Origin of the sequence: Streptomyces sp. NPDC057877, assembly GCF_042796855.1 — a bacterium.
GTDB lineage: Bacteria > Actinomycetota > Actinomycetes > Streptomycetales > Streptomycetaceae > Streptomyces.
On the sequence record NZ_JBHVMS010000004.1, the window covers coordinates 565940 to 679733 of the forward strand.

The following is a 113794-nucleotide window of genomic DNA, read 5'->3' on the forward strand; positions in this document are numbered from 1 at the left end:
GCAGCGCGTCGTAGAAGTCCAGTCCCCGCGGCGAGTTCACCCTCGGCCAGGAGATCGAGAAGCGGTACGCGTCCACCCCGAGGCCGGTCAGGAGTGCCACGTCCTCACCACGCCGGTGGTAGTGGTCGCAGGCCACGTCCGCCGTGGAGCCGTCCCGCACCCGGCCGGGCTCGGCCGTGAAGGTGTCCCAGACCGAGGGCTCGCGCAGGTCCGCCGCGCCCTCGATCTGGTGGGCCGAGGTGGAGACCCCCCAGAGGAAGCCGGAGGGGAAGCGGGGTACCGGGGGGTGCGGTGGGGTGGCCATGGCCACGGATCATCGGCCCGTCACACCAACACCGCAACCCCCGGGCCCGGTTACGCCCCTTCCTTCAGCACCCGGCTGATCAGCTGTCGCTGCTCGTCCGTCAGCCTCGGGTCCGCGCAGTAGACCGTCCGGCCGTCCACCGTGATCTGGTAGCCGAAGCCGTCCGGAACCCCGATGGGCGGCGTACCCCGGCCGGACGCGAGCGCCCGCTCGGCCAGGGTCTGCCACTCCTCGGCGTCGGGCCGTCCCGAGGTGTCCACCTCGGCATGGCGCTCGATGCCCGCGAATCCTCCCGTGCGCCGTACCTGAATACGCATGGGACCGTGTCTAGTACGGATTCACAGCGTGCGCACCCCGACCTGCTCCCAGGCCTTCGTCACCGCGTCCAGCTCCGCCCCGGCGCCGTAGCGGGCCCGCGCGGCCCGGACGGTGAGCGTGGCGAAGTCCGTGAACAGGGCGTCCTCCTTCAGCTCGCCGCCGGTCAGCACGTCGTACCAGACCTGCCCCGCCTTCTCCCAGGCGTTGCCGCCGAGCGCGGTGGCCGCGAGGTAGAAGGCGTGGTTCGGGATGCCGGAGTTGATGTGGACGCCGCCGTTGTCGCGGCCGGTGCGGACGTAGTCGTCCATCGTCGCGGGCTGCGGGTCCTTGCCGAGGACGTCGTCGTCGTACGCCGTGCCCGGGGCCTTCATCGAGCGCAGGGCCTCGCCGGTGACGCGCGGCGCGAGCAGGCCCGCGCCGATCAGCCAGTCGGCCTCCTCGGCGGTCTGGCCGAGCGTGTACTGCTTGATGAGCGCGCCGAAGACATCGGAGACCGACTCGTTGAGCGCGCCCGGCTGGCCGAAGTACGTCAGGTTCGCCGTGTACTGCGTGACGCCGTGCGCCAGCTCGTGGCCGATGACGTCGATGGCGATCGTGAAGTCGAGGAAGATCTCCCCGTCGCCGTCGCCGAACACCATCTGCTCGCCGTTCCAGAAGGCGTTGTTGTAGTCCTCGTCGTAGTGGACGGTGGCGTCGAGCGGCAGGCCCGAGCCGTCGATCGAGTCGCGGCCGTACGCCTTCGTCAGCAGCTCGAAGGTGGCGCCCAGGCCCGCGTACGCCCGGTTCACCGTGGCGTCCTTGCCGGGCGCGTCGCCCTCGCCGCGGACCTTCTTGCCGGGCAGGCCGGTCCTGCGCTGGGCGTCGTAGATCGTCCGGTGCGGTGTTCCGGCTTCCGCCCGCCCCTCGGGGGCGGGCACCGCGGGGGCGCCCAGCACCGTGGTCAGGCGGCGCTGGGTGCGCTCGTAGGCGTCGCGCTGCAGCGTGCGGCGGGCGGGTCCGGCGAGCGCGGGGTCCTCGGCCTGGGCGAGCTTGTCGAGGACGTGGGGCGGGATGATCGTGCAGAAGACGGGCCTGCGGCCCCCGTTTGGCGTCATGTGCGGCACGATGGCACCGGGCGCTGCCGCTGTCACTAAGCGCAACCATGATTGGTGAAATATCGGGGTGTGGGCGTCCAGGGTGGTCGCTCTGTGTTATTGCGTGCGAGGTGGGTGTGGTTGCCCGCACAGCTCCCCGCGCCCCTTGGTGGTCAGCCCGGTCCCGCATACTGGAACGGAACCCCGCGTCCGTGGACGGCTCGGCTAGCATGCTGCGCATCATGCGTTTCGGGCTGCTTCTCCTTAGCTGCCGCGGCGAGGGCCTGTAGTCGAGGCCGACCCCCTCCCCGCGGAGCTTGGCGTTGCGTCGTCGGCCGTCCTTCCGGACATCCTGAGGAGCCCCGCAGAAATGGCCAATCGCCAGCAGCCCAGTTCCATGCCGGTCCACAAGTACGGCAGCTACGAGCAGGTCGACATCCCCGACCGCACCTGGCCGCAATCGCGCGTCACCGCCGCCCCCCGCTGGCTCTCCACCGACCTGCGCGACGGCAACCAGGCCCTGATCGACCCGATGTCCCCGGTACGCAAGCGGGCCATGTTCGATCTGCTGGTCAAGATGGGCTACAAGGAGATCGAGGTCGGCTTCCCGGCCTCCGGTCAGACCGACTTCGACTTCGTACGGTCGATCATCGAGGAGCCCGGGGCCATCCCCGAGGACGTGACGATCTCCGTGCTGACGCAGGCCCGTGAGGACCTGATCGAGCGGACCGTGGAGTCGCTGCGCGGCGCCCACCGGGCCACCGTGCACCTGTACAACGCCACCGCGCCGGTCTTCCGCCGGGTGGTCTTCCGCGGCTCGAAGGACGACATCAAGCAGATCGCCGTGGACGGCACGCGGCTGGTGATGGAGTACGCCGAGAAGCTGCTGGGCGACGAGACGCGGTTCGGGTACCAGTACTCGCCCGAGATCTTCACCGACACCGAGCTGGACTTCGCGCTGGAGGTCTGCGAGGGCGTGATGGACGTCTGGCAGCCCGGTCCGGACCGCGAGATCATCCTGAACCTGCCCGCCACCGTGGAGCGCTCCACCCCCTCCACGCACGCCGACCGCTTCGAGTGGATGGGCCGCAACCTGTCCCGGCGCGAGTTCGTCTGCCTGTCCGTGCACCCGCACAACGACCGGGGTACGGCGGTGGCCGCGGCCGAGCTGGCGCTGATGGCCGGGGCCGACCGCGTCGAGGGCTGTCTGTTCGGGCAGGGCGAGCGCACCGGCAACGTCGACCTGGTCACCCTGGGCATGAACCTGTTCTCGCAGGGCGTGGACCCGCAGATCGACTTCTCCGACATCGACGAGATCCGCCGTACGTGGGAGTACTGCAACCAGATGGAGGTCCACCCGCGCCACCCGTACGTGGGCGACCTGGTCTACACGTCCTTCTCCGGCTCCCACCAGGACGCCATCAAGAAGGGCTTCGACGCGATGGAGGCCGACGCGAAGGCCAAGGGCGTCACCGTCGACGACATCGAGTGGGCCGTGCCGTACCTGCCGATCGACCCCAAGGACGTCGGGCGGTCCTACGAGGCGGTCATCCGGGTCAACTCGCAGTCCGGCAAGGGCGGTATCGCCTACGTCCTGAAGAACGACCACAAGCTGGACCTGCCGCGCCGGATGCAGATCGAGTTCTCCAAGATCATCCAGGCCAAGACGGACGCCGAGGGCGGCGAGGTGACGCCGAAGGACATCTGGGCGACCTTCCAGGACGAGTACCTGCCCAACCCGGGCAACCCCTGGGGCCGTATCCAGCTGAAGAACGGCCAGTCCACCACCGACAAGGACGGTGTGGACACCCTCACCGTCGAGGCCGAGGTGGACGGCGACGAGATCACCCTGGTCGGCACCGGCAACGGTCCGATCTCCGCGTTCTTCCACGCCCTGCAGGGCATCGGCGTCGACGCCCGCCTGCTGGACTACCAGGAGCACACGATGAGCGAGGGGGCATCCGCGCAGGCCGCCTCGTACATCGAATGCGCGATCGACGACAAGGTCCTGTGGGGTATCGGTATCGATGCGAACACGACACGTGCCTCGCTGAAGGCGGTCGTCTCCGCGGTCAACCGGGCAGCCCGCTGACCCCCGCCTGACCTGGCGCTTTCGGGTCCCGTCCGCCGGAAACCGGTGGGCGGGACCCCGTCGTATACCGGCCATGGGACCGTCCAGGTCACGGAGAGGTCTCCTCCGGGGTAATGACTGGGCGTCTCGGATGTGGCTAACATCACGCCAGCGTGGCGATGTTGCCGCGGGGTTACGGAGGTGCTGCGACGTGCTGCCTGAACGGGGACTCAACGGCCGTGCGTTCCGTTTCGCGCGCATCCTGGGCACCCGCACCGCGTGGACGCCCGTCGGCGACGGACAGTTCTTCTGCCCCGGCTGCGGGGGCGACCGCAACTACCAGCGGCTGACCGGACACCGCCGCTTCACCCTGCTCGGCGTGCCCGTGCTGCCGCGCGGCGAGGCCGGACCGGTCGTGGAGTGCGCCGCCTGCGGACACCACTTCGGCACCGACGTCCTCGACCACCCCACCACCATCCGCTTCTCCGCGATGCTCCGCGACGCCGTGCACACCGTCGCCCTCGCGGTGCTCGCCGCGGGCAGCACCCGCACCCATACGTCACTCGCCGCCGCCGCGGGCGCGGTGCGGGCCGCCGGGTTCCAGGACTGCACCGAGGAACAGCTCAACGCGCTGGTCGAGGCGCTGGCCGCGGACACCGGGCGGATCTTCGGGGAGCCCTGCGGGCCCGGTCTGGCCATAGAGCTGCACGAGGCCCTCGACCCGCTCGCCCCGCACCTCGCCCCCGCCGGACGGGAGTCGATCCTCCTGCAGGGCGCCCGCATCGCCCTCGCCGACGGCCCCTACACCCCCGCCGAGCGGGAGGTGCTGGCCACGGTCGGCGCCGCCCTCACCCTCACGGCCGCGGACGTGGAGCGGCTGCTGACGGCGGCCGGTACACCCTCGTAGCAACGCCTTCGTACTCCCCGGGGAGTAGTACGCCCCTCCCGCCACCCCTCGCCGTACCCCCGAAGTCGCCCTCTCGCCCGACGATTCCGGCCCCGCCCGCCGGGAGTCTGGACACGAACCAGACGCCGAACGGAGGGAGCCCATCCCATGGGGGGAACCAGAACAGCGAGCGCCCGGCGACGACGAGCGGTGCCCTGGGTGCTGCTCGCGATGTGGGTCGGCATCCTCGCGATCGCGTCGCCGTTCGCCGCGAAACTCGGTGACGTGCAGCGTGACCGGGTCGTCGACTATCTGCCCGCGAACGCCGACTCCACCCAGGTCGCCGAGATCCAGGACCGGCTGCCGGGCGGCGAGACCACCGAGCTGGTCCTCGTCTACCACCGCGACGGCGGACTCACGGCCGCCGACCGGGAGACCGCCGAGGACCAGGTCACCCGGATCGCCGGGGAGCACAAGCTCACCAGCACCCCGCAGGGCGTCCCGTCCGCGGACCGCGCCACGCTCATGTACCCGGTGTCCAGCAACGAACCGGGCGCCGACGAGGAGAAGCGGGACGCCTTCGTGGCGGACATCCGCGACATCGCCCGCACCGACGGCGGCCTGAACGTCCAGGTCGGCGGGGTGAGCGCGCTGAGCACCGACGCTTCCAAGGTCTACGACTCGCTCGGCGGACCGCTGCTCTACACGACCGTCGCGGTCGTCGCCGTACTGCTGATCATCATCTACCGCAGCCCGCTGCTGTGGCTGGTGCCGCTCGTCGTCGCGGGCATCGCCGACTTCCTCTCGATGGGCGTCGCCTACGGCCTCCACCAGGCCTTCGACACCCAGGTCTCCGGGGCGAGCGCCGGGATCATGACCATCCTCGTGTTCGGCGCGGGCACCGACTACGCCCTGCTGATCGTCTCCCGCTACCGCGAGGAACTCCGCCGCATCGAGCACCCGTACGACGCCATGCGGGCCGCGCTGCGCGGCTGCGGGCCCGCCGTGCTCGCCTCCTCCGGCACGGTCGCCGCCGGACTGCTGTGCCTGCTCGCCGCCGACCTCAACTCCAACCGGGGCATGGGCCCGATGGGCACCGTCGGGGTGCTGTGCGCGCTGGCGGCCATGCTGACCCTGCTGCCCGCCCTCCTCGTCGTCCTCGGCCGCCGCGTCTTCTGGCCCCTCGTACCCGCCTACGGCAGCACCCCCAAGGCCCGCCGCTCGCTGTTCGCGGCGATGGGCAGCTCCGCGGGACGCCGCCCGCTCACCGTGCTCGCCGGGGGCGCGGTCGTGCTCGGCGCGCTCGCGCTGGGCACCCTGAACCTGCCCGGCACCCTCAAGCAGGAGGACTCCTTCGTCGACCGGCCCGAGTCGGTCGCCGCCATGGAGACCCTCGTACGGGCGTTCCCCGAGCGCTCCAGCCAGCCCATCACCGTGCTCGCCCCCGCGGACCGCACGGGCGACGCCCTCACCGCGATCCGCGCCACCCCCGGTGTCGCGACCACCCAGGAGGGCCGCAGCGGGGACGGCTGGACCGAGGTGTCCGTCACCGCGACCGCGCCCCCGCAGTCCGCGGCCGAGACCCGCACCATCGAGGAACTGCGTGACCGCCTCGACGCCAGCGGCTCCCTCGTCGGCGGCGCCAGCGCCCAGCAGATCGACCTGAAGGAGACCAACGCCCGCGACACCGCCGTGGTCGTACCGATCGTGCTCGTCTCCGTCCTGCTGATCCTGATCGCGCTGCTGCGCTCCCTGGTGGCACCGCTGATCCTGGTCACCGCCGTGGTCGCGGTGTGGGGCGCGGCCCTCGGCATCGGCGGACTCGTCTTCGGGCCGCTGTTCGGCTTCGAGGGCACCGACCCCGGCACCGGACTGCTGTCCTTCGTGTTCCTGGTCGCCCTCGGCGTGGACTACGGCATCTTCCTGCTGCACCGCATGCGGGAGGAGTCCCTGCGCGGCGCCGAACCCGTCCCGGCCGCGCTCACCGCGCTGCGCACCACCGGCGGTGTCATCGCCTCCGCCGGGCTCGTGCTCGCGGCGACCTTCGCGGTGCTGCTCAACATGGGGCTGGTGCAGCTCGTCGAACTCGGCTTCGTCATCTCCGTCGGCGTGCTGCTGGACACCTTCCTGGTCCGCACCTACCTGGTGACCAGCGCCAGCGTGGCCCTCGGACGGCGCGTGTGGTGGCCGGGACGGCTGTCCAAGGCGCCGGAAGGCAGGCCGCTCCCGCCCAAGGAACGGCAGCCCGAACCGGTCTGACCCCCGCCGGGCGCCCCTCCCTGCCGGAGGGGCGCCCTCGTCCCGGAAGATGAACCCCGTGCTGCCAACCACCAGGAACCCGGCGAAGCGCGCCGGCACCGGAACGGGGCGCGCCGACCTCACCCACGACGCGTGGCTGGCCGCCGCGCTGGCCGTCGCCAGCTCCCTGCTGGCGGTGTTCGTCGCCGACGCCCGCACCCCGGGCCCGCTGGGCTGGGCCCTGCTGCTCACCGCCCATGTGCCGCTGGTGTGGCGCAGGCGCCGACCGGTCCTGGTGCTGCTGGTGGTCGTGGCGCTGGTGGCGCCGTACCACGCCCTCGACTACAACCACAGCGCCCCCATCGGGGCGACCATGGTGGCGCTCTACACCGCCGCCGTGACCGGGACCGTACGCCGTACGGTGACCGTCGGCCTGCTGGTGCTCGGCGGGACGCTCACCAGCAACGCCATCACCAACCCCGACGGGCTCATGGAGAACGTGCGGATCCTCGGCTGGGCGGTCTCCGTACTGATCCTCGGCGGGTACGTCCGCGTCCACCGCCAGTACATCGCCTCCATCGTCGAACGCGCCGAGCGCGCGGAGCGCACCCGCGAGGAGGAGGCCCGCCGCCGGGTCGCCGAGGAGCGCCTGCGGATCGCCCGCGACCTGCACGACCTGCTCGCCCACAGCATCACCCTGATCGGCGTGCAGACCTCCGTCGCCGCGCACGTCCTGGCCGCCGACCCCGAGCGCCTGGACCGCGCCGCCGTCGCCAAGGCCCTCGACGACATCGCCGAGACCTGCCGCACCGCGCGCGGCGAACTGCGCACCACCCTGGAGGTGCTGCGCGAGCACAACACCGCCGACATCCGCGGGCCGCTGCCCGGCCTGCACGGCCTCACCGACCTCGCGGACACCGCGCGCACGGCGGGCGCCAAGGTCGAGCTGTCCGTGCGGGCCGACGACGTGCCGCCCGCGGTGGGCGCCGCCGCCTACCGGATCGTGCAGGAGGCACTGACGAACGCGGTCCGGCACGGCGGTCGCGACGACCTCACCGTCCGGGTGCGGGTCCACGACGAGAAGGGCGCCCTGCGCGTGACGGTGACGGACGACGGCACGGGCCAGGACAGCGCCACGCCCGGCTTCGGGCTGGTCGGCATGCGGGAACGGGCCCGCAGCGTCGGCGGTGTGCTGGACGCGGGCCCGGGCGTCGAGGAGGGGTTCGAGGTGAGGGCCGTACTGCCGCTCGCCGGACACGAGGGGGAGAGATGATCCGCGTACTGCTCGCCGACGACCAGACGCTGGTGCGGGCCGCGTTCACCATGCTCATCGAGTCGGCCCGGGACATGGAGGTCGTCGGGCAGGCCGGGACCGGCCGGGAGGCGGTGCGGCTGGCCCGCAGCGAGCGGGCCGACCTGGTGGTGATGGACCTGCGCATGCCCGACCTGGACGGCATCGAGGCCACCCGGCTGATCGCCGCCGACGAGGACCTCGCGGGGGTGCGGGTGCTGGTCCTGACGACGTACGACACGGACGACAACATCGTCGAGGCGCTGCGCGCCGGAGCCTCCGGGTTCCTGGTGAAGGACACCCGTCCGGCCGAACTCCTCGACGCGATCCGCACGGTCGCCGCCGGGGAGGCACTGCTGTCACCGGGGCCCACGGCACGGCTGATCGAGCGGTTTCTGCGCAGCCCTTCGATACCCGTCGCGGGCGGTCCCGACTGCCTCTCCGAGCGGGAGCGCGGGGTGCTCACCCTGGTCGCGCGAGGCCTGAACAACACCGAGATAGCGGAGTCCCTGGGCCTCAGCCCGCTCACCGCGAAGACCCACGTCAGCCGTATCATGGGCAAGCTGGGGGCGCGGGACCGGGCGCAACTGGTGATCGTGGCGTACGAGTCGGGGCTGGTCACTCCGGGGAGCATGTGATCAACACCGTCCGACGATCCGTCAGGGACAGGGATGACACTGCTGAGCCGCACCCTCCTCACCACCGCCGTACTCCTCACCCCGCTCGCGACCCACGCCCCCGCCCACGCCGCCGCCCCCGGCTGCGCCTCCTCGGTGCCGTTCACCTCCGGGCAGGGCGGCTACGACACCTACCGCATCCCCGCCGCCGTCACGACCCGGCAGGGCACCGTCCTCGCCTTCGCCGAGGGCCGCCGGGACGGCGCCGGGGACACCGGTGACATCGACGTCGTCGTACGCCGCTCCACCGACGGCGGCTGCACCTGGGACCCGCTGTCCGTGGTCGCCGCCGGGAACGGCGACACCCGCGGCAACCCCGCGCCCGTCGTCGACCCGCGCACCGGCGCCGTGGTCCTGGTCACCTGCTACAACAGCGGCGAGGTCACCGAGTCGCAGATCATGCGCGGCGAGACCACACCCGCCGAGAGCCGCCGGGTGTTCGTGCAGCGCTCCACCGACGACGGCCGCGCCTTCACCGCGCCGAAGGAGATCACCGCCACCGTCAAACCGGCCCGCTGGCGCTGGTACGCCACCGGCCCGGGCCACGCCGTCGCCCTCACCCGCGGCCCGCACGCGGGACGCCTCGTCGTCCCCGCCAACCACTCCGCCGCCCCGCCCGCCGGGTCCTCCGACACCGGTCAGGAGTTCAAGTACTACGGCGCCCACGCCCTCTACAGCGACGACGGCGGCACCACCTGGCAGCTCGGCTTCGTCGACGACTCCTACGACGGCCTGCGCAACGCCAACGAGTCCACCGTCGCCGAACTCCCCGACGGCAGGCTCTACTTCTCCGCCCGCGACCAGCACGGCACCGAACCCGGCAACCGCCTCGACACCCACTCCAGCGACGGCTCCCAGACCCTCGACCGGCCCTACGCCCCCCAGTCCACCCTGGACGCCGTGCCGGTGGTCCAGGCGAGCGCCCTGCAGCTGAGCATGCCGGGGGCCCCGCTGCTGTTCTCCGCGCCCTCGGTGCCCACCGCACGCCGGTCGATGGCGGTGTGGCGCAGCACCGACGGCGGCACCACCTTCCAGCGGGCGCTGGTCCTGTCCGACCTGAAGGCCGCCTACTCCGACCTGGTGGAGGTCGACCCGGTGACGCTGGGGGTGCTGTACGAGACGGGGGAGTCGGGGTCGTACGAGACGATCCAGTTCCGCAGGCTGCCGCTGAGCGGCCTGGTGGCGGAGGACTAGAGCAGCCCGGCCGCCGCCAGGTACTTGCCGATCTGTTCCGTCTCGGCCGCCGTGAGCGGTACCTGCGGTTCGGCCGTCGCCGGGCAGGCGAGGACGCCCCGCAGGTGCAGGGCCGCCTTGAAGGCGCCCAGCGACGCCGAACTCCCGCCCATCCGGGTCCGGTCGCCGACGCCGACCATGCCGAGCAGGGCACACAGCCGCTCCTGCTCGGCGCGGGCCAGGTCCAGGTCGCCCGCGCGGTGCAGCCGGTACAGGCGGACGTAGCCGTGCGGGTCGACGTTGGCGAGGCCGGGCACCGCCCCGTCGGCGCCCATCGCCAGCGCCGCGTCGACCAGGGCCTCGGAGCCGGTCAGCACCGAGAACCCACTGAGCGCCGGGTGAGTGCGCGCACCGGTCACCACCCGGCGGAAGCCCGGCAGGTCCCCGCTGGAGTCCTTCACCCCCGCCAGCACCCCCTCGGCGGCCAGCTCCAGCACCAGCTCGGCCGTCAGCTTCGAGTGCACGGCGGCCGGGATGTCGTAGGCGATGACCGGTACGGGACTGCTCCGGGCGACCAGCCGGAAGTGCCGGGCGACCTCGGCGGGGTGGGTGCGGGTGTAGAACGGCGCCGTGACGACCACGGCGTCCGCGCCCGCCGCCGTGACCCGGGCGACCTGCTCCAGCACCCGCGGCGTGGTCAGGTCGATCGCCCCGGCCAGCACGGGCAGCCGCCCGCCCACGTGCCGCACGGCCTCCGTCACCACCAGCTCGCGCTGCCGGTCCGTCAGATAGGCCGTCTCCGACGTCGAACCGAGCACGAACAGCCCGTGCACCCCGCCGCCCACCAGATGGTCGACGAGCGTGCGCAGCGAGTCCACGTCCACCTCACGGTCCGGCGTCAGGGGCGTGCAGACGGGCGGGACGACACCGGTGAGGGGGGCGGGGAAGGTCATGCGGGCTCCGTCCGGGGTGCCGCCTGGGCGACCAGCTCGCGGGTCGGCTGGTCCTCCGGCACCGGATGGTGGCAACGGTAGCGGTGGCCCGGCGTCGACGCCTCGGCGAACGGCGGCATCGACTCGGCGCACACCTCGGTCGCCCGCCAGCACCGGGTGCGGAACGGGCACCCGCTCGGCGGCCGGACCGCCGACGGCACCGGACCGGTGAGCGGGATCGGGTCGACCGGGTCGAGCAGGCCGGGCGTGGCCGAGAACAGGGCGCGGGTGTACGGGTGACAGGCCCGGTCGCCGACCCGGTCGGCCGGGGCCTCCTCCACGATCCGGCCCAGGTACATGGTGATCACGCGGTCACTCATCCGCCGTACCGTCTGGATGTCGTGCGACACGAACACCAGCGCCAGCCCCAGCCGCTCCTTCAGGTCGAGCAGCAGGTTCAGGATCTGCGCCCGCACGGACACGTCCAGCGCGCTGGTCGGCTCGTCCGCCACCACCAGGTCCGGGTCGAGGGCGAGCGCGCGGGCGATGGCCACCCGCTGCCGCTGCCCTCCGGACAGCTGACCGGGCAGCCCGTCGGCGAGCGCGCGCGGCAGCCCGACCAGCGCCATCAGCTCCCGCACCCGCTCCTCGCGCTGCTCCCTGCCGCCGCGCCGGTGCACATCGAGCGGGTCGCGCAGGATCTGCCGTACCGTCAGCCGCCGGTTCAGCGCGGTCGACGGGTCCTGGAACACCATCCCGGTGCCCGCCCCGACCGCTCGCCGCCGCTCGGCGGGCGCCATCGCCCACAGGTCCCGCCCCCGGTACGACACCGACCCGTACGTCGGCCGCTCCACCCCCACCAGCACCTTCGCCAGCGTCGACTTCCCGCACCCGGACTCCCCGACGACCCCGACGGTCTCGCCGGGCGTCAGGGTGAGATCGGCGCCGGTCAGCGCGTACACCCGGTCCCGGCCGAACACACCGCCGCTGCGGGCCCGGTGGACGACGTGCGCGTCCGTCAGCTCCATCAGCGGGGACATGGAGTGCAGCGTCCGCACCAGATCCGTCATGTCACGACCTCGCTCTCCGCCTCGCCCGCACCGGCGGCGGTCAGATCGACGGCCGGGTGATGACAGGCCGCCGTATGGGTGGGGTTGCCCAGCAGGTCCGGTGGGGTGGTCAGACAGCGGTCGGTCGAGCGGGGGCAGCGGTCCGTGAAGCGGCAGCCCGCCGGGAAGTTCGCGGGGGAGGGCACGACACCCTTGATCTGCGTCATGCGTTCGGCCGCGCCCTCCAGGGACAGCACACTGCCGAGCAGCCCGCGCGTGTAGTGGTGGGCCGGGGCCGCCACCACGTCCGCCGTCACGCCCGTCTCCACGATCTGCCCGCCGTACATCACCACCACCCGGTCGGTGACGTCGGACACCAGCGCCAGATCATGGCTGACGAGGACCAGCGCGAACCCCAGCTCCTCGCGCAGCCGCAGCAGCAGCGCCATGATCTGCGCCTGCACGGTCACGTCGAGCGCGGTGGTCGGCTCGTCGGCGACGATCAGCTTCGGGTCACGGGACAGGGCCAGCGCGATCAGCACCCGCTGCCGCTGCCCGCCGGAGAGTTCGTGCGGATAGCTGCGCAGGGTGCGCTCGGGATCGAGGCCGACCAGGGTGAGGAGTTCCTCGGGGGTACGGCGGCCACCGCGCCGTACGACCTGCTTGAGCTGCGCGCGGATGGTCATCGCCGGGTTCAGGGACGACAGCGCGTCCTGGTACACCATCGCCATCTCGTGCCCGAGGAGCCCGCGCCGCACCCGCGCAGGCTCGGTCAGCAGGTCCCGCTCCCGGAACCGGACCCGGCCGCGCACCCGGGCGCCCTTGGGCTGGAGTCCCATCACGGTCAGCGCGGTCAGCGACTTGCCGCACCCCGACTCCCCGACCAGCCCGAGCACCTCACCGGGCCGCACCTCGAAGCTGATGCCGTCGACGATGTCGACGCCCCGGTGCCGGTGCTCGAACCCGATCGCGAGATCCTCCACGGCCAGCACCGGCGCCCCCGACGGCAGCGGCCGGGCCCGCGCGCGCAGCCGCCGCGCCGCCGCTCCGAGCCCCGGCAGCGGTACGACCTTCCCGCTCCCGGGCTCCGGCTTCTCCAGCCGGTCCTCGTCCCCGTCCGGGTCCCCGGCCGTCACGTCCCGCGCTGCCGGAGCCGCCCAGGCGTCCGAGACGCCCTCGGACAGGACGTTCAGCGACAGCACGGTCAGCAGCATCAGCAGGCCCGGGAAGACGGTCGCCCACCAGCCCCCGGTGAGCACCATGTTCTTGCCGTCCGCGATGACGCTGCCCCACGACGGGTCCGGGGGCCGCACCCCCGCCCCGATGAACGACAGCGACGCCTCGAACACGATCGCCTCCGCCACCTGCACCGTGCAGAACACCAGCACCGGCGCCGCGCAGTTGACGGCGACGTGCCGGACGACGATGTGCGGGGTGCGGGCGCCGATGACGCGTTCGGCGGTGACGTAGTCCTCGCCGTACTGGTCGAGGATGTTGGCCCGCACCACCCGCGCCACGGGTGGCGTGAACAGGAACGCGATCGCGCAGATCAGCACGGTGATGCCGCCGCCGAACACGGCCACGAGGACCGCCGCCAGCGCGATGCCCGGAAACGCCATCACGACATCCAGACAGCGCATCAGCGTCTCGTCGACCGCCTTCCGCGAGGTCGCGGCGACCGCCCCGATCAGCGCCCCCGCGACCAGCGCCAGCGAGGTCGCCCCGAGCCCGATCGCCAGCGACCACCTGGCGCCGTACATCAGCCTGCTGAGGATGTCCCGGCCGAGGCTGTCCTGCCCCATCCAGTGCGCGGGGGACGGATGCCCGGTGCCGTCGACGGGCGGTTGCTGCTCCAGCGGGTCGTACGGCGCGAGCAGCGGCGCGAGGGCGGCGACCAGCACCACCACGCCCAGGAAGCAGACGGCGACCTTCGACAGCAGCGGCAGTCGGCGCCAGCCGCGCGGCCGGACGCCGGGCCGGGCGAGCGCCTCCGTGAGCCGCTTGCGGCTGAACGTCACGCCGCCTCCCTCAGTCGGGGGTTGACCAGCAGGTACAGGATGTCGATGACGAGGTTCACGACGACGAAGCCGACGGCGGTGGTCAGCACCACGCCCTGCACCACGGCGGGGTCCCCGTTCTTCACGGCGTCGATCATCAGCTTGCCCATGCCGGGCAGCGAGAAGATCGTCTCGATGACGACCGCACCGCCCAGCAGATAGCCGACCCGCAGCCCCAGCACGGTCAGCGGGTTGATGAGGGCGTTGCGCAGCACGTTGCGCCCGACCACGACATGCGGCGGCAGCCCACTGCCGATCGCGGTGCGCACGTAGTCCTTGTCCAGCTCCTCCACCACCGACGTCCGCACGATCCGGGTGAGCTGCGCCGCCACCGGCAGCGACAGCGCCAGCGCGGGCAGCGTCATCGTCCACAGCCAGCCGGTGACGGAGTCGGCGGGGTTGATGTAGCCGCCGGTCGGGAACCAGCCCAGGTCGACGGCCAGGTACTGGATCATCAGCAGCGCCAGCCAGAACCCGGGCGCCGCGACGCCGGTCAGCGACACCACCCGGACGACCTGGTCCGGCAGCCGGTCCCGGTAGATCGCCGCCGTCACCCCGAGCAGCAGCGCCAGCACGACCGCGATGCCGAGCCCGAGGAAGGTCAGCTGGAGGGTGAGCGGCAGCGCGGTGAGGATCTGGTCGACGACCGGGGCCCGGGTCAGGGCGCTGATGCCGAGGTCGCCGTGGATCAGATCGCCCACGAAATGGACGTACCGCACGGGGAACGGATCGAGCAGCCCGTGCTCCTCGCGGAAGTCGTGCAGTTGCTGGGGTGTCGGGTTGGCGCCCTGGAAGAACGCGGACGCCGGGTCGGCGTCGGAGAACCGCATCACCACGAACACGAACAGCACGATGCCGAGCATCAGCGGCACGAGCAGGGCGATACGGCGCAGCAGGATCCTGGCGACGGCGGCCACGGCGGTGCTTGCTCCCTTCCCCTCAGGCCCAGCGGGCCTGGAGGAGGTTGATCCCGGGGTACGGCTGGGCCCGCAGCCCGGTCAGCGCGCGCGGGTCCCAGGCGGTGATCAGCTCGTTGTGGACGACTGGATAGAGCACGGCCTGTTCGGCGACGATGTCGATGTAGTCCTGGACCATCGCCTTCTTCTTCGCGGCGTCCGGCTCGCGCGTGGCCCGCGCCATGTCCCGGAACAGCCGCTGGGCGGCGGGATCGTCGGCCCACCGCGTGTAGCCCATCCACAGGTTCTCGGGGCCGTAGTTGTAATGCATGATCAGGTCGGCGTCGAGGCCGAACTGGTTGGGGTTGGAGGCGGCGGCGACGACCTGGTAGTCCCGCTTCTGGTCCAGCTTGGTGAAGACGGCGGTGGTCTCCTGCGGGGAGAGCGTGGTGCGCACCCCGACCGCGTCCCAGGAGGACTTGATGGTCGGCAGACAGTCCACGATCCAGCTGACGTTCACCGCGAGGATGTCGACCTCCAGCCCGCTGACCCCGGCCTCCTTCAGCAGGGCGCGCGCCCGGTCGGGGTCGTGGTCGTAGACGGTGCGGGCGCGGCGATACGAGGGGTTGGCCCGGTCCAGGAAGGAGGAGGCGGGGGTCCCGTGCCCCTTCAGCGCCACCTCCACCATCTTCTCGGTGTCGATGGCGTACCGCAGCGCCTGCCGCACCCGCACGTCGTCGAACGGCTTGTGCGCGGTGTTGAACATCAGGAACAGGTTGTTCATCCCGGCCCCGCCCGCCACCGTCAGCCCGGCGCCCTCCAACTGCCCGATGTTGGCGTACGGGATGTTGTCCGCGACCTGCGCGCCCGCGCTGGAGCCGCCGGAGACGGTGGCGACGCGGGGCGCGGCGTCCACGATGGTCAGCCAGTTCATCTTCCTGAAGGCGGGCGGGCGCGGCCCGTTGTACTCCTCGAACGCCTCGAAGGTGGTGTTGGACTTGGGATGGTGCGCGGTCATCCGGTACGGCCCCGACCCGACCGCGAGACCGGTGATCGCCTCGTCCCAGGCGCCGGGCCGGGAGAACACGTGCTTCGGCATCACCTTCGCCAGCGTCAGCCGGGCCAGCCCTTCCGGGAAGGGGAACTTCAGCACCAGCTCCACGGTCCGCGCGTCGACCTTGCGCACGCCGTCCAGCCAGGTCGCGAAGAAGCTCTTGGCGAGGGTGTGGGTGTCCGGGTCGAGGATCCGGTCGTAGACGAAGGTGACGTCGTCGGCGGTGACGGGGACGCCGTCGTGGAAGGTGGCGCCGTCGCGGATCGTGAACCGCCAGGTGGTGGCGTACGGGTCCGCCGGGATCCCGGCGGCGAGCGCGGCGTACGGCTCCCGGGAGATCGGGTCGGTGTCGAGGAGGCCCTCGTAGATGTGGTGGTTGCCCGCCATGCAGAACGCGGAGGCGGTCTGCGTCGGGTCCCAGGTGCCGTCGTTGCCGTAGCCGATGACGGCGGTGAGGGTGCGGTCGGCGCCGTCGCCGCCGCCGAAGTCGGTGGTGGAGGCGGGGCCCACCCGGCAGGCCCCCGTCAGCGCCCCGAGGCCGAGCGCGCCGACGCCCTTGAGGAGGGACCGGCGGTCGGGGGGCGGGTGGCGCACGGTTCCTCCACGGGGCATTCACGGTGCATACCCGGAAATATCGGGCAGTCAGCGCGACCATAGGAGGGGCCGTGGGGGTGGTCAAGACAGGCGCGCGTGGCACGGGAGGGGCGCTTGGGAGCGTCCCTCCCGCGCGGGTGCCTAGGGGAGGTCCTTCATATAGCCCGGGTCGTCGTCGGAGTCGTAGACGAGCCTGCCGCCCGCGTCGTAGCCCTTGACGTGCGGGGCCTTGGTGACCTGCCGGTCCAGCTCGCCGTTGGCCACGTACCAGCCGTCGTCGAGGACGGCCTCGCTGGTCTCGTCGCCGTACTCGACGGTCACCCGCTCCACGGAGTCCTCGACGGTGCCGATGCCCGCCCACCGGAAGGGGAGCTTCCAGGCGCCCTTGTCGAGGAGGGACTGCTGGTAGAGCTTGTGCGCGTTGCCGTCCGGTACGACGGGACCGGACTCCGGCGTCCCGAGGTCACCGCCGCTGACGTTGCGCCCCGGCCCGTCGTCGCCGTCCTTCAGGGTGCAGATCAGCCGCTTCACGGGCGTCCCGTCGGCCACCGCGACGACGAAGCGGCCGTCGCCGGGGGCGTTGCTGTCGCCGGTGCTGCGCATCGCGAGCAGGACGCGGTAGTCGTCGGGGTCGCCGTAGTCGCTGGTCTCCGGGACGTCGGGCTGGCGGAACCCGACGCAGTACTCGAGGTCCTCGACCGCCTGCTCGTAGGTGATGCCGTCCAGCAGCACGCCCCGCGTGGCGGTCTCCGTGGCCGTCGGCGTCGGGGTCGGTGACACGCTGGCCGTGGCGGACGCCGCCGGGCCCCCGCCCCCGCCCGCGTCCGAGCCGGTCAGCGCGTACGCCCCCACCGGCACCGCCGCCAGCGTCACCAGCGCGGCCCCGGCCGCCGCCACCCGGCGCCGCCGCCAGGACGCGCCCCGCCGCCGGATGGCGGGGTAGGGCGCGGGGGAGGGGCTGATGGTGGAGGCGTCCTCGGCGAGCAGGTCCCGCACCCGCTCCTCGAACTCGTTGTCGTTCATGCCCTGCTTTCCTCTCCCCTGCGTGTGACGCCCCGCGCGGGCCCGTCCATGACCTGCGCCAGCCCCGGATACGTACGCAGCTTCGCCAGCCCCTTGGACGCCTGGCTCTTGACGGTCCCCGGCGAGCAGCCGAGCGACTCGGCCACCTCGGCCTCCGACAGGTCCTCCCAGTAGCGCAGGACGACCACGGCCCGCTGCCGCTTGGGCAACTGGGCCAGCGCGGCGAGCAGGGCGCCGCGCTCGTCGGCCCACGACACCGCGTCATCACGCCCCACCCGCTCGGGCGGCTCCGCGGTCAGGGCCTCGGCGATCCGTCGCTTGCGGAAGCGGTCGCGGTTGCAGGTGACGAGCATCCGGCGGACGTAGGCCTCCGGGTTGTCGGCGCGCGAGACGCGCCGCCAGGAGCGGTACGCCTTCGCCAGTGCCGTCTGCGTCAGATCCTCGGCGTGGTGCGCGTCGCCGGTCAGCAGATAGGCGGTGCGCACCAGATGGGACCAACGGGCTCTGACGAACTCCTGGAACCGGTCCTCCAGTTCGGCTTGCATCAAGCACCCCCTCCTCGCCCTCCAGACCACCTGTTCGGCGGAATCGGTTGCCCGGCGCGCCGTACCTGTTGAAAGGGTGTCCTACGAGACGGCCGAGGCTGAGGAGGAGATCCGGGTGGGCGAGCTGTGGGACGAGGGCGACACGGGCGTACTACGACTGCCGTCCGGCCGCCTGGTGCGAGGCCGCGGTCTACGGCGCCCACTGACCCCTGGGGCGCCTGAGCCCTCCTACGGCCTCTACCTCCTCGGCAAGCAGCCGCCCGCCGTGCCCTGGGAGTCCCACTGGCTGCGCTGGCGGGACTTCTGGCTCCCGGCCGACCGCGCCGCCGCCCGCGCCGAGCTGACCGAGGTGTGGGAGCGGGCGGTGCGGGAGCGGACCGAGGTCGCCTGCAGGGGCGGCAAGGGCCGCACCGGCACGGCGCTCGCCTGTCTGGCGGTGCTGGACGGCGTACCGGCGGCGGAGGCGGTGGCGTACGTCCGCGCGCACTACGACCGGCGGGCGGTGGAGACGCCGTGGCAGCGCGGGTACGTCGCGCGGTTCGCTCAGCGGCAGTAGAGGTCGGCGCCGGGCCGCTGACCGGTGGCCAGGAAGCGGGAGACGGTGGCGTCACCGCAGGCGTTGCCGTGGGCGAGGTAGGCGTCATGGCCGGTGGAGTCCACGGTGACCATGACGGCGCGCTCACCGAGGGCGGCGCGCAGCTTGCGGGCACCGGCGAGGGGGGTGGCGACATCGCGGGCGTTCTGTATGAGCAGGACGTTGGACGGCCCCTGGTCGGTGACGCGCACCGGCGGCTCCTTGGGCGGGAAGGGCCAGGCGGCGCACAGCATGGCGTTGCGCGGCATACCGGCGGTGAGCGGGAACCTCTCACGGCTGACGCGGACGTCGTCCTCGTACTCGGCGGCGGTCCTCGGCCAGGCGACGTCGTTGCAGAGGGTGCCAGCGCCGACGGCGGTGACGTTCTGGAGCACGGACTCCGGCGGGGCGGCGGGCGCGGGCGGTGCGGTGCCCTGCCCGGCGGCCAGCATCAGCCGGGCCAGGGCCGGGTAGCGGCTGGGCCGGTAGAGGCTGTCCAGCATGGTCTGGCGCAGCACATTGCCGTTCAGCTCCTCCGGATTGGCGCCCGGCCAGGGGAGGGGCTCCCGGTCGAGGCGGGCGGCGAGCCGCAGGAACAGCGGACGCACCTCGGCGGCGGTCTCCGCGACGCGGTCCGGGTTGCCGGGCTTGGCGGCCCACCGCGCGAAGTCGGGGAAGACGTCCTCCACGCCCTGCTCGTGCCCGGCGAGCCAGGCGCGGGCGACGCGGGCGGGGTCGGGATCGTCGTTGCTGTCCAGCACGACGCGGTCGGTGCGGTGCGGGAACAACTGGCTGTAGACCGCCCCGACATACGTCCCGTACGACACACCCCACGCCGACAGCTTCCGCTCGCCCAGCGCGGCCCGGACGCGGTCGATGTCGCGGGCCTCGTTGGCGGTGCTCAGGTGCCGGATCAGCGGGCCGCCGTTGCGGGCGCAGGCCTCGGCCGTACGACGGGCGGTGGCCATGTTCTCCGTGATGCCGCCGTCCGGCGCGGGCCAGGGCCGCAGCCGTGAGGTCGCGAGGTCGGCGTGGTCGAGGCCGCAGCTCACCGACGTGGACGGCGCGACCCCGCGCGGCGCGAATCCGACCAGGTCATAGGTGTCGCGCACCTTCCGCGGCAGCAGCTGCCCCTTGCCCGAGGGGTCGCCGAGACTGGACCCACCGGGCCCGCCCGGGATCAGCAGCAGCACCCCGCGCCGCGCGCCCGGCTTCTCGCTCGGGATGCGGGAGACGGCGACCTCGATCACGGGACCACCGGGATCGGCGTAGTCCATGGGCACGGAGACGGTCGCACACTCCTGCCGGGGATCGAGGCCCTCGCCCTCGCACGCGGTCCACTCGAGGGGGCCGGACGGGTCGGCGGCGGTGGCGGACGCGGTGACGGGCGCGGCGAGGGCCACGACGGCGGCGGTCGCGGTGAGCAGGGCAGCGGTACGGATGATCGGCTTCATGCGCACCAGCCTGCGCGAAGTTGACTGCCAGTCACATCCGGGTGTCACCCCATGTGCCCGGGGGATTACCCCAGGACCGGCATCAGGGGCGCCCCCGAGGCGTTCGGTTAACCTCGAAGCGCGGGCGGCGACGACGACCCCGGGACAGGGAGGCGATCCATGGCGACCAGCGTGGTGGTGATCGGCGCCGGAGTCTCGGGGCTCACCACGGCGGTGTGTCTCGCGGAGTCCGGACTCGACGTCCGCGTGGACACCGACCTGCCGCCCGACGCGACGACCTCCGCTGCCGCGGGCGCGATGTGGGACCCGTATCTGGTCGAGCCCGGCGACGTGGTCGAGCGGTGGAGCTGGGTGACCCTCTCGGAGCTGACCGAGCTGAGCACCGACGCGGACCTCTGGGACACCGGGGTCCGCATGGTCGAAGGCACCCAGGAGTCCAAGGTCCCCTGCGACATGCCCACGTGGGGCCCCATGGCAGGCGCCCGCATGTGCGCCCCGGGCGAGCTGCGTCCGGGCTACGTCGCCGGGTGGCGCTACCGCGCGCCCCTGGTGGACATGCCCCGCTACCTCCGCTACCTGGCCGGACGGCTCACCGCGGCGGGCGGGCGACTGCGCCGCCACCACCACGACACACTCGACGCGGCGGTGCGCGAGGCGCCGGTCGTCGTCAACTGCGCCGGGGCCGGGGCGCGTTCACTGGCCGCCGACCCCGAGGTGGAAGCGGTACGCGGCCAGCTCGTGGTGGTCGAGAACCCCGGCATCGACACCTTCTTCTGCGACGACACCCCCGGCGCCACGCAACTCACCTACATCTACCCCCACCCCGACGTCCTCGTCCTCGGCGGCACCGCCGACCGCGGCACCTGGGACCTCACCCCCGACCCGGCCGCCGCCGAGGCGATCATCCGCCGCTGCGCCGCCGTCGAACCGTCGATCGCCGACGCCCGCGTGCTCGAACACCGCGTCGGACTGCGCCCCGCCCGCGGCACGGTCCGCCTCACCGAGGAGCGGCGCGACGGCACCCTCCTCCTGCACAACTACGGCCACGGCGGCGCCGGAATCACCCTCTCCTGGGGCTGCGCCCGCGAGATCACCGAGCGGGTCCACAAGGCACTCGCGCAGGAACCCCCTACCGCAACCCCTACCCCCTGAACTGCCACTGCCTGCGCTCCGCGACCCCGGCCTCCGCCCCCCTGCGGAACAGGTACAGCCAGGTCCGCGCCGCGAGCGTGCCCGTCAGGGCGAGCGTCCACGGCCAACTGGTCACCTCCGCCGAGATCAGCGCCGCCCCGACGGTCGGCGACACCGCCGTGAGGATCGTCAGCGCGACCTCGGTGCGCGAGCGCTGAAAGCGATGGGCTATCGAGAACTCCGACCGCTCGTACCAGGCGATCGCCGCGCTGAGCAGCACCGCCAGCACCATCGTCGTCCACGCGTTGCCGCTGGCCTGGGCGTAGGTGACGGGCAGCGAGATCAGGAAGGGGAACACCCCGCCGTACTCCGACAGCACGTTGCCCCACTTCATGATCTTCCCGAACGAGTTCGAGCGGATCCGCGCCAGCTCGCCGGAGGCGCTCGCGTAGACGATCAGCGACAGTACGGTGCTGAAGGTCGCCCCGATCAGGAGCAGCCGTACGTCGTCGGGGAACCGGCCCGACGAGAAGGCGAAGCCCAGCAGGAAGGTGATCGCCGCCAGGATCGACCCCGAGAAGGCGATCCCGGCCGCCGCCTCGCCGGACTGGAGGGTCGCCGGATCGTCCTGCTCGAACCGCGCGATCTCGAACGCCGGTTCACCGCCCAGCGTCACCAGCGCCGTCACCGCGTGATCGGACGGCGCCAGCGACTCCACGAGCTGCTCCCGCGCCTTGACGGGTACGAGGTGCCGGGCGTCCGGGTCGAGGTACTCCACGCGGGACTTGTACTGGAAGTAGACGAGCAGGTCCCCGTCCGAGCGCATGATCCGCGTCCCGATGAACCCGCACGCCAGCAGCAGCCGGGTCACCGCGACGGCGTCCGTCCTCACCAGCGCGGAGATCAGCGGCGGTTCGCCCGCCCCGCCCCGCGGGAAGCTCCGCACCAGCTCGGTGACCAGCCGCGCGGCGACACCCTCACGGCGTGACCCGGCACGGACGGCGACCGCGGTGAGCCGCAGATGCGCGGGGGAGGGCATCTCCGCGACGACACAGCCGAGCAACTCGCCGTCGTGTTCCGCCACGTGGACGAGGTCGCGGGTGACGGCCTCGGCGAGGAGGGCGGGGGGTGGGACGGTGGCCTGTGCGCACGCGTCGACGAGGAGAGTACGGAGTTCGCCCAGGTCGGTGGGGCTGGCCGCCCGGGTGACGCTCAATCCGCCAGCGCCGAGACGAAGGCGCCCCAGGCGCGGGCGGGGAAGAGGAGCACGGGGCCTTCGGGGGTGAGCTTGCTGTCGCGGACGGGGACGGTACCGGGGACTCCGTCGGCGATCTCGACGCAGCTGCCGCCCTCGCCGTTGCTGTAGCTGCTCTTGCGCCAGCGGGCGTTGCTCAGGCCGTACTCGTGCATCGTCTGTAATCCTCAGCCGCCGACTCCATCAGGTCGAGGGACGCCTCCGGCGACAGCGCGGCGACCCTGAGCAGATCGTATGCTCGGTGTGCGCGCTTCACCACAGCCGCATCGTCCATCAAGGTTCCCGAAAACGACGTCTCTGTATAGGCGATGGGCGGTGCGTCATCGAACTCCATGAGCTGAAGCATCCCGCCCATGGAGGCGTGTGCTCCAGCCGTGTACGGGATGACCGTCACCCACACCTTGCGCTCACGCATCAGTCCGGCGATCCGCGCCAGCTGCTCGGCCATCGCCTTCTGGTCACCGACTTGGACACGTAGCACGTTCTCGTGCATGACGACCCAATACTCGGGTTTTGTAGGGGCCTTGAGGACGTGCTGGCGCTCCAGTCGGGCGGCGACCTTCTCCTCGACGTACTCGTCCGTGACGAACGGGTTCGCCGCGATGGTGATGGCCCGCGCGTATGCCGCCGTTTGCAACAGGCCTGGCACGACGGTTGCTGCGAACTCGCAGATCTTCGTTGCCGTCTGTTCCAGCGCCACGACCTCCGCGAAGTAATCCGCGTACCGCTTGTTGTCGACAAGTTTCCGACACAGACGCTCGAAAATACCGTCGGTTCGCAGGATCTCATCGATCCGCTGGGCGATATCCAGCTGGGGTTTTCGAATGGCGTGCTCGAACTGCCCGATGTACGCGCCGGAGACGAAGACCTGGTCCGCCAGCTTCTGCTGGGTAAGCCCCGCTTCCTCGCGGCGCCGCCGCAGTTCCGCGCCGAAGAACTCCCAGGCTGCTTGGCGTGAGCCGTTGGCCATGGCCAACCTCCCTATGCGACACCGTACTTGTAGAGCACAGACTCCTGCCGAGTGTAGGTGTCCCGGGCCGCCGAGACGGTGAAATGGGTGAAATCCGAATAGGGCGGGAAGTCCATGACGGCGTCACCAGGAAAGGGTACGGGGATTCAATGAAGGCACCGCTGGGGGCATACGTGATCGACATTCGAACCGGGAGACTGGGAATCGTCATGGGGCATGAAGGGCCGTACGTCCAACTCAGACCCTACGGCGGCGGCAAGGAATGGGACGCGGAACCCGGCGCCGTACGACTCGCCACCCCCGCCGAGCGCCTCCGGGAGGCGACCGCGTACGCCAACGCCCGCAGCCGGGGTGAGGTGCCTTGAGGGCCTGACGTTAGGGTGCGGGCGCATGGGCTTCTGGAACTGGAGGAGACGAGGGCCGAAGGCCGTCCGGCGCTACCCGGACGCGCTCACCGCGCACCAGCTGTGGATGGTGTCGCTGAGCGCGCCGGTGAGCAGGGACCGCACGGCCTCGCGTACCACCCTGTACCCGTTCACCCGCATCGACGACGACAGCGCGCGGGCCTGGCTGGCCGAGCAGTGGGAGATCACCACGCGTGAGGAGCTGGTCGACCGCCTGGACGACCTGGCCCGCACCGGGTACCGGGCGCGGGCCTACCGGCTCACCGGCGTCGCGCCGCTCGCCTGGGACGCCGCCCTGTACGCCGACATCACCCGGCGCGGTTTCGCGTGCGGGATGATCGGCGAGGGCGACGCGTGGACCGCGCTGAAGAACATCGTGCCCGCGGTGGTGGGGACGTACGGCTCCTGGGGCGCGTACGCCGATCACTACCTGCTGGGACGGCAGGTGTGGCGGGACGGGCTGCGCGGCACCCCGGACGCGGACTTCCCCGCCCCGCAGGCCGCCGCCGACGCGCATCTGCGCTCGCTGCTGGACCCGGCGAACCGTGCCAGCCCGTGGAACCTCGCCCCCTGGGACGCGATACGGCAGCCCGATCGCCGCCGGTGACGCCTGTTGCCCGCCTGTTACGCGGGCCGGACCCGGCCGCTCTAGCCGTACGCGAGAATGGGCTCCATGAGTCTGTTCCGCGACGACGGCATCGTGCTGCGCACCCAGAAGCTGGGTGAGGCGGACCGGATCATCACGCTGCTCACACGCGGTCACGGCCGGGTACGCGCCGTGGCGCGCGGGGTGCGGCGGACGAAGTCGAAGTTCGGGGCGCGGCTGGAGCCCTTCTCCCACGTCGACGTGCAGTTCTTCGCGCGGGGGAGCGAGCTGATCGGGCGCGGGCTGCCGCTGTGCACACAGAGTGAGACCATCGCGCCGTACGGGGGCGGGATCGTCACCGACTACGCGCGGTACACGGCCGGGACGGCGATGCTGGAGACGGCCGAGCGGTTCACCGACCACGAGGGCGAGCCCGCGGTGCAGCAGTACCTGCTGCTGGTCGGCGCGCTGCGCACCCTCGCGCGCGGGGAGCACGCCCCGCATCTGGTCCTCGACGCCTTCCTGCTGCGCTCCCTCGCCGTGAACGGCTACGCGCCCAGCTTCGGCGACTGCGCGAAGTGCGGCATGCCCGGCCCGAACCGGTTCTTCTCGGTGGCGTCGGGCGGCACGGTATGCGTGGACTGCCGGGTACCCGGGAGCGTCGTACCGTCGCCGCAGACCCTGGAACTGCTCGGCGCGCTGCTCACGGGAGACTGGGAGACCGCCGACGCGTGTGAGGCGCGGCATGTGCGGGAGGGGAGCGGACTGGTCTCCGCCTATCTGCACTGGCATCTGGAGCGCGGACTGCGCTCGCTGCGCTACGTAGAGAAGTAAGTTCGCGAGGGATCGCGAGAGATCGTAAGAGAGAAGAGACGCACATGGTCGTACGCGGATTCCTGGGACGCCAGCGCCGCGAGTACGGGACGCCGGAGCCGCACCCGTCCGGCGCTCGGCCGCCGAAGCTGCCCGGCGAACTGGTGCCGAACCATGTGGCGATCATCATGGACGGCAACGGGCGGTGGGCGAAGGAGCGCGGGCTGCCGCGTACCGAGGGGCACAAGGTGGGCGCGGAGTGCGTGCTCGACGTGCTCCAGGGGGCGATCGAGATGGACGTCGGGGCCATCTCGCTGTACGCCTTCTCCACCGAGAACTGGAAGCGGTCGCCGGACGAGGTGCGCTTCCTGATGAACTTCAACCGGGACTTCATCCGCAAGACGCGCGACCAGCTGGACGAGCTGGGCGTGCGGGTGCGGTGGGTCGGGCGGATGCCGAAGCTGTGGAAGTCGGTGGCGAAGGAGCTGCTGGTCGCGCAGGAGCAGACGAAGGACAACGACCGGCTGACGCTGTACTTCTGCATGAACTACGGCGGGCGGGCCGAGATCGCGGACGCGGCGCAGGCGCTGGCGGAGGACGTGCGGGCCGGGCGGCTCGATCCGTCGAAGGTGACGGAGAAGACCTTCGCGAAGTACCTGTACTACCCGGACATGCCGGATGTCGACCTCTTCCTGCGGCCGAGTGGTGAGCAGCGCACGTCCAACTACCTGCTGTGGCAGAGCGCGTACGCCGAGATGGTCTTCCAGGACGTGCTGTGGCCGGACTTCGACCGGCGTGATCTGTGGCGGGCGTGCGTGGAGTTCGCTTCGCGGGATCGGCGGTTCGGTGGCGCGATTCCCAATGAGGAGCTGCTGGGGATGGAGGGCAAGCGGAGTTGAGTCAGGACATACCGGGCGTGGACACGGCTGTGGTTGAGCTGGTGTACCGGCCTTCCCGGTCCGACATCGTGATCGGGATCCGGGTGCGGGACCGGGTGCGGAAGGCCGCGCTGGTGCGGGGGGCGTTCGCGGTGGTGTTCACGCTGCTGGTGCTGGGGGGTGTGCTGGCGGGGGTCGGTGTGCTGTCCCTGGTGCTGTGGGCGGTCTGCGGGGCCGTGCTCTGGTTCATGCCGTATCTGCAGGCCAACCATGTGTTTCGGACGGTGTCCTGGCAGGGGGAGTACCGGTCGGTGGTGGGCGCGGAGGGGATCACCGCGCGGACCGAGCATGCGACGTTGACGCAGCGGTGGTCGGCGTTTCGGGGGCATCGCGAGACCCGTGACCACTTCGTGCTGCTCAGCCGTGATCCGAACATCCTCGTGATCGAGGCGTTGCCCAAGCGGGGGTTGGGGTCGGAGGCGGATGTGAGCCGCCTGCGTGAGCTGCTCGCCGCGAAGCTGCCGTCTCTGTAAGGGGGCACCCGGCGGGGATGCTGGCCGGGGGTGGGTGCCGCTCGCCCGCGCTGGCGGGGTGCGGCTGCGCCCACCCTCCCCCAAGCTCTCGGCTTCGCTCGAGCAGGGGGGACCCCCATCGCCCCAGCGGCACGACTGCCCGCAGCTATGTCTACGTCAGTGCCGCGCAGTCCGCGCAGGTGCCGAAGATCTCCACCGTGTGGGCCACGTTGACGTAGCCGTGTTCCGCCGCGATGGCCTCGGCCCACTTCTCGACTGCCGGGCCTTCGACCTCCACCGCCTTGCCGCAGGTGCGGCAGACGAGGTGGTGGTGGTGTTCGCCGGTGGAGCAGCGGCGGTAGACGGACTCGCCGTCGGAGGTGCGCAGGACGTCGACCTCGCCCGCGTCGGCGAGGGACTGAAGCGTGCGGTAGACGGTGGTGAGTCCGACCGAGTCGCCCTTGTGCTTGAGCATGTCGTGCAGTTCCTGCGCGCTGCGGAACTCCTCGACCTCTTCCAGGGCTGCCGCCACTGCGGCGCGCTGCCGGGTGGCCCGGCCCTTCACGGGCGGTCCAGCGGTGGTCACCGTTGCCTCCTCACGTCTGGGTCTGCCGGGCCATTGTGCCAGCCCGGTCCGTGGGCGGTCAGACGCCGACCCCGTCGCCCGCTCCCCGCGTGGCCGGAATCGCGCACTCCGCGGGGTCCCCGGCGGGCTGTGCGGCGGCGAGGGCCCGCGCGCGGCGCCGGGCCAGTGGTGTGGCCAGGACGGTCAGCATGATGAACGCGCCGATGGTCAGCAGCACGATCGTCGCGCCGGGCGGCACGTCCTGGTAGTACGACGTCACCGTGCCCCCGATGGTCACCGCCACGCCGATCGCCACCGCGATCGCGAACGTCGCCGCGAAACTGCGGCTGAGCTGCTGCGCCGCCGCCACCGGCACCACCATCAGCGCCGACACCAGCAGCAGGCCGACGACCCGCATCGCGACCGTCACCGTCACCGCCGCCGTGATCGCCGTCAGCAGGTTCAGCGCGCGCACCGGCAGCCCGGTGACCCGCGCGAACTCCTCGTCCTGGCTGACCGCGAACAACTGGCGGCGCAGGCCCAGGGTGACCAGCACCACGAAGGCGGCGAGGACGCTGATCGCCGTCACGTCCGACTCGGAGACGGTCGAGAGCGAGCCGAAGAGGTACGACGTCAGGTTGGCGTTGGAGCCGGTCGGCGCGAGGTTGATGAACATCACGCCGCCCGCCATGCCGCCGTAGAACAGCATGGCGAGGGCGATGTCGCCGCGTGTCTTGCCGTACCAGCGGATCAGTTCCATCAGGACCGCGCCGAGGATGGCGACGGCGGTCGCCATCCACACCGGGGACCAGGAGAGCAGGAAGCCGAGGCCGACGCCGGTCATCGCGACGTGGCCGATGCCGTCGCCCATCAGGGCCTGGCGGCGCTGGACCAGGTAGATGCCGACCGCGGGGGCGGTGATGCCGACCAGGACGGCGGCCAGGAGCGCCCGCTGCATGAAGTCGTAGGTGAGGATTTCCATCAGCTGAGCAGTCCTGTGCGCATCGGTTCGGCGCCCTCGGGGGCGTGCGGGTGGACGTGGTCGTGGCCGGGCAGGGCGTGCTGGCCGACCGCCTTGGGCGGCGGGCCGTCGTGCAGCACACAGCCGTCGCGCAGGACCACCGCGCGGTCGATCAGCGGTTCCAGCGGGCCGAGTTCATGGAGGACGAGGAGGACCGAGACGCCCCGGGCGACCTGTTCGCGCAGGGTGGCCGCGAGGACCTCCTGGCTCGCCAGGTCGACGCCCGCCATCGGCTCGTCCATGATCAGCAGCTCGGGTTCCGCGGCCAGGGCGCGGGCGATCAGCACCCGCTGGTGCTGGCCGCCGGAGAGCGCGCCCACCGAGTCCTTGGCCCGGTCCGCCATGCCGACCAGCTCCAGCGCGTGGCGTACGGCGGCGTGGTCGGCCTTGCGGAGGATGCCGAAGCGGGCCCGGGAGAGGCGGCCGGAGGTGACGACCTCGGTGACCGTGGCGGGCACGCCGCCCGCGGCCGTGGTGCGCTGCGGGACGTAGCCGACCCGGCCCCAGTCGCGGAACCCGCGCAGCGGGCTGCCGAACAGCTCCACCTCGCCCGCGCTCACCGGCACCTGGCCGATGATGCCGCGCACGGCCGTCGACTTGCCCGAGCCGTTGGCGCCGAGCAGGGCGACGACCTCACCGCGGCGCACGGTGAGGTCGATGCCGCGCAGGACGGGGCGCGCGCCCAGTTCCGCGCGGACACCGCGCAGCGATATGACGGGCTCGCCCGAGGCCGAGGTGCTGGCCATGCCGTCCTCCGTAACGATCATTTGCTGCCCAGGGCCGTTTCCAGCGCCTTGAGGTTGGCTTCCATGACCTGGAAGTAGTCGTCGCCCTTGGACTTGTCCGTGATGCCCTCCAGCGGATCGAGGACATCCGTCTTCAGGCCCGCGTCCTTGGCGAGGGTCTTCGCGGTCTTGTCGGAGACCAGTGTCTCGTAGAAGACGGTGGTCACGCCGTCGGCCTTGGCCTCCTCCTGGAGTTCCCTGATCCGGGCGGGGCTGGGCTCGCTCTCCGGGTCGAGGCCGGAGATGGCCTCCTGGGTGAGGCCGTAGCGCTCGGCGAGGTAGCTGAAGGCGGTGTGGTTGGTGAAGAAGACCTTGGTGTCGGTGTTCTTCAGGCCGTCCTCGAACGCGGTGTTCAGGCCGTCGAGTTCGCCGACGAGGGCCTCGGTGTTCTTCTTGTAGTCGGCCGCGTGGTCCGGGTCGGCCTTCTCGAAGGCGGCGCCGACGCCGCGGGCGATCTCGGCGTACTTCACCGGGTCGAGCCAGACGTGCGGGTCGAGGGCGCCCTCTTCCTCCTCCTCGGACTCCGCGTGCTCCTCCTCACCGCCGTGGTCGTGCTCCACGTCGCCGTGGTCCTCCAGCGTGGTGAGGGTGGCCGCGTCGATCTTCGTCTTGACGCCGGACTGGTCGATGGCCTCGTCCACGGCGGGCTGGAGGGTCTTGAGGTAGAGCACCGCGTCGGACTCGCCGAGCTGGGCGGTCTGCTTGGCGCTCAGCTCCAGGTCGTGCGGTTCCTGGCCGGGTTCGGTGAGGGTGGTGACGTTCACGTGCTCGCCGCCGATCCGCTCGGCGAGGAACTGCATCGGGTAGAACGACGCGACGACGTCGAACTTGTCCGTGTTGCCCGCGGCGGCGCTGTCCGAGGAGCAGGCGGTCAGGGTGGAGAGACCGAGCGTGGCGGCTGCCGCGACCGCGATGCCGGATATGTGTCGTCGTCGTACGTTCATGACACTCATTTTCAGCGACGATGGAAACGATTGTCAATAAACCTGGTGAGAGGGCCCCGAAAAGATCGATACGAGGTCGAGAGGGCCATTGGGCGGGACCGATTTGGTTGAGGGGCAGTCCCCGCCGGTAACCTGAAGCATTCGCTGGAAGCATCTCGCTTCGTCGCCCGTCGTCGTAATGAAGAGAGCACCGTGGCCGCCGACAAGATCGACACCATCGTCAGCCTGAGCAAGCGCCGTGGCTTCGTTTTCCCCTGTAGTGAGATCTACGGCGGTCAGCGTGCCGCCTGGGACTACGGGCCGCTCGGTGTCGAGCTGAAGGAGAACCTCAAGCGCCAGTGGTGGCGCTACATGGTGACGTCGCGCGAGGACGTGGTCGGCATCGACTCGTCCGTGATCCTCGCCCCCGAGGTGTGGGTCGCCTCCGGTCACGTCGCCACCTTCACCGACCCGCTGACCGAGTGCACCTCCTGCCACAAGCGGTTCCGCGCGGACCACCTGGAGGAGGCCTACGAGGAGAAGAAGGGCCGCGCCCCCGAGAACGGCCTCGCCGACATCAACTGCCCCAACTGCGGCAACAAGGGCCAGTTCACCGAGCCCAAGCAGTTCTCGGGTCTGCTCTCCACCCACCTCGGCCCGACCCAGGACTCCGGCTCCATCGCCTACCTGCGGCCCGAGACCGCGCAGGGCATCTTCACCAACTTCGGCCAGGTGCAGACCACTTCGCGCCGCAAGCCGCCGTTCGGTATCGCCCAGATGGGCAAGTCCTTCCGCAACGAGATCACGCCCGGCAACTTCATCTTCCGCACCCGCGAGTTCGAGCAGATGGAGATGGAGTTCTTCGTCAAGCCGGGCGAGGACGAGAAGTGGCAGGAGTACTGGATGGAGCAGCGCTGGAACTGGTACACCGGCCTGGGGCTGCGCGAGGAGAACATGCGGTGGTACGAGCACCCGCAGGAGAAGCTCTCCCACTACTCCAAGCGCACCGCTGACATCGAGTACCGCTTCCAGTTCGGCGGCAGCGAGTGGGGCGAGCTGGAGGGTGTCGCCAACCGCACCGACTACGACCTGGGCGCCCACTCCAAGGCCTCCGGCCAGGACCTCTCCTACTTCGACCAGGAGGCCGGGGAGCGCTGGACGCCGTACGTCATCGAGCCCGCGGCCGGTGTCGGCCGCGCGATGCTCGCGTTCCTGCTGGACGCCTACGTCGAGGACGAGGCGCCCAACGCCAAGGGCAAGATGGAGAAGCGCGTCGTGCTGCGGCTCGACCACCGGCTGGCGCCGGTGAAGGTGGCCGTGCTCCCGCTGTCCCGCAACCCCGAGCTGTCGCCGAAGGCGAAGGGGCTCGCGCAGGCGCTGCGGCAGAACTGGAACATCGAGTTCGATGACGCCGGGGCGATCGGGCGCCGGTACCGGCGTCAGGACGAGATCGGGACGCCGTACTGCGTGACGGTGGACTTCGACACGCTGGACGACAACGCGGTGACGGTGCGGGAGCGGGACTCGATGAAGCAGGAGCGGGTGTCTCTCGACCAGATCGAGGGGTACCTGGCCAGCCGGTTGATCGGCAGCTGAGTGGGGTGGTGGCTCGCCGTTGCCGGGTGCGGGCGCGTCGTGGCTCGTCGCGCGGTTCCCCGCGCCCCTAGGTGAGCTGTAGCACCGTATTGGTCCCCGATACCGGTCCCTGAGTGGACCTGTATCGGGGGCCTTCGTGCTTTCAGGGTGGGGGCATGAGCATCGCGTTTCTGTTGACCACGTTGGTCGTCGTCGTCACGCCCGGTACGGGGCTCGTCTACACGTTGGCCGCCGGGCTGGCCCGGGGGCGGGTCGCGTCCGTCTGGGCGGCGGTGGGGTGCACGTTGGCGATCGTGCCGCACGTGCTGGCCACCGTGACCGGGATCGCGGCGCTGCTGCACGCCAGTGCTACCGCGTTCCAGGTCCTCAAGTACGCCGGGGTGGCTTATCTCCTCTACATGGCCTGGGCGATGGTGCGGGACCGGGAGGCGCTCGGGGTGGACGAGGGGGCCGCGCCCGCGTCCGTTCGCCGGGTGGTCGTCCGGGCCGTACTGATCAATCTCCTCAATCCGAAGGTGACGATCTTCTTTCTCGCCTTCCTGCCGCAGTTCGTCAGCCCGGGGGAGCCGCGGGCGGCGGTCCGGATGCTGATGCTGGGCGGTGTCTTCATGCTGGTCACCTTTGTCGTCTTCGCCGTGCTCGGGGTGCTGGCGGCGGCCGTGCGCAGTCATGTGATCTCCCGGCCGGGGGTGCTGGCGTGGCTGCGGCGCGGGTTCGCGGCGTCGTTCGTGGTGTTGGGGGCGCGGCTGGCGATGGAGGGATGACGAATGACGAGTGACAGCTGACAGATATTGAAATCTGTCAGCTGTCATGCGAGGGTGGAGGCATGACCACACACACGCGCTCCCTCGGAACGACCGGCCCCCAGGTCCCCGCCCTCGGCCTCGGCTGCATGGGCATGTCGGGGATGTACGGCGACGCGGACCGGTCGGAGTCCCTCGCCACCATCCACGCCGCCCTGGAGGCGGGCGTGACCCTGCTCGACACCGGTGGCTTCTACGGCATGGGCCACAACGAGATGCTGATCAACGAAGCCCTGCGCACCGCGCCCGCCGCCCGGCGGGAACAGGCGCTGCTCAGTGTGAAGTTCGGCTCCCTGCGCGGCCCGGACGGCAGCTGGCTCGGCTTCGACGGCCGCCCGGCCGCGGTGAAGAACTTCGCGGCGCACTCGCTGCAGCGCCTCGGCGTCGACCACATCGACGTCTTCCGGGCCTCCCGCCTCGACCCGCAGGTGCCCGTCGAGGAGACCGTCGGCGCCATCGCCGAACTGGTCGAGCAGGGGTACGTACGGCACATCGGCCTCAGCGAGGTCGGCGCCGAGACCATCCGCCGGGCCGCCGCGACCGCGCCGATCGTGGACCTCCAGATCGAGTACTCGCTGATCTCCCGGGGCGTCGAGGACACCATCCTGCCGACCACCCGGGAACTGGGCATCGGCATCACGGCGTACGGCGTGCTCTCCCGTGGCCTGATCTCCGGCCACTTCGCTCCCGACCGGCAGCTCTCCGCCCAGGACTTCCGCGCCGTGTCGCCGCGCTTCCAGGGCGAGAACCTCTCCCACAACCTCGCCCTCGTGGAGGCGCTGCGGAAGATCGCCGAGCGGAAGGGCGTGACCGTCGCCCAGATCGCCATCGCCTGGGTGCTCGGCCGGGGCGAGGACATCGTGCCCCTGATCGGCGCCCGCACGCGCGAGCGGCTGACGGAGGCGCTGGGCGCGCTGGACGTCACGCTGGACGCGGCGGACCTGCGGGCCATCGAGGACGCCGTGCCCGCGGACGCGGCGGCGGGTGACCGCTACCCCGCGGCGCAGATGGCGCAGCTCGACAGCGAGCGGTGACGGTGGCCGTGACCGCGTCCACCGTGTCGACCGGGGTCGTGGACGTTGCGGGTACGGTCTGAGCCATGCCACCGACCAGTGAGACCCTGACCGCCGAGCGCATCCTCGAGGCGACCGAGGAGGTGCTGCGCCGCCATGGCCCGGCCAAGGCCACCGTGGTCGACGTGGCCCGGGCGCTCGGCGTCAGCCACGGCAGCGTCTACCGGCACTTCCGCACCAAGGCGGCGCTGCGGGAGGCGGTGACGAAGCGCTGGCTGGACCGCACGTCCGAGGTGCTCGTCGGCCTCGTCACCGACGGGGACCGCGATCCCGGTGACCGGCTGCGGGACTGGCTGCGGGCCCTGTTCGAGGCCAAGCGGCGCAAGGCGGGCGACGACCCCGAGCTGTTCGCCACGTACAAGGTGCTGGTCAACGAGAGCGGCTCCGTGGTCGGCGAACACCTCGCCGACCTGACCGGCCAGCTCACCCGGATCATCGGGGACGGTGTCACCGCGGGTGTCTTCCGCGCCGACGACCCGGCGGCCAGTGCCCGCGCTGTCTTCTACGCCACCCAGATGTTCCACGATCCCGCCCACGCCGCCGAGTGGACCAAGCCGGGCATCGAGGCGGAGTTCGAGGAACTGGTGGGGCTGTTGTTGCGGGGGCTGCGGGCCTGACGGGCGGGCCCGGGATCCACGGGGGCTGCGGGCTCGACCGGCGGGGTGGGCCTGAGGGGCGGGCCCCGCTAGGCCGAGGACCGCCGAGCCGGGTCCACCGTCGCCTGGTGCGCCTCCGCCAGATACTCCTCCGCCTTCAGCCACGGCAGGAACTGCGCCCCCTGCCGCCACCCGCAGGTGTCGCACCGGATCGTCCGCTGCACCCCACGGCGCTCGACCCGCACCACGTGCTCGCGCCCGTGCTGGTCCCAGCGGCTGACCTTGCTCGTGCTCGTCGAAGGCATGCGGCTGAGTGTGCCGCAAACGCAACATCAACAGGGGCTCGGGGCGGTCACATGACGGGTTTCACCGCACCCCGCGCCATACGGGACAATGGAGCAATGCCCACGCCCGTCAAGCCCCTGCGCATCGGCCCGCACACCGTCACACCGCCCGTCGTCCTGGCCCCCATGGCCGGGATCACCAACGCGCCCTTCCGCACCCTGTGCAGGGAGTTCAGCGAGGGCAAGGGCCTGTTCGTGAGCGAGATGATCACGACCCGGGCGCTGGTCGAGCGCAACGAGAAGACCATGCAGCTGGTGCACTTCGACGCGACCGAGAAGCCGCGCTCCATCCAGCTGTACGGCGTGGACCCGGCGACCGTCGGCAAGGCCGTCCGCATGATCGCGGAGGAGGACCTGGCCGACCACATCGACCTGAACTTCGGCTGCCCGGTCCCGAAGGTGACCCGGAAGGGCGGCGGCTCCGCGCTGCCGTACAAGCGCCCGCTGCTGCGGGCCATCCTGCGCGAGGCCGTCAGCGGCGCCGGTGATCTCCCCGTCACCATGAAGATGCGCATCGGCATCGACGACGACCACGTCACCTACCTCGACGCCGGACGGATCGCCGTCGAGGAGGGCGTCACCGCCATCGCGCTGCACGGCCGCACCGCCGCCCAGCACTACGGCGGCACCGCCGACTGGGACGCCATCGCCCGGCTGAAGGAGCACGTCCCGGAGATCCCGGTGCTCGGCAACGGCGACATCTGGTCCGCCGAGGACGCGGTGCGCATGGTGCGGCAGACCGGCTGCGACGGCGTCGTGGTCGGGCGCGGGTGTCTCGGGCGGCCGTGGCTGTTCGCGGATCTGGTCGCCGCCTTCGAGGGGCGGGAGGCCGACATCGCCCGGCCCACCCTGCGCGAGGTCGCCGACGTCATGGTCCGGCACGCCACCCTGCTCGGGGAGTGGATCGGTGACAAGTCCCGGGGCGTCATCGACTTCCGCAAGCACGTCGCCTGGTACCTGAAGGGCTTCGCGGTCGGCTCCGAGATGCGCAAGCGGCTCGCGATCACCTCCTCGCTCGCGGAACTGCGCGCCGGGCTCGACGAGCTGGACCTCGACCAGGCCTGGCCCGTCGGCGCCGACGGGCCGCGCGGCCGTACCTCCGGCAACAACCGCGTCGTCCTGCCCGACGGCTGGCTGAAGGACCCCTACGACTGCGCGGGCGTCGGCGAGGACGCCGAGCTGGACACCTCCGGCGGCTGAGCGGCCCCGACCGGTCACTTCCCGGACGGCCCCGGCGTAGAGCCGTACGCCGTCAGGAAGCGGTCGCGGAAGGTGTCCATCCGCCACACCGGGGTGTCGGCGGCGGGCCGGAGGCCGTCCGCCCAGTTCCAGTCGGCGATCTTGTCCAGCACCTCGGGGTCCTTGGCGACGATCGACACCGGGACGTCACGGCTGGCGTTGTCGCCGCTGACCCGGGGCAGGGGCTGGTGGTCGCCGAGGAAGACCAGGACGGTGTCCTCACTGCCGTAGCGCTCCAGCCACTGGGTGAGGCTGGTCACCGAGTACGCGATCGACTTGCCGTACTCCTGCTTGGAGCGGTCGGAGTCGGGGACGACCTCCCTGGGGTCGGCGCCCGCCTTCTCGATGCCCTCGAAGAGGCGGCCGTCGCCGAGGTCGTCCCAGTCGACCATGGTCGGCAGCGGCGCCCACGGCTGGTGGCTGGAGGTCAGGATGATCTCCGCCATCAGCGGCTCGTCCCGCTCCTTGCCGTGCTCCAGCCGCTGGAACGCCTCCAGCGTGTACTGGTCCGGCATCGTCGACCAACTGAACTTCGGGCCCTGGTAGCCGAGGTGGAAGGCGTCGTAGACATGGTCCAGGCCGAAGAACTCCGCCTCCGGCCAGCCCTTCTGCACACCCGGCACGATGCCGACCGTGCGCCAGTCGCCCGTCTTCTGGAAGATCTTGGTGAGGGTGAGGTGGTCGCTCGCGGTCACGGTGCGGTACCGCTGCTGGTTGTCGATCCACAGGCCCGACAGGAACGTGGAGTGGCCGAGCCAACTGCTGCCACCGTACGTCGCCGACGTCAGCCAGCCGCTCCTGGCGTGGAAGCCCGCCCCGGCCAGGGCGTCCTTGCCGGTCTCCAGCGCCTCGCCCACGCCCGGCTCGATCAGCGGGTCCTCCAGGGCGCTGCGGCCGTAGCTCTCGATGAACGTGAACAGCACGTCCTTGCCGCGCAGGTCCGGCACCAACTGGGCGGGCGGGGTGGCGCCGTAGACGTCCTGACCGGCCTCCTTCGCGAACGCCGCCTCGTCGCGCAGGGTCGCCTTCACCCGCCGCGACTGGGTGGTCAGCGTGTCGGCGGCGCGGTCGGCGGCGAGCGGCACCCCGGCGACCTGGAGGCCGAGGGTGGAGCAGGTGATCCAGACCGTGCCCGCGATCAGCGTGCCCTTGGTCGCCGCCGTGCGGTTGCGGGCCAGGAGGTCGCCGAGCCTCATGGCCGCGAGGATCAATGCCGCGAAGAGGACCAGCACCGCGATCCCGATGGCGATCGTCGCGGCCGTCGTCGCCGCGCTGCCCGTCGTGTCCTTCTGGTACGACTGCGCGTCGTCGAGCAACTCCCAGTCCAGTACGACGTTGAAGCCCCGGCCCAGGTATTCCTTGAAGCCGATGTCCAGGAGGTTCAGGACCGTCAGCGACCCGAGCCCGATCCCGGTGAGCACCGCCAGCGCCGTACGGGAGCGACGGCCGGGCAGCGCCAGCAGCACCGCCACGCCGACGATCGCCTCCGCGGGGATGCGCAGGAACTGGGAGGGACGTACGGCGTCGGGGGCGTTCGGGAGCAGCAGGGCGCCCAGGATCAGGGCGGCGCAGGTGGCGGTGAGGGTGTGGCGGAGGGCGCGGACGGCCTGCGGGTGCGCGGTGCGCCAGTCGAGCACGCGCGTGGTGAGGCGGGCGGGGAGGGGCTGTCGCTCAGGAACGTCCTCCTTGTCCGCCTCGGTCGTCGTGTCAGGTGCGTCCTCCCCGGAGCCGGGCTCCTGGGAGTGACGCGAGCGCGTGAAGACAGGCACCCGAAGGTCCTTCCGTGCGTAGCGGGTCCACCGTCATCCCGTACGGCCCGCCGCCGTGCCGCGTTCACCGCGCCCGCGCCCTCTTCAAGCGCCCCCCACCGCGGTCAGCAGCGCCAGCGGTGCCGCGGCCGACCGGGACTCCCGCACGCACGCGTGCGGATACGGCACCGGCTCCGCGTGGGTGTCCCTCCCGTACCCCGCGAGCACCTCGGGCAGCCGGTGCCCGGTCGCTGTCGCCGCGTCCACCAGGGCGTGCGCGACCGTGCGGGCCTCGTCGTGCAGGCCGTAGCGGGACAGGCCCAGGGTGATCAGCGCGTTGTCGTGCGGCCAGACCGAACCGCGGTGGTACGACAGCGGGTGGTACGCCGGTTGTCCGGCGGCGAGCGTCCGTACGCCCCAGCCGGAGAAGAAGTCGGGTTCCAGGAGCCGTCGCCCGACCAGTTCGCCGTACTCCTTGTCGAGCAGCCCGGACCACAGCAGGTGCCCGGCGTCGGAGGCGATGGCGTCGACCTGGCGGCCGTCGCCGTCCAGGGCGAGCGCCGGGAAGGAGTGCTCCGGCATCCAGAAGTCCCGCTGGAAACGGTCCCGGAGGTCCCCGGCGGCCTGTTCGAGGAGCGCGGCGTACGTCTCGTCCTCCCACGCCGTGCGCGCCAGCCAGGCCGTGCGGCGCAGGGCGTCGTACGCGTAGCCCTGGGCCCCCGCCGCCATCACCGGCCCGCTCGGCCTGCTTCCGTCGGCCGAGCAGATGGCGCCGGGGGAGTCCTTCCAGTTCTGGTTGGCGAGGCCGCCCTGGTCGGCGCGGTAGACGAGATAGCCGCGCGAGGTCAGTCCGCCGTGGTCCAGCATCCAGCCGACGGCCGCGCGGGCGTGCGGCTCAAGGCGGCGGGCGAGTGCGGTGTCGCCGGTCTGCTCGACGTACGCGCCGAGCAGGACGAGGAAGAGCGGGGTGGCGTCGACCGAGCCGTAGTAACGGCCGTACGGCACCTGCCCGAAGTGGGCCAGCTCGCCGTGGCGCACCTCGTGCACGATCTTGCCCGGCTGGGCCACCGAACCCACCTGGGTGTCGGTGGCCTGGGTCGCGGCGAGCGCGGGCAGGGTGGCGGCGGCCAGCTTCGGGCGGTAGGGGAGCGCGAAGAGGGAGGTCAGCAGGGCGTCACGGCCCAGCAGGGTGAGGAACCAGGGCGCTCCGGCGGCCGGGACGCGCAGTTCCTCGCCGTCCGGTCCGGTGGCCGGGACCTGGAGCGCGGCCAGGTCCGCGAGCCCGCGCGCACAGGCCGCGGCCAGCTCGGGCCAGCCGGTGGGGAAGGCGACGCCCTCGACGAACTCGCCCTCCCGCGCCAGCAGTTGCTCACTGACCGCGGCGGGGGAGCGGGGCACCCGCAGCGCCCGCTTCTCGCCGTGCGGGCGGGCGATCACGCGCAGGGTCAGCTCGGCCGTGCCGTGCGGCTCGAGATCCAGCGTCCACACCAGACGGCGGGCGCCGGTACCGGTCTCCTCCACGCCGTCGGGGGCCGGGTCGGCGGTCACCGTCGTACGGGACTGCCAGGTACCGCGCCGGTAGGTGAACTCCACGCCGTCGTCGAGGACCTGGCGGCGGCGGACGGCGCCGGACTTGGCGTAGGTGCGGTGGTCGGAGCGCAGCTCGAACTGGTCGGCGAAGTCGGCGTCCACGGTGAGCGCCAGCCGGACCGTGGTGGGCACCGGGCGGTTGCCGCTGACCCGGATCAACTCCACGAACGAGCCGTCACCGACGGCCTGTTCACGGAAGAGTGTGTACGCGGGCGGCTCCTGACGGCCACCGCGCGGTACGAGCACACAGCGGGCGGTGTCCCCACCGGCCACCGGCGTCAGCGCCTCGGGCACCGCCCCGTCGACGGTGAGCTGCCAGCGGCTCAGGTGCCGGGCGTCGCGCACGAACATGCCGTCGGGCAGCCCGTCGGAGTCGGTGCCGCCGCGGACCCCGCTGATGTTGCCGCGGTCGCCCACGGCCGCGAACGTCCCCCCGTACACGAGCAGATGATGCCGGTCCGTCATCCCCGGTCCCCTCCCTTGAGTGCCGTGGCCGTGTCCTCGTCGGTCCTGCCGCCCTTGTCCCATGAGGGCTGGTCGTGCAGCAGGTCCAGGGCGAGGGCCGCGGTCCAGCTGAAGCTGGCCGTGCCGCAGGCCTCGCCGGTGTACGGGTCGACGTACTCCGCGAAACCGGAGGCGTCGGCGGTGCGCAGGAGCGCCCGGCGCAGGGCGTCGGCCCTGCCCCGTTCGCCGTGCTGCCGCAGCCCGCGCTCCAGCAGCCAGCCGGTGTTGAACCAGGCCGGGCCCCGCCAGTAGCGGTGCGGGTCGAAGGCCTCGCCGCGCAGGTCGTAGCTGGGGACGAGGCGGGTGAGGGAGCCGAGCCCGAAGTGCGGGCCGCTCAGCGAGCGCACCAGGGTGGTGGCGATGTCGCGCGGGAGCGTCGGCAGCAGCAGCGGCACCAGGCCGGAGACGCCGCGCTCGCCGATCAGCCCGCCGCCGATCACGTCCCGGCACAGGAACATCCCGCGCGCGGGGTCCCACAGCCGCTCCACCAGCGCCGCCGTCAGCCGCTCCGCGCGCGCGTGCCGGGCGGTGCCGGTGGCGCCCAGCTCGCGGGCGATGCGGGCGAGGGCGTGCTCGGAGGCGATGAGGAGGGCGTTGAAGGCGGGGTCCTCCACGGCGAAGGCGTCCGGGCCTGCCAGGGAGTTCGGCCCGTCGTCGTACCCCCGGTCCCGGTAGTCCGTCGCCAGGCGCACGTACCGCCCGTAGTCCAGGTCCGTCGGCCGGTCCTCCGGGGCGCCGTGGTCGAGGTCGGCGCGGCGGAAGGAGCGGGCCGGGGCGGGGGTGACACGGGCGAGCGGGGCGTCCCAGCAGGGACTGTTGTCCATGCCCTGCTCCCAGGGGTGGACGACGGACGCCAGCGAGCCGCCGCCGAGGTCACGCCGGTGCAGCAGATAGCGGTGCCAGGCCGCGAGACGGGGATACACCGTGGAGAGGAAGCCGCGCGCCCGCGACAGCCCCGGATCGGCGCGGTGCACCAGCCAGGCCGCCAGCGCGTGCACCGGTGGCTGCACGATCCCGGAGGTCTGTACGGTGCGCGGGGCGCCCGCAGCGCGCCCCGCGGTCGAGGAGCGCCAGAAGTCGGGGCTCGGGAAGTAGGCGTCGAGCGGGACGGAGGGGTTGAAGACGATGTGCGGGACGCGTCCGTCGCCCCACTGGGCCGCCAGCAGCGTCTCCAGCTCCGTCTGCGCGCGTAACGGCGACAGGTGCCGCAGTCCGATCGCGATGAACGCGGAGTCCCAGGACCACTGGTGCGGGTACAGACCGCGCGAGGGGACGGTGGAGGCTCCGGTCCAGTTGTCCGCCAGCACGCGTGCTGCCCTGAGGTGCAGGGAATCGGTCGCTGTGCCCGGATTGTATGCAACAGCGCGATCCGTAGGGCGGGCGATGACTTGTGCTGGTCGATCCACTCGGGGCTCCCCGAAGACGCGTACGGCTGATGGGTTCGGCAGCGGCTACCGTAGGGTTACGTCTATTTAACACGCAAAACTCAATATGTAATGCAAGCTTGAGAAACACAAGGGGGTGCGCAGATGTCCGCACGCGGTGCTCGGAGTCACGGTGTCCGGGGCCAGGCCAGCTCCGGCGAACTGCTCGAACTGGTGCGCAGCGGACGCGCCACCACGCGCGGCGCGCTCCAGCAGGCCACGGGGCTGTCCCGGGCCACCGTGGGCCAGCGCCTCGACCGGCTGTTCCGCGCGGGCTGGCTGCGCGAGGGCGCGGGCGGCCCGGTGGACTCACCGCTGGGCGGACGGCCCTCCATCACCCTGGAGTTCGACGACGAGCACGCGGTCGTCCTCGCGGCCGACCTGGACACCCGGCACGCGCGCGCGGCGGTGCTCTCCCTCACCGGCGAGATCCTCGCCGAGCACGGCGGCACGCTGGTCATCGAGGACGGCCCGGAAGCGGTCCTCGGCGAACTGGGCCGCTGGTTCGCCGAGTTGCTGGAGAAGGCGGGCCACCGCGCGCCGGAGGTCTGCGGCATCGGCCTCGCGGTGCCGGGCCCGGTGGACCGGGAGACCGGCCGGGTCGTCCAGCCGCCGATCATGCCCGGCTGGGACGGCTACGACACAACCGGCCGCCTGGCCCGCGCCTTCACCGAGCACACCGGCGCCCCGCCCGTCCCGGTCCTCGTCGACAACGACGCCAACCTGATGGCGTACGGCGAACAGCGCACCGGCTATCCCGACTGCTCGGCCTTCGTCCTGGTCAAGGTCTCCACCGGGATCGGCGCCGGGGTCGTGGTGGACGGCTCGGTCTACCGCGGCATCGACGGCGGCGCGGGGGACATCGGGCACATCCGGGTCCCGGAGGGCGCGGAGACGCTGTGCCGCTGCGGGTCGTACGGCTGTCTGGCCGCGATCGCCAGCGGGGGCGCCGTGGCGCGGCGGCTGGCCTCGGCCGGGGTCCCGGCGGCGTCCGGCTCGGATGTGCGGGACCTGCTGGCGTCCGGGCATCCGGAGGCGGTGGGGCTCGCGCGGGAGGCGGGGCGCCGGGTCGGGGACGTCCTGGCGACCGTGGTGACGCTGCTGAACCCGGGCGTGCTGATGATCGCCGGGGATTTGGCCGGAACCGCGTTCGTGACGGGCGTACGGGAGCTGCTGTACCAGCGGGCGCTGTCCCGCTCCACCGCTCATCTGGACGTGGTGACCTCGCGGCTGGGGGAGCGGGCGGGGCTGGTGGGGGCGGGGGCGCTGGTGGTGGAGCACCTGTACGCGCCGGAGCGGGTGGAGGCGCGGTTGCGCGCGCTGGGCGTGTGACGTCCGTGTTTCCGCCGGGCGTACGCGTCCGCGCGCACGTCCGCATGGTGAAATCCCGCGCCGTGTGGCAGCGTGATTCTCGCCACCCCTGATAAGGGTTGCGCTCAGATGAGCGGATCTTGAGCGACTGCACTTCTCCAAGGGGTGGCACTGAGTGCCACCCCTTGATCGTTCATCGATCGAAATCAGACGTGCCGTGCGGCGCTCACGTGAGCGATAATCGCGGTCTACGGGGGTTGATGGCTTCAAGAAGTGAAAACAAGAACCCGTAACTGCTTACCAAGCCTTGACTTTCGATCCAGTGGCGGACGACCGGTTACGGGCGCATGACGCACGAGTGGACGTACCCAGACGCCTTCGATCTGGGTATGTTCCTCGCCGTCAGGGCAGCCACCGCGTCCTCGAGGAGTCGAGACCCGTGTCGGAAAACAAAGATCTTCAGGGAGCCGATCCCGGCGCCAGCGTTGAGGGCGTGAAGTTCGTTTATGACTTCACCGAGGGCAACAAGGACCTCAAGGACCTGCTCGGCGGCAAGGGTGCCAACCTCGCCGAGATGACCAACCTGGGGCTCCCCGTCCCTCCGGGCTTCACCATCACCACCGAGGCCTGCAAGGTCTACCTCGACAGCGGTGAGGAGCCCGCGGCACTGCGTGACGAGGTGAGTGCGCACCTCGACGCGCTGGAGCAGCGCATGGGCAAGAAGCTGGGCCAGGCCGACAACCCCCTGCTGGTCTCGGTCCGCTCGGGCGCCAAGTTCTCCATGCCCGGCATGATGGACACGGTCCTGAACATCGGCCTCTCCGACAGGTCGGTCCAGGGCCTGGCCAAGCAGGCGGGCGACGACCGCTTCGCGTGGGACTCCTACCGCCGCCTCATCCAGATGTTCGGCAAGACCGTCCTCGGCGTCGACGGCGACCTCTTCGAGGACGCGCTGGAGAAGGCCAAGGAGGCCAAGAAGGTCGCGGTCGACACCGAGCTGGAGGCCGCGGACCTGAAGAAGCTGGTCACCACCTTCAAGAAGATCGTGAAGAAGGAGGCCGGGCGGGACTTCCCGCAGGACCCCCGCGAGCAGATGGACCTCGCCATCAAGGCGGTCTTCGACTCGTGGAACGGCGACCGCGCGAAGCTCTACCGCCGCCAGGAGCGCATCCCGCACGACCTGGGCACCGCCGTCAACGTCTGCTCGATGGTCTTCGGCAACCTGGGCCCGGACTCGGGCACGGGCGTGGCCTTCACCCGTGACCCCGCCTCCGGCCACCAGGGCGTCTACGGCGACTACCTGCAGAACGCGCAGGGCGAGGACGTCGTCGCGGGCATCCGCAACACGGTCCCGCTGGCGGAGCTGGAGTCGATCGACAAGAAGTCGTACGACCAGCTGATGCAGATCATGGAGACCCTGGAGAACCACTACAAGGACCTCTGCGACATCGAGTTCACCATCGAGCGCGGCCAGCTCTGGATGCTCCAGACCCGTGTCGGCAAGCGCACCGCGGGCGCGGCCTTCCGCATCGCGACCCAGCTGGTCGACCAGGGCCTGATCGACGAGGCCGAGGCGCTCCAGCGCGTCAACGGCGCGCAGCTCGCCCAGCTGATGTTCCCCCGGTTCGACGACGAGGCGAAGGTCGAGCAGGTCGGCCGGGGCATCGCGGCGTCGCCGGGCGCCGCGGTGGGCAAGGCGGTCTTCGACTCGTACACCGCGGTGAAGTGGTCCCGCTCCGGCGAGCAGGTCATCCTGATCCGCCGCGAGACGAACCCCGACGACCTGGACGGCATGATCGCGGCGGAGGGCATCCTGACCTCGCGGGGCGGCAAGACGTCCCACGCGGCCGTCGTGGCGCGCGGCATGGGCAAGACCTGTGTCTGCGGCGCGGAGGAGCTGGAGGTCGACACCAAGCGCCGCCGCATGACGGTCCCCGGCGGTCACGTCGTCGAGGAAGGCGACGTCATCTCGATCGACGGCTCGACGGGCAAGGTCTACCTGGGCGAGGTCCCGGTGGTCCCGTCCCCGGTGGTCGAGTACTTCGAGGGCCGGATGCACGCGGGCGCCGACGACGCCGACGAACTGGTCGAGGCCGTCCACCGCATCATGGCCTTCGCCGACCGCAAGCGCCGCCTGCGGGTACGCGCCAACGCGGACAACGCCGAGGACGCGCTGCGGGCCCGCCGCTTCGGCGCGCAGGGCATCGGCCTGTGCCGCACGGAGCACATGTTCCTGGGTGACCGCCGTGAACTGGTGGAACGCCTGATCCTGGCGGACACCCAGCAGGAGCGCGAGGAGTCACTGAAGGAACTCCTCCCCCTCCAGAAGCGGGACTTCGTCGAACTCTTCGAGGCGATGGACGGCCTCCCGGTCACGATCCGCCTCCTGGACCCCCCGCTCCACGAGTTCCTCCCCGACATCACGGAACTGTCGGTCCGCGTGGCCCTGGCCGAGTCCCGCCAGGAGCCCCACGAGAACGAACTCCGCCTGCTCCAGGCGGTCCACCGCCTGCACGAACAGAACCCGATGCTGGGCCTGCGCGGCGTGCGGCTCGGCCTGGTCATCCCGGGCCTCTTCACGATGCAGGTACGGGCCATCGCCGAAGCCGCTGCCGAGCGCAAGGCGGCCAAGGGCGACCCGCGTGCCGAGATCATGATCCCGCTGGTGGGCACGGTCCAGGAACTGGAGATCGTGCGCGAGGAAGCGGACAAGGTCATCGAGGAGGTCGAGTCGGCGACGGGCACGCGCCTGAAGCTCTCCATCGGCACGATGATCGAACTCCCGCGCGCCGCGCTGACCGCCGGTCAGATCGCCGAGGCGGCCCAGTTCTTCAGCTTCGGCACGAACGACCTCACCCAGACCGTGTGGGGCTTCAGCCGTGACGACGTGGAGGCCTCCTTCTTCACGGCCTACCTGGAGAAGGGCATCTTCGGCGTCTCCCCCTTCGAGACGATCGACAAGGACGGCGTCGGCTCCCTGGTCGCCGCGGCGGCCAAGGCGGGCCGCGAGACCCGCCCCGACCTGAAGCTCGGTGTCTGCGGCGAACACGGCGGCGACCCCGAGTCCGTCCACTTCTTCCACGAGGTGGGCCTGGACTACGTCTCCTGCTCACCGTTCCGCATCCCCGTCGCCCGCCTGGAGGCGGGCCGGGCGGCATCCCAGTCGACGGGCAGCGACCACCGCTGACCCCTGTTGGCCCCCGGGGCCGTCGCTTGTCACCCGACCCTCACCGATCAGCGACGGCCCCGGTGCACGAGGAGGGGGCGGCATCCCTGTGCGGGGGATGCCGCCCCCTCCGTCCGCGCCTCAGCCCTCCTCGAACAGCGCCTCCGCCTGCTCGACGGTGATGGCGCGGACGAGGAGGCCGTCGAGGCGGGAGAGGTCGGTGCAGGCGGTTACGCGGTCCCGCACGGTGTCGGAGACGGGGAGACCACGGGCTTCGAGGACGCGCAGGACGCCTGCGGCCTTGCCTGCGGCCATGCCCTGGGCTTCGCCCTTGAGGTAGGTCTCCTCGATGAGGGTGCCCCGGCCGGGGAAGTAACTGGCGACCATGTTCCGCAGCTCTCTCCATGTCTCGCGGGCCGGAGTGTTCTCCCCGGGCGTCGGTCAGTTGGCGTTGCGCCGCCTGGCCGTCAGGTACAGGACGCCGCCCCCGGCGAGCAGCACGGCGGCGCCGCCGCCCGCGAGGTAGAGGGTGGTGCTGTCGCCGCCGGTCTCGGCCAGGTCGGTGCCTTCCTGCCCTGCGGCGTCGTCGTCCCCGGCGGGGACGAAGTCCGCGGGCGGCTGGTCGCAGCCGATGCCGTCTTCGTCGCGGTCGAGGTGCTTGCCGTAGTGCTCGTCGGTCTCGGGGATGTTGGCGTGCCCGTTCTCGTACGCCTCGGTGCAGTTGGAGAACGGGTGGCTGCCGTCGTGGGCGACGGCGGTGGCCGGAAGCACGGCCAGGGCGAGACCGGCGACAGCGACGGCCATGGGCTTGCGGAACGACTTCATCAGGGAGCCCCCCAGCTTCGATTCATACGGATGATGAGGGGACGAAGGTATGGGAGGGCCTGTTGGCAACTGCGGCGAAATAAACGACCCGTGATGCGAACGTGACGTGACCGGACGGTAGCTCTCCGCTCATGTGTGGGCGTTCTGTAAAGGGGGATGGGGTCAGTCCCTGCCCAGGAGACGCCCAGGGCGGGTGCGTCGAGGTCCGCGGTGGCCCAACGGGCGGCGAGCTCCGTCCCGGCTGCCTCCAAGTCGTCGATGAGAGAGGTGGGCGTGACATCGGCGTGCAGGTCCACCCATTCCAGGTTGGTGCGGTGGACGAACGCCTCCTACCCTTCGCCGGGCCTCGCCACGTGCCGGTATCCGTCGCGGGTGAGACCCAGGCGGCCGTAGTAGTCGCCGAGGACGTGAGCGGCGAGGTCGTGCACGGTCGAGCGGGGCAGCGCCGCCTTGCGCCAGTCCGTGGGGCGCAGACCGCGCAGGGGAGCGAGCAGGGCGTTCAGCTCGGTGGGGAGGCAGGGACGCGTGTCGATCGGCGGACCGAGCCGACGGATGTCGGGGCGGCTGGGCAACTCCCGGCGACGGCCTTTCGGCGGACGATGGAGCGGCACGGTGAACGGACGCGCCAGCGGGGCACTGTCGCGCCCGTCCGGGCGTCAGCTCGCCTGCCCTGTCTCCTCGTCGAACAGTTCCTCCGCCTGCTCCACGGTGATGGCGCGCACCAGGAGGTCGTCGAGGCGGGCGAGGTCGGTACAGGCGGTGACACGGTCGCGTACGGTGTCGGGGACGGGGATGCCGCGGGCTTCGAGGACGCGCAGCACACCGTCAGCTTTGCCTTTGACCTCGCCCTTGACCACGCCCTTCGCTTCGCCGTCCAGGAAGGTCTCTTCGATCAGGGTGCCCCTGCCGGGGAAGTAGCTGGCGACCATTTTCTGTAGCTCTCTCCACGTCTCCCGGGCCGAGGTGTCCCCCAGGCCCACTTCCAGCAGTTCCGACCAGTAGCCGGCCGTCTCCTTGTCGAACGACCGCATACCGCGGGCCAGCAGATGCAGTATGGCCTCAATGCCCCGGCTCTCACTGTGAACGATGGCGCTGAACGTCGCCAGAGCGGGCTGCCGTGCCACCACCACCTCATCGGTGATCTCGGGAACGGAGTCCGGCCCGAGCACGAACGGCCGCGTGACCTGACTCAGCCAGGGCCCGACACGGTTCTCGAAGGGCCCCGCAGCCCACCGAGCGGTGGACCGCTTACGGCAGATGGCGACCAGCAGCACCGGCAGACGGAACTTGGCAGACAGGTAGGCCAGATAGTACGGCCAGTTGACCGCCTTGTCGTCGGCGGGGCGGGTCTGCGCCTCGATGGCGAGCAGGAAGCTGTCGCCGTTCGCCGGGTCGATCCTGAGTACCGTGTCGACACGGCGTTCCAGCGGCTTCAGCTCCGTGGTGTCCGGGGTGAGGGGCTCGATGTCCGCCTTGACCGGTGGCGGCAGGCCCAACGCCTCGAAGATGGGTGCGAGAACCTCCGGATGGTCCTGGAAGATCCGGTGCGAGGTCTCGTGGGTGGATGTGACCATGACGCCACGATGCTGCGCCACGGGACCGCGAACCACACGATCGCGGGGGCGTTCACCCTTTCGAGCGGCGCAAAAACGTTGTCTTCTCCCAGCGGGTGTCGCGGCGTCGGGCATTTCGGTGGTGGCGGGGAGGGGGACGCGCGCCTGTGAACGCTCGCCGAAGGTCGCGGTCCCGCACGCAGGCGCGCGTCGATCTCGGTGAGGGTCAGAGCGGGACCGCCACCCCGGTAAACGTCGTCTCCGGTGTCTGCGGGCTCGTGAAGCGGGCGTTGACCAGGTACAGGCGGTTGCCGTGGTGGGCGGCTGTGGTGGGGACGTCGAAGCGGGGGTCCGTGATGGTGTGGTGCAGGGTGGCCGTGGTGAGGGTGCGGTTCAGGTGCCAGACGCTGATCAGGTTGAGGCGGTTCTGGACGACGTAGAGCGTGCGGCCGAGGCGGAGGAGGCCGTCGCCGTTGAGGACCGAGTCCGCGCCGTGCAGGGTGAGTTGCCTGGCCTCGCCCGTGCGCAGGGAGACGTGGTACAGGGTGCCCGGGGTGCTCTTGACGACGATCAGGCCTCGGCCGTCCGGGGTGGCCACGAGGCCGTTCGCGTTGATGATGTCGGGGAGTTGGTCCCAGTCGCCCGTGAGGGGGAGGGCGCGGATCTGGCCCTTGCCGCCCCTCGGGACGCCGTAGAGGACCGGGTTGCGGGAGTCCGTGAACCAGGCGCGGTCGCCCGTGAGGATGACGTCGTTGATGAAGCACGGGGTTGTGGTGGTCAGCTGGAAGGTCTTGCGGAGGGTGCCTGTTCGGGCGTCCACCAGGCGGGCCGTGCCCTCCGCGCCGCCTGTCAGGTACAGGAGGCCGTCGGCGTCCAGTTTGAGGCCGATGGTCGCTGTGCCCGGGGCGCCCTCGTGGAGGGTCTCGCCCCTGCCCGTGCGCAGGTCCGTGCGGTAGACCGCGCCGTTGGCCCGGGAGCCCATGTAGGCGTACGGGCGGGCGCCGATGGTGATGCCCTCGGGGAGGAAGCCGTCGGGGAGGGGGAACTCCGTGGGCCAGGTGGGGCGGTCAGGGGTGGGTGTCGCCTGGGCTGGTCCCGCTGTCGCCGTCAGTGCCGCTGCTGCCGTGCCGACCAGCAGTGCGCGCCGGGAAGGGCTCGGGTGGTGTCCAGTCGTCATGGTGTGGTCTCCGTGCGGAGGAGGGGCAGGGCGGTGTGCCTGTGCTCCGATGAAACTCGATCCGGTGCGCGGATTCGAGCAACTCCCGCCGTTCGACAGGAGTTCGACAGCGAGGTGCCGTGAATGCTGTGCCGTGCCGTCCTGCCCCCCCGCGTGCTTCGCGGGCTTACCCCGTCGCTACGACCTGAACGGACCCGTCACCTCGTACGTGATGCCGCCCGAGGACGAACCCGTCGTGCCCCGCTGGCTGGAGAAGTACAGGCGCCTGCCGTCCGGGGAGAACGCCGGGCCCGTGATCTCCGAGGACGACTGGCCGCCGATCCGGAGGAACGGGGCGATCACGTCGTCCGGGGTGATCACGCAGATCTCCATGGTGCCGCCGTCCTCCGCCACGAACAGGTCGCCGGAGGAGGAGCCGGTGATGTTGTCGACACCGGTGAGGGGGGCCGTGCCGGAGGTGACCAGGGAGTCGTCGTAGGCCAGCTCGTAGGTGTTGTTCAGGAGGTTCAGCTGCCAGACCCTGTTGTCGCCCTTCGTCGTGAACCAGACCTTGTCGTCGGCGTAGTGGCAGCCCTCGCCGCCGTTGAAGGACTTCGAGCCGGAGACCTGGGTGCGGGTCGTCGTGGGGGAGCCGTCGGGGTCCGGGATGTCCGCCCAGGTGAAGGAGCCCGACGTGGCCGAGCCCGCGACCATGACCTGGAGCTTGCCCGCCGACAGGTTGCCCCAGGTGGTCGGGACGAAGCGGTACAGGCGGCCGTTCGACTCGTCCTCGGTCAGGTAGATCACCTTGCGCACCGGGTCGGCCGCCGCCGCCTCGTGCTTGAAGCGGCCCATGGCGTCCCGGCGGACCGCCGCGTTCACGCCCCACGGGTCGGTCTCGTAGACGTAGCCGAGGGACACCTCCTCGCAGGACAGCCAGGTGTTCCACGGGGTCTTGCCGCCCGCGCAGTTGGTCCGCGTGTTGGACAGGACGCGGTACGCCGCCGTGATCGCGCCGGTCGAGGAGAACTTCACCGCGCTCGCGCCGCCGCCCGGGTTGATCTCCGAGTTGGAGACATAGATCCAGCCCGTGCCGTCCGCGTAACAGGCGCCTCCGTCGGGGGCGTTGTGCCAGGTGTACGACGTGCCCGCGACCCGCTGGCCGGAACGGGCGATCACGCGGCTGGTGAAGCCGCTGGGGAGGCTGATGCCGTTGGCGTCGGGGGAACCGAGTGCCCCGTAGGGGCCCGCGCCGGGCTGGGCGGGCGCGGCGTACGCGGCGCCACGCCACAGGCTTCCACCGAGGGCTGCCGTTGAGCCGCCGAGGACGGCCGCACGCAGGAGGCTACGACGTTCCACTCTCACTCCAGGAGGGGTCGTGACCGGCCCCGCCGCCGGGCGGTGGCGGGGTGGTGCGGTCAGGGACGCTAGGGGAGGGGAGTGGACGGAGCATGGGGGATCATGGGCATGTTCATGGCGGGAGTGTGACGCGTCGGGGGCGGACACACCTCCCGCGGGTCCGGGGGCGGACACATCTCCCGCGGGTCCGGGGGCGGACACACCTCCCGCGGGTCCGAGGACGCGCGTATCTCCGGCGGGCCCGAGGACGGGCGTATCGCCGGGTCCAAGGACGGGCGTATCTCCGGACGCCCCACCGGCAGCCCTCCGTCGCCCACCCCTACCGCCAAATGGTTCTACCTCGGCCCTCGCCCCCTGCCGGTCGGCGACCCCACCGCATACATTGCCCTCACCGGGGGAGCCGACGCAGGGAACCGGCAGGGACCGATAGGAGCCTCCATGGCGGGCTGGACCGCAGACCACATCCCCGATCAGACCGGCCGTGTCGCCGTCGTCACCGGCGCCAACAGCGGCCTCGGCTATGTCGCCGCGCGCGAGCTGGCCCGCAAGGGCGCGCACGTGGTGCTCGGGTGCCGGAGTGAGGTGCGCGGGCGGGAGGCGGTGGAGCGGATCGCCGGGGAGGTGCCGGGCGCGGACGTCGAGGTCGTACGGCTGGATCTCGGGGATCTGGGGTGCGTACGGGAGTTCGCGGCGGCGTACCGGCATGAGCGGCTCGATCTGCTCGTCAACAACGCCGGTGTGATGGCGCTGCCTTACGGGACCACCGTCGACGGGTTCGAGACGCAGTTCGGGGTCAACCACCTCGGGCACTTCGCGCTCACCGGGCTGTTGCTGCCCGCGCTGCTGGCCACGCCGGACGCCCGGGTCGTCACCGTGTCCAGCATGATGCACGCGCTCGCCAACATCGACATCCGGGACCTCAACAGCGAGCGTCGGTACCGGCGCTGGATCGCCTACGCCCGGTCCAAGTCGGCCAACCTGCTGTTCACCCATGAGCTGGCGCGCAGGCTGGAGGCGTCCTACGCGGAGGCGACCGCGGTGGCGGCCCACCCCGGGTACGCCGCCACCAACCTGCAGACCAGGGGGCCGCAGGCCGACGGCAGCCGGGCCGGGGAGCGGCTGGCGGAACTGGGGAACCGGGTCTTCGCGCAGTCGGCCGAGGCGGGTGCGCTGCCCGTGCTGTACGCGGCGACCGCGCCGCGGGTGCGGGCCGACGCGTTCATCGGGCCGTCCTTCGCCGCCTGGCGCGGTACCGGTACGCCCGCCCCGTCACCGCGGGCCCCGTGGACCCTCGACGACCGGGCGGGCGAATACCTCTGGGCGGCCTCGGAGCGGCTGACCGGGGTGACGTACGGCACCCTGAAACCCGGGGGTCAGGCCGCCCGTACCTCGTAGGTCGCGATCCGTACCCCGTCCTCGTCCAGACACTCCCCGGTCCGCAGGTCGAACCGCTGCTTCAGCAGGGGCGACGCCACGAACGTACGGTCCTGGTGGCTGCCGAGGAGACCGCGGGAGAGGACCGCCGCGCCACCGAACGGGTCGCGGTTGTCGATGGCGTACAGCTCCCCCTTGCGGTCGCGGAACAGGGCCGCCTGGCGGCCGTCCGGCAGCAGGACCGCCACGCCACGGCCGGGGATCAGCTGGTTCAGGTCGCAGGCCGTGAACCAGTCGTCGCCCAGCCGGAGCTGGATCTTGAGGTCGGTCGTCTCGGGTGCCAGGGTCATCGCTGGGCGCTTCCTTCCAGGACGTCTGCCGCGGCATCCGCGGGGCGCATGCCGATGGACAGCAACGGCAGGTCGGGCTTGATCTGGTCGCGTTCGGGGACGAAGCCGACGACCGGGTCGGGCGTGTCGGGCGCGTTCACGAAGGACACGAACCGGGCCAGCTTCTCGGGGTCGTTGATGGTCTCCGCCCACTCGTCGCGGTAGTGGGAGACATGGGCCGACATCAGGGACTCCAGCTCCTCGCAGATGCCGAGGGAGTCCTCCACCACCACGTCGCGTACGTGGTCGAGGCCGCCGGGGATCCGCTCCAGCCAGGTGGAGGTGCGCTCCAGCCGGTCGGCGGTGCGGATGTAGTACATCAGGAACCGGTCGATCAGCCGGATCAGCTCGGCGTCCGTGAGGTCCTGGGCCAGCAAATCCGCGTGGCGCGGGGTCGCGCCGCCGTTGCCGCCGACGTAGAGGTTCCAGCCGTTGGAGGTGGCGATCACGCCGAAGTCCTTCGACTGGGCCTCGGCGCACTCGCGGGCGCAGCCCGACACCGCCGACTTCAGCTTGTGCGGGGAGCGCAGGCCCCGGTAGCGCAGCTCCAGGTCGATGGCCATCCGGACGGAGTCCTGGACGCCGTAGCGGCACCAGGTCTGGCCGACGCAGGACTTCACCGTGCGCAGGGACTTGCCGTAGGCGTGGCCGGACTCGAAGCCCGCGTCCACGAGCCGGGTCCAGATCATCGGGAGCTGTTCGACGCGCGCGCCGAACATGTCGATGCGCTGACCGCCGGTGATCTTCGTGTAGAGGCCGAAGTCGCGGGCGATCTCGCCGATCACGATGAGGCCCTCCGGGGTGATCTCACCGCCGGGGATGCGCGGGACGACGGAGTACGAGCCGTTCTTCTGCAGGTTGGCCAGGAAGTGGTCGTTGCTGTCCTGGAGGGCCGCCTGCTCGCCGTCGAGGACGTAAGGGCTCGCGCCGATCGTCGGGGCGAGGGAGGCGATGATCGAGCCCACCGCGGGCTTGCAGACCTCGCAGCCCTCGCCGCCCCGGGCGCCGTCGCGGCCGTAGCGGTCCAGGAGGTCCTGGAAGGAGTTGATGCGCAGGGCCAGGACGATCTCGTACAGCTCCTCGCGGGTCTGCGAGAAGCAGGCGCACAGGCCCTTGTCGACCTCGACGCCGCTGGCTTCCAGCTCGGCGGTGACGAGCTGGCCGAGCACCTTCACACAGGAGCCGCAGCCGCTGCCCGCCTTGGTGCACTTCTTCACCTCGGGCACGGTGGTGCACTGGTGGTCGGTGACCGCCGCGCGGATGGTGCCCTTGGAGACGTTGTGGCAGGAGCAGATGATCGCGTCGTCCGGCAGCGCGGACGGGCCGAGCTGCGTCGGGGCGCCCACCCCCGCGGGCAGGACCAGCGACTCCGGCTTGACCGGCGGGACCGAGCCGGTGAACGCGCGCAGGGTGCCGTAGTCGTCCGCGTCACCGACGAGGATGCCGCCGAGCAGGGTGCCGTCCCGGGCGACGACCAGCTTCTTGTACAGGCCCGCGCGGGAGTCGGAGTAGACGACGTCGAGGCAGTCGTCGGTGGTGCCGTGCGCGTCGCCGAAGGACGCCACGTCCACGCCGAGCAGCTTCAGCTTGGTCGACAGGTCGGCGCCGGTGAAGGCGGCCTCCTCGGCGGCGATCGTCGCGGCGGCGGTCTCCGCCTGCTCGTTGCCGGGCGCCACCAGGCCGTACACCCTGCCGTCCGCCGCCAGCGCGCACTCGCCGATCGCGAAGACGTGCGGGTCGGAGACGGAGCGGCACTGCTCGTCCACCGCGATGCCGCCGCGCTCGCCGACCGTCAGACCGCAGTCGCGGGCCAGCTGGTCGCGGGGGCGGACACCGGCGGAGAAGACGACCAGGTCGGTGGCGAGTTCGGAGCCGTCGGACAGCTTCATCCCGGTCACCGCGCCGGACTCGTCGACGACGATCTCCTGGGTGCCCACGCCGGTGTGGACGCCCAGGCCCATCTCCTCGATGGTGCGCAGCAGGGCCGCGCCGCCGCCGTCGTCGACCTGCACCGGCATCAGCCGCGGCGCGAACTCCACGATGTGCGAGGTCAGCCCGAGGCCCTTGAGCGCGCCCGCGGCCTCCAGGCCGAGCAGACCGCCGCCGACGACGGCGCCGACCTCGGCCGTCTTGGCGTACTCCTCGATCGCGAGGAGGTCCTCGATGGTGCGGTAGACGAAGCAGCCGGTGGCGTCCTTGTTCGGGACCGGCGGGACGAACGGGTACGAACCGGTGGCCAGCACCAGGATGTCGTAGCCGACCGTGAAGCCGGAGCGGGCCGTGACGGTCCGCGTCTCGCGGTCGATCGTCTCGGCCGGGTCACCGATCCGCAGCTCGATCGCGTGCTTGTCGATGAACTCCATGTCGGTCATCGACAGCTCGTCCGGCGTGGTGCCCGAGAAGTACGAGGTCAGCTGCACGCGGTCGTACGCGGGACGCGGCTCCTCGCACAGCACGACCACGCGGTGCGTGGCGGTCAGGCCGCGCTCGGCGAGCGCTTCGAGGAAGCGCTGGCCGACCATGCCGTGGCCGACGAGCACGATCGTGGGGGTGACCCCCTGGGTGGCGGTCATCAGGAGCCTCCATCGTTGGTCAGCAGGTGGAGCAGTGGCGCGCCGTCCGCGGGGAGCGGCTCTGCTCCCTCCCAGGCGCGCGCGAGCGCGCCGACGGTGCCGAGTTCACCGACGAGGACCCCGCCCACCACGCGGTCGTCGCGGACGACGACCTTGCGGTAGGTGCCTCGGGTGGCGTCGGTGAGCTGGACGACGTCGTCGCCCGGAAGCGCCTCCGTCTCGCCGAACGCGGCGAGGTCGAAGGTGGCGTGGTCACGTGCGGTGTGGCCGTTCAGGGTCAGCCGGGTCAGGGCGCGGGTGCCGGTGTAGCGGGCGCCCCCGTCACCGGCCAGCGCCTCGGCCAGTACGTCGGCCTGTTCCAGCGCCGGGGTGGCCAGCCCGTACAGCGTGTCGTCGTGCTGGGCGCAGTCGCCGATCGCCCGGATGTGCGGGTCGGAGGTGCGCAGTTCGTCGTCGACGACGACGCCCTTGCGGACGTCGAGCCCCGCGGCCTGGGCGAGGCCCACGCGCGGGTGGACGCCGCAGGCCAGGACGGTGAGGTCGGCGTCGAGGGCGTAGCCGTCGGCCATCTCCACCGAGCGGACCGCGCCGCCGACGCAGCGCACGTCGCGCACCCGGCACTCGGTGTGCACCTCGACACCGAGGTCCTTCAGGTGCCGCAGCACCAGCTTGGAGGCGCCCGGGTCGAGCTGGCGTTCCATCAGCCGCTCGGACTGCTGGGCGAGGACGACCTGGGCGCCGCGCAGTGCCAGCGCCCGGGCCGCCGACACCCCGAGGAGCCCGCCGCCGATGACGACCGCCCGGACACCCGGCCGGACGGCCTTGGACAGGCCCAGGCAGTCGTCCATGGTGCGGAAGGCGTGCACGCCCTCGGGGAGGTCGCCGGTGCCGGTGAACAGGCCCCGCAGCGGCGGCAGCACCGGGATCGAGCCGGTGGCCAGCACCAGCGTGTCGTATGCGATGACCGAGCCGTCGGCGCACTCCACGGTCCGCCCGGCACGGTCGATGCCGGTGACCCGGGCCCGGGTCAGCTCCGCGGGCGCGGGCAGCGCGATCACCTCGGGGGCGTACCGCCCGGCCAGCACCTCGGCGAGCAGCACCCGGTTGTAGGGCCGGTGCTCCTCGTCGCCGACGAGCAGCGCGGGCGTGCCCAGCTCACCGAGCCGCTTGGCGAGCCGGACGCCCGCGAGCCCGGCGCCGATCACCACCACACGCTTATTCGAGGTCATGCCATTGAGCGTGCGGGGTGGGTGTTACCCGACCGAATCACCGTTGTTTCCCGCGGGGAACGCTGCCCTCAGCGGGGGCGCGGGGTGGGTGTGAGGCGCGCTGACCGGCGGCCTCGTTCCTCAGATCACCCTCAGATCGTTGGACGCCACACCTACCCCGTCCATAGGGTCGCCACTCGTGCCCGACATATCGCTGACCATGATCGCCCTGCTCTGTCTCGCCGCGCTCGCGGCGGGCTGGATCGACGCCGTGGTCGGCGGTGGCGGCCTGCTGCTCCTGCCCGCCCTGCTGCTCGGACTGCCGGGGAGCACCCCGGCCGCGTACGCGCTGGGCACCAACAAGGCGGTGGCGATCGTCGGCACCACGGGCGCCGCGGTGACCTACGCCCGCAAGGCGCCCGTCGACGTGCGCACCGCCGTACGCATCGGGCTGGCCGCGCTCGCCGGGTCGTCGGGCGGGGCGTTCTTCGCGGCGGGGATGAGCACCGAGGTGCTCAAGCCGGTGATCATGGTGGTGCTGCTCGCCGTCGCGGCCTTCGTGATCCTGCGCCCCGCCTTCGGCACCGCCCCGGCGCCGGGCCCGGCCTCCCGCCGCCGCAACCTCGCCGCGATCGGCCTGGCGGGCCTCGGCATCGGCTTCTACGACGGTCTCATCGGGCCCGGCACCGGTACGTTCCTGGTGCTGGCCCTCACCGCCGTGCTCCACCTCGACCTGGTGACCGCGTCCGCCACCGCCAAGATCGTCAACTGCTGCACCAACGCGGGCGCGCTGGCGACCTTCGCCTGGCAGGGCACGGTGCTGTGGCAGCTGGCCGCGCTGATGGCCGTGTTCAACCTGGTGGGCGGCACGGTGGGGGCGCGCACGGCGCTGAAGAAGGGCAGCGGGTTCGTGCGGGTGGTGCTGCTGACGGTGGTGTTCGCGCTGGTGGCGAATCTGGCGTACGAGCAGTGGCTGGCCTGAGGGTCACCGGCTGCCGGTCAGGTGGGCGAAGACGACCACGTTGCCCCGGTAGCCGGTGGACCGTGAGTAGCCGCCGCCGCAGGTGATCACGCGCAGCTCGGGGCGGCGGGCGGCGCCGTACACCTTCGCGTCGGGGAAGTCCCTCGCGTCGTACACCTCGACCGCGTCCACGGTGAACCGGGCGACACCGCCGTCCCGCCGGTCCACCTCGATGACCGCGCCCCGCTTCAGGGCGCCGAGGCGGTAGAAGACGGCGGGCCCGTCGGCGTTGTCCACGTGCCCGGCGACGATCGCGGTCCCGGTCTCCCCGGGCGTCGTCCCCGCCTCGTACCAACCGGCCAGCCCGGGACGGTCGGCGGGCGGCACGTCGAGACTGCCGGTGCGGGTGAGGGCGAGGCCGGTGAGGGGGGCGTTCACCCGGATCGCGGGGATGCGGATGCGCTCCGGGGGTGAGGGAGGCAGCGCGGGGGCGACGGCTCTCTCCCCGGCGGTGGTACGCGCCTCGGCGGCCGACGGCTGCGGGGGTGCGGAGGTCTCGGTTCCGCCGGAGAGCAGCCAGGCGCCGGTGCACAGGGCCAGGGCGGTGACGGTTGCTATGGCGAGGTTGCCGGGGCGGCGCCTGCGTTCCGGGGGCGGGGGCGTCGGGGGCATGGGCGGTGCCTGGTCCGGTGGGCTCGGGTTGCCCCTCGTCCCGGAACGCCTGGCCGCCCTCCCGGCCTTCCCCGGCCGTCCCCCGGCCCTCCCCGCCGGGCCCGGTCCTCCCGGCCGTCGAGGAACCCCCGGTCTCCCCGTCCTGCGACGCATGGTGAGCCTCCTGCCGTGCTGCTGGGCGGCCCCGTGCCCCCTCCGGGCCGCGAGGGGCGTCGGACCCGGAGGGGAGGGGACATGCGGTACCGGCGGACGGACAGCGGAGGGTGTCCGTCAGATCCCGTCGCCTCTCGCCCGGCGATGCAGGAGCCAGGTACCGCCCGCGGCGGCGACGGCGAGAGCCGCCACGCCTGCCGCGGTCCGTACGGGGTCGGGGCCAAGCGCGCCGCCGACCCCCGTCTTCACACTTCCGCGCGGGTACACCTGCTCACGGGGCACGGTCAGCGTGACCACCAGGTCGCCCTTGACCTGCCGCCCGCCCGCCGCGTCCCCGGCGCACCGCGCGACGATCTCGTACGTCCCCGGCTGCGCGCTCGGCGGCACCCGGAACCGTCCGACCGCCTCGCCGTCCCGCGCGCCCGGCGCCAGAGTGAACGTTCCGGCACCCACCGCGCTGGCGTCACCGGCCGCTGTGCCGTCGATGCCGCACGCCGTGGTGGTCACCGTGACCTGTCCGCCCGGGACCACGCCGGACGGGGACACCTCCAGACGGCCGGTGTCCGCCCCGTACGCGGACGCGGCGAGCGCGAGCGCGCCACCGGTCAGTCCGGACAGCATCAGCAGCCGGGCGGTACGTCGCATGGTGCTTGCTCCTTCGAGCTGTTCGGGCCCTGCCTCTACCGAGGTAAGTGGCAACGGCCCGCCCTCGCTTGCCGAGAGAGCGTCAGGAATGTGGCGAACGGGTGCCACGCCCGCCCCGGCGAAGGATGTTTCAGCAGGTCACAGGGGTCGCGGAGGGGGCGGCGCAAGAGCACCCGTTGGGCGCACGGCGAAGGTGTGAACGGGTGACCGCGCCGCGCGCGACGGCACCACTTGACCTCAACCAAACTTGAGGTACGAGGGTGTGGCGCATGACGACCCTCGACATCACCCTCATCATCGGCAGCAACCGCCATGGCCGCTTCGGCCCCGTCGTCGCCGACTGGCTCCTCGAGCACATCCGCCACCGCGACGACCTCGGCGTCCGTGTCGTCGATCTGGCCGACACCGACCTGCCGACCTCCCTCGCCCGCACCCCCGAGGCGGTCGACGCCCTCGCCGGAGTCACCCCCAAGCTGTCCGCCGCCGACGCGTTCGTGGTCCTCACCCCCGAGTACAACCACTCCTTCCCGGCGGCCCTGAAGAACCTCATCGACTGGCACTACACCGAGTGGCGCGCCAAGCCCGTCGCGCTCGTCTCCTACGGCGGCGTGTCCGGCGGCCTGCGCGCCGTGGAGCACCTGCGCCAGGTCTTCGCGGAGCTGCACGCCGTCACCGTCCGCGACACCGTCTCCTTCCACAACGCCGGTGCGTCCTTCGACGACCGGGGCCGCCCGAAGGACGCCACGGGCCCGGACGCGGCGGCCAAGACCATGCTGGACCAGCTGGTGTGGTGGGGCACCGCCCTCAAGGAGGCCAGGGAGCGGCGCCCGTACGGGGGTTAGCGCACGTTCACCGCCCGCCAGGCCGCCGCGACCGCCGCCTCCTCCGCGCTCCCCGCCCCGTACAGGTCCCGCGCCGCCTCCAGCGTCGCCGTGCGCGCGCCCGCGTAGGTCGTGGACGACGTCATGTGGACGGTGAGCGCCCGGTACCAGATGGCGCCGAGCTTGGCCCGTCCGATGCCGGTGACCGTGGAGCCGTCGCAGGTGGGGGAGGAGTGCGGGACGCCGCCGATGGTCTTCGGCCCGCTGCCCTCGGCGAGGAGGTAGGCGAAGTGGTTGCCGACGCCGGAGGAGTAGTGGACGTCCAGGGCGGCGACGGCCGGGCTCCAGCAGTCCACCGACTCGCCGTCCCGGGAGGGCCGGTCCATGTACCGCAGCGCCGACCGCCCGAACCCCGCCCGCACGATCTTCTCGCCGATCAGCCAGTCACCGGGGTCGGCGGGGTTGCGGGCGTGGAACTCCACCAGCGCGCCGAAGACGTCGGAGGTCGCCTCGTTCAGGCCGCCCGACTCGCCCGAGTAGGTCAGCGCGGCGGTCTTCGAGGTCACCCCGTGCGACATCTCGTGCCCGGCGACGTCCAGCGACACCAGCGGGCCGAGCAGCTCGCCGTCCCCGTCGCCGTACGTCATGCAGAAGCAGCTGTCGTCCCAGAAGGCGTTGTTGTACCGGTTGCCGTAGTGCACCCGGCTGTACGATCCCCTCCCGTCCCCCGCGATGCCGTTCCGGCCGTGCACGCCCTTGAAGTAGTCCCAGGTCACGTCCGTGCCGTACTGCGCGTCCACGGCCGCCGACGCGCGGTCCGCCGTCGTGCCGTCGCCCCAGTGGTTGTCGGCGTCCCCGAACACCGTGGCCGGGGCGCGGACGACACAGACCGTGCCGAGGAGGCACAGGTCGGACCTGTTGCCCGCGTCGCCGGTGTACGTGCCGCCGCGCGTCGGGTCCCTCAGTTCGTACGACGTCCCGGTGGGCGTCGTCTCCAACGGCACCGTGCCGCCGTACAGCGACCGCCCGTCCCCCGTCGCCGTCTCCAGGCTGTCCCAGGCGTCGATGCGGTCGCCGGTGCGGGCGTCGGTGAGGAGGGTGCGGGCCACCGGGTTGCCCCGGGGGTCCAGCGCGACCGCGTCGGTGCGCCAGGCGAGCCGGGGGGTGCCGTGCAGGGCGTCGACGACCAGGCGGGGCTTGGCGGTCAGGCGGCTCAGCGCCTCGCCGAGGCGGGTGGCGCGCAGGGCGTCCGCGGCGATCCCGGCGGCCTTCGGGGCGGACAGGGACGGCGTGACCGTCGGCAGGTCGAGGGCGGCCTGGGTGGCGCGGTCGGCGCCGTCGTAGTCGCCGTCCGGGGTGAGGTGGACGACGAAGTCGCCGCCGAGGACCGGGAGTTGGCGGTAGGTGCGGTCGTAGCGGAGGTGCTGGGTGCCGTCCGGGTCGACGATCACGTCCCGGACGGTCGTGTCCTGGGCGGGGGTCAGGCCCAGTGCGGTGGCGTGGGCGGTGAGGGCGCGGGTGGCGTTCTCGATCGCGGTGGCCCGGGTCGGGCGGTCGGCGGCGGTGGCGGTGGTGGGGGAGAGGGCGGTGGTCAGGAGAGCGGTAGCGGTGATGGATATGGCGTGGGCATGCCAACGTTGGCTCATGGAACTCCTCGGAGAGGGCGCCGCGAGGGGGACGGGGGCGCTGATCACCGAGATTCAAGTGGCCCGGACATGGCATGTCCATAGCGGTTATGGGCGGAGCGTGTGAGGGGTCAGAATCGTCCCTGCAAGGCTCCGGTAGCGCTTCCGTGCAGGTGAGACACGTGTCCCTCCCCTTCTTCGTCTACGGCACCCTCCGCCCCGGCGAACCCAACCACGCCCTCCTCCTGCACGGCCGTACGCACTCCGAGGAACCGGGACGCCTGCCCGGCGCCGTCCTCTACGACGGTCCCGGCTACCCGTACGCCGTCGAGGTGCCGGACGGCGACGGCGTGATCACCGGCGACCTGGTCACCGTCCCGCCGCGCGCGTACGCCGAACTCCTCGCCGCCCTCGACGCGTTGGAGGAGTACATCCCCGGTGACCCGCGCAACCTCTACGAACGCGTCGAGCGCGAGGTGACCCGTACGGCCGACGGCACCCCGGTGCGCGCCTGGGTCTATCTCGCCGCGCCCCGCGTCGCCGCACGGCTGCGCGCCCGCGGCACCGTGATCGAGGGCGGCGACTGGCGGCGCGGGCACCGCACCCGAACGGCCCAGCAGTGATGGCCGTGGCGGGAGGGCGCTCCTAGCGTCGATGCGGTGGCCGGACCACGCAGGACGGCCGCCGAATCGGAAGGGCTCACCCATGCGAACACGTCGAACATGCATGCGAGCGCGGGCGCGAAGGGGTATGCGGATACGCATCGCGCTCACCGCCGCGGTCACCGTGCTCGCGACCGCCGGACCGGCGATCGGCACCGCGCACGCCCAGACCGGCGACCTCGACTGCCGGGACTTCGCCTTCCAGGAGGACGCGCAGGCGGAACTCGCCCGCGACCCCAGGGATCCGCACCGGCTCGACGAGGACCCGGGACCCGACGACGGCTTCGCCTGCGAGGTGCTGCCCCTGAGGGCCACGGCCCGTGGCACCGTGCCGCCGACGACCAGCTCGACCTCCCGCCCCAACGCCACGCCCCCGGCCCCGGCGACCACGGCTCCCGCCCCCCGGGCCCCCGCGACCAGCCCCACTCCCGTCCCCACGCTCGGCGTGGAGGGCGGCCTCGGCGGCGGCACCGGGGGCCCGTCCCGCCTCGAACTGACCCTCGGGGCCGGTCTCACCGTCAGCGCGGTCGCCCTGACGGCCGGATACCTGGCCCTGCGCCGCCGCCGTGCGGCCTCGGACGACGCGGCCTAGGACTCCCGTACGGCCTCGACCTGCACCGCACACGCCTTGAACTCCGGCATCCGCGACGTCGGGTCCAGCGCCGGGTTGGTAAGGGTGTTCGCGCGGCCCTCGCCGGGCCAGTGGAAGGGCATGAAGACGGTGTCCGGGCGGATGCCGGTGGTGATGCGGGCGGGCGCGACCGCCCGGCCGCGTCGGGACACGACGGCCACGGGGTCGCCCTCGGCCGCCCCCAGCCGGGCCGCGAGCCGGGGGTGCAGTTCGACGAACGGGCCCGGCGCGGCGGCGTTCAGCTCGTCGACGCGGCGGGTCTGGGCGCCGGACTGGTACTGCGACACCACCCGCCCGGTCGTCAGCAGCACCGGGTACTCGTCGTCCGGCTCCTCGGCGATCGCGCGGTGCGAGACGGGCACGAACCGCGCCCGGCCGTCCTCCGTGGCGAACCGGTCGAGGAAGAGGCGGGGCGTACCCGGGTGGACGGGGTCCGCCTCGCGCGCCGGGTCGTCGTCCGGGGCTGCGACGTCGAGCGCGGTGTCCTCGCCGTCCCCGTCACCCGCGTCGGCAGCCGGGCACGGCCAGAACACCCCGTTCTCCTCGATCAGCCTGCGATAGGTGATCCCGGAGTAGTCGGCCACCCCGCCCGCGCTCGCCCGGCGCAGCTCCTCGAACACCTCCTCGGGGTCCGTCGGGAACCGCTTCTCCGGGCTGCCCTCCCCGCCCAGCCGGGCGGCCAGCTCGTGCATGACCTCCAGGTCGCTGCGGACCCCGGCGGGCGGGGTGAGGGCGCGGCGGCGCAGCAGCACCCTGCCCTCCAGGTTGGTCATGGTGCCGGTCTCCTCCGCCCACTGGGTGACCGGCAGCACCACGTCCGCGAGCGCCGCCGTCTCCGACAGCACGACATCGCAGACGGCGAGGAAGTCCAGCGCCCTGATCCGCTCCTCCACATGCGCGGCGCGCGGCGCCGACACCACCGGGTTGGACGCCATCAGCAGCAGCGCGCGGACGTCGGTGCCGAGGGCGTCCAGCAGCTCGTAGGCGCTGCGCCCGGGGCCCGGCAGGCTGTCCGGGTCGACGCCCCACACCTCGGCGACGTGCCGCCGCGCGGCCGGGTCGGTCAGCTTGCGGTAGCCGGGCAGCTGGTCGGCCTTCTGGCCGTGCTCGCGCCCGCCCTGGCCGTTGCCCTGCCCGGTCAGACAGCCGTACCCGGACAGCGGTCGGCCCGCCCGCCCGGTGGCCAGGGTCAGGTTGATCCACGCGCCGACGGTGTCGGTCCCCTTGGACTGCTGCTCGGGTCCGCGCGCGGTGAGCACCATCGCGGTCTCCGGCGCGCAGAACAGCCGCACCGCCTCCCGCAGTTCGGGCACGGACACACCGGTGATCCGCTCCACGTACTCCGGCCAGTGCGCCATCGCGGCAGCGCGGGCGTCCTCCCAGCCGGTGGTGCGCTCACGGACGTACTCCTCGTCCACGCGCCCCTCGGCGACGACCAGGTGCAGCAGCCCGAGCGCCAGCGCGAGATCGGTGCCGGGCCGGGGCGCGAGGTGCAGGTCGGCCTGTTCGGCGGTCCGGGTGCGGCGCGGGTCGATGACGACGAGCGTGCCGCCGTTCTCCTTCAGCTCGGTCAGGTAGCGCAGGGCGGGCGGCATGGTCTCGGCGAGGTTGGAGCCGACGAGGATCACACAGCCGGTCTTCGGGATGTCCTCGAGCGGGAACGGCAGCCCCCGGTCCACCCCGAACGCCTTGATCCCGGCGGCGGCGGCGGACGACATGCAGAAGCGGCCGTTGTAGTCGATCTGCGAGGTGCCCAGCACGATCCGCGCGAACTTGCCCAGCGCGTACGCCTTCTCGTTCGTCAGGCCACCGCCACCGAACACACCGAGCGCGTCCGGCCCGTGCGCGTCCCGGACCCGCCCCAGCCCCTCCGCGATCCGGTCCAGCGCCTCGTCCCAGGTGGCGGGCACGAGGTCACCGTCGCGCCGCACCAGCGGCGAGGTCAGCCGCACCGCCGACGACAGCACCGCGGGCGCCGTACGCCCCTTGCCGCACAGCGCCCCCCGGTTCACCGGGAAGTCCTCACGCTCGGTCACCTCGACCGTCCCGTCCGGAGCGGGCGTCAGATTCATCCCGCACTGCAGGGCGCAGTACGGGCAGTGCGTGGGCGTCGCGGAGTTCTGCTGCATACCGCCCAGCGTGCGTCGACCGTGTTACGTGCCGCGACGGCTCCCTGTTACACGGCCGGGACGACGACCTCCCCGCCCACGGACGGCCTCGGTGAGGTCACCGACCGCCCAGCGCCCGCTGCACCCCGGTCTCCCGCGGCCCCAGGAACCGCGGATCCGGCCGGAACGCCGCGTCCAGCGCCGCCTTCCCCGCCGCGAGGACCTCCCGGACACCCCCGTAGTACCAGGTGGCGTCGTGCGGCTCGTCGACCCCGACGCCGTACGACGTCACACCCGCCGCCCGGCACAGCGCCACCGCGCGCCGGACGTGGAAGCCCTGGCTGATCAGCACGGCCTCGTCGACCCCGAAGATCTTCTTGGCCCGCACACAGGAGTCCCAGGTGTCGAAGCCGGCGTAGTCGCTGACGATCCGCCCGTCCGGCACGCCGTGCCGGACCAGGTAGCCGCGCATGGCGTCCGGCTCGTCGTACTCGGCCCGGCTGTTGTCGCCGGTGACGAGGACCACCTCCACCCGCCCCGCCCGGTACAGCTCGGCCGCCGCGTCCAGCCGGTGCGCGAGGTACGGCGACGGCTCGCCGTTCCACAGACCCGCGCCGAAGACGACCGCGACGTCCGTGCGCGGCACCTCCGCGGTCGTCCGCAGCCGGTCGCCCGTGGTCACGAACAGCCAGGTGGACGGCAGCAGCGCGAGGACGCACACGGCGACCACCGCCTGCACGAGTCGGCGCTGCCCGATACGGGTACGCGGGAGCCGGGGTCGGCGCAGATCCATGCCAGAAGGGACGCCGGACGCGCCGCCGGGGTTGCGCGACCGCAGGTCAGGCCACCTCACACACCCCCGTCCCCCCATGGTGAACCCACCGAAAAGACCCGTCACCCTGCACGCAACGGCTCGGCAACGTCCCCCCGACACCATCGATCCATGACGGCGCACCCCATGAACCCGCACCCCCGCCGGACCAGCGGTCAGCCCCTGGTCCTGGTCGCCCACGGCAGCCGCGACCCGCGCGCCCTCGCCACCGTCAGCGCCCTCGCCGACCGCGTCCGCGACCTGCGCCCCGGCCTCCCCGTACACCTCGGGCACATCGAGCTGAACGCGCCCCTGCTGCCCGACACCCTCGCCGCCCTCGGCGACCGGGAGGCGGTGCTCGTCCCCCTCCTCCTCAGCCGCGGTTACCACATCAAGCAGGACATCCCGGACATGATCGCCGCGTCCGGCGCCCGCACCCGCGTGGCCGCCCCCCTCGGCCCGCACCCCCTGCTCGCCGAGGCCCTGGCCACCCGCCTGACCGAGGCGGGCTGGACCCGGGGAACCGCCGTGGTCCTGGCCGCCGCGGGCTCCCGCGACCCCGAGGCCGCGCTGGACACCAGCCACATGGCCCGCCTCCTCTCCGACCGCCTGGGCGGCGTCCCGGTCGTCCCCGCCTACGCCTCGGCCGCCAGGCCCACGGTCCCGGAAGCGGTCCGCGCCCTGAAGGCCCGGGGCCACCGCCACATAGCCGTCGCCTCCTACTTCACGGCCCCCGGCCGCTTCGCCACGGAGTCCGCCCAGGCGGCCCCGGATAGGGCAGCGGTCCCCATGGGCACCCACCCGGCGATGGCCCACCTGATCCTCCACCGCTACGACCAGGCAAGAAGAACGGCTCCCGTGCAGCGGACGCTCGCCATCCTCACCTAGGGGCGCGGGGCTGTAGCGGGTTGCGGCCCCACCGCGCGGGCGCGACCAGCCCCACAACCCGCAGACGCCCCACAACAGACACCCGGCAGACGCTCCCCGCGCATACTGTCGACGCATGGAAGGCAACGCATACCCGGCACCAGCAACCGACCGATGGGCCCCCGAGCCCGACAAACGCCCAGGCCGCACCGCCTTCCAAAGAGACCGCGCCCGCATCCTGCACTCCGCCGCCCTGCGCCGCCTCGCGGGCAAGACCCAGGTCGTCACCCCCGGCACCACCAGCCAGGCCTGGGACCCCAGCCCCCGCACCCGCCTCACCCACTCCCTGGAGTGCGCCCAGGTCGGCCGCGAACTCGGCGCCGCCCTCGGCTGCGACCCCGACCTGGTGGAGGCCGCCTGCCTCGCCCACGACCTCGGTCACCCGCCCTTCGGCCACAACGGCGAACAGGCGCTCAACGAGTTCGCCGAGGACTGCGGCGGCTTCGAGGGCAACGCCCAGTCACTCAGACTCCTCACCCGCATCGAACCCAAACGGTTCACCCCGGACGGCTCCGTCGGCCTCAACCTCACCCGCGCCACCCTGGACGCCGCCACCAAGTACCCCTGGCCACGAGGGGCCCACCCCACCGACCCGGCGTCCGTGAAGTTCGGCGTGTACGAGGACGACCGCCCGGTGTTCGACTGGGTCCGCGAGGGCGCCCCCGGCACCCGCACCTGCTTCGAGGCGCAGGTCATGGACTGGTCGGACGACGTGGCGTACTCCGTGCACGACGTCGAGGACGGCCTGCACGCCGGGCACGTCGACCCCAACCTGCTGCACGCCGACCCCGAACGCGCGGCGGTCTTCGAGGTCGCCGTCGGCCGGTACGTCCCCGCCGACACCGACCCCGCCGAACTCTCCGCCGCCCTGGACCGGCTCACCGACCAGGAGTGGTGGCCGCACGGCTACGACGGCTCGGCGGTCGCGCAGGCCCGGCTGAAGGACGCCACCAGCCAGCTCATCGGCCGCTTCTGCCTGGCCGCCGAGGGCGCCACCCGGGCGGCGTACGGCAACGGCCGCCTCACCCGCTACGGCGCCGCACTCGTCGTACCCCGGGAGACCCGGATGGAGTGCGCGGTGCTGAAGGCCGTCGCCGACCGGTACGTCATGCAGCGCGCCGAGCAGGCCCGGCTCCGCGCCGACCAGCGGATCGTCGTCCTGGAACTGGCCGAGAAGCTCACCGCCCGCGCGCCGGACGGTCTGGACCCGCAGTTCCGCGCCATGTTCGAACACGCGCCGGACGACCGGGCCCGCAAGCGGGTGATCGTCGATCAGATCGCTTCCCTGACGGACGTGTCCGCGCGGTCGCTTCACGTGAGGCTGACGGGACACCTGTGACACTGACCGGGCATATGCACAGGGAAAGGTGACCCTGCGTGGCCTGATCGGGTCACACCCTCTTCCCGCACCACGCTCCGTGCGGGAGGCTCGCATGTGGCGGCACCCTTACGAGGAGGCATCAAGTGGTCGACGCGGATCAGACATTCGTCATCGTCGGAGGCGGCCTGGCGGGCGCGAAGGCGGCCGAGACGCTGCGCGCGGAGGGCTTCACCGGCCGCGTGATACTGATCTGCGACGAACGCGACCACCCCTACGAGCGCCCGCCGCTGTCCAAGGGCTACCTCCTCGGCAAGGAGGAGCGCGACAGCGTCTTCGTCCACGAGCCGACCTGGTACGCCAACCACGACGTCGAACTCCACCTCGGACAGACCGTCGACGCCATCGACCGCACCGCGAAGACGGTCCGCTTCGGCGAGGACGGCACCGTCGTCCGCTACGACAAGCTGCTCCTCGCCACCGGCGCCGAGCCCCGCCGCCTGGACATCCCCGGCACCGACCTGGCGGGCGTCCACCACCTGCGCCGCCTCGCCCACGCCGAGCGCCTCAAGGGCGTCCTCGCCGCCCTCGGCCGGGACAACGGCCACCTCGTGATCGCGGGCGCGGGCTGGATCGGCCTGGAGGTCGCGGCGGCGGCCCGGGAGTACGGCGCAGAGGTCACCGTCGTCGAGCCGGAGCCGACCCCGCTGCACGGCGTCCTCGGGCCGGAGCTGGGCCAGCTTTTCGCCGAGCTGCACCGCGAGCACGGCGTCCGCTTCTGCTTCGGCGCCCGGCTGACCGAGATCGTCGGGCAGGACGGCATGGTCCTGGCGGCCCGTACCGACGACGGCGAGGAGCAGCCCGCGCACGACGTGCTGGCCGCGATCGGCGCCGCCCCCCGGGTCTCCCTCGCGGAGGCGGCGGGCCTGGAGCTGGCCGACCGGGCGCACGGCGGCGGCATCGTCGTCGACGACCGCCTGCGCACCTCCGACCCCGACATCTACGCCGCCGGTGACGTCGCCGCCTTCCCGCACGCCCTGTTCGACGCCCGGCTGCGGGTCGAGCACTGGGCCAACGCCCTCAACGGCGGCCCGGCCGCGGCCCGCGCGATGCTGGGCCAGGAGGTTGTCTACGACCGGGTGCCCTACTTCTTCTCCGACCAGTACGACCTGGGGATGGAGTACTCCGGCTGGGCGCCCCCGGGGTCGTACGACGAGGTGGTGATCCGGGGGGACGCCGGGAAGCGGGAGTTCATCGCGTTCTGGGTGAAGGACCACCGGGTGCTGGCCGGGATGAACGTGAACGTGTGGGACGTCACGGAGCCCATCCAGGCGCTCATCCGCAGCCAGGCCCAGGTCAGCACGGAGTCACTGGCCGACCCGCACGTCCCGCTCGAAAGTCTGGTCCCGTGACTGTCCGACCGTCACCGTAGAATTCACGCGTGGCAGGACGGATCAACGACGAGGACGTGAAGGCGGTCAGGGACGCGGTCCCGATCGACGCCGTCGTCTCGGAGTACCTCCAGCTGCGCAACGCGGGCGGCGGCAACCTCAAGGGGCTGTGCCCGTTCCACGACGAGAAGTCGCCGTCCTTCCAGGTCAGCCCGGGCAAGGGACTCTTCCACTGCTTCGGCTGCCAGGAGGGCGGCGACACCATCACGTTCGTGATGAAGATCGACCACCTCACCTTCTCGGAGGCGGTCGAGCGGCTCGCCGGTCAGGCGGGCATCACCCTGCGCTACGAGGAGGGCGGCTACAACCCCGCCCACCAGCGCGGCGAACGGATCCGCCTGGTCGAGGCCCACAAGATCGCCGCCGACTGGTACGCGGAACAGCTCGCGACCTCCCCGGAGGCCGACACCGGCCGGATCTTCCTCGCCGACCGCGGCTTCGACCAGGCCGCCGCCGTCCACTTCGGCGTCGGCTACAGCCCGCAGGGCTGGGACCACCTCACCCGCTACCTGCGCGGCAAAGGCTTCACCGACAAGGAACTGATCCTCTCCGGTCTCGCCCAGGAGGGCCGCCGCGGCCCCATCGACCGCTTCCGCGGACGGCTGATGTGGCCCATCCGCGACATCGGCGGCGACGTCGTCGGCTTCGGCGCCCGCAAGCTGTACGAGGCGGACAACGGCCCGAAGTACCTGAACACCCCGGACACGGCGATCTACCGGAAGTCCCAGGTCCTGTACGGCATCGACCTGGCGAAGAAGGAGATCGCGAAGACCTCCCGCGCGGTCGTCGTCGAGGGTTACACGGACGTCATGGCCTGCCACCTCGCCGGGGTGACGACCGCCATCGCCACCTGCGGCACGGCCTTCGGCGGCGACCACATCAAGATCCTCCGCCGTCTGTTGATGGACAACGGCTCGGCCCGCGTCATCTTCACCTTCGACGGCGACGCGGCGGGCCAGAAGGCCGCCCTGCGCGCCTTCGAGGACGACCAGAAGTTCGCCGCCGAGACGTACATCGCCATCGCCCCCGACGGCATGGACCCCTGCGACCTGCGTCTCGCCAAGGGCGACGAGGCGGTGAGCGACCTCGTGGAACCCCGCACGCCCCTCTTCGAGTTCGCCCTGCGCCAGATCGTCTCGCGCTACGACCTCGACACCCCCGCCGGTCGCGCCGCCGCCCTCGACGAGGCCGCCCCGGTCGTCGCCCGCATCAAGAACAGCGGCGCCCAGCACGAGGTCGCCGTGCAGCTCGCGGGCATGCTCGGCATCCTCGACACCCAGTTCGTGGTCAAGCGGGTCGCCCAGCTGGCCCGCTGGGCCCGCGACCGCGGCGGCAAGGGCCCGGCCCCGGTCCAGCGGCCGTACGAGGCGGCCCCCCGCCCGGCGACCTCCGGCCCCGCCCTCACCCTCCGCAACCCCGTCTACGCCACCGAACGCGAACTCCTCAAACTCGCCCTCCAGCGCCCCGAACTGGTCTCCCCGGCCTTCGACGCCTACGGGGTCGACGAGTTCACCGCCGCCCCCTACGCCGCCGTACGCCAGGCCATCCTCGACGCGGGCGGCGCGGAGTACGGCACGCAGGACCCCCAGGAGTACCTGGTCCGCGTCCGCGACGCCGCCCCCGACGACGCCGTCCGCGCCATGGTCACCGAACTCGCCGTCGAGGCGATCATGCGCCGCACGGTCGACGAGACCTACGCCGGTGAACAACTCGTCGCCGTCCGCCGCCGTGCCGTCACCCGCCGCCTCACCGACCTCCAGAGCACCCTGACCCGCCTCGGCCACACGGACCCGGCCCAGGCGGCGGCCCTGCAGAACGAGATGATGGTCCTCACCCGCTACGACCGGGCACTCCAGGATCAGGGCCCCTCAGCGCTCTAGCTACTCGAGCCACCCGTCATCCACCGACACATCACTGTCGTGCAGCACGAACTCCCGCTCGAAGCCGAGTAGTCGACGCTCACTCAGGTCGGCCAGCAACCGCTCAAGCCGCCGCCCCGCCCCCTTCGCGTCCACCCCCCGGCACCGCTGCGTGACGAACCGCTCGTGCCACCCGTCCCCCCGCACCCGGCGCGCGTTCCATGACACATGCGCCCCGTGCGGCACCACGAGCGCGGCCAGGGCGTCCAGGTCGGCGTCGGCCGGGAGCAGCAGCTTCACATGGTGCTCGAAGTACCGGCCGTCGTCGCACGGCTCGCGCGGCACCTCCGGCGCCCACGGCGTCGACTCGATCTTCACGCGGACCGGCAGGAACCCGTCCGCCCGCAGCCGTGCCGTCACCTCCCGCGCCCGCGCCGACCCGGCGGCGTAGGACGCGGAGCCGGAGAGCGTGAGCATCGGCTGGTCGGGCATCCGGCCCCGGGCCAGCACGATGTGGGTCAGCTTGAGCCCGGCCGACGCCGCCCACCGGCGCAGCCGCTCGGCCTCGTCGGCGTGGGCGCAGCGGACGGTCACATGGGTCTCGTAGCAGGAAGCGGACACCGGTGGATCGTGCCAGACCGGGACGCTCCCGGTCATCGGCGTTTTCGGCAGCAATCACCACCGGGTCACGGTCCGGACGCAAAAAGTCACCGCACGCCCCTCGTGGCGGGGATGTGTCTTACCCCACACTGGGTTCCGGTGCCTGAGTCCTCGGAGCGCGGCCGATCCGTCCCCCACGGGTCCCACACCCCCGCGGTTCCGCTCATCGCGTACGGGACGGACAGCGGCAAGGCCGCCGACTCCGCCCCCCAAGCAGCGCTGCCGTACTTTTCAGCAGCGATCACCCTGGAGGTCGCCCCCGTGCAGACCCAGACCCTCATCCAGACCGACGCCACCACGGACGGCGCTGAGCCGGACGCGGAGGCCGAAGTACTCGTCGCCGTCCCGGCACAGAGCCGCGCCGCCCATCACCCGGAGACGGAGACGGAACCGAAGCCCGAGCCGGACGCCGCGCCCGAGCCCGTCGAAGCGGTGGCGGTCGTGCCCACGCGCCTGGACACCGGCGGACCCTCCTCGGACCTCTTCCGCCAGTACCTGCGCGAGATCGGCCGCATCCCGCTGCTCAGCGCGGCCGAGGAGGTCGAACTCGCCCGCCGTGTCGAGGCCGGGCTGTTCGCCGAGGAGAAGCTGGGCAGCACCCCCGACCTGGACAGCCAGCTCGCCCTCGACCTGGACAAGCTCGTCGTCATGGGCCGGATGGCCAAGCGTCGGCTCATCGAGGCGAACCTGCGGCTCGTCGTCTCCGTCGCCAAGCGGTACGTCGGCCGCGGCCTGACCATGCTGGACCTGGTCCAGGAGGGGAACCTCGGCCTCATCAGGGCGGTGGAGAAGTTCGACTACGCCCGCGGCTACAAGTTCTCGACGTACGCCACCTGGTGGATCCGGCAGGCCATGTCCCGCGCCCTCGCCGACCAGGCCCGCACCATCCGCGTCCCGGTCCATGTCGTCGAACTCATCAACCGCGTCGTCCGCGTCCAGCGCCGCATGCTCCAGGAGCGCGGCTACGAACCGACGTCGGACGAGGTCGCCGCCCATCTCGACCTGCCCCCGGAGCGGGTCAGCGAGGTGCTGCGGCTGGCCCAGGAGCCGGTCTCGCTGCACGCGCCCGTCGGCGAGGAGGACGACGTGGCCCTCGGCGACCTCATCGAGGACGGCGACGCCGCGAGCCCCGTCGAGTCGGCCGCGTTCCTGCTGCTCAAGGAGCACCTGGAGGCGGTCCTGTCGACCCTGGGCGAGCGGGAGCGGAAGGTCGTACAGCTCCGTTACGGCCTTGTCGACGGCCGCCCCCGCACCCTGGAGGAGATAGGCCGCATCTTCGGCGTGACCCGCGAACGCATCCGCCAGATCGAGTCCAAGACCCTCAACAAGCTGCGCGACCACGCCTTCGCGGACCAGTTGAGGGGTTACCTGGACTGACGGGGGGTGCCGCTGACGCGACGCGGCGGTACCCCCGGCACGGGCCTGCCACCTCAGTCGACCTCGGCCACCGCCTGCGCGAACTGCGCCTTGTACAAGCGCGCGTAAGCCCCACCGGCCGCGAGCAGCACATCGTGCGCGCCCTGCTCCACGATCGCCCCGTTCTCCATCACCAGGATCGTGTCCGCGTCCCGGATCGTCGACAGCCGGTGCGCGATCACGAACGACGTACGCCCGTGCGCCAGCTTGGCCATCGCCTTCTGGATGAGCACCTCGGTGCGGGTGTCCACCGACGACGTCGCCTCGTCCAGCACCAGGATCACCGGGTCGGACAGGAACGCCCGCGCGATGGTGATCAACTGCTTCTCACCCGCGCTGACCCCGCTGCCCTCGTCGTCGATCACGGTGTCGTAGCCGTCCGGCAGCGTCCGGATGAACCGGTCCGCGTGCGCCGCCCGCGCCGCCTCCTCGATCTCCCCGCGGGTGACCTTGCCGGACGCCCCGTAGGCGATGTTCTCCGCGATGGTGCCGCCGAACAGCCAGGTGTCCTGGAGCACCATGCCGATCCCGGCCCGCAGTTCGTCCCGTGACATCCCGGCGATGTCCACCCCGTCGAGGGTGATCCGCCCGCCGGACACCTCGTAGAACCGCATGAGCAGATTGACCAGGGTGGTCTTGCCCGCCCCGGTCGGCCCGACGATCGCGACGGTCTGCCCGGGTTCCACGGCCAGCGTCAGATCCTCGATCAGCGGCTTCTCGGGGTCGTAGCGGAAGGACACCCCCTCCAGCGCGACCCGCCCACGCCACGACTCCGGCCGTACGTCCTTCACGGCCGGGTCCTGCGACTGCTCCTCGGCGTCGAGGAGTTCGAAGACCCGCTCGGCGGAGGCGACCCCGGACTGCACCAGGTTCGCCATCGACGCGACCTGCGTCAGCGGCATGGAGAACTGCCGGGAGTACTGGATGAAGGCCTGCACGTCACCGATGGACAGGGAGCCCGAGGCCACCCGCAGGCCACCCACGACCGCCACGAGCACGTAGTTGATGTTCGAGACGAACATCATCAGCGGCTGCATCATCCCGCTGTTGAACTGCGCCCGGAACCCGGCCTCGTACAACTCGTCGTTGTGCTCGGCGAACTGCTTCGCCGACTCCTCCTGCCGCCCGAACACCTTCACCAGGTTGTGCCCGGTGTACATCTCCTCGATGTGCGCGTTCAGCTTGCCGGTGGTGCGCCACTGCGCCACGAAGTGCGGCTGCGACCGCTTGCCGACCCGGGTGGCGATCACGAACGACAGCGGCACGGTCACCAGCGCGACCAGCGCCAGGATCCAGGAGACGTAGAACATCATCGCCAGCACGCCGATGATGGTCAGCACGCTGTTGATGAGCTGCCCCATCGACTGCTGGAGGGTCTGCCCGATGTTGTCGATGTCGTTGGTGGCCCGGGACAGCACCTCACCGCGCTGCCGCTTGTCGAAGTACGACAGCGGCAGCCGCGACAGCTTCGTCTGCACGTCCTCCCGCAGCCGGTACATGGTGCGGTTGACGGCCCGGTTCACCAGCCGCGTCGCCACCGCCATCAGCAGCCCGGCCCCGGTGAACACGGCGAGCGCGAGCAGCAGGACGTTGCCGACGGCGCCGAAGTCGATGCCCTCGCCGGGCGTGAAGTCGGTGGAGCGCAGCATGTCGGCGATCTGCCCGTCACCGCGCTCCCGCATCGACTCCAGCACGTCCGCCTTGGACTCCCCGGCGGGCAGGTCCCGTCCGACGATGCCCGCGAACACCAGGTCGGTCGCCCGGCCCAGGATCTTCGGCCCGATCACCGACAGACCGACGCTCAGCACCACGCACAGCACCAGCACGGCGAGGGTGACCCGCTCGGGCCGGAACTGGGCGACGAGCCGTTTGCCCGACCCCTTGAAGTCCATCGAGCGGTGGTCCGGCCCGGTCCCCGCCATCATGCGCCCCGCGGGCCCGGCCATCAGGCAGCCTCCGCTTCCGTCAGCTGGGAGAGCACGATCTCCCGGTAGGTCTCGTTGTCCGCCATCAGCTCGTGGTGGCGGCCGGTGCCGACCACCCGTCCCTCGTCGAGTACGACGATCCGGTCCGCGTCCCTGATGGTCGCCACCCGCTGGGCGACGATCACGACGGTCGCCTCCGCGGTCTCCTGGGCGAGCGCCGCGCGCAGGGCGGCGTCGGTGGCGTAGTCGAGGGCGGAGAAGGAGTCGTCGAAGAGGTAGATCTCCGGCCGCTGCACCAGGGTGCGGGCGATGGCGAGCCGCTGCCGCTGACCACCGGAGACATTGGTGCCGCCCTGCGCGATGGGGGAGTCCAGACCGTTCTCCAGCCGCTCCACGAACTCCCTGGCCTGCGCCACCTCCAGCGCGTGCCACAGCTCGTCGTCGGTGGCGTCGGGATTGCCGTAGCGCAGATTGGTCGCGACGGTCCCGGCGAAGAGGTACGGCTTCTGCGGGACGAGCCCGACCGTGCGGGCGAGCACCTCCTGGCCGAGGGTGCGCACGTCGACCCCGTCCACGAGCACCTCGCCCTCGGTGGCGTCGAACAGCCGCGGCACCAGGCCCAGCAGGGTGGACTTGCCGCTGCCGGTGGAGCCGATCACGGCGGTGGTCTCACCGGGCCGGGCGACCAGGTCGACCGCCTTCAGCACCGGCTCCTCGGCACCCGGGTAGCGGAAGCCCGCGCCCCGGACCTCCAGGTGCCCGTGCCGCCGCAGCTCGGTGACGGGCGCGAGCGGCGGCACGACGCTGGACTCGGTGTCCAGCACCTCCTGGATCCGCTCGGCGCAGACCTCCGCGCGCGGCACCATCATGAACATGAAGGTGGCCATCATCACGGACATCACGATCTGCATGAGATAGGCGAGGAACGCGGTCAGGTCGCCGATCTGCATCCCGCCGCTGTCGATGCGGTGGGCGCCGAACCACACCACCGCCACCGACGACAGGTTCACCACCGTCATCACGATGGGGAACATCAGCGCGAGCAGGTTCCCCGAGCGCAGCGCCACATCGGTCAGACCGGAGTTGGCCTTCTCGAAGCGGCGCTGCTCGTACTCGTCGCGGACGAAGGCGCGGATCACCCGGTTGCCGGTGATCTGCTCGCGCAGCACCCGGTTCACGGTGTCGAGCCGCTTCTGCATGGACCTAAACAGCGGCCGTAGCGCCCGTACGATCAGCGTCACGCAGACGCCCAGCACCGGCACCACCGCGACCAGCACCGCGGACAGCGGCACGTCCAGGCCGAGCGCCAGGATGATGCCGCCCACGCACATGATGGGCGCCGACACCATCAGCGTGAACGTCATCAGCGCCAGCATCTGCACCTGCTGGACGTCGTTCGTCGTACGGGTGATCAGCGACGGCGCACCGAAGTGACCCAGTTCACGCGCCGAGAACGACTGCACCCGGTCGAAGACCTCGCCCCGCACGTCCCGGCCCAGCGCCGCCGCGGTGCGGGCGCCGTAGTACACGGCGCCGATGTTGGTGACGACCTGCGCCAGCGAGATGCCGATCATCAGGGCACCGAAGGACAGGATGTAGCCGGTGTCCCCCCGCACGACACCGTTGTCGATGATGTCGGCGTTGAGGGTGGGCAGGTAGAGGGTGGCGCAGGTCTGCAGGAACTGGAGCAGGACCAGCAGGGCGATGGGTTTTCGGTAGGGCCTGAGATAGGTCCGCAGAAGTCGTATGAGCACGCTGCTTCTCTCGGAGTCGACGACGGGGCGTTCGGTTGCCCTTGGCCCCTATCGTCGAACACTCCACCCGCGTTACCTCAACTGATTAACCCAACGGTGCGCCCGGTGCCGTCCTACGGGCGGAACGCCCCGGGGTGGGTCTGCTCCCGCACCGACACGAACTGCTGCCGCACCGCCTGCCCCACCGCCAGCTCCTCGCCGGGGTCCAGCACCTGCGCGGCCGGGCCCTGCCACAGCGGCGGCGTGCGCGGATCGAGCGTCCCCTGGGACACCCCGAGCGCCCACGCGGCCTGCCGCGCCGCCCCGATCGCGGCATAGTCCGCGGGCTGCGGTACGACGACCTGCGCCCCGAACAGCGCGGGCGCCGCGGCCTGTACGGCGGGCAGCTCGGCGGCGGCCCCGAGCAGGAACACCCGCCGGACCTCGACGCCCCGCCCGCGCAGCACGTCCAGCGCGTCCGCGAGCCCGCACAGCATCCCCTCGAACGCGGCCCGCGCCAGGTGCTCCGGCCGCATCGACTCCCGCCGCAGCCCGGCCAGCGTCCCCGCGGTGTGCGGCAGGTGCGGCGTCCGCTCCCCCTCCAGATAGGGCAGCAGCACCAGCCCATGAGCCCCCGGCGTCGACTTCATCGCCAGCTCCGACAGGCTCTCCAGATCGGGCAGCCCGAGCAACTCGGCGGTGCCGCGCAGGGTGCGTACGGCGTTCAGGGTGGTGACGACCGGCAGGTGCATGCCGGTCGCGTCGGCGAGGGAGGTGATCATCCCGCTCTGGTCGTGCAGCGCCTCCGGGTGCACGGCCATCACCGAACCCGACGCGCCCAGCGACACCACCGCGTCACCCAGCCCGATCCCCAGCCCGAACGCGGCGGCCATGGTCTCGCCGGTCCCGGCCGAGATCAGCAGCCCCTCCGGCGTCGTACCGGCGGCGTCGGCGGGCCCGACCACTTCCGGCAGCATCGCCTGATGCCCGAGCGCCAACTCGACGAGATCGGACCGGTAGGCCCCCGTGGCCGCCGACCAGTAACCGGTCCCCGACGCCCCACCCCGGTCGGTGGTCCGCCGGACCGGCCGCCCCAGCAGTTGCCACACCAGCCAGTCGTGCGCCTGCATGAGTACGGCGACCCGCGCGGCGTTCTCCGGCTCGCTGCGGGCCAGCCAGCGCAGCTTGGTCACCGGCTGCGCGGCCTGCGGCACACAGCCCACGGCCTGCGCCCACGCCTCGCGCCCACCGAGCGCGTCGACCAGATCGGCCGCCGCGACCTGCGCCCGCTTGTCCCCGCCGACCAGCGCGGGCCGCACGGTGGCGCCCTGCGCGTCCAGCGGGACCAGGGCGTTCTGCTGCGCGGACACGCCGATGGCCTGGACGCCCTCCAGCAGCCCACCGCCCGCGGCCTCGCCCAGGGACAGCAGCCATGCCTGCGGATCGACGTCGGCGGCCCGCCCCCCACCCTCGGCCTCATCGACCGGATGCGGGGCATACCCCTGCCTGAGCACGGCCCCCGTGTCCGTGTCGCAGACGACGATACGAGTGAAATCGGGCGCACTGTCCAGCCCGGCGACTATCCCCATGGCCAAAATTCTGCCGCACCGGTGGCGATGACCGCGCCGCCGGAGCGGTGCCCGGCTCCTCAGGTGTTGCTGGTACCCCAGTCGTCGGGCCCGTCGCCGTTGGCGTTGCGCTCCCGCAGCGTGCGCACCCGCTGGGCCACCGAGTCCGGCATCCGCTCCCCGACCCGGTCGCTGACCACGTGGTACGCCTTGCCCGCGAACTGCCGCCCCTGCTGCGCGGCCGTCTCGGCGGTGTTGCGCACGGCGGGGTTCTGGCTGACCTGCCGCGCGGACTTCTTCAACTGCTCGTAGCGCTCGCGCCCGGCCTTCGTGCCCAACACGTAACCCAGAGCGAGTCCGACGACGAACGTGAGCCGGTAGCGCATGACGGCCACCCTTCCTGGCTTGCTAGACGAGTACCTGCGGGAACCGATTGGCGGAGCACCCCCCTGCTTGCGCTAATGTATGTGTCGCAGCGAGCGCGCGCCCCCTGGCGAATACCCAGGTAGGTACGTTCGATGCAGCGAGGCATTCCTCCGTAGCTCAATTGGCAGAGCAGCCGGCTGTTAACCGGCAGGTTACTGGTTCGAGTCCAGTCGGGGGAGCTTCGGTCCTCCGTAGCTCAATTGGCAGAGCAGCCGGCTGTTAACCGGCAGGTTACTGGTTCGAGTCCAGTCGGGGGAGCAGCCCGAACGAGGACCCCATCGGGGTCCTTTTTCATGCCCGGCTCCCCACCCGGGAACCGCACGGGCCACGGCGGAGTCCTCAAGGTCACGAGGGCGCCGCGGTAAGCCGACCATCCGGAGCAGGAGATCGTATGAGCGGCTATGCTGCGGCAGACGGCGCGCACACATGTACGCGACACGCCGCTATGGGGCGGTAGCTCAGCCGGTTAGAGCAGCGGACTCATAATCCGTCGGCCGTGGGTTCGAGTCCCACCCGCCCCACCACAGCCTTTCGCCGCAGGAACGTTTTCACCTGCGCGGGCATGGCTGGGGCCGCTCGGGAGGGACGCTCCGGCAGAGGGCGCGCCGTCGGTTCGCCTCAGGCTCGCGCGTCGACGATGAGGGTGCCGGTGTGCCCCTCCTTCGGGAGCGAAGTGGAAGCGGAGCGGCGAACGCCGCGCCGCTTTCCACTGGAGGAGGAGCTGGCTGACCTCGGTGTCAGTCCTCGTCGTCCGGAGCGCGGTCCGTCCTCTCGCGTGGGGCCATCGTCAGGTCGGGGTCCAGGCGGTACGTCATACCACCGATGGTCGTGCCGTTGGCGGAGGCCGTGACGCGGAGGGAGACGGCGTGTCGGGCGTCCAGGACGTCCTCGCGGGTGAAGTCACGGCCGGGGCGCAGGCTCACGGGGATCTCGCGTTGGGCGCCGGGGGCCAGGCCGATGGTGCAGCGGGTGTCGCGGTGGCCGACGCGCAGGCGCCAGTCGCGTTCGGCGAGGAACGGCGGCAGGGTGGCGACCAGGGTGACGCGGGCCTCGTGGGCGAACGGGTTGCGGACCAGGAAGCGGCGGCGGGCGAAGCCGGAGAGCAGGCCGCGCAGGCCGCCGCCGCCCGGCACCGGGGCGACATTGCGCTGGGCCACGTTGTTGTCGAACGGCACCAGGCGCCACTCGGCCGTGGGTCCGGCCGCGCACGGGTAGAACGTGGCCGGGTCGATGTTGCTGAGGTCGCCGAGGGCGCTGACCTCCATGAACATGCACTCGTGGCCGACCGAGCGGGGCCGCCAGCGGAACGGTCCGACGACGGTGTCGCCGTTCGGCGGGATTCCGGTGGGCAGCGCGATCTCGGGGGTGTCCATCGGGATCCAGTCGTCGGGCCAGGACAGGCCGACGCCCGGGACGGCGGAGTAGCCGCGTACCACGACGTCGTTCGCGTGCTGCGTGCCCCGGTTCCGGACCCGGACGTAGGCGTGGTTCACCTGGCCGACGACGGGGGTCTGGTGTGCTCCGCCGCCGCCTGCGGGGGCCGGGGCGAGACGGTTCCAGATGTCGGTGCACTCCCAGTGGTTGCCCTGGAAGCCGTACTCGCCGCCGTGGGCGTCGTCGATGTAGACGTCCACCTGCGGGGGCGCGCCCGGCGTGGTCACCGGCTCGGGTGCGCCGGGGGGCTGGTAGAGGCCCTGCTTCTCGAAGCTCCAGCGGATCACCTTGTGGAAGGCGCCGCCGCGGTAGCCCTCGAAGTCGAGGGTGCCGATGTCGGCGTTCATCAGGGCCGTCGCGAACACCGTGGGGCTCGGCGTCGGGGTGACCGGGTTGCTGGCCAGGGAGCCGATCGCCTTGAACACCAGGTACATCGTCTGGCGCGCGGCGAGCTTGCGGCGGTTGACGTCCGGGGAGTCGCCGCCGAGCGACCGGTACAGCCGGAACAGCGTCGTCGACAGGATCTGCTCGCTGGCGTAGCCGCCCTGGTCGTTCTTGCCGCCCCAGGCCCAGCCGCCCGACACCGGACGGCCGTGGTTGCGGTCGGGCAGGATCCACGGGAAGGTCTCGAACCGGCGCTGCGGATCGTTGCGCAGCGAGGACTCGGGGTCCATGAACACCGCGGCGAGACTGTCCCCGGCGCTGTGCGCGAAGCCGAAGTTGGGGGAGTGGACGCTGTCCCACAGGATCGTGTGGCCGAACTCGTGCAGCACGACCCGCAGGTCAGCGGCGATGCTGACGGCCGGGAACGGCGACCCGGCGAGCCCGAACTCGAAGCCGCCGGAGCCGGTGCCGGTCGCGTTGCCCGGCGCCCGCGCGTTGACGGCGTCACCGAAGCCGCAGGCGTCCACCGGGACCGGGAAGCGGGTGCCGTCGAAGTACGCGGCGAGGTTGAAGCCCATGCCCTGCATATGGCGGAACAGCCAGTCGCAGTGGTGGTAGGCGTTGACCGCGGCGAACTCCCGCGCGGGCGCGTCGAAGAAGAAGTGGGCCGGTGGGTTCGGCGTGTTGGGCGGGGCGATCAGCGGCGGGGAGGTGTCCCGGATGTCCACGAACGTGCCGCTGAGGCGCTGCGGGTCACCCGCCGACAGCCCTTCCAGGACGACCACCGACCGGAACGGGTTGAGGACGGCCGCGGCACTGGTCGGCGGTGCGGCGGGGGCGCCCAGCGTCAGCGGATCGCTCCGGAAGACCAGCCCCGTCGCGCAGGTCGTCAGCGCCCGCAGGTAGAGCACCGCACCCGTGCCGCTCTCCACGAAGGCACGCCAGTTGAGCGCGGGGTGTCCGGGGACGGGCAGGGCGAACAGCACCTCGGTGACCCGGTGGAACCGCTGTTCGGCGAGTGAGTCCGGGACGCGCGGCAGCGGGAGCGTGGGAGGCGCGGCCTCCAGCTTGTCGCCCGGCGTGGCGGCGGCCTCCGGATCGAAGCGGTGCTCGGGGTCGTACTGGTAGACCAGCTGCCTGGGCGGCGCGTTGAGGGTCAGGGCCGCGTCGTCGGGCACACCCAGCAGGGACCTCAGCGTCCGCGGGGTGAGGGCGTCCGGGCCGTACCGCTCGCCCTCCGTGGGCTCCTCGGGCAGCGAGATGTCCGGCCGGACGGAACTCTGCGACGCGGTGACCCGCATCGGTTCCGGCTGGATGCTGACGCTGATCCCCGCCTCCCACACCGGCAGATCGTCGTACTTCTGCTGGTAGGAGACGACCGTGGTGCCCATGACCTCCTTCTCCTCGGCGAGTTCCAGCGTGCTGTGGCCGAAGGCGCGGGAGCGGTCCGTGAGGGAGGCGGCGGCGCCGCCGTTCCGCGGCAGCATGGCCTCGTCGAACCCGTAGACGGGCGCGACCTCCCGCAGATAGCTCTCCGCGAGCACCTGCGCCGTGGCGGCGGGCGCCCCGGCGAAGCCGTTGCCCTCCGCGAACTCCCGGCTGCCCGGGGGCCTCGCCACGTAGGGCTGCTGGAAGTGGTCCAGGTGCCGTACCCCGCCGTGGCTCTCGCTGTGCACGTTCTCCGATGGTTCGAACACCACGATGTGTTCCTCTCTCGGTCCTGCGTCACCGCCGGGTGGCGGAGATCCACGCCGCCGCGGTCACCGCGCGGGTGATGTCGCTCGCGTACCGCGCGTTGATCGTCGTGTCGGCAGGAAGGTGATAGTTCGGATTGGGTTCCGGATCCGGTGCGAAGGGCCCGGGACCGGCGAAGAAGTCCTCGGTGGCCAGACACGCGGCGTAACCGTGCAGCTGGAAGCTGTGGTGGTCGCTGCGCTGCTCGGCCGGGTCGCGCCCGCCGTCGGCGCCCGGATGGATCTGCGGCTCCGGCAGGGACGGCGACATGCGCGCGGCGGTCGCGGCGACCAGCTCGGCCAGCCGCAGCGAGCGGCCCTGCACGGACGCGGAGGGTGTGAAACCGGCGTGCAGTTCGAAGGTCGCGGGCCGCCGGACGTCATGGCCGATCATGTCCAGCTGGAACACCGCCACGATGTCCGTGCCGAGCCGCGCCTCGTCCCTGGCGTAGGCGTGGCTGCCCACCAGCCCGTGTTCCTCGGCGTTGAACAGGACGAAGCGGATCTCCCGCCGCGGCACGCCGTCGCTGGCGCTCAGCGCCAGGACCGCCCGCGCGGCGCACAGCACCCCGGCGACACCGCTGCCGTCGTCGTCGGCTCCGGGCGCGGGGTCCAACGCGGCGCGGTAGCCGGGCTGCCGCGCGCCCGTCGAGTCCAGGTGCGCGCTCACCAGGACGACCCCGGTCGGGCCGGAGCCGGGCAGGACGGCTTCCACGTTCTCGTAGGTACGGCCCTCGTGCGCGAACGCGTGGGTACGCACCCGCAGTCGGCCGCGCCCGGCGGCGGTGGCGTCGGCGAGCAGGGTGCGGACCGCGGTGGCGTTGTCGGGGTGGTGGATGTGGCGGCTGCGGATGGTGACCGTGCCGGACGCCGGTCGGGCACCGGTGTACCGCTCCACCTCGCGGCGGATGCCGTCCGCCGTGACGCAGCGCGTGAGGTGGTCCCGCTCGGCGGGGGTCAGGTCGGTGGCGGCCGGTCCCGCCGCGGGCGCGGCGGCGAGGTGGTCCGCCAGCAGCGCCGGGGTGGCCCGGAGCTTGAGGTGGTGGCCGTGCCGGGCGTCGGCGAAGTGGTGGCTCTCCACGGACCGCCCGGCGGGGATCGCGACGAACAGGCCCGCCGGGGAGGAGGCGAGCACCTGGCGGGCCGCGTCGTCGTCGGTGAAGCGGTCTACGGCGTTCCCGACCGCGGAGCCGAAGCGGCCGGTGTGCCGACGGTCGTCGCGCAGGAGGTACAGGTCCGTGGTGAGCGGCTCGTCCTCGGCGCCCAGGCGGTCGACCAGGAAGCCCAGGTCGTCCAGGCGCAGTGCGGTCGCCGCGTCCGTCACGGCGTACAGCTCCGCCGACGCCGGGTCGTCGCCGCCGTACAGCGGGACGAGCGGCTGTCGCCGCAGCAGGGCGCGCCAGTCCGCCTTGTCGGCCGCGGTGCCGCGGATGCGCAGGTAGCGCAGGGGTGCCCGCTGACCCAGTACGGCCGTCGCGAGGGCGGGATGCGGGGCGACGAGGAAGCCCGCGCCGCGGGCGAAGGCGCGCTCGGTGGCGTCCTCGCCCACGAACAGCAGCGTGGGCGTGCTTCCGCCGCCGGTGTCCCGGGCGACGACGGCCGCCTGCTCGAAGAGGAGCGTGGAGTTCTTCGGGCCGTACCGCACCAGACGCGTATCGAAGTGCGCCAGCAGGCCGGACCGGTCGAGGGCCGCGTTGACGCGGTCCTCCGGAATGCCGCCCCGGTCGGAGAGAATTCCCAGCCGTACTCCTCTTTCGTGGAGTTCCGTCAGCGCCGGTGGCACTTCCGGATAGACCGTAAGGCTTTCAATGTCTTTTCGGTCCGCGGTCACCCGCACCGAAGCGAGCGTGTTGCCGATGTCGAAGAAGGCGACACTTTCCGGATGTTCGGCCATCGACGGCCTCCTTCTCGGTCCCCGGGCTGTGATGCTGCCACAAGGGCGAACGGGCGGGACAGGGCAGGACAACTGCCGTTGCGGCATCGCGGTGATACGCGTGGGGCATGGCCAATTCGCGGACCCGCGAGGGAAATTGTCATCGCGCAGACGCCCGACTCGGACTGTGCCACTCTGGTGGCGAGCGATCCCGTAAAGGCGGAACAAGCGGAGATCGCTGCAACACCGGGGGGTGTGGTGGCTCGTGTTTGATCTGCGGCGTTCTGATGTGGAATTGCTCCGGGTGATATCGGAGTACGGCAGTCTGCACGCGGCCGAGCGGGACGGACGGATGACCCAGCCGACCGCCAGCCGCAGGCTCTCCAGCCTGGAACGGCGGCTGCGCACCGGTCTGGTGCTGCGGACCTCCACCGGGACGCGGCTCACCGAACCCGGCCATGCGCTGCTCAACGTGGGGCGCAGGCTGCTGCACGAGATCGACTTCGCCGTCGCCACGGCCCATTGCGGCGCCGAGTGCGGGGCCCGGCCGGTGGTGCTGAGGTTCGCGGTGTGCCCGGAGTGGGCCCGGGGGATGGCCGACGAGCCGGTGCCCTGGCTGCCCGAGGTGGTGCTTGACCTGGTGCCGACCTGCGCCGACGACCTGTGGCAGCGGTTCGACCGCTACGCCGTCGACGCCGCCTGCGGCTGGCAGCCCACGGCCGAGATCCCGGCGCGGCGGGCCGACGTACAGGTGCACACCCTCGTCGAGGAGCCCCGGTGGGTCGCCCTGCCGGGCGGCCATCCGCTCAGTCGGCTGGCCGTGCTGGACGTGCGCCAGCTCGCCGACTGCACCTGGATCGCCACCCGGCCGGAGCCGCTCGCCCGGCTCGCCCCGGGGCTCCGGCCGGGCTACCGCGTGCACTCCGAGGGCGCCGCGCTGGAACTCGTCGGCCGGGGGCACGGCGTCGCGTTCGTCTCGCCGCTCAGCACGCTGCCCGTGCCGGAGGGCAGTGTGGTGCTGAGGCCGTTGCTGCAACGCGTCACCGAGCGGCTGGTGCTGGCGGTGCATCCGCTGGTGCTGCCCGCGGCGGTCACCCATGACCTCGGCGACTGGCTGCGGTTCCGGTACGCCGAGACCGCCGCCCGCCGCAACCGCGCCTATCTGGACTCCCGGGACTTCCCCGTCGCCGCCTCCGACCTCCACCGCCCGCTGCCCCGCACCGCCTGCCCGCCGGGCGGTCCGCTGCCCGCCCCGGTGCCGTCCGGGCACGGCAACGCCGCCGGGTTCGAGGCGGCGCACCTGCACCTCCTGCGCGTGATCGAGCAGACCGGCAGCCTCAGCCGGGCCGCGTTCGCCCTGCTGGTCACGCAGCCCGCCCTGACCCGCCGTATCCACCGGCTGGAGAAGCTGTGCGGACTGGCGCTGGTCCGCAGCGAGCCCCGCGGCACCTCCCTGACCGTCGCCGCCCGTCGGCTTCTGCTCTGCACCGAAGTCGCCGAGAGCCGCCTGGACGCGCTGGTCCTGCGACTGCGGGAGAGCGGTGGCACGGCGCCCCGTCGCACATTCCCACGAAGTCGAACAAATATGCTGAGCTAGAACGCGAGTTTCATATGCTTTCGCATAAATCCAGCAACCGGATGATCTATATCAGAGTTATGGCAAACTCCAGCCAACTGAGCGAGTCGGGGGAGTTGCCATGGCACTGGGTCAGCCGACTTTCGGCCTGGAAGCGCGCCGAATGCGACACGGGTCGGGGATGTCACTGGGCGAACTGGCCAAAGTGATTCACATCTCGCGGTCCTATCTGAGCAAGATCGAATGCGGCAAGGCAATACCCAGTCCCAAGGTCGTCCGGGCGCTGGACAACAAGCTGGGAGCGGGAGGACGGCTGAAGGCGCTGCTTCCCTCTCCGGAGCGGCGTGCCGCGCCCGCCGTCGCCTCCGGCGGCTCCGGCGACTGGTCGGTACGGCTGCACGCCGACGGCGCCAGTGACTTCACCTCCGGAGACCCGGCCGCCCCCGCGGGGGACGGGGCGCCCCCGGTGATGGCCCACTGCGCCGTCACCCCGGACTGGCACGAGGGCGTGTCGGCGGCGGAGTCGCTGGCGGTGTTCCAGGACCTGTTCCACGAGTACCGCCGACTCGGCCAGTGCTCCGGCCCGGCCGTGGTGATCCCGATGGGCAGCGCGACGACCGCCGCCCTGCGCGGCATGGTCCGCACCATGCCCTCCGCTCAGCGGGCCGCCGCCCTGCGGCTCGCCGCGCGCTTCGCCGAGTACACGGGCTGGATGTGGCAGGAGGCCGGTGACGACCGGGCCGCCCACTGCTGGACCGACCAGGCGGCACACCTGGCCGAGGCCGGAGGGGACCGCGAACTGGCGGCGTACGCACTGCTGCGCCAGGCCGAACTCGCCCTCTACGAAGGGGACGCACTGGCCACCATAGAGCTGGCCCGCGAGGCGGGCACCCGGGCACACGGCCGTCGCCTCAGGGAACTGGCCGCACAGCGAGAGGCCCAGGGGCATGCCCTCCTGGGCGACGAGGACGCCTGTCGGCACGCGCTGGACCGCGGCGCCGAACTCGCGGGCGGAGCGGGGCCGCAGCGAGACCTCGGCGCCGCCCTCGGCGGTACCCACCTGCCCGATCTCGCCGCCTTCGTCCGGGCCTGGTGCCTACGGGAACTCGGCGAGCCCGAGGAGGCCGTCGCCCTGCTCACCCACGGCCGGGAGACCATCGCGCCGCACGCCGTCCGCGCCCGCGCCCGCCTCAGCGCCCGGCTCGCGCTTTCCCTGGCGGACGCCGGTGAGGTCGAACGCGCCTGCGAGGTGGCCGAGTCGGTCGCCGGTGACGTCCTGGTGACCGATTCCGCCACCGTCCGCACCGATATGCGGCAACTCCGCTCGGCACTGACCACACGGAGCAAACATCCGGCCGTGCGGGACGCCCTGTCCGCCATCGCCACGAGTCTGCGCGGCGGTGCGGGCAGCGTGCGCCGATAGCGGTCCGGGGCCGCCGGACGGCGGATTCCGTACGGGCCCGCCCCCTGCTCCCCGCGGGCCGCTTGTGTTCTGTTGCCCACGGAAGTGTCCACAGGCAACACGTTGACCAGCCAAAGAGCCGCTGGAAACGTCGAGTTCACCCCTTCTCCACGCCCGGTCGGTGCCCGGTGGGCCGGTCCGTGCGGTGGACGTGGGCGCCCCGGCGCACGCGCTGTCCCGACCATCACGGAACACAGAACGACGAGGAACACCATGGCCCCTCTCATCTTCATCAACTTCCGACGCCTCGACACCCGCGATACCGGACCGCATCTCGACACCGCTCTCCAGGACGAGTTCGGCGCCAGCAACGTGTTCAGGGACCAGCGCTCCATCGTGAAGGGCTCCGACTTCCGTGACGAGATCGAGCGACAGCTGAGGAAGTGCGAACTGCTGCTCGCGGTCATGGGCCCCCAGTGGGCGTCGCTGACGGACGACGCCACCGGCCGTCGCCTCATCGACGACCCCGACGACTGGGTCCGCAAGGAGATCGCCCTCGCCCTCTCCTGGAAGCTGGAGATCCTGCCCGTCCTGGTCGGCACCGACGAGATGCCGCAGCCGCACGAACTCCCCGCCGACCTGCGGGACCTGGCGTACCGTCAGGCGGTCGACTTCCGTCCGCACAAGCAGAGCATCGACCTCCCACCCCTCTTCGAGGCGATCCGCGAGAAGGTTCCCGACCTGCGCCGTCGCACGAACCGCGGCAAGGCGGGCGGCCACGACGGTGCCGGAGGGACGTCGTTCACGGTCGACCGGATCGACCGCACCACAATGGTCTTCGGCGGTGAGGGCCACCAGATCACGACCGACAACTCCGCTTCCGGCCCCGAGGATCACGACGAGGACCGCCCGTGAGTACCCCAGCGGACCCGGCGGGCTCGGGTGAGGGCCTCGGCGAAGGGGTGACCCCCGGGCCGGACGGTGCGGCCGAGGGCGCGGCCCCCGGCGAGTCGGCCGGACCCACGGCGGACGGCGCCCCGGCTCCCGAAGGCGCCCCACAAGGCCCGTACCCGCCCGACGAGCAGGACGTCCACGGCGCCCCGGACCCGGCGGAGCACCCGGAACCCCGGCAGCCGCCGCGCGCACCCCGGGACGACGGGGACGCCGCGGAGCCGCTCTCCACCGAGCAGTTCAGCCTGCTCGTCGGCGAGTCGTCCCGGAGCGCGAGCCTGTACGGCGGCCAGGGCAACGTCGCCGTCGTGGTGAACATGGGCTCAGGGCAGCCGCTCGCCGAGTTCCAGCAGGCGCCCCTCGGCGCCCAGGACACCGCATGGCGCCACCGGCTGTACCGGCGGCTCCCCGACCACGACCGGATGGCCCTCCAACTGGCCGAGAACCACCTCCTGGTGCTGTTCGGGCAGCCGGGCAGCGGACGGCACACCACGGCCCGGGTCCACCTGGCCGACGTCTGCGGAAGCGATCGCCTCAGCGTCCTGCACAGCGCCGGAACGGGACTCGCGCAGGCCCTCCTCGAACGCGCCGACAAGTACCTCACCCGGGGTCACGGCGTCGTGCTGGACCTGGGCGCGGAGCGGCCCGGACAGGCCGTGCTGGAGGCGCTGAGCCTGCGGGCCCGCCAGCTCCGTTCCTTCGTCGTACTGATCGTCGAGAGCACCGGGGCCGACCCGGGCCTCCCGGTCCCGACCGTCTTCGCGCACCCCAGGCCCGACCTGAAGCAGGTCCTGGAAGCACACCTGGACTGGACGCTCAAGACACGCCGCACCGAGTGCACGGGCGCGGCCCCCTGCGCGCACCGGAGCCCGCGGCGGTTCCTGCAGGAGGTCCTCGCCGACGACCGTGTGGACCGGGCGCTCGGCGCCGCCCTGCCGGTACGGGAGGTCGTGGCCCTCGCCGGGACACTGGCCGGATACCTGCACCGGGACCCGGACGAACTCGACGGGGCCCTCGGCGCGTGGCGCGACCGGCTGCGCCCGGTGGCCAGGAACTTCCTGGGCCTGACCACACCGCCCCCCGACCAGGCTCCCGACCCGCACCGGCAGACGCTGCGCATCGCCTACGTCCTCAGCGACGGTCTGCCGCTGTCCGACTTCATCAGGATGGGGACCCTGCTCGGGGACGAGGTGCTGCCCCCCGAGCACCGGGACGAGACACCCGTCCGCCCGGTCTTCGAACTGGACCTCGACCAGCTCGTCCCGCCCGGCACGGGCGTCGCCGCAGAACCGGACGCCGCGCGGTCCGACAACCCCCGCCGGGTCCGGCTCGCCGAGCCGGAGCTGCTGCCGGTCGTCATCGAGGTCGTCTGGCACGGGCTGGGCTGGCTCCAGCAGCCCCTGCTGAGGTGGCTGAGGCGCCTGGCCACCGACCGGCTGGAGCGGGTCGGGTCCCGGGCCGCGGTCATCGCCGGGCATCTGCTGCGGCACGACTTCGACAGCGTCTACCGGGACCTCGTGCGGCACTGGGCGCGCAGCGGCTCGGTCCGGGAACGGCAGTACGCCGCCCTGGCGGTGGCGGTGGCGATGGCCGACGGGGACCCGTGGCTGACCGAGCGGGTCGACCGTCAGGTGGCCGCCTGGGCGACGAGCCCCTCCCCGCGCCTGCAGGACAGCGCCGTGCGGGCCTACAGCACGGTGGTCGGCACCCGGGACGTACCGGGCACGCTGCGGGTGCTCCAGGCGCTCGGCGGCCGGGCCGCACTCGCCCCGTACGCCTCCATCGCGTACGCCACCGCCGCGCTGTTCCTGGCGGCCGACGGCTCCGGTCCGGTCTCCGTGGCCATCGGCGGGTGGATCCGCTCGGACAGCGGCCACCTGCGCCGGCACGCCGTACGGGCCCTGCTCGTCCTCGGCCCGTTCGCCGTCGGCCCCGAACTGCCGTCCCGGCCGGCGCTCGCGCACCGGGCGATGAACGACCCCGTCCGCCGGGCCGAGCTGGAGCTGCTGTGGCGGCGCGCGCTGACCGACGGGGCCCACTCCGGACAGGCGTGGCGGGTGCTGAAGCAGTGGGTGCTGGCCGGTGACGAGGACAAGGAACTCGGCGTGTTCCTGCAGGAGTTGGTGCCGACGGTCTGCCCGCCCGGACTCCGCGGGCGGGCCGCGTTCCACTTCCGCCGATGGGCCCGGCAGCACCCGGAGGCCGGGTGTCTGCACCGGCTGCTGGCCGTGTTCGACCGGCCGGGGAGCACGCCCTAGACCCCCGGCCCCGTGCTGTCCCCGAACGACCTCGAACCCCTAGGAGGACCGACCATGGCACGACGGCCCAAGGGCCTGTTCGCCGCGGTGCGCGCAGCGGTGCGCGCGTGGTGGCGCTCGAAGTACGACGACTCCGCCCTGGAGGGCTCCGACGCCCTCCGGACCGGGGATGACGACGCCGGGCCCACGGGCCCGCGCAAGAAGGTGTCCGTTCAGTCGGACCCGCAGCAGACGCCGCTCACCATGGCGGCCCAGGGCGATGTGTTCTCCTTCGAGGTCTTCCCCGTGTTCCTCTGGAGCAGCCGGGAGATGTCGCGGGAGACCCTGCGGTCACGGGTGGGCCGGCACGAGGCGGGCGCGCGCGACGAACTGCTCCGGGTGGCCTGGAAGGTCGCCCGCGGCTGTGCCCCTGAGGACCCGATCGCCGCCGAGAAGGCCATCAACGCGCGGCTGCGCGGCGACGGCAACTGGTGCTTCGACGACGCCCAGGGACTCATCCACTGCACGCCCTCGGTCCAGGTGCGGATGGATCCGGCCGTGCGGGAGCACGTACGCCCGCACCGCCTGGAGGAACTGGACCTCAAGGAGTCGACGGAGCTGGGGCTGCTCAGGGCCAGCCGGGCGCGGACCCTGACCGAGGCCTGGCTGAAGGTGATCAGCGAGCTGGAGCTGCTCGGCGAACTCGACGCGCACAAGCGGCGCCTGCTGGTCCCGTTCGCGGCCACCCTCGCCGACGGTGACTTCCGCAAGGTGATGGAGGCGCTGCGCCGGGAACGCCGTACGAGCACCGAGGCACTGGTGGCGGCGCTGCACAGCGCGCGCAACGATCACCAGGAGGCCGGTCTGTACGAGTTCGCCGGGGCCTACGACAAGGCGCTCAACGCGTTCTGCCAGGAGATGGGGCTCACCCCGTTCTCCTGGGTCGACGACGCCGTGGCGTCCGACGGGACGGCGCCATGAGCACCGGGCGGACGGGCGCGGTCTCGCGCGCGACCGGCGCCGTGGCCGCCGCCGTCACCCTGGCCGGGACGCTCGTCGGCTGCGGCACGGACGACCCGCGGGCCCGTTGCGCCTGGCTGGAGACCCAGGCGCCGGTAGCGGGCGCGGGCAGCACCGTGATCCTCGTGGACGGCTCGGCGTCCGTGCGCGCCACCGCCTCCGGTGCCCGGAGCCCGGACTACGGCACGGCGGCCAAGGGCCTGCTGAAGGAGCGCGTCGAGGCGGGCGACACCATCTCCCTGGGCACCTTCGGCGGCGCCAACGGAGACGTCGAGTGGCTTTTCCAGAAACGGTCGGCCAACTGGAAGGCGAGCCAGAACCACGTCGACAACCAGCGCGACAACCGGGACGCCGCGGTCGGCTGCCTCGCCGAGGACGTGACGACCGCCCAGCACGCCGTGCCCGCCGACGACGGCACCGACGTCCTCGCCGCCCTGGCGGCCGGCACCGGCATGTTCGACGGGACCGAGAGTTCCCGGCGGCTGCTGGTCCTGGGCGACGGGCTGTCCACCACCGGCTGCGCCGACCTGCGCTCGGCCGGGTTCGGCTCCGCACAGGAGATCACGTCGATCGCGTCGGTGTGCGCCGCCCGCGGCGAGTTCCGGGAACTGCCCGACCTGAGCGGGGTCCGGGTCGCCTTCGTGGGCCTGGGCCGCTCGGTCGGCGACCAGCCTGCCGCGAGCGGGCCCCAGCGCGCCTGGCTGTCCCGGCTGTGGCGGGAGCTGTGCGTGCGCGCGGGTGCCACCGCGGCGTCCTGCACCAGCAGTGACGTTCCGGTGGGGACGGTGCCCGCCGAAACGCCGAGCGGTTCCGTCCCGGACGATCCGCTGGTCGCGTACGGCGAGGGACGCTCGCGTACGTACCCGTTGCCGGGCGCCGCCCTGTTCGACACCGAGTCGGCGCGGGTGCGCTCCTCGGCGGTGCCGCTGCTCACGGACGTCGCCGTGCGGGCCCGCACCACGCCAGGGCTCGACCGTGTCGTGGTCGAGGGGTACGTCGATCCGCGCGGCGGGAGCGACAACAACCAGTCGCTCTCCCAGCGCCGAGCGGACGCCGTGGCCGAGGTGCTCGCCGAGCACGGGGTGGACGCGTCCCGGATGCGGGCGTACGGCCGCGGCGTGTCGCCCGGCTGCCCCTCGGACACGCCGACCGAGGGCAGGTCCCGCGAGCAGCGGTTGCAGTGCGACCGCCGCGTGGACATCAGCATCTTCTGGAAGTGAGGGCGGTCCTTCAGCCATGAACGTGAACGGCAGTGACAATGCGGAGCGGGACGGTCCACGCGACGCCCCCAGACCCTGCCCCCGATACGTGCTTCCGCTCCTCGACCAGGACGGGCACCGGCCGGGCGGACACCCCGCCGACCCCGTGGACAGCCGGGAACGCGCCCTGCTCATGCGCGCGTTCACCACGGGCAACTCCCAGCTGGCCACGGCCCGGACATCCCTCGGCGAGCTGGGCACCGAGGTGCTGAGGACGTTCCAGGCGGCGCAGACGGCGATCGACGCGGTGCAGCGGTTCACGGCCGCCCGGTCGGTGGGCACGGCACGGAACGAGGTCGGCGAGGTACGCGTCCGGCACGCCAAGGACGGCCCCGAGGGCCTGCGCCACGGCAGAAGCCCGTGGTCCTGGCTCCGCTGGGTCATGGTCGTGCTGAACGCGCTGTACGACCTGCCGTTCATCGGCGACGCCATGACCCGGCTCCTCGACGTCGCTCCCGGTGGCGTCTGGTCCACCCTCGCCTACGCGTTCGCCTTCCTGGCCGCGGTCGGGGTGTCCTTCCTCCAGTTCGCGCTGGCGCATCTGCTCGCCCGCTCGCTGTTCCGGATGCGGACCCGCGCCGCCCGTCGTACCGAACGCGTACGGCGCGGCCCCCGGGCGGCCTGGCGGCACTGGCGGCGGCTGGACGGGCCCCGGACCGAGACCCGGCACCCCGACGGCCTGCCGTGGGCCGCACCGGTCCTGCCGGTCCTCGCCAACGTGCTGCTGGTCGTCCTGCTCGCCGCGACCGCCCACGGCCGGGCGAAGGAGAGCAACCAGGTGTCCGCGACCTTCGGGGAGTACGGCTACGTCATGGCCGTGTTCCTCATCATCGCGCTCAGCCTCGCCACCCTGACGATCACGGTCCTCGCGCACAATCCGTACGCCGAGAGCGACAAGGCGGCACAGGACGCCCTCTCCGGCGCCGGGAAGAAGGGGGCGGCGCTGGTGCCCGAGGCCAGGCGGCGGCTCGCCGCGCACAGCACCTCCTGGCACCGGCTGTCCGCCGCGGCGGAGCAGGCCGCGGCCGACGCGCGCCGGGTCGTGGACGAGGCCTGCGCCCTGATCATCGACGAACGGTCCGAGAGCGGGCGCGCGGGGGCCCTGCGACTGCCGCTGCGGGAGTACGCGTGGCCCGTGGACGACGACACGGGAAGCGCCACGCCCCGGCTGCGCCTGGAGACGCTGGACCACTACGGCGACGTCCTGCTGGGCCGCTACTCCCCGGACCTGCTGGAGTTCTGGCTGGACGCCGTCGTCGAGGAGCTGAACACGCAGTTCGCACTGCCGGACACCGAGCCGCCCGAGTGGAGGCCCGACGCATGACCGGGGATCCGCCCCGGGCCCTGGACGACCAGGACACCAAGCACCTGGAACTCGTGCAGAGCGTGATCTCCCGGCTCAGCAACAACTCGTTCCTGGTCAAGGGCTGGTTCATCACGCTCAGCAGCGTGCTCGTCGGCGTCGGCGACCGCAGCCCGGACTGGAAGCCGGTCCCGGTGGTCGTCGCCGTGGCCGTCGGCTTCTGGCTGCTCGACGGCTACTACCTCCGCCAGGAGCGGATGTTCCGCTCCCTGTACGAGAGGATCATCGCCCGCGGTGGCGACCCGCCGCCCGTGTTCACCATGGACGTCGCCCGGCACGGCCGCCCCGTCGCCTGGCCCGGCGTACTCCTCTCCCGTCCCCTGCTGGTCTGCTACGGCGTGCTCGCCACCGCCGACATCCTGCTGATCCTCTTCCTGAGCTGACGCCCCGCGGCGACCGGTCAGCCCGGCCAGGTACCGGTCAGCCCGGCCAGGTACCGGTCAGCCCGGCCAGGCACCGGTCAGCCGCCGGGTGGCCGTCGCGCCGCCGCGGTCCACGGCCGCCTTGACGCCCGCGAAGATCGCGCCCTGGAGGACCGCGGCGAGGAGGACCTCGCGCCAGGTGCGTTCCTCGTCGGTGGCGTCCGGGGCGTCCTCGTCGTGGCCGAGGACCTTCCAGGACTGCTTGAACAGGGCTCCGGCGAGCATGCCGCTGACGGCTCCGAGGGCGAGGCCGACCGGCTTGTAGGCGAGTTTCGAGGCCTTCACCGCGTCACTTCCTTCCGGGGCGCCAGACCAGCCAGACGACTGCGGCGACGAGGGCGACGGTCGCGACGGTCGTTCCGGCGAGCGCGGCGCGGTGGTTCCCGGCCTCCTGGCGGACCTCCGCCGCCTTCTCGCGGGCGCGGGCCTTGACGTCCGCCTTGTGGGCGAGGGCCTCCACGGTGTGGCCGAGTTCCTCGCGGGTGTGCTCGACCTGGGCGCGCAGGTCGTCGGTGGTCGGCTGCTTGCTCATCGGTGCGCGCTCCCCTTGATCTCGGCCACGTCCCGCTTGACGTTGGCGATGGTCTGCTGCGGCGCCGGGGACTCGGCCTTCTTGAACTGCGACTTGCCGAAAAGGGCCATCAGCGCGGCGATCAGGCCGAGCGCGCCGGTGACGATCAGGGCCGCGGCCCACACCGGCAGCGGCACCGCCAGCCCCGCGATCGCGCTGGCGACCAGCGCCTGGAGCATCAGGAAGCCGACGACCCCGGCGCCGCCGAACATCCCGCCGCCCTTGCCGTAGCGCTTGCCCTTCTGCGCCATCTCCGCGCGGGCCAGCTGCATCTCGCCGCGCACCAGCTCGCTCAGCTGCCGGGAGGCCTGCTGCACCAGCTCGCCGACGGGCTGTTCGCGGGAGCGGTGGCCGTTCCCGGTGAACTCCGTGCCGTTCTTGGTGAAACGTGTCTCGTGAGTCGTCATGACGGTCGGTCTCCTGGTTCCGTTGTCCTGGGTGTCCGGTCCGGCTGCCCGCCCGCGTCCCGCCAGTCCGTGTCGTCCCACTTGGCCGTGGACCGCGGCTCCGTGTACGGCTCCGCCTCCGGCGGATGGCCTCCCGCGACCGCCCGCTGGCGCGCCGTCTCCGCGTCGAACTCCAGGCCCAGCAGGATCGCCAGGTTGGTGATCCACAGCCACACCAGGAAGACGATCACGCCGGCCATGGTGCCGTAGGTCTTGTTGTACGACGCGAAGTTGGCGACGTAGAACGCGAACCCGGCGGAGGCGATCAGCCAGATCAGCAGGGCCAGGAAGCTGCCCGGGGTGATCCAGCGCCAGCCCTTGACCTTCGCGTTGGGGCTCGCCCAGTACAGGAGCGCGATCATGAGCGTGACCAGCAGGACGAGGACGGGCCACTTGGCGATCGACCACACGGTCAGTGCGGTGTCCCCGACGCCGAGCGCCTCCCCGATCCGGTCGGCCATGGTGCCGGTGAGGACCACGATCAGCGCGGTGACGACGGCGAGGAGCAGCAGGGTCAGGGTCAGCGCGAAGCGGACCGGCAGGATCTTCCAGGCCGGACGGCCCTCGGGCATGTCGTAGACGGCGTTCGAGGTGCGGATGAACGCCGCGACATAGCCGGACGCCGACCACACCGCCAGCACCAGGCCGACGATGGCCATGACCGAGCCGAGGCCCGAGTTGTTCTGGAGCTGCTGCACCGCGTTGGTGAGGATGTCACGGACCGCGCCGGGCGCGAACTGGTTGATGTTCTCCAGCACCTTGTCCGTGGTGGACTTCCCGGCCAGTCCCAGCAGCGAGACCAGGACCAGCAGGGCGGGGAACAGCGCCAGCACCGCGTAGTACGTCAGTGCCGCGGCGCGGTCCGTCAGCTCGTCGTCCTTGAACTCCCGCAGGGTCCCCTTGAGCACCGCGCCCCAGGAGCCCTTCGGCAGTTTCGTGGGGGTGTCCGGGGCGGCGCGCTCCACTTGCGGCCCCGGGCCTGCCTCCGGCTCCCGTGCCGCCTGGGAGTCGTGGTGTGTTCGTCCTGGTAGATGGAGTTTGGCCATGGGCGCCGGGTATCCGGTTTGGGTCGTTTTATGTAAACGTTACGAAGTGGTTCGGGGGATGTTCCGGGTGGGGTCCCGGTGCGTCGTCCGGCACGTCAAGGCGTCGTAAGACTGCCGGAAGTCGGCAATGCGGTGGTCGCGGGGGGTGCGCCAGGATCGGGGTGCGGGGACGCGGGGGCGTCGCCGCTGCCGGACACCGGCAGTTCGGTGCGTGAGCGCGCCGACATTTCATCGACTGCAAGGACTTCCTCATGGATGCCATGACGCTGGGCATCGGCGTGCTCGTGATCGCCCTCCTCGCCGCCGTGCTGGTGCTGGTGCTCGTCTCCCGGCTGTTCCGCAAGGTCGAACAGGGCAAGGCGCTGATCGTCTCGAAGATGCGCAAGGTCGATGTGACCTTCACCGGACAGGTCGTGCTGCCGGTGCTGCACAAGGCCGAGGTGATGGACATCTCGGTGAAGACCATCAAGATCACCCGGGCCGGGCGGGAGGGCCTGATCTGCCGGGACAACATCCGCGCCGACATCCGCATCTCGTTCTTCGTGCGCGTCAACAAGACCGTCGAGGACGTCGTCAAGGTCGCGCAGGCCGTCGGTACCGCGCGGGCCAGCGACCGCGAGACGCTCCAGGAGCTGTTCCACGCGAAGTTCTCCGAGGCGCTGAAGACCGTCGGCAAGCAGTTGGACTTCACCGACCTCTACACCAAGCGCGAGGAGCTGCGGTACCGGATCATCGAGGTCATCGGCGTCGACCTCAACGGCTACCACCTGGAGGACGCGGCGATCGACTACCTAGAGCAGACGCCGCTGACCCAGCTCGACCCCGCCAACGTCCTCGACGCCCAGGGCATCCGCAAGATCACCGAGCTGACCGCCGTGGAGCACGTGCGCACCAACGAGTTCCAGCGCCACGAGGAGAAGGAGATCACCCGGCAGAACGTCGACGCCCGCGAGGCCATCCTGGAGCTGGAGCGGCGGCAGGCGGACGCGGAGATCAAGCAGCGCCGGGAGATAGAGACCGTGCGCGCCCGCGAGGAGGCCGAGACCGCGCGGGTCGTGGAGGAGGAGCGGCTGCGCGCGCAGAGCGCCTTCCTGCGCACCGAGGAGCAGCTCGGCGTGCAGCGCGAGAACCAGGCCCGGGAGGTCGCCGTCGCCGCGAAGAACCGGGAGCGGGTCATCGCGATCGAGAACGAGCGGATCGAGAAGGACCGCGTCCTGGAGGTCATCGCGCGGGACCGGGAGACCGAGCTGACCCGGATCGCCGCGTCCAAGGAGGTCGAGGCGGAGAAGCGGGAGATCGCCGAGGTGATCCGGGAGCGGGTCGCGGTGGACCGCACGGTCGCCGAGCAGGAGGAGTCCATCAAGCGGCTGCGGGCCGTGGAGGAGGCCGAGCGCGAGCGGCAGGCCGTGATCATCGCCGCCGAGGCGCAGGCCCAGGAGAAGCTGGTCAAGGACATCAAGGCCGCCGAGGCCGCCGAGCAGGCCGCCACCCACCGGGCGGCGGAGGAGCTGACGCTCGCCGAGGCCCGGCTGAAGTCCGCCGACCTGGACGCCCGCGCCAAGCTGCGGCTCGCCGAGGGCGTCCAGGCCGAGACGGCCGCCGAGGGGCTGGCCGCGGTGCAGGTACGGGACAAGGAGGCCGAGGTCATCGAGAAGGCGGGCCGGGCCGAGGCCGAGGCCGCCGAGGCGCGGCTGCGGGCGGAGGCCGAGGGCGCCCGGGCCAGGGCGCTCGCCGAGGCCGAGGCGATCAGCGGCAGGCTCAAGGCGGAGGCCGCCGGGCTCACCGAGAAGGCCGCCGCGATGGCCGCCCTGGACGAGGCGTCCCGCGGGCACGAGGAGTACCGGCTGCGGCTGGCGGCGGAGAAGGAGATCCGGCTGGCCGGGCTGGACGTCCAGCGGCGGGTGGCCGAGGCGCAGGCGACGGTGCTGGCGACCGGGCTGGAGAGCGCGGACATCAACATCGTCGGCGGCGAGTCCGTCTTCCTCGACCGGCTGATGTCCTCCATCGCGCTCGGCAAGGGCGTCGACGGCTTCGTCCAGCACTCCGAGACCGCCCAGGCGCTGGCGAAGCCCTGGCTGGACGGCTCGGCCAGGTTCACCGACGACCTCGGCCGGATCCTCGGCTCGGTCACCACGTCCGACGTGCAGAACCTGACCGTCTCGGCGCTGCTGCTGAAGCTGCTGAAGGGCGCCGGTGAGCAGTCCGGTCAGGTCCGTGAACTACTCGACAAGGCAGGGCAGTTGGGCATCGCCGACCTGCCGCTGGCGGAACTGAACGGCGTACACCGGGACTGACCGGCCGGGTGCGCGACAAGACCGGCCGGGGCCGCCGTACGGGGGTCGGCGACCCCGGCCACCAGCCCGGACGCACACTGCGTCCGGGCTGGAACCCGCAAGATCGCACCGCGGAGACTGCCGGAAGGACGCAGTGCGCCGACCGGGAACCGCGTGCGAGCATGTGCTCGTCAACGGGGGTAGCGCGAAGCGTCACGGGGGACCGGAAGGACGGTGGGGGCGCATGGCCTGGTTTCTGGGTCTCGGCATCGTGGGGGTCGTCCTCCTCGTTCTGTCACTGGTCTTCGACGGGATCCTCGAAGGACTCTTCGACGGCTTCGGCCTCGACGGCTTCTTCGACGGGCTGCTGTCCCTCCCCGTCATCGCCGGATTCGTGTCCATGCTCGGCTTCACCGGCGCGATCGTGATGGGCACGACCGGCCTTGGCGCCGTAGGAGGCACCGCCCTCGGGGTGCCCGCCGGGGTCGTCACCGCCTGGCTCGCCTACAAGCTGAGCCGCGCCCTGATGAACGACCACTCCGGTACGGCGCCCAGCGGCGGCGATCTGATCGGCGTGGCCGGGTCCGTCGTGACCGCCATCCCGGCCGACGGCTACGGCGAGGTGCTGGTGCGGCTGGCGGGCCAGCCGGTGAAGCTCTCGGCGAAGAGTCCCGTGCCGCTGGCCCGCGGTGCCGAGGTGTGGATCGCGGAGACGCTGTCCCATACCGCGGTCTCGGTGCGCCAGGTCGAACGCTGAGCCCAGCCGACCCGGGCCCACCACCTCACCAGCCACCCCACCCATCACCTCACCATTCACCCCACCCATCACCCCACCCATCACCCCACCACGCACTTCACCCTTGTCGAATCGCCGTCCCCAGGGAGGGCTGAGGGGAACCACCATGAGTTCAGTCACCATCGCCGTCGTCGGAGTCGTCGTACTCCTCGTCCTGCTCGGCCTCGTCGTCGTCACCCGGTACAAGGTCGCCGGGCCGAGCGAGGCGTTCATCGTCACCGGACGCCGGGGCAAGAAGTCCACCGACCCGGAGACCGGCCGGATCTTCACCGACAACAGCGGGCAGAAGGTCGTGGTCGGCGGCGGTGTCTTCGTCGTGCCGTTCGTGCAGCAGAAGTTCACCCTCGACCTGTCGTCCCGGCACATCCCGGTGGCGGTGCGCGGCGCGGTCACGCTGCGCGGCATCAAGGCCAACCTCGAAGGCGTCGCCATCGTGAAGGTCGGCGGCACCGAGGACGCCATCCGGGCCGCCGCCCAGCGGTTCCTGGTGCAGCAGAACGGCATCGTCGGCTTCACCCAGGAGGTGCTCTCCGGCGCGCTGCGCGCGATCGTCGGGCGGATGTCGGTGGAGGACATCATCCGCGACCGGGCCGCCTTCGCCAGTCAGGTCGCCGAGGAGGCCGAGGCCAGCCTGTCCGGGCAGGGCCTGGTCCTTGACGCCTTCCAGATACAGGACATCACCACCGAGGGCTCCTACCTGGAGGACCTCGGCCGTCCCGAGGCGGCGCGCGCCAAGCAGGAGGCGGACATCGCCGAGGCCGTCGCCCGCCGGGCCGCCGAGCAGGCGCGGCTGAAGGCGGCGGAGGAGATCGCCGTCGCCGAGCGGACGTTCGCGCTGCGGCAGGCCGAGATCAAGGCCGAGACCGACGAGGCCGCCGCCCGCGCCGACGCGGCCGGTCCGCTCGCCGAGGCGGCCCGCCGCCAGGAGGTCCTTGCCGAGCAGGAGAAGGTCGCCGAGCGGCAGGCCGCGCTGACCGACCGCGAGCTGGACACCAAGGTCCGCAAGCCCGCCGACGCCGCGCGCTACCAGGCCGAGCAGGAGGCCGAGGCGCGCCGGATCGGGCTGGTCAAGGAGGCCGAGGCGGCGGCCGACCGGGCCCGGCTGACCGGTGAGGGCGAGAAGGCGCAGCGCGCCGCGCTCGCCGAGGCCGTCCGGATCGAGGGCGAGGCGGAGGCCGCGGCGATCGGTGCCAAGGGCGCGGCCGAGGCCGAGGCCATGCGCAAGAAGGCCGACGCGTTCGCGCAGTACGGCGACGCGGCCGTGCTCCAGATGCTGGTCGAGGTGCTGCCGCACGTCGTGGCCAAGGCGTCCGAGCCGCTGAGCGCGATCGACAAGATGACCGTCATCTCCACCGACGGGGCCAGCCAGCTGTCGCGCACCGTCGCCGACAACGTCGCCCAGGGTGTCGAACTCCTGGGCGCCACCACCGGTGTCGACCTCGCCCAGCTCCTGAAGGGCATCACCGCCCGCCCCGGCACGGACGCGGTCCCCGCCGAGGCCAACGGGAAGATCGGGATCACCGACTGAGCGGTGGCCGCCGCGACGCAGGGGCCCGGCGGCGGGCCCCTGCGCCGGGTCAGTTCAGGCAGCGCTCCAAGGCCGTACGCAGCGCGTTCCGCAGTTCCGTCGGCGGAGGCGGACCGTCTGGATGCTCCGTGCTGGCGGTGACCGTCGCCGCGACGGTGCGGAGCTTGGTGTTGGAGAGCTGGGAGGCCTCGCGGAGGATGTCCCAGGCCTGGTCGGAGGTGCACGCGTGGATGGCCATGAGGATGCCGCGGGCCTGGTCGATCACCGGTCGGGAGGCGATGGCGAACCGGAGCTGGGCGATCTCCTCGCGCAGGCTGTGCAGTTGCTCGGCGCGCTCCAGGGCCACCGCGGAGGGGACCGGCGTCGGTGAGACGGGTTCCGGCATGGTGGGCTGGGTGAGGGAACGCAGGGGGTCGGTGGTGTCCAGGCCCGCGAGTTCCAGGATGCGGCGCGGCTGGCCGTTCCAGTGCTGGGCCGTGACCGGGAGCAGATGCCGTTCGCCGTGGTCCCGTAGGGCTTTGAGGAAGTCCAGTCCCGCCGTGTCCATGAAGACCACCCCGGACATGTCGACGTCGATCCGGGACACCTCGGCCGGGAGGCCCGCCAGTGCACTGGCCAGGGTGTCGGTGCAGCCGTGCACGAGTTCGCCGCGCGTGGTGAGCACGGCTCGGCTCCCGTCCGTATGGCCGTCGACGGCGAGGGTGCTCCGCCGTCCTAGTCCTGCCGGGGCTATGGGTGCCGGTGAGGTCATGTCACCGCCTTCTTCGTTCGTCGTCTGCGTCATCCGCGTCCGCTTCGGTGCGCCTGCCCGCTGCCCGGCGTGGTACACCCGCACTGACGGGGTTGACGGATTGACGGTGGCGGTGCCGGGTACGAGCATCGTTCGAGAGGCAAGCAGGACAGGTGTGCACGGATGTCCCGGCCCGTCGGCGCGGGGGCCCGTCGGTGAACGAGGTGTCGATGTCGTGAGTGCGGTGACCGAACCGGAGGAGACCTTCGCCCCGCCCGCCTCCTTCGACCACCCCGCCCTGTTCTACGGCGGGCCGGGGGAGTACCTCGGGGCCACGGTGCCGTTCGTACGGGAAGGGCTGGCGGCCGGGGAACCGGTGGCCGTGGCCGTGCCCGGGGAGAACCTGGCCCTGCTGCGGGACGCGCTGGAGGACGCCGCCGACGCCGTACTGCTGCTGGACATGCGCCAGGCCGGACGCAATCCCGGCCGGATCATTCCCGGAGTGCTACGCGCGTTCGCCGACGCCGGTCCACCCGGGGTCCGGGTGCGGATCATCGGCGAACCGATCTGGGCGGGCCGCACCCCCACCGAGTACCCGGCGTGTGTGCAGCACGAGGCGCTGATCAACGCCGCGTTCGAGGGCCGGGACGCGACCGTCCTGTGCCCCTACGACGTCAGCCGACTGGACGAGCGGGCCCTCACCGACGCCCTCGCCACCCACCCCACCGTCATCCGCTCCGGCACCGAGGAACCCAGCGGCGCCTACGACCCCGACGGCGTCGTCGCCCGCTACAACCGCCCGTTGCCGCCGCCGCTGCCGGGCGCCCTGGACTTCGCCTTCGACGCGGCCTCCCTGTCCAGAACCCGGCACACCGCCACCGCCGAGGCGGCCCGGCTCGGGCTCGGCGGCACCCGCCTCGACGACCTGGCCCTGGTCACCGCCGAACTCGCCACCAACAGCGTGCTCCACGGCGGCGGTTCGGGCCGGATCCGGCTCTGGGCGGAGAACGGCCACGTCGTCTGCGAGGTGCGGGACCGCGGGCGGCTGACCGACCCGCTCGCCGGACGCCGCCCCGTGCCCCGCGACCAGCGCGGTGGCCGCGGGCTGCTCCTGGTCAACCTGGTCACCGACCTCGTACGCCTGCACACCGGCGCGGACGGGACGACCGTACGCTGCTGGTTCGCCCGGGGATGAGCGCTCAGGTGGTGTCCAGCGGATCCAGCTCCAGCGGCTGCACCCGCCCCTCCAGCATGTAACCCAGCCCCTGTACGGCGCACACGTCCGGCCGTTCCGCGATGTGCACCGGCATGCCGGTGGCCTGACGCAGCATCTGGTCGAAGCCGGGGAGCAGGGCACTGCCGCCCACCATCATGATGCCGCGGTCGGCGAGGTCGGCCACCAGATCGGGCGGGCACTCCCGCAGCACCTTGCCGATGCCGTCCAGCACGGCGGTCAGCGGCGTCTGGATCGCGTCGCGCACGGCGGCCGTCTCCACCTGCACACTGCGGGCGAGACCGGTGGCGACATCCCGCCCGTGGATCTCCGTGGACGCCGGTCCCTGCGGGGTGAGGCCGTTGCCCGACAGGGCGAGGGTGAGCGGCCGTACCGACTGGCTGGGCAGCATCAGCTCGTGCTCCAGCCGCAGGTGCTGCACGATCGCGTGGTCCACGGCCTCCCCGCCGACCGGGATCCGCTCGGCGGTCACGATCGCCCCCAGCGACAGCACGGCGACCTGGGTGGTGGCCGCCCCGCACACGAGCACCATGGTGGCCTCCGGCTGCTCCACGGGCAGCCCGCAGCCGACGGCCGCCGCGATCAGCGTGTCCACCAGCTCCACCCGGCGCGCCCCCAGCCCCACCAGCGTCTCGATCGCGGCCCGCTGCGCGAGCGGGTCGGCGTCGTGCGGGGTGCAGCACGCCGCCCGCAGCCGGGGCTTGCGGCGCAGGGTGCGGCGGACCTTGTCGCCGAGCAGGTGCCGCAGCATCCGCTGGGCCATCTCGATGTCGACGACCGTGCCCCCCGACACCGGCCGCACCACCCGGATGTAGTCAGGGGTGCGGCCGGTCATCTTCTCCGCGAACTCGCCCACCGCGATCAGCGCGCCGGTGCGGGTGTTCACGGCGGCGGCGGACGGCTGGTCGACGACGAGCCCCGCTCCCTTCACGTAGACGCGGGTACGGGCGGCGCCCAGGTCGACGGCGAAGTGGCAGCGGCGCAGCTGCTCCAGACTGGCGGTCATCGCGGTTTCCTCCCGAGGCGCAGACCGTGGGCTGCTTGGTGGCGGGGCCTTTCTCGCATGGTGGGCCGCGCCGTGCTGGGGGTGCCTTCTGAAGGGGGCCGGGTGGGGCGCCGCTGTACGGGTGGTCTTCGCGGGTGGCGCGGCGTGTTCACAGGTGCCGAAGGGCGATGGCGACCACTTCGGCGAGCGACTTCACGGTGAAGCGGGCACCGGCGGACATGAGGCTGGCCCGGGTGTGCGCGCTGGGCGAGTAGCCGACGAACGGCAGCCCGATGCTCCGGGCGGCGGCGAGTTCGACATGCGTCGAGCCGATCAGCACGCCGCGCCGTGGCGACAACCGCGTCACGTTCAGGGCCCGTTCGAGGACGTCCGGGTCCGGCATCAGGTGGTACGGGTTGTAGTTACGGCCGTAGGCCTCGACGTCCGTGCCGAACCGGCGGCTCTCCAGGTAGCGGGAGACGACCTGCGGAGCCACGTCCGACACCACGGAGACCGGGCGGCCCGACCGCTTCAGGGCGTTGACGAGGGGCTCGTCGCCGGGGACGGGGCGCGCGGTGGCCAGGGCGGCCGACTCGATGTCGCCCAGCCGCTGGCCGAGGGGGCGGGCGAGGCGGGGGTGGCGGGCGAAGGTGCGCAGCACGTCCATGGGGTGCACGCCGTTCTCGCGGGGGAGCACGTCCGCCCGGAGGGCGGCACCCTCCAGCGCCTCGTCCGGGTGCCGCAACTCGGCGATCAGGGCGGTCAGATCGCGGGCGGCCTCCCGTGTCGCCCCCGCGGCCGGGTACAGGTCCACCAGGGTGCCGTCGAAGCCGAGGAGGAACGCCTCGGCGGTGGCGAGGGGCTCGGCGAGCGCGGACCTGGCCGTCGCCCGGCGCGGAGTGGTGTCCGCCGAGACCGACCAGCGGACGGCGTACCCCGGCATCCGCCAGCGCATGAGGCGGCGCTCGAGCTTCTCGGTGTCCAGCGGGCTGGGCAGTCGGCCGCTCTCCTCGGCCAGGCACGCGGCGAGCCGGTCCCTGGGGTGGTCGCGCACACGGCGCACGGCCTCCACCGGGTCGACGACGCGTACGGTCGCCCAGGTGCGGGGGGTGGCGGAGACGAAGTAGCTGCGCTCCAGGAGGTCGACCTCGTAGTACCGCACGGCGGGCGTCCCGGGTTCCTCCAGGGTCGGGCTGCCGTCGGGGCCGACGTAGACGAGGACCCGGTGCGGGCCGGAGGGCCCCGGAGGCCGACGGCGCAGGACGTGCACCGGGTGCTCCGCCCCCTCGTCCAGGGCCGCCTCGGGTGGGTACAGGAGGGCGTACCAGTACGTCGGCCTGGGGCTGTCCGCCCGCAGCCCCAGTTCCGCCGTCGTGGCCAGGAGGGCGTGCAGTTCCTGGGAGACACCGATCACGCTGTCCGCGCCGGAGGAGTCGAGGAGGCGGCGCAGCCGGTCCCGGGTCGTCCCGCGGCCCGCGCGGACGGGCCAGAACGTCACCAGCAACCGGGGTACCCCGGGCACCAGTTCGCCCACCACGTCCGCCAGCCGCTCCACCACGGCGGTCAGGAGCCGCTTCGCGGCGGCCTCCGTCTTCACCAGGATCTCGTAGCCGTCCGCCCGGGGCAGCAGCCCGCACTCCCGCGCGCCGAGCCCGTTGTCGTCGACCAGCCGGGCGATCGCGCCACCGAGAGCCCGGTGGGTGTCCTCGTCCTCGGGGTCGGCCAGTTCCACGAGGACCGATGTGTAGGCCCGGGAAGCCGTGTCAGGGGTGACCAGGTCCGCGCGCAGCCCCCGGTGCAGCCGGTGGATGGCCGGGTCGGACTCGCCACCGGCCGCCAGGAAGTCCTCGTAGCTCTCGAGGGCGGCGTCCGTCCGGCCCAGCCGGGACAGCGCGAGCATGTGGAGGTGGCGGACCTCCTGGTGGGCGGGGGCGGCCCGGACGAGCGCGGTGAGGTGGTCCAGGGCCTCGTCGGCCTGCCCGAGGTCCAGGTGCAGTTCGGCGCGGAGGATGCGCAGGGTGCGGAGCAGGCGGTTCAGGCGGTCGCGGTCGGCTGCCGCCGCGGGGCCGGGTACGCCGTCCAGGGGGTCGCCCTGCCACAGCCGCAGGGCGCTGTGGACGAGGCCGAGGCCCTCCGCCGAGCGGCCCTCCTCCCGGGAGGCGTTCGCGGCCCTGTGCAGTTCCTCGCAGTGGAGCGCGTCGACCTCGGCCATGTCCGGGCGCACGGCGTAACCGGCGGTCGAGCGGACCAGGAGATCGGTGCCCGTGGCGTTGCGGATTCGGGAGACGTACGTCCCCAGGAGCCGGTGGGCGTTCCCCGGCGGCTGGCCCCCCCAGAGCCCCGCGGCGAGTTCGTCGTCCGGAATCCACTGGCCCGGTCTGCGCAGCAGCATCCACAGCAGGGCCTGTTCCCGCGGGGAGCCGGTGGCGAGGGGCCGCCCACTGTGAGTGATCTTCAGGGGGCCGAGGAAGGAGAAGCGGACGGGGGCGCGGTCGGGCGGACCGAGGCCGGTCAGCCGCGTCACGCCGCGCTGCTGGAGCGGTCCGCTCCCGGAGAGCAGGTCGTTGACGGCAGCCTGGAGTTCGGAGCGCGTGGGGTGGGGCAGGTGGGTGCCCAGCGACATCTCCTGCACCAGACGGCCGAGCGCCTGGAGATCGGCATTGCGGGTCGCCGCGTTGTGCGCGGGCAGCGCGAACCGGCTCAGGACGGGACCACGCTCACTGAGCACGACGTGCGAGGGGGAAAGGGCGCCGTGTGACACCTTCCCGGCATGGGCGGCCGTGAGCGCGGCGGTCAGCAGGGGAGTCAGGCCCAACAGGACATCGGCGGGCAGCCAACCGCCGTACGCCGCGACAAGGCCCCGCAGAGTGCCCCCCTCCAGGTACTCGGTGACCAGATGGGCCGCCCCGGTCTCCTCGTCCACCCCGTAGTCGAGGACGGACACCACGTGCTCGTGCCGGAGGTCGGCCAGTGCCCGGGCCGCCGCCAGGAAGTCCGCGGCCTTGCGCATCCCCCGGGCGGTGAACCGCTGCACCACGACGCTCATGCCCTTCTCCCGGACGTCCGCGGCCCGCCACACCTCGCCGCTCTCCCCGAAGGGCTCCAGCAGCCGGTAGCGCCCCGCGACCAGTTCCCCCTCGGGCTCCGGCCCCGACAGCTGGCGCACACTGCGCTCGCTCACCATCGCGACCGGATCGCTCTCCCGGTGCGCCTCGCCCGCCCCGGCCTTACGGGGTGCCACGGCCCGGAACTCACCGGCCGTCACGCCCGCCCGGGCGTCGATCAGGGCACCGGCGCGGGAGAGGAGTTCCGTGGTGCGGCTGCGGGCGGTCCTGGGCAGGGTGCGCAGGAGCAGCTCGCGCACGCCGGGCCGGAAGGCGTACCGTCCGGGCGTGCCGTCCGCGGCGCCGGTGAGCATGCCACTGAGGATGACCTCGGCCAGGTGCTGGGGGCGCGGACGCGGTTCGACGGCCGCCTGGACGAGCCGCATGACCGGCAGATGGGGCTCGCCCACGGCCAGGTGCCCGGCCAGCCGGAACGCCTCGGGGGAGGCGGTGGAGCGGAAGCGCAGGACGAGTTCCTCGGCGGGCAGCCGGGTCACGTCGCTGCGGGCCCGGTCGTCCCGGGGGGTGCCGCGGGGGCGCCGGGGGAGCAGGGCCGCCGCGCCGGGCAGCCGGGCGGCCCCGGGGGCGGCGACGAGCGCGGACCAGTGCGCCAGCCAGGTCGCCGTCGGTTCGACGACGGGCAGCGCGAGGGGCGAGCCGGGTCCGGCGGCGTCGGCGGAGTAGGGCGTGAACGTCAGGGCCGCCGTGGGCGCGACCGGCGCCGGTGCGGAGAACAGCCCCGCCGTGGTCGGCATCGCGGTGTCCCGCCAGAGCCGCTCCGGCAGCGGTTGTACGACGGTCAGCGGCATGTGCGCCGCCCAGTGCCGCAGCGTGCGGTACCAGCGCTCGCCCGCCGCGCCCTCCCACCACTGCGGGCCCATGCAGTCGCTGACCAGCAGGGTGACGGTGCGGCCGTCGGCGGCCGGGTGGACGCCGGGGCGCACCCCGCCGTCGGCCTCCGCGCGGTGCAGCTCCACGGTGCGGAACACGCCGGACTGGGCCAGCGCGGTGTGCAGTTCCCGGACGAGCGGTCGCCAGACCGGCATCGTGGGCCCGGCGTCGTACACCAGCCGCAGCCGCAGCCAGCGCTCGGCGGCGGGCCGCAGTACCGGCAGCCACCACTCGGGACGGGCGCCGAGCCGGGCGATGCGGTGGGCGGTGGCCTCCTCGTCCAGCTCCTGTCCGTAGGGGGCCGGGACCCGGCGCTTGAGCGGGCGCAGCGCCCGTTGCAGGGCGAGGGGGCGGGCCAGCATCGGTGGCGCGGGGGCGAGGAGGCGGGTGTGCGGGGTGGTGGGCTGGTCCGGGGGCGGTGCGGGAGCCGGGCGGTCGGGGAGCCGCAGGGGGACGCGGTTCCCGTCGGGCGGAGGGGGAACGGGGGAGGGCGGCGGCGCGGGCGGGTCAGCGGGGGCGGGAGCCTGCGACGGCTCCTCGGACGGCCCCTCAGCCGGGGTCTCGGCAACCGTCGGCGGCGGCTCGGGCGCGGGCGCCATCTGCCGCGCCAGCCACAGCACTTCCGCCAGCTCCACCGACGTGGGACGCACCCCGCCCCGCGCCTCGGCGAGCACACCGGCGAGGCGGTCGAAGCCGTCGTCGTCCCGCTCCCCCTCAGAAGGCATCGGCGTCGGGCGTCCGGCTCAGATACGGCATCAGCTGCTCGGCCAGCTCGTCGCGGGACGCGGTGTCCAGCCCGGCCGCGCCCGCCAGGTAGATGGCGTTGAGCAACTGGTCGGTGGCCAGCTCCCCGTCGGCGCCCCGGGCGAGGAAGCGCTCGATCAGGGTCTTGGCGTACGCGTCGGGCTCGCCCAGGTGCGCGCGGACGATCTCCGCGAGGTGCGCGTCGCGGGGCTGGCGCAGCTGGAGGCGGACGCAGCGGCGCAGGAAGGCGGGCGGGAACTCGCGCTCGCCGTTGCTGGTGAGGACGGTGAACGGGAAGGCGCGGCAGCGCACCCGGCCCCGCTGCAGGGTCACCCGGTCGTCCGTACCGTCGATCATCACCTTCGCCTCGGGGGTGTGCCGGGCGGCACGGACCAGCTCCGGGATCTCGTACTGGCCCTCCTCCAGGATGTTCAGCAGGTCGTTGGGGAGGTCGAGGTCGCTCTTGTCGATCTCGTCGATGAGCAGCACCCGGGGGCGCCGGTAGGGCAGCAGCGCCGTGCCCAGCGGGCCGAGCCGCAGATGGTCCTGGAGGTCGGTCCCGGCGGGCGGCACGGACGGCGCGGCGGCGGCGCGTCCGGCGGCGTACAGGCGGGACAGTGGGTCGTACTGGTACAGCCCGTCATGGAGGGTGACCCGGCTGGTGATGTTCCAGCGCAGCACCGGGCCGAGCCGCAGCTCGCGGGCTACCGCGTAGGCGAGGGACGACTTGCCGCTGCCGGGCGGGCCCGTCACCAGCAGGGGGCGCCGCAGGTACAGGGCGGCGTTGACCAGTTGCACGCTCTGCTCCGTCGCCCGGTAGGTGCGGGCGCGGTGCAGCCGGTCGGGCGAGGTGGCCGCCCGGTCGTCGTCCTCCGCCGGGGTGTCCAGCTCCGGGCCGCCGTCGAAGTCGCGCCAGGGCGGCGGCGCGGGCAGCTCGGCGATGCCGTCGTGCGGCACGCCGGTGCCGGTGTAGACGGGCCACAGGGACATGCGTTCTCCTTCGGGGTGCCGACGTGTCAGCCGACGGGGGAGCGGGCGTGACCGGGTGTCTCCGGGAAGCACCGGGGGTCCTCCCACAGCAGGGTGAGGTCCTTCGCCCAGTGCTGTTCGGGGTCCGCGGACAGATACACGGTCTTGCGCAACGTACGGATGTGGGAGGGGAGTTCGGACGGCGCGAGGTCGGCGAGGTACTCCGTCAGCGCGTCCAGGAACGCGGTGCCCGAGCAGTCCTCGCCGTCGTCGTGCCCCGCGTCGCAGCCGGTGCGCGGCCACAGCATCACGGGGACCGAGCCGTTGAGCCCGGCGGAGAACAGCCGCTTCATCCGCGCGGACTTCGGCGGCGCGGTGAACCCCACCATCTCCCCGTCCTCCCACAGCTTCACGGTGAGCCTGCCCTGGTCCTCGCCGCTGCCGCACTCGACGCGGTACAGCTCGGCCCGGTCCCGGTCGTCGAGCCGCTCCCACTTCCGCTCCAGCCCGTGCCGCAGCCCGCCCCGGTGCCGCCGCTCCCGGTCCACCACGACCAGCGGGTACAGACAGCCCAGCGGGCTGGGATCGTCCTTGCCGCGCCGCCAGTGCGCCACCGGCTCGTTGAGCCACTCCCGGGGCAGCATGAACGCGATCAGCACCCGGGCGCCCGGCGGGAGTTCGTCGAACGCCTCGTCGACCCGCTCCAGGACGTACGGCCGCACCTTGCTCCGGGGCAGACTGCGCGACCCCACCACCCAGCGGCGGCCGTCGCGGTACGCGGCCACCTCGACCAGCACCTGCTGGCGGCCCGCGCCGCTGCGTTCGATGTCCACGACGATGGGCGACCACGGCGCGGACGGCGTGCCGCGCCTCGGGGCCGCCTCGGGCCCGGCGTGCCGAACGCGCCACCGCTGCAGCGCCTGCCGGGTCTCCGGGTCGTCCACGAAGTCGGCGAGCCGCCCGGCGAACCGCGCCACACAGCGCGGGTCCCCCACCTCCCAGCACAGGTACCAGACGGCCGCCCACAGCGAGGCGAACCCCCCGGGCGGCACCGGCGGCCCGGTCACCGGATCCACGGACTCCCTGAACAGCCGCTCCGCACCGCACGCGACCCCGCCCCGCTCGGCCGCCGCGACCAGACGGCGCAGCGTCTGCTTCTCGGCCCGCTCCAGACCGCCCGGCGTCGGGATCAGCTCACCGAGCCCCGACCAGTGCCGGGCCATCACCGGCGCGGGCAGCATCCGGCCGTTGCGGACGCCCGGGTCGCCCGCCGCGGCCGAGACCATGCCGACGACCCGCCCGCTGTCCGCGAGGACGGCCGCCGCCCCGCTGAACCCCGGCGCGAGTGGCTGGCCATGGCCGTTCCACGCCTCCAACTGGACCCACTCGTCGGCGATGCGCTGCTCGCCCGTGGTGCGGTACTCGGCGATCGCCCCCTCGTCGTAGTGGACCGGGAAGCCGTACACCAGCAGTTTGCGCGGCGGATCGCCGTACGCGTCGCCGGGCGGCGCGAACTGGGCCGGGGCGATGGGCACCGCCCGCTCCAGCTCCAGCACGGCGAGGTCCCCGGGATCGGTGGCGCGCCCGCCCCAGCCGCCGTCCGCGACGACGGCGGCGGTCAGCTCACCGAGCCCCTCGGCGTGCGGGAAGACGACGGTGACGGTGGTCGCGGGCGCGTCCCGGACCACGTGCGCGCAGGTCATCACCTGGCGCGGGGAGATCAGGAAGCCCGCTCCGACCTCGGGCCCGCAGTGGATGCGGGCGTGCCAGGATGCGCTGCTCATGAGGTGGGGGCGGCCTCCTCCGGCGCGGCGGGGCCCGGGGACCAGCTGAGCCGCACCAGCAGGTGCCCCTCCGCCGCCCCCTTGGCGATGATCGCGCCGGTCTCCGCGCTCAGCTTCACCCCGAACTCCAGCTCCACCGAGTCGGGCCGCAGCGAGCCGTCCCGGAACACCCGCAGCGCGGACTCGGCCGCCGCCCGCACACCGTCCAGCGCTCCCTCGAAGGTGCGCGCCGCCTGGACGGGCTGCTGCCCGCCCCGGGACACGAGCTGCGCCCCGGACGCGTCCACGGCGCCCTCCACGACGACCAGCGCGCCGTCCTCCGTCTTGAACTCCAGCAGTCCGCCCATGCGCCGGTCGCTCCCCCGTGGTGTGTGACCTCGATGAACTCCATTGTTGCGGACGGCACTTGTCGATGTCTCGGGTTCCGTGAGCGCGCGGCCCCCGCCCTGGCGGGAACCCGCCGGGGCGCGAATCCGCCACACCCGCTCAACTCCCGTGCCACACAGGCCCCCTGACACTCATCGCAGCACTCACACTCTGTGAAGAGAGGCGTGGATGAACACAGGACCAGTCGGACGCGGGGTGATCCTCCTGTCCGCGGGGCTCGTGGCGGGGCTGCTGCCGGTCGCACCGGCGGCGGCCGACGACGGCGACCCCGCCGTGCGCGCGTCGGACACCGCCCGCACCGTCACCCTCGTCACCGGCGACCAGGTGACCGTCACCGACGTCGGCCACGGCAAGAAGACGGTCACCGTGGCCCGGCCCCCCGGCGCCACGGGTGCCGTGCGCACCCAGGTGGCGGACGGCACCCTCACCGTCGTACCGGACGAGGCGCTGCCGTATCTGCGGGCGGGCACGCTCGACGAGCGGCTGTTCGACGTCAGCGGGCTGATACGGCACGGCTTCGCGGACGGCCGTACCGCCGGACTGCCGCTGATCGTGACCTACGGGAAGGGCACGCGGGCCGCCGACCCGCCCGGGGCGCGGCGCATCCGTGCGCTGCCGAGCGTGCGCGGCGCGGCGGTGGCGGCGGCCAAGGGCCGGGACTTCTGGCGCGGCTTCACCCGCCAGACGGCCGGAATCGACGGCGTGTGGCTCGACGGCCGGGTCAGCGCCGCCATGGCCGAGAGCAACGCGCAGATCGGTACGGCGGCGGCCTGGCAGGCCGGGCTGACCGGGAAGGGCGTCACCGTCGCCGTCCTGGACACCGGCGTGGACGCCGGGCACCCCGATCTCGCCGGGCGGATCACGGCCGCCGAGAGCTTCGTCGAGGGCGAGGAGGTCGCCGACCGCAACGGCCACGGCACGCACGTCGCCGCCACGGTCGGCGGCAGCGGCGCGGCCTCCGGCGGTGCGGAGAAGGGGGTGGCGCCCGGGGCCGCGCTCGCCGTCGGGAAGGTCCTCAGCGACCAGGGCTCGGGCAGCGAGTCGCAGATCATCGCCGGGATGGAGTGGGCCGCGCGGGACGTCGGCGCGGACATCGTCTCGATGAGCCTCGGCTCCCCCGAACCCAGCGACGGCACCGACCCCATGGCCCGCGCTGTCGACACCCTCACCGCCGAGACCGGCGCGCTGTTCGTCGTCGCCGCGGGCAACACCGGCGCCCCGTCGTCCATCGGCTCGCCCGGCGCCGCCGACTCCGCCCTCACCGTCGGCGCGGTCGACGCCGCCGACCGGGCCGCCTACTTCACCAGCGGCGGCCCCCGCCACGGCGACAACGCCCTCAAGCCCGACCTGTCGGCCCCCGGCGTCAACATCCTCGCGGCCCGTTCCCGCCTCACCGACGGCGAGGGCGACTACACCTCCATGAGCGGTACGTCGATGGCGACCCCGCACATCGCGGGCGTGGCGGCGCTGCTGGCCGAGCGGCACCCCGACTGGACCGGCGCACAGCTCAAGGACGCGCTGATGTCGACGTCGGAACCCCTGGACGCGTCCGCCTACGAACTGGGCGCGGGCCGGGTCAGCGTGCCGGACGCGGTGAACGCCCGGATCACCGCGACGGGCAGCGCCGACCTGGGCTTTCTCCGCTGGCCGTACGAGTCGAACGAGCCGGTGACACGCACGCTGACCTACACCAACACCTCCGACGAGCCGAGGGAGTTGAAGCTGTCGACGGAGGGCTCCGCGCCCGGCGTAGCCACCCTGGCCGACACCACCCTCACCGTGCCCGCGCACGGCACCGCCACCACCACCGTCACCGGCGACGGCACCCGCGCCCCGGTGGGCGACACCAGCGGGCGGATCGTCGCCTCGACCACCGACGGCACCCGGGTCGCGCACACGGCGTTCGGACTGGTGAAGGAGGACGAGCGCTACACGCTCACGGTCCACGTCAGGAACCGCGAGGGCGCGGCAACGGCCGCCGACCTGGTGGTACAGCGCCTGACCGGGGGCACCGACCCGATCCCCGCCCCCGTGGGCGACTCGGGAACCGTGCACCTCCGCCTCGCCCCGGACACGTACAGCCTCACCTCCTTCCTGGACGTACGCGGCAGCCACGGCGCCGACTCGCTGGGCCTGGGCTTCCTCGCCGCGCCGGAGATCACCCTCGACCGGGACACGGAGGTCACCCTCGACGCCCGTGAACTCCGCGAGATCAGCGCGGACGTCGACCGCCGCACCGAGACCAGGCAGTTGCTGATGGAGTACGACCGCAGCGCCAACGGCTCCGACCTCTTCGGCGCCGTCCAGGTGCCGGTGAAGTACGACAGCGTCTTCGCCGCGCCCACGGGGCGGGTACGGGAGGGCGACTTCGAGTACCGCACGGTATGGCGCCTGGGC

The 113794-nt window shown here is 72.3% G+C and carries 96 protein-coding genes and 3 tRNA genes (2 of these 99 cut by a window edge); 46 read left to right on the top strand and 53 right to left on the bottom strand.

The window, feature by feature from the left end; genetic code table 11:
• The 3 genes in view from ACFVQG_RS14085 to ACFVQG_RS14095 are tightly spaced (at most 50 nt apart) and all read right to left on the bottom strand, a layout consistent with a single transcriptional unit that may run on beyond the window.
• Nucleotides 1-304, bottom strand: the beginning of a protein-coding gene (locus ACFVQG_RS14085; protein ID WP_383381161.1) for a GH1 family beta-glucosidase. It extends 1013 nt beyond the left edge of the window; 304 of the gene's 1317 nt are visible here — the first part of the coding sequence; the start codon lies at nucleotides 302-304; its stop codon lies off the left edge, out of view.
• 50 nt (nucleotides 305-354) lie between these two features.
• On the bottom strand, nucleotides 355-621 hold the full coding sequence (locus ACFVQG_RS14090) for a protealysin inhibitor emfourin (RefSeq protein WP_383381164.1): 267 nt from the start codon (nucleotides 619-621) through the stop codon (nucleotides 355-357).
• A gap of 21 nt (nucleotides 622-642) precedes the next feature.
• Nucleotides 643-1716 (bottom strand): M4 family metallopeptidase, encoded by a 1074-nt coding sequence (locus ACFVQG_RS14095; protein WP_383381166.1) that lies wholly within the window; start codon nucleotides 1714-1716, stop codon nucleotides 643-645.
• A 349-nt stretch (nucleotides 1717-2065) separates the two neighbouring features.
• On the opposite strand from ACFVQG_RS14095, the gene leuA reads away from it, so the two are divergent.
• From leuA to ACFVQG_RS14125, 6 genes are all read left to right on the top strand, one after another.
• Complete coding sequence (gene leuA / locus ACFVQG_RS14100) at nucleotides 2066-3787, top strand: 2-isopropylmalate synthase (protein ID WP_383381168.1); 1722 nt, start codon at nucleotides 2066-2068, stop codon at nucleotides 3785-3787.
• 190 nt (nucleotides 3788-3977) lie between these two features.
• The gene (locus ACFVQG_RS14105; RefSeq protein WP_383381171.1) at nucleotides 3978-4673 is read left to right on the top strand and encodes a TerB family tellurite resistance protein; all 696 of its coding nucleotides are present in this window, start codon (nucleotides 3978-3980) and stop codon (nucleotides 4671-4673) included.
• 147 nt (nucleotides 4674-4820) lie between these two features.
• Nucleotides 4821-6911 (top strand): MMPL family transporter, encoded by a 2091-nt coding sequence (locus ACFVQG_RS14110; RefSeq protein ID WP_383381174.1) that lies wholly within the window; start codon nucleotides 4821-4823, stop codon nucleotides 6909-6911.
• 49 nt (nucleotides 6912-6960) lie between these two features.
• Nucleotides 6961-8163, top strand: coding sequence for a sensor histidine kinase (locus tag ACFVQG_RS14115; RefSeq protein ID WP_383381177.1), 1203 nt, complete (start codon nucleotides 6961-6963; stop codon nucleotides 8161-8163).
• The gene (locus tag ACFVQG_RS14120) at nucleotides 8160-8819 is read left to right on the top strand and encodes a response regulator (RefSeq protein WP_383381180.1); all 660 of its coding nucleotides are present in this window, start codon (nucleotides 8160-8162) and stop codon (nucleotides 8817-8819) included. The genes ACFVQG_RS14115 and ACFVQG_RS14120 overlap by 4 nt, the downstream gene beginning before the upstream one ends.
• A 33-nt stretch (nucleotides 8820-8852) precedes the next feature.
• The gene (locus ACFVQG_RS14125; protein WP_383381183.1) at nucleotides 8853-10052 is read left to right on the top strand and encodes an exo-alpha-sialidase; all 1200 of its coding nucleotides are present in this window, start codon (nucleotides 8853-8855) and stop codon (nucleotides 10050-10052) included.
• Here ACFVQG_RS14125 and ACFVQG_RS14130 read toward each other — a convergent pair.
• The 7 genes from ACFVQG_RS14130 to ACFVQG_RS14160 all read right to left on the bottom strand — a co-directional run bounded on the left by ACFVQG_RS14130 (nucleotide 10049) and on the right by ACFVQG_RS14160 (nucleotide 18181).
• On the bottom strand, nucleotides 10049-10984 hold the full coding sequence (locus ACFVQG_RS14130; RefSeq protein ID WP_383381186.1) for a dihydrodipicolinate synthase family protein: 936 nt from the start codon (nucleotides 10982-10984) through the stop codon (nucleotides 10049-10051). The genes ACFVQG_RS14125 and ACFVQG_RS14130 overlap by 4 nt on opposite strands.
• Nucleotides 10981-12033 carry an oligopeptide/dipeptide ABC transporter ATP-binding protein gene (locus ACFVQG_RS14135; RefSeq protein WP_383381188.1) on the bottom strand — a complete coding sequence of 351 codons (1053 nt, stop codon included), beginning with the start codon at nucleotides 12031-12033 and terminating at the stop codon, nucleotides 10981-10983. The genes ACFVQG_RS14130 and ACFVQG_RS14135 overlap by 4 nt, the downstream gene beginning before the upstream one ends.
• Nucleotides 12030-14030, bottom strand: a complete 2001-nt coding sequence (locus ACFVQG_RS14140) for a dipeptide/oligopeptide/nickel ABC transporter permease/ATP-binding protein (protein WP_383381191.1) — start codon at nucleotides 14028-14030, stop codon at nucleotides 12030-12032. Before ACFVQG_RS14140 ends, ACFVQG_RS14135 begins: the two co-directional genes overlap by 4 nt.
• Nucleotides 14027-14986, bottom strand: a complete 960-nt coding sequence (locus ACFVQG_RS14145) for an ABC transporter permease (RefSeq protein WP_383381194.1) — start codon at nucleotides 14984-14986, stop codon at nucleotides 14027-14029. Before ACFVQG_RS14145 ends, ACFVQG_RS14140 begins: the two co-directional genes overlap by 4 nt.
• A 22-nt stretch (nucleotides 14987-15008) precedes the next feature.
• Complete coding sequence (locus ACFVQG_RS14150; RefSeq protein ID WP_383381197.1) at nucleotides 15009-16613, bottom strand: ABC transporter substrate-binding protein; 1605 nt, start codon at nucleotides 16611-16613, stop codon at nucleotides 15009-15011.
• Nucleotides 16614-16754: 141 nt separating this feature from the next.
• Complete coding sequence (locus ACFVQG_RS14155) at nucleotides 16755-17636, bottom strand: hypothetical protein (RefSeq protein ID WP_383381200.1); 882 nt, start codon at nucleotides 17634-17636, stop codon at nucleotides 16755-16757.
• Nucleotides 17633-18181 carry a SigE family RNA polymerase sigma factor gene (locus ACFVQG_RS14160; protein ID WP_383381204.1) on the bottom strand — a complete coding sequence of 183 codons (549 nt, stop codon included), beginning with the start codon at nucleotides 18179-18181 and terminating at the stop codon, nucleotides 17633-17635. The genes ACFVQG_RS14155 and ACFVQG_RS14160 overlap by 4 nt, the downstream gene beginning before the upstream one ends.
• 76 nt (nucleotides 18182-18257) lie before the next feature.
• Between ACFVQG_RS14160 and ACFVQG_RS14165 the strand changes: the two genes are divergently transcribed.
• Nucleotides 18258-18737: a protein phosphatase gene (locus tag ACFVQG_RS14165; RefSeq protein ID WP_383381207.1), complete on the top strand. Its 480-nt coding sequence runs from the start codon at nucleotides 18258-18260 to the stop codon at nucleotides 18735-18737.
• On the opposite strand, the gene ACFVQG_RS14170 is transcribed toward ACFVQG_RS14165, so the two are convergent.
• Nucleotides 18725-20209 carry an alpha/beta hydrolase gene (locus ACFVQG_RS14170; RefSeq protein WP_383381210.1) on the bottom strand — a complete coding sequence of 495 codons (1485 nt, stop codon included), beginning with the start codon at nucleotides 20207-20209 and terminating at the stop codon, nucleotides 18725-18727. The genes ACFVQG_RS14165 and ACFVQG_RS14170 overlap by 13 nt on opposite strands.
• 159 nt (nucleotides 20210-20368) lie before the next feature.
• Between ACFVQG_RS14170 and ACFVQG_RS14175 the strand changes: the two genes are divergently transcribed.
• On the top strand, nucleotides 20369-21361 hold the full coding sequence (locus ACFVQG_RS14175; RefSeq protein ID WP_383381213.1) for an FAD-dependent oxidoreductase: 993 nt from the start codon (nucleotides 20369-20371) through the stop codon (nucleotides 21359-21361).
• Here ACFVQG_RS14175 and ACFVQG_RS14180 read toward each other — a convergent pair.
• Genes ACFVQG_RS14180 through ACFVQG_RS14190 form a run of 3 tightly spaced genes read right to left on the bottom strand, consistent with a single transcriptional unit; the run spans nucleotide 21351 to nucleotide 23565 of the window.
• Nucleotides 21351-22556, bottom strand: coding sequence for a GNAT family N-acetyltransferase (locus ACFVQG_RS14180; RefSeq protein WP_383381216.1), 1206 nt, complete (start codon nucleotides 22554-22556; stop codon nucleotides 21351-21353). The two genes, ACFVQG_RS14175 and ACFVQG_RS14180, sit on opposite strands and share 11 nt — an antisense overlap.
• Nucleotides 22553-22750, bottom strand: a complete 198-nt coding sequence (locus ACFVQG_RS14185; RefSeq protein WP_383381219.1) for a DUF397 domain-containing protein — start codon at nucleotides 22748-22750, stop codon at nucleotides 22553-22555. The genes ACFVQG_RS14180 and ACFVQG_RS14185 overlap by 4 nt, the downstream gene beginning before the upstream one ends.
• The gene (locus tag ACFVQG_RS14190; protein WP_383381222.1) at nucleotides 22732-23565 is read right to left on the bottom strand and encodes a Scr1 family TA system antitoxin-like transcriptional regulator; all 834 of its coding nucleotides are present in this window, start codon (nucleotides 23563-23565) and stop codon (nucleotides 22732-22734) included. Before ACFVQG_RS14190 ends, ACFVQG_RS14185 begins: the two co-directional genes overlap by 19 nt.
• 149 nt (nucleotides 23566-23714) lie before the next feature.
• Between ACFVQG_RS14190 and ACFVQG_RS14195 the strand changes: the two genes are divergently transcribed.
• From ACFVQG_RS14195 to ACFVQG_RS14215, 5 genes are all read left to right on the top strand, one after another.
• Complete coding sequence (locus ACFVQG_RS14195; protein WP_383381225.1) at nucleotides 23715-23930, top strand: hypothetical protein; 216 nt, start codon at nucleotides 23715-23717, stop codon at nucleotides 23928-23930.
• Between the two features lie 25 nt (nucleotides 23931-23955).
• Nucleotides 23956-24576: a DUF1266 domain-containing protein gene (locus tag ACFVQG_RS14200; RefSeq protein ID WP_383381228.1), complete on the top strand. Its 621-nt coding sequence runs from the start codon at nucleotides 23956-23958 to the stop codon at nucleotides 24574-24576.
• 66 nt (nucleotides 24577-24642) lie between these two features.
• The gene (gene recO / locus ACFVQG_RS14205) at nucleotides 24643-25389 is read left to right on the top strand and encodes a DNA repair protein RecO (protein ID WP_383381231.1); all 747 of its coding nucleotides are present in this window, start codon (nucleotides 24643-24645) and stop codon (nucleotides 25387-25389) included.
• Nucleotides 25390-25433: 44 nt separating this feature from the next.
• Nucleotides 25434-26267, top strand: a complete 834-nt coding sequence (locus ACFVQG_RS14210; protein ID WP_383381234.1) for an isoprenyl transferase — start codon at nucleotides 25434-25436, stop codon at nucleotides 26265-26267.
• 17 nt (nucleotides 26268-26284) lie between these two features.
• Nucleotides 26285-26779 (top strand): YcxB family protein, encoded by a 495-nt coding sequence (locus tag ACFVQG_RS14215; protein ID WP_383381237.1) that lies wholly within the window; start codon nucleotides 26285-26287, stop codon nucleotides 26777-26779.
• Between the two features lie 151 nt (nucleotides 26780-26930).
• Here the strand turns inward: ACFVQG_RS14215 and ACFVQG_RS14220 are convergent, their stop codons facing one another.
• Genes ACFVQG_RS14220 through ACFVQG_RS14235 form a run of 4 tightly spaced genes read right to left on the bottom strand, consistent with a single transcriptional unit; the run spans nucleotide 26931 to nucleotide 30073 of the window.
• The gene (locus ACFVQG_RS14220; RefSeq protein ID WP_383381239.1) at nucleotides 26931-27344 is read right to left on the bottom strand and encodes a Fur family transcriptional regulator; all 414 of its coding nucleotides are present in this window, start codon (nucleotides 27342-27344) and stop codon (nucleotides 26931-26933) included.
• Nucleotides 27345-27402: 58 nt separating this feature from the next.
• Nucleotides 27403-28305 carry a metal ABC transporter permease gene (locus ACFVQG_RS14225; RefSeq protein ID WP_383381241.1) on the bottom strand — a complete coding sequence of 301 codons (903 nt, stop codon included), beginning with the start codon at nucleotides 28303-28305 and terminating at the stop codon, nucleotides 27403-27405.
• On the bottom strand, nucleotides 28305-29090 hold the full coding sequence (locus ACFVQG_RS14230) for a metal ABC transporter ATP-binding protein (RefSeq protein ID WP_383381244.1): 786 nt from the start codon (nucleotides 29088-29090) through the stop codon (nucleotides 28305-28307). Before ACFVQG_RS14230 ends, ACFVQG_RS14225 begins: the two co-directional genes overlap by 1 nt.
• Nucleotides 29091-29107: 17 nt before the next feature.
• A complete protein-coding gene (locus ACFVQG_RS14235) occupies nucleotides 29108-30073 on the bottom strand; it encodes a metal ABC transporter solute-binding protein, Zn/Mn family (RefSeq protein ID WP_383381247.1) in 966 nt (321 codons plus the stop codon).
• A gap of 192 nt (nucleotides 30074-30265) precedes the next feature.
• Between ACFVQG_RS14235 and ACFVQG_RS14240 the strand changes: the two genes are divergently transcribed.
• From ACFVQG_RS14240 to ACFVQG_RS14255, 4 genes are all read left to right on the top strand, one after another.
• Entirely contained in the window at nucleotides 30266-31648 is a 1383-nt protein-coding gene (locus ACFVQG_RS14240; RefSeq protein ID WP_383381250.1) for a glycine--tRNA ligase, read from the top strand.
• 155 nt (nucleotides 31649-31803) lie between these two features.
• A complete protein-coding gene (locus ACFVQG_RS14245; protein ID WP_383381253.1) occupies nucleotides 31804-32412 on the top strand; it encodes a LysE family translocator in 609 nt (202 codons plus the stop codon).
• Between the two features lie 62 nt (nucleotides 32413-32474).
• Nucleotides 32475-33485, top strand: coding sequence for an aldo/keto reductase (locus tag ACFVQG_RS14250; RefSeq protein ID WP_383381256.1), 1011 nt, complete (start codon nucleotides 32475-32477; stop codon nucleotides 33483-33485).
• Between the two features lie 65 nt (nucleotides 33486-33550).
• Complete coding sequence (locus ACFVQG_RS14255; protein WP_383381258.1) at nucleotides 33551-34141, top strand: TetR family transcriptional regulator; 591 nt, start codon at nucleotides 33551-33553, stop codon at nucleotides 34139-34141.
• 68 nt (nucleotides 34142-34209) lie between these two features.
• Here the strand turns inward: ACFVQG_RS14255 and ACFVQG_RS14260 are convergent, their stop codons facing one another.
• Nucleotides 34210-34425, bottom strand: coding sequence for a hypothetical protein (locus ACFVQG_RS14260; protein WP_383381260.1), 216 nt, complete (start codon nucleotides 34423-34425; stop codon nucleotides 34210-34212).
• Nucleotides 34426-34521: 96 nt separating this feature from the next.
• Between ACFVQG_RS14260 and dusB the strand changes: the two genes are divergently transcribed.
• Nucleotides 34522-35664 (top strand): tRNA dihydrouridine synthase DusB, encoded by a 1143-nt coding sequence (dusB, locus tag ACFVQG_RS14265; protein WP_383381263.1) that lies wholly within the window; start codon nucleotides 34522-34524, stop codon nucleotides 35662-35664.
• A 14-nt stretch (nucleotides 35665-35678) separates the two neighbouring features.
• Here the strand turns inward: dusB and ACFVQG_RS14270 are convergent, their stop codons facing one another.
• From ACFVQG_RS14270 to ACFVQG_RS14280, 3 genes are all read right to left on the bottom strand, one after another.
• Nucleotides 35679-37472, bottom strand: coding sequence for a CDP-alcohol phosphatidyltransferase (locus ACFVQG_RS14270; RefSeq protein WP_383381266.1), 1794 nt, complete (start codon nucleotides 37470-37472; stop codon nucleotides 35679-35681).
• 84 nt (nucleotides 37473-37556) lie between these two features.
• On the bottom strand, nucleotides 37557-39506 hold the full coding sequence (locus ACFVQG_RS14275; RefSeq protein ID WP_383381268.1) for a glycogen debranching N-terminal domain-containing protein: 1950 nt from the start codon (nucleotides 39504-39506) through the stop codon (nucleotides 37557-37559).
• The gene (locus ACFVQG_RS14280) at nucleotides 39503-40951 is read right to left on the bottom strand and encodes a hypothetical protein (RefSeq protein ID WP_383381271.1); all 1449 of its coding nucleotides are present in this window, start codon (nucleotides 40949-40951) and stop codon (nucleotides 39503-39505) included. The genes ACFVQG_RS14275 and ACFVQG_RS14280 overlap by 4 nt, the downstream gene beginning before the upstream one ends.
• 123 nt (nucleotides 40952-41074) lie before the next feature.
• Here ACFVQG_RS14280 and ACFVQG_RS14285 point away from each other — a divergent pair, with 123 nt between their 5' ends.
• Nucleotides 41075-42301: an ROK family protein gene (locus ACFVQG_RS14285; RefSeq protein ID WP_383381274.1), complete on the top strand. Its 1227-nt coding sequence runs from the start codon at nucleotides 41075-41077 to the stop codon at nucleotides 42299-42301.
• Nucleotides 42302-42719: 418 nt separating this feature from the next.
• Nucleotides 42720-45467, top strand: a complete 2748-nt coding sequence (gene ppdK, locus ACFVQG_RS14290) for a pyruvate, phosphate dikinase (protein WP_383381277.1) — start codon at nucleotides 42720-42722, stop codon at nucleotides 45465-45467.
• A gap of 120 nt (nucleotides 45468-45587) precedes the next feature.
• Here the strand turns inward: ppdK and ACFVQG_RS14295 are convergent, their stop codons facing one another.
• The 6 genes from ACFVQG_RS14295 to ACFVQG_RS14320 all read right to left on the bottom strand — a co-directional run bounded on the left by ACFVQG_RS14295 (nucleotide 45588) and on the right by ACFVQG_RS14320 (nucleotide 50339).
• Nucleotides 45588-45833: a hypothetical protein gene (locus tag ACFVQG_RS14295; protein WP_383381280.1), complete on the bottom strand. Its 246-nt coding sequence runs from the start codon at nucleotides 45831-45833 to the stop codon at nucleotides 45588-45590.
• A 54-nt stretch (nucleotides 45834-45887) separates the two neighbouring features.
• The gene (locus tag ACFVQG_RS14300; RefSeq protein ID WP_383381283.1) at nucleotides 45888-46271 is read right to left on the bottom strand and encodes an LAETG motif-containing sortase-dependent surface protein; all 384 of its coding nucleotides are present in this window, start codon (nucleotides 46269-46271) and stop codon (nucleotides 45888-45890) included.
• A gap of 329 nt (nucleotides 46272-46600) precedes the next feature.
• Entirely contained in the window at nucleotides 46601-46843 is a 243-nt protein-coding gene (locus ACFVQG_RS14305; RefSeq protein WP_383381285.1) for a hypothetical protein, read from the bottom strand.
• 84 nt (nucleotides 46844-46927) lie between these two features.
• On the bottom strand, nucleotides 46928-47845 hold the full coding sequence (locus ACFVQG_RS14310; RefSeq protein ID WP_383381288.1) for a hypothetical protein: 918 nt from the start codon (nucleotides 47843-47845) through the stop codon (nucleotides 46928-46930).
• Between the two features lie 205 nt (nucleotides 47846-48050).
• Nucleotides 48051-49001: an SMP-30/gluconolactonase/LRE family protein gene (locus tag ACFVQG_RS14315; protein WP_383381291.1), complete on the bottom strand. Its 951-nt coding sequence runs from the start codon at nucleotides 48999-49001 to the stop codon at nucleotides 48051-48053.
• Nucleotides 49002-49178: 177 nt separating this feature from the next.
• The gene (locus ACFVQG_RS14320; protein WP_383381293.1) at nucleotides 49179-50339 is read right to left on the bottom strand and encodes an alkaline phosphatase PhoX; all 1161 of its coding nucleotides are present in this window, start codon (nucleotides 50337-50339) and stop codon (nucleotides 49179-49181) included.
• A gap of 438 nt (nucleotides 50340-50777) precedes the next feature.
• On the opposite strand from ACFVQG_RS14320, the gene ACFVQG_RS14325 reads away from it, so the two are divergent.
• Nucleotides 50778-51734 carry an oxidoreductase gene (locus tag ACFVQG_RS14325; protein WP_383381296.1) on the top strand — a complete coding sequence of 319 codons (957 nt, stop codon included), beginning with the start codon at nucleotides 50778-50780 and terminating at the stop codon, nucleotides 51732-51734.
• Here ACFVQG_RS14325 and nirD read toward each other — a convergent pair.
• The 3 genes from nirD to ACFVQG_RS14340 are packed head-to-tail and all read right to left on the bottom strand — an operon-like array spanning nucleotide 51713 to nucleotide 55904.
• Nucleotides 51713-52063, bottom strand: a complete 351-nt coding sequence (gene nirD, locus ACFVQG_RS14330) for a nitrite reductase small subunit NirD (RefSeq protein ID WP_383381298.1) — start codon at nucleotides 52061-52063, stop codon at nucleotides 51713-51715. The genes ACFVQG_RS14325 and nirD overlap by 22 nt on opposite strands.
• Nucleotides 52060-54675 carry a nitrite reductase large subunit NirB gene (gene nirB, locus ACFVQG_RS14335; protein ID WP_383381301.1) on the bottom strand — a complete coding sequence of 872 codons (2616 nt, stop codon included), beginning with the start codon at nucleotides 54673-54675 and terminating at the stop codon, nucleotides 52060-52062. Before nirB ends, nirD begins: the two co-directional genes overlap by 4 nt.
• Complete coding sequence (locus ACFVQG_RS14340; protein WP_383381304.1) at nucleotides 54675-55904, bottom strand: NAD(P)/FAD-dependent oxidoreductase; 1230 nt, start codon at nucleotides 55902-55904, stop codon at nucleotides 54675-54677. The genes nirB and ACFVQG_RS14340 overlap by 1 nt, the downstream gene beginning before the upstream one ends.
• Nucleotides 55905-56082: 178 nt before the next feature.
• On the opposite strand from ACFVQG_RS14340, the gene ACFVQG_RS14345 reads away from it, so the two are divergent.
• Nucleotides 56083-56865 (top strand): sulfite exporter TauE/SafE family protein, encoded by a 783-nt coding sequence (locus ACFVQG_RS14345; RefSeq protein WP_383381307.1) that lies wholly within the window; start codon nucleotides 56083-56085, stop codon nucleotides 56863-56865.
• 3 nt (nucleotides 56866-56868) lie between these two features.
• Here the strand turns inward: ACFVQG_RS14345 and ACFVQG_RS14350 are convergent, their stop codons facing one another.
• Together ACFVQG_RS14350 and ACFVQG_RS14355 are read right to left on the bottom strand one after the other, a co-directional pair.
• Nucleotides 56869-57516 (bottom strand): class F sortase, encoded by a 648-nt coding sequence (locus ACFVQG_RS14350; RefSeq protein WP_383381309.1) that lies wholly within the window; start codon nucleotides 57514-57516, stop codon nucleotides 56869-56871.
• A 270-nt stretch (nucleotides 57517-57786) separates the two neighbouring features.
• A complete protein-coding gene (locus tag ACFVQG_RS14355) occupies nucleotides 57787-58314 on the bottom strand; it encodes a hypothetical protein (protein ID WP_383381312.1) in 528 nt (175 codons plus the stop codon).
• 269 nt (nucleotides 58315-58583) lie between these two features.
• Here ACFVQG_RS14355 and ACFVQG_RS14360 point away from each other — a divergent pair, with 269 nt between their 5' ends.
• Nucleotides 58584-59156, top strand: a complete 573-nt coding sequence (locus ACFVQG_RS14360; protein WP_383381314.1) for an NADPH-dependent FMN reductase — start codon at nucleotides 58584-58586, stop codon at nucleotides 59154-59156.
• On the opposite strand, the gene ACFVQG_RS14365 is transcribed toward ACFVQG_RS14360, so the two are convergent.
• Complete coding sequence (locus ACFVQG_RS14365) at nucleotides 59153-60781, bottom strand: M4 family metallopeptidase (protein WP_383381320.1); 1629 nt, start codon at nucleotides 60779-60781, stop codon at nucleotides 59153-59155. The genes ACFVQG_RS14360 and ACFVQG_RS14365 overlap by 4 nt on opposite strands.
• 161 nt (nucleotides 60782-60942) lie before the next feature.
• Between ACFVQG_RS14365 and ACFVQG_RS14370 the strand changes: the two genes are divergently transcribed.
• Both ACFVQG_RS14370 and ACFVQG_RS14375 read left to right on the top strand, forming a co-directional pair.
• Nucleotides 60943-61383 carry a gamma-glutamylcyclotransferase family protein gene (locus tag ACFVQG_RS14370; RefSeq protein ID WP_383381323.1) on the top strand — a complete coding sequence of 147 codons (441 nt, stop codon included), beginning with the start codon at nucleotides 60943-60945 and terminating at the stop codon, nucleotides 61381-61383.
• Between the two features lie 127 nt (nucleotides 61384-61510).
• On the top strand, nucleotides 61511-62014 hold the full coding sequence (locus tag ACFVQG_RS14375) for a hypothetical protein (RefSeq protein WP_383381326.1): 504 nt from the start codon (nucleotides 61511-61513) through the stop codon (nucleotides 62012-62014).
• On the opposite strand, the gene ACFVQG_RS14380 is transcribed toward ACFVQG_RS14375, so the two are convergent.
• Nucleotides 62011-64182 (bottom strand): molybdopterin oxidoreductase family protein, encoded by a 2172-nt coding sequence (locus tag ACFVQG_RS14380; RefSeq protein ID WP_383381329.1) that lies wholly within the window; start codon nucleotides 64180-64182, stop codon nucleotides 62011-62013. The two genes, ACFVQG_RS14375 and ACFVQG_RS14380, sit on opposite strands and share 4 nt — an antisense overlap.
• Nucleotides 64183-64279: 97 nt before the next feature.
• Entirely contained in the window at nucleotides 64280-64954 is a 675-nt protein-coding gene (locus tag ACFVQG_RS14385; protein ID WP_383381332.1) for a vancomycin high temperature exclusion protein, read from the bottom strand.
• A 150-nt stretch (nucleotides 64955-65104) separates the two neighbouring features.
• On the opposite strand from ACFVQG_RS14385, the gene ACFVQG_RS14390 reads away from it, so the two are divergent.
• From ACFVQG_RS14390 to dnaG, 4 genes are all read left to right on the top strand, one after another.
• Complete coding sequence (locus tag ACFVQG_RS14390; RefSeq protein WP_383381335.1) at nucleotides 65105-65860, top strand: sirohydrochlorin chelatase; 756 nt, start codon at nucleotides 65105-65107, stop codon at nucleotides 65858-65860.
• 115 nt (nucleotides 65861-65975) lie between these two features.
• The gene (locus ACFVQG_RS14395; RefSeq protein WP_383381338.1) at nucleotides 65976-67238 is read left to right on the top strand and encodes a deoxyguanosinetriphosphate triphosphohydrolase; all 1263 of its coding nucleotides are present in this window, start codon (nucleotides 65976-65978) and stop codon (nucleotides 67236-67238) included.
• 125 nt (nucleotides 67239-67363) lie between these two features.
• Nucleotides 67364-68629, top strand: coding sequence for an NAD(P)/FAD-dependent oxidoreductase (locus tag ACFVQG_RS14400; protein WP_383381341.1), 1266 nt, complete (start codon nucleotides 67364-67366; stop codon nucleotides 68627-68629).
• Nucleotides 68630-68658: 29 nt separating this feature from the next.
• On the top strand, nucleotides 68659-70548 hold the full coding sequence (dnaG, locus tag ACFVQG_RS14405; protein ID WP_383381345.1) for a DNA primase: 1890 nt from the start codon (nucleotides 68659-68661) through the stop codon (nucleotides 70546-70548).
• Here the strand turns inward: dnaG and ACFVQG_RS14410 are convergent, their stop codons facing one another.
• Nucleotides 70549-71184: a hypothetical protein gene (locus ACFVQG_RS14410; protein ID WP_383381350.1), complete on the bottom strand. Its 636-nt coding sequence runs from the start codon at nucleotides 71182-71184 to the stop codon at nucleotides 70549-70551.
• Between the two features lie 102 nt (nucleotides 71185-71286).
• Here ACFVQG_RS14410 and ACFVQG_RS14415 point away from each other — a divergent pair, with 102 nt between their 5' ends.
• The gene (locus ACFVQG_RS14415; RefSeq protein ID WP_383381355.1) at nucleotides 71287-72564 is read left to right on the top strand and encodes an RNA polymerase sigma factor; all 1278 of its coding nucleotides are present in this window, start codon (nucleotides 71287-71289) and stop codon (nucleotides 72562-72564) included.
• 53 nt (nucleotides 72565-72617) lie between these two features.
• Here ACFVQG_RS14415 and ACFVQG_RS14420 read toward each other — a convergent pair whose 3' ends face one another.
• The 4 genes from ACFVQG_RS14420 to ACFVQG_RS14435 all read right to left on the bottom strand — a co-directional run bounded on the left by ACFVQG_RS14420 (nucleotide 72618) and on the right by ACFVQG_RS14435 (nucleotide 78215).
• A complete protein-coding gene (locus ACFVQG_RS14420) occupies nucleotides 72618-74549 on the bottom strand; it encodes an ABC transporter ATP-binding protein (RefSeq protein WP_383381356.1) in 1932 nt (643 codons plus the stop codon).
• On the bottom strand, nucleotides 74549-76282 hold the full coding sequence (locus ACFVQG_RS14425) for an ABC transporter ATP-binding protein (RefSeq protein ID WP_383381361.1): 1734 nt from the start codon (nucleotides 76280-76282) through the stop codon (nucleotides 74549-74551). Before ACFVQG_RS14425 ends, ACFVQG_RS14420 begins: the two co-directional genes overlap by 1 nt.
• A 113-nt stretch (nucleotides 76283-76395) precedes the next feature.
• Nucleotides 76396-77850, bottom strand: a complete 1455-nt coding sequence (locus tag ACFVQG_RS14430) for an FGGY family carbohydrate kinase (protein ID WP_383381364.1) — start codon at nucleotides 77848-77850, stop codon at nucleotides 76396-76398.
• Between the two features lie 59 nt (nucleotides 77851-77909).
• The gene (locus tag ACFVQG_RS14435; protein ID WP_383381370.1) at nucleotides 77910-78215 is read right to left on the bottom strand and encodes a YtxH domain-containing protein; all 306 of its coding nucleotides are present in this window, start codon (nucleotides 78213-78215) and stop codon (nucleotides 77910-77912) included.
• A gap of 146 nt (nucleotides 78216-78361) precedes the next feature.
• Here ACFVQG_RS14435 and ACFVQG_RS14440 point away from each other — a divergent pair.
• From ACFVQG_RS14440 to ACFVQG_RS14450, 3 genes are all read left to right on the top strand, one after another.
• A tRNA-Asn gene (locus ACFVQG_RS14440) sits at nucleotides 78362-78434 on the top strand.
• Between the two features lie 6 nt (nucleotides 78435-78440).
• A tRNA-Asn gene (locus tag ACFVQG_RS14445) sits at nucleotides 78441-78513 on the top strand.
• Nucleotides 78514-78702: 189 nt separating this feature from the next.
• Nucleotides 78703-78779 (top strand) — tRNA-Ile (locus tag ACFVQG_RS14450).
• Nucleotides 78780-78992: 213 nt separating this feature from the next.
• Here the strand turns inward: ACFVQG_RS14450 and ACFVQG_RS14455 are convergent.
• Both ACFVQG_RS14455 and ACFVQG_RS14460 read right to left on the bottom strand, forming a co-directional pair.
• Complete coding sequence (locus tag ACFVQG_RS14455) at nucleotides 78993-81773, bottom strand: hypothetical protein (RefSeq protein WP_383381373.1); 2781 nt, start codon at nucleotides 81771-81773, stop codon at nucleotides 78993-78995.
• Between the two features lie 25 nt (nucleotides 81774-81798).
• The gene (locus tag ACFVQG_RS14460) at nucleotides 81799-83700 is read right to left on the bottom strand and encodes a M28 family peptidase (protein ID WP_383381376.1); all 1902 of its coding nucleotides are present in this window, start codon (nucleotides 83698-83700) and stop codon (nucleotides 81799-81801) included.
• 268 nt (nucleotides 83701-83968) lie between these two features.
• On the opposite strand from ACFVQG_RS14460, the gene ACFVQG_RS14465 reads away from it, so the two are divergent.
• The 8 genes from ACFVQG_RS14465 (at nucleotide 83969) to ACFVQG_RS14500 (ending at nucleotide 93870) form a co-directional block, all read left to right on the top strand.
• Nucleotides 83969-85276: a LysR family transcriptional regulator gene (locus ACFVQG_RS14465; protein ID WP_383381379.1), complete on the top strand. Its 1308-nt coding sequence runs from the start codon at nucleotides 83969-83971 to the stop codon at nucleotides 85274-85276.
• 100 nt (nucleotides 85277-85376) lie between these two features.
• A complete protein-coding gene (locus tag ACFVQG_RS14470) occupies nucleotides 85377-86678 on the top strand; it encodes a helix-turn-helix domain-containing protein (protein ID WP_383381382.1) in 1302 nt (433 codons plus the stop codon).
• 252 nt (nucleotides 86679-86930) lie between these two features.
• Nucleotides 86931-87572: a toll/interleukin-1 receptor domain-containing protein gene (locus ACFVQG_RS14475; RefSeq protein WP_383381385.1), complete on the top strand. Its 642-nt coding sequence runs from the start codon at nucleotides 86931-86933 to the stop codon at nucleotides 87570-87572.
• Complete coding sequence (locus tag ACFVQG_RS14480; RefSeq protein WP_383381388.1) at nucleotides 87569-89866, top strand: hypothetical protein; 2298 nt, start codon at nucleotides 87569-87571, stop codon at nucleotides 89864-89866. The genes ACFVQG_RS14475 and ACFVQG_RS14480 overlap by 4 nt, the downstream gene beginning before the upstream one ends.
• Before the next feature lie 54 nt (nucleotides 89867-89920).
• The gene (locus ACFVQG_RS14485) at nucleotides 89921-90826 is read left to right on the top strand and encodes a hypothetical protein (protein WP_383381391.1); all 906 of its coding nucleotides are present in this window, start codon (nucleotides 89921-89923) and stop codon (nucleotides 90824-90826) included.
• Nucleotides 90823-92085, top strand: coding sequence for an OmpA family protein (locus tag ACFVQG_RS14490; protein ID WP_383381394.1), 1263 nt, complete (start codon nucleotides 90823-90825; stop codon nucleotides 92083-92085). Before ACFVQG_RS14485 ends, ACFVQG_RS14490 begins: the two co-directional genes overlap by 4 nt.
• A gap of 88 nt (nucleotides 92086-92173) precedes the next feature.
• Nucleotides 92174-93448 carry a hypothetical protein gene (locus ACFVQG_RS14495; RefSeq protein ID WP_383381396.1) on the top strand — a complete coding sequence of 425 codons (1275 nt, stop codon included), beginning with the start codon at nucleotides 92174-92176 and terminating at the stop codon, nucleotides 93446-93448.
• Nucleotides 93445-93870, top strand: a complete 426-nt coding sequence (locus ACFVQG_RS14500) for a hypothetical protein (RefSeq protein WP_383381399.1) — start codon at nucleotides 93445-93447, stop codon at nucleotides 93868-93870. The genes ACFVQG_RS14495 and ACFVQG_RS14500 overlap by 4 nt, the downstream gene beginning before the upstream one ends.
• Before the next feature lie 57 nt (nucleotides 93871-93927).
• Here the strand turns inward: ACFVQG_RS14500 and ACFVQG_RS14505 are convergent, their stop codons facing one another.
• The 4 genes from ACFVQG_RS14505 to ACFVQG_RS14520 are packed head-to-tail and all read right to left on the bottom strand — an operon-like array spanning nucleotide 93928 to nucleotide 95972.
• The gene (locus ACFVQG_RS14505) at nucleotides 93928-94194 is read right to left on the bottom strand and encodes a DUF4235 domain-containing protein (RefSeq protein ID WP_383381401.1); all 267 of its coding nucleotides are present in this window, start codon (nucleotides 94192-94194) and stop codon (nucleotides 93928-93930) included.
• Nucleotides 94195-94198: 4 nt separating this feature from the next.
• On the bottom strand, nucleotides 94199-94441 hold the full coding sequence (locus ACFVQG_RS14510) for a DUF3618 domain-containing protein (RefSeq protein WP_383381404.1): 243 nt from the start codon (nucleotides 94439-94441) through the stop codon (nucleotides 94199-94201).
• The gene (locus tag ACFVQG_RS14515; RefSeq protein WP_383381407.1) at nucleotides 94438-94887 is read right to left on the bottom strand and encodes a phage holin family protein; all 450 of its coding nucleotides are present in this window, start codon (nucleotides 94885-94887) and stop codon (nucleotides 94438-94440) included. Before ACFVQG_RS14515 ends, ACFVQG_RS14510 begins: the two co-directional genes overlap by 4 nt.
• Complete coding sequence (locus tag ACFVQG_RS14520; protein WP_383381412.1) at nucleotides 94884-95972, bottom strand: YihY/virulence factor BrkB family protein; 1089 nt, start codon at nucleotides 95970-95972, stop codon at nucleotides 94884-94886. Before ACFVQG_RS14520 ends, ACFVQG_RS14515 begins: the two co-directional genes overlap by 4 nt.
• A gap of 251 nt (nucleotides 95973-96223) precedes the next feature.
• Between ACFVQG_RS14520 and ACFVQG_RS14525 the strand changes: the two genes are divergently transcribed.
• The 3 genes from ACFVQG_RS14525 (at nucleotide 96224) to ACFVQG_RS14535 (ending at nucleotide 100569) form a co-directional block, all read left to right on the top strand.
• Entirely contained in the window at nucleotides 96224-98266 is a 2043-nt protein-coding gene (locus ACFVQG_RS14525; RefSeq protein WP_383381414.1) for a flotillin family protein, read from the top strand.
• Between the two features lie 223 nt (nucleotides 98267-98489).
• Nucleotides 98490-99002, top strand: a complete 513-nt coding sequence (locus tag ACFVQG_RS14530; RefSeq protein WP_383381417.1) for a hypothetical protein — start codon at nucleotides 98490-98492, stop codon at nucleotides 99000-99002.
• Between the two features lie 145 nt (nucleotides 99003-99147).
• Nucleotides 99148-100569, top strand: coding sequence for a flotillin family protein (locus tag ACFVQG_RS14535; protein WP_383381419.1), 1422 nt, complete (start codon nucleotides 99148-99150; stop codon nucleotides 100567-100569).
• A gap of 49 nt (nucleotides 100570-100618) precedes the next feature.
• On the opposite strand, the gene ACFVQG_RS14540 is transcribed toward ACFVQG_RS14535, so the two are convergent.
• On the bottom strand, nucleotides 100619-101320 hold the full coding sequence (locus ACFVQG_RS14540) for an ANTAR domain-containing response regulator (RefSeq protein WP_383381422.1): 702 nt from the start codon (nucleotides 101318-101320) through the stop codon (nucleotides 100619-100621).
• A gap of 214 nt (nucleotides 101321-101534) precedes the next feature.
• Between ACFVQG_RS14540 and ACFVQG_RS14545 the strand changes: the two genes are divergently transcribed.
• Nucleotides 101535-102494 carry an anti-sigma factor RsbA family regulatory protein gene (locus ACFVQG_RS14545; protein ID WP_383381425.1) on the top strand — a complete coding sequence of 320 codons (960 nt, stop codon included), beginning with the start codon at nucleotides 101535-101537 and terminating at the stop codon, nucleotides 102492-102494.
• A gap of 4 nt (nucleotides 102495-102498) precedes the next feature.
• Here ACFVQG_RS14545 and ACFVQG_RS14550 read toward each other — a convergent pair whose 3' ends face one another.
• The 5 genes from ACFVQG_RS14550 to ACFVQG_RS14570 all read right to left on the bottom strand — a co-directional run bounded on the left by ACFVQG_RS14550 (nucleotide 102499) and on the right by ACFVQG_RS14570 (nucleotide 111357).
• A complete protein-coding gene (locus ACFVQG_RS14550; protein ID WP_383381428.1) occupies nucleotides 102499-103539 on the bottom strand; it encodes a rod shape-determining protein in 1041 nt (346 codons plus the stop codon).
• A 148-nt stretch (nucleotides 103540-103687) separates the two neighbouring features.
• Entirely contained in the window at nucleotides 103688-108238 is a 4551-nt protein-coding gene (locus ACFVQG_RS14555; protein ID WP_383381431.1) for an SAV_2336 N-terminal domain-related protein, read from the bottom strand.
• A complete protein-coding gene (locus tag ACFVQG_RS14560) occupies nucleotides 108228-109247 on the bottom strand; it encodes an AAA family ATPase (protein ID WP_383381434.1) in 1020 nt (339 codons plus the stop codon). The genes ACFVQG_RS14555 and ACFVQG_RS14560 overlap by 11 nt, the downstream gene beginning before the upstream one ends.
• 26 nt (nucleotides 109248-109273) lie before the next feature.
• Nucleotides 109274-111010 carry a trypsin-like peptidase domain-containing protein gene (locus tag ACFVQG_RS14565; protein WP_383381437.1) on the bottom strand — a complete coding sequence of 579 codons (1737 nt, stop codon included), beginning with the start codon at nucleotides 111008-111010 and terminating at the stop codon, nucleotides 109274-109276.
• Nucleotides 111007-111357, bottom strand: a complete 351-nt coding sequence (locus ACFVQG_RS14570; protein WP_383381440.1) for a CU044_2847 family protein — start codon at nucleotides 111355-111357, stop codon at nucleotides 111007-111009. The genes ACFVQG_RS14565 and ACFVQG_RS14570 overlap by 4 nt, the downstream gene beginning before the upstream one ends.
• 208 nt (nucleotides 111358-111565) lie before the next feature.
• On the opposite strand from ACFVQG_RS14570, the gene ACFVQG_RS14575 reads away from it, so the two are divergent.
• Nucleotides 111566-113794: the 5' portion of a S8 family serine peptidase gene (locus ACFVQG_RS14575; RefSeq protein WP_383381443.1), read on the top strand. The gene runs 1398 nt beyond the window's last position; 2229 of the gene's 3627 nt are visible here — the first part of the coding sequence; its start codon is at nucleotides 111566-111568; the stop codon falls past the right edge of the window.

Bases quoted from the DNA above. Each gene is read 5' to 3' on its own strand.
- ACFVQG_RS14525 (WP_383381414.1), top strand. From the start codon at position 96,224: ATGGATGCCATGACGCTGGGCATCGGCGTGCTCGTGATCGCCCTCCTC.
- ACFVQG_RS14120 (WP_383381180.1), top strand. From the start codon at position 8,160: ATGATCCGCGTACTGCTCGCCGACGACCAGACGCTGGTGCGGGCCGCG.
- ACFVQG_RS14095 (WP_383381166.1), bottom strand. From the start codon at position 1,716: ATGACGCCAAACGGGGGCCGCAGGCCCGTCTTCTGCACGATCATCCCG.
- ACFVQG_RS14535 (WP_383381419.1), top strand. From the start codon at position 99,148: ATGAGTTCAGTCACCATCGCCGTCGTCGGAGTCGTCGTACTCCTCGTC.
- ACFVQG_RS14390 (WP_383381335.1), top strand. From the start codon at position 65,105: ATGACGGCGCACCCCATGAACCCGCACCCCCGCCGGACCAGCGGTCAG.
- ACFVQG_RS14185 (WP_383381219.1), bottom strand. From the start codon at position 22,750: ATGCACGAGTACGGCCTGAGCAACGCCCGCTGGCGCAAGAGCAGCTAC.
- ACFVQG_RS14550 (WP_383381428.1), bottom strand. From the start codon at position 103,539: ATGACCGCCAGTCTGGAGCAGCTGCGCCGCTGCCACTTCGCCGTCGAC.
- ACFVQG_RS14365 (WP_383381320.1), bottom strand. From the start codon at position 60,781: ATGAGCCAACGTTGGCATGCCCACGCCATATCCATCACCGCTACCGCT.
- nirD (WP_383381298.1), bottom strand. From the start codon at position 52,063: ATGACCCTGGCACCCGAGACGACCGACCTCAAGATCCAGCTCCGGCTG.
- ACFVQG_RS14310 (WP_383381288.1), bottom strand. From the start codon at position 47,845: ATGGTCACATCCACCCACGAGACCTCGCACCGGATCTTCCAGGACCAT.
- ACFVQG_RS14560 (WP_383381434.1), bottom strand. From the start codon at position 109,247: ATGTCCCTGTGGCCCGTCTACACCGGCACCGGCGTGCCGCACGACGGC.
- ACFVQG_RS14570 (WP_383381440.1), bottom strand. From the start codon at position 111,357: ATGGGCGGACTGCTGGAGTTCAAGACGGAGGACGGCGCGCTGGTCGTC.
- ACFVQG_RS14360 (WP_383381314.1), top strand. From the start codon at position 58,584: ATGACGACCCTCGACATCACCCTCATCATCGGCAGCAACCGCCATGGC.
- ACFVQG_RS14255 (WP_383381258.1), top strand. From the start codon at position 33,551: ATGCCACCGACCAGTGAGACCCTGACCGCCGAGCGCATCCTCGAGGCG.
- ACFVQG_RS14090 (WP_383381164.1), bottom strand. From the start codon at position 621: ATGCGTATTCAGGTACGGCGCACGGGAGGATTCGCGGGCATCGAGCGC.
- nirB (WP_383381301.1), bottom strand. From the start codon at position 54,675: ATGACCGCCACCCAGGGGGTCACCCCCACGATCGTGCTCGTCGGCCAC.
- ACFVQG_RS14540 (WP_383381422.1), bottom strand. From the start codon at position 101,320: ATGACCTCACCGGCACCCATAGCCCCGGCAGGACTAGGACGGCGGAGC.
- ACFVQG_RS14530 (WP_383381417.1), top strand. From the start codon at position 98,490: ATGGCCTGGTTTCTGGGTCTCGGCATCGTGGGGGTCGTCCTCCTCGTT.
- ACFVQG_RS14250 (WP_383381256.1), top strand. From the start codon at position 32,475: ATGACCACACACACGCGCTCCCTCGGAACGACCGGCCCCCAGGTCCCC.
- ACFVQG_RS14490 (WP_383381394.1), top strand. From the start codon at position 90,823: ATGAGCACCGGGCGGACGGGCGCGGTCTCGCGCGCGACCGGCGCCGTG.
- dusB (WP_383381263.1), top strand. From the start codon at position 34,522: ATGCCCACGCCCGTCAAGCCCCTGCGCATCGGCCCGCACACCGTCACA.
- ACFVQG_RS14325 (WP_383381296.1), top strand. From the start codon at position 50,778: ATGGCGGGCTGGACCGCAGACCACATCCCCGATCAGACCGGCCGTGTC.
- ACFVQG_RS14470 (WP_383381382.1), top strand. From the start codon at position 85,377: ATGGCACTGGGTCAGCCGACTTTCGGCCTGGAAGCGCGCCGAATGCGA.
- ACFVQG_RS14375 (WP_383381326.1), top strand. From the start codon at position 61,511: ATGCGGATACGCATCGCGCTCACCGCCGCGGTCACCGTGCTCGCGACC.
- ACFVQG_RS14285 (WP_383381274.1), top strand. From the start codon at position 41,075: ATGTCCGCACGCGGTGCTCGGAGTCACGGTGTCCGGGGCCAGGCCAGC.
- ACFVQG_RS14380 (WP_383381329.1), bottom strand. From the start codon at position 64,182: ATGCAGCAGAACTCCGCGACGCCCACGCACTGCCCGTACTGCGCCCTG.
- ACFVQG_RS14170 (WP_383381210.1), bottom strand. From the start codon at position 20,209: ATGAAGCCGATCATCCGTACCGCTGCCCTGCTCACCGCGACCGCCGCC.
- ACFVQG_RS14300 (WP_383381283.1), bottom strand. From the start codon at position 46,271: ATGAAGTCGTTCCGCAAGCCCATGGCCGTCGCTGTCGCCGGTCTCGCC.
- ACFVQG_RS14420 (WP_383381356.1), bottom strand. From the start codon at position 74,549: ATGGCCGGGCCCGCGGGGCGCATGATGGCGGGGACCGGGCCGGACCAC.
- ACFVQG_RS14260 (WP_383381260.1), bottom strand. From the start codon at position 34,425: ATGCCTTCGACGAGCACGAGCAAGGTCAGCCGCTGGGACCAGCACGGG.
- ACFVQG_RS14190 (WP_383381222.1), bottom strand. From the start codon at position 23,565: ATGGCCAACGGCTCACGCCAAGCAGCCTGGGAGTTCTTCGGCGCGGAA.
- ACFVQG_RS14160 (WP_383381204.1), bottom strand. From the start codon at position 18,181: ATGCAAGCCGAACTGGAGGACCGGTTCCAGGAGTTCGTCAGAGCCCGT.
- recO (WP_383381231.1), top strand. From the start codon at position 24,643: ATGAGTCTGTTCCGCGACGACGGCATCGTGCTGCGCACCCAGAAGCTG.
- ACFVQG_RS14295 (WP_383381280.1), bottom strand. From the start codon at position 45,833: ATGGTCGCCAGTTACTTCCCCGGCCGGGGCACCCTCATCGAGGAGACC.
- ACFVQG_RS14135 (WP_383381188.1), bottom strand. From the start codon at position 12,033: ATGACGGATCTGGTGCGGACGCTGCACTCCATGTCCCCGCTGATGGAG.
- ACFVQG_RS14460 (WP_383381376.1), bottom strand. From the start codon at position 83,700: ATGGCCGAACATCCGGAAAGTGTCGCCTTCTTCGACATCGGCAACACG.
- ACFVQG_RS14395 (WP_383381338.1), top strand. From the start codon at position 65,976: ATGGAAGGCAACGCATACCCGGCACCAGCAACCGACCGATGGGCCCCC.
- ACFVQG_RS14520 (WP_383381412.1), bottom strand. From the start codon at position 95,972: ATGGCCAAACTCCATCTACCAGGACGAACACACCACGACTCCCAGGCG.
- ACFVQG_RS14355 (WP_383381312.1), bottom strand. From the start codon at position 58,314: ATGCGACGTACCGCCCGGCTGCTGATGCTGTCCGGACTGACCGGTGGC.
- ACFVQG_RS14155 (WP_383381200.1), bottom strand. From the start codon at position 17,636: ATGAACGACAACGAGTTCGAGGAGCGGGTGCGGGACCTGCTCGCCGAG.
- ACFVQG_RS14125 (WP_383381183.1), top strand. From the start codon at position 8,853: ATGACACTGCTGAGCCGCACCCTCCTCACCACCGCCGTACTCCTCACC.
- ACFVQG_RS14225 (WP_383381241.1), bottom strand. From the start codon at position 28,305: ATGGAAATCCTCACCTACGACTTCATGCAGCGGGCGCTCCTGGCCGCC.
- ACFVQG_RS14565 (WP_383381437.1), bottom strand. From the start codon at position 111,010: ATGAGCAGCGCATCCTGGCACGCCCGCATCCACTGCGGGCCCGAGGTC.
- ACFVQG_RS14485 (WP_383381391.1), top strand. From the start codon at position 89,921: ATGGCACGACGGCCCAAGGGCCTGTTCGCCGCGGTGCGCGCAGCGGTG.
- ACFVQG_RS14510 (WP_383381404.1), bottom strand. From the start codon at position 94,441: ATGAGCAAGCAGCCGACCACCGACGACCTGCGCGCCCAGGTCGAGCAC.
- ACFVQG_RS14195 (WP_383381225.1), top strand. From the start codon at position 23,715: ATGAAGGCACCGCTGGGGGCATACGTGATCGACATTCGAACCGGGAGA.
- ACFVQG_RS14230 (WP_383381244.1), bottom strand. From the start codon at position 29,090: ATGGCCAGCACCTCGGCCTCGGGCGAGCCCGTCATATCGCTGCGCGGT.
- ACFVQG_RS14315 (WP_383381291.1), bottom strand. From the start codon at position 49,001: ATGACGACTGGACACCACCCGAGCCCTTCCCGGCGCGCACTGCTGGTC.
- ACFVQG_RS14245 (WP_383381253.1), top strand. From the start codon at position 31,804: ATGAGCATCGCGTTTCTGTTGACCACGTTGGTCGTCGTCGTCACGCCC.
- ACFVQG_RS14110 (WP_383381174.1), top strand. From the start codon at position 4,821: ATGGGGGGAACCAGAACAGCGAGCGCCCGGCGACGACGAGCGGTGCCC.
- ACFVQG_RS14555 (WP_383381431.1), bottom strand. From the start codon at position 108,238: ATGCCTTCTGAGGGGGAGCGGGACGACGACGGCTTCGACCGCCTCGCC.
- ACFVQG_RS14130 (WP_383381186.1), bottom strand. From the start codon at position 10,984: ATGACCTTCCCCGCCCCCCTCACCGGTGTCGTCCCGCCCGTCTGCACG.
- ACFVQG_RS14410 (WP_383381350.1), bottom strand. From the start codon at position 71,184: ATGACCGGGAGCGTCCCGGTCTGGCACGATCCACCGGTGTCCGCTTCC.
- ACFVQG_RS14350 (WP_383381309.1), bottom strand. From the start codon at position 57,516: ATGCCCCCGACGCCCCCGCCCCCGGAACGCAGGCGCCGCCCCGGCAAC.
- ACFVQG_RS14340 (WP_383381304.1), bottom strand. From the start codon at position 55,904: ATGACCTCGAATAAGCGTGTGGTGGTGATCGGCGCCGGGCTCGCGGGC.
- ACFVQG_RS14235 (WP_383381247.1), bottom strand. From the start codon at position 30,073: ATGAACGTACGACGACGACACATATCCGGCATCGCGGTCGCGGCAGCC.
- ACFVQG_RS14430 (WP_383381364.1), bottom strand. From the start codon at position 77,850: ATGGGGATAGTCGCCGGGCTGGACAGTGCGCCCGATTTCACTCGTATC.
- ACFVQG_RS14275 (WP_383381268.1), bottom strand. From the start codon at position 39,506: ATGACGGACCGGCATCATCTGCTCGTGTACGGGGGGACGTTCGCGGCC.
- ACFVQG_RS14115 (WP_383381177.1), top strand. From the start codon at position 6,961: ATGAACCCCGTGCTGCCAACCACCAGGAACCCGGCGAAGCGCGCCGGC.
- ACFVQG_RS14210 (WP_383381234.1), top strand. From the start codon at position 25,434: ATGGTCGTACGCGGATTCCTGGGACGCCAGCGCCGCGAGTACGGGACG.
- ACFVQG_RS14500 (WP_383381399.1), top strand. From the start codon at position 93,445: ATGACCGGGGATCCGCCCCGGGCCCTGGACGACCAGGACACCAAGCAC.
- leuA (WP_383381168.1), top strand. From the start codon at position 2,066: ATGGCCAATCGCCAGCAGCCCAGTTCCATGCCGGTCCACAAGTACGGC.
- ACFVQG_RS14385 (WP_383381332.1), bottom strand. From the start codon at position 64,954: ATGGATCTGCGCCGACCCCGGCTCCCGCGTACCCGTATCGGGCAGCGC.
- ACFVQG_RS14200 (WP_383381228.1), top strand. From the start codon at position 23,956: ATGGGCTTCTGGAACTGGAGGAGACGAGGGCCGAAGGCCGTCCGGCGC.
- ACFVQG_RS14175 (WP_383381213.1), top strand. From the start codon at position 20,369: ATGGCGACCAGCGTGGTGGTGATCGGCGCCGGAGTCTCGGGGCTCACC.
- ACFVQG_RS14475 (WP_383381385.1), top strand. From the start codon at position 86,931: ATGGCCCCTCTCATCTTCATCAACTTCCGACGCCTCGACACCCGCGAT.
- ACFVQG_RS14515 (WP_383381407.1), bottom strand. From the start codon at position 94,887: ATGACGACTCACGAGACACGTTTCACCAAGAACGGCACGGAGTTCACC.
- ACFVQG_RS14435 (WP_383381370.1), bottom strand. From the start codon at position 78,215: ATGCGCTACCGGCTCACGTTCGTCGTCGGACTCGCTCTGGGTTACGTG.